Origin of the sequence: Bacillus mobilis (genome assembly GCF_001884045.1) — a bacterium.
Classification (GTDB): Bacteria; Bacillota; Bacilli; order Bacillales; family Bacillaceae_G; genus Bacillus_A; species Bacillus_A mobilis.
On record NZ_MACF01000069.1, the window covers coordinates 57,672 to 142,258 of the forward strand.

At 35.0% G+C, this 84,587-nt stretch carries 84 protein-coding genes (1 of these 84 only partly in view); 20 read left to right on the forward strand and 64 right to left on the reverse strand.

Annotated elements, in window-relative coordinates; translation table 11 throughout:
• Nucleotides 1–782, reverse strand: partial view of an alanine racemase gene (gene alr / locus BAQ44_RS10900; protein ID WP_061676495.1) — the 5' portion only. It extends 394 nt beyond the left edge of the window; the window shows 782 of its 1,176 coding nt (coding positions 1–782); it begins with the start codon at nucleotides 780–782; the stop codon falls past the left edge of the window.
• Between the two features lie 171 nt (nucleotides 783–953).
• Here alr and BAQ44_RS10905 point away from each other — a divergent pair, with 171 nt between their 5' ends.
• Nucleotides 954–1,415, forward strand: a complete 462-nt coding sequence (locus BAQ44_RS10905) for a DinB family protein (RefSeq protein WP_061676415.1) — start codon at nucleotides 954–956, stop codon at nucleotides 1,413–1,415.
• An 8-nt stretch (nucleotides 1,416–1,423) separates the two neighbouring features.
• Here BAQ44_RS10905 and BAQ44_RS10910 read toward each other — a convergent pair whose 3' ends face one another.
• The 7 genes from BAQ44_RS10910 to BAQ44_RS10940 form a co-directional block, all read right to left on the reverse strand.
• Nucleotides 1,424–2,605: an MFS transporter gene (locus tag BAQ44_RS10910; protein WP_063261368.1), complete on the reverse strand. Its 1,182-nt coding sequence runs from the start codon at nucleotides 2,603–2,605 to the stop codon at nucleotides 1,424–1,426.
• Between the two features lie 173 nt (nucleotides 2,606–2,778).
• Nucleotides 2,779–3,324: a MarR family winged helix-turn-helix transcriptional regulator gene (locus BAQ44_RS10915; RefSeq protein ID WP_071721671.1), complete on the reverse strand. Its 546-nt coding sequence runs from the start codon at nucleotides 3,322–3,324 to the stop codon at nucleotides 2,779–2,781.
• Between the two features lie 141 nt (nucleotides 3,325–3,465).
• Nucleotides 3,466–4,242 carry a Cof-type HAD-IIB family hydrolase gene (locus BAQ44_RS10920; protein ID WP_071721672.1) on the reverse strand — a complete coding sequence of 259 codons (777 nt, stop codon included), beginning with the start codon at nucleotides 4,240–4,242 and terminating at the stop codon, nucleotides 3,466–3,468.
• 6 nt (nucleotides 4,243–4,248) lie between these two features.
• Nucleotides 4,249–4,839 (reverse strand): histidine phosphatase family protein, encoded by a 591-nt coding sequence (locus tag BAQ44_RS10925; RefSeq protein WP_071721673.1) that lies wholly within the window; start codon nucleotides 4,837–4,839, stop codon nucleotides 4,249–4,251.
• 210 nt (nucleotides 4,840–5,049) lie between these two features.
• Complete coding sequence (locus BAQ44_RS10930; protein WP_071721674.1) at nucleotides 5,050–6,354, reverse strand: hypothetical protein; 1,305 nt, start codon at nucleotides 6,352–6,354, stop codon at nucleotides 5,050–5,052.
• 282 nt (nucleotides 6,355–6,636) lie between these two features.
• On the reverse strand, nucleotides 6,637–7,608 hold the full coding sequence (locus tag BAQ44_RS10935; protein ID WP_071721675.1) for an SPFH domain-containing protein: 972 nt from the start codon (nucleotides 7,606–7,608) through the stop codon (nucleotides 6,637–6,639).
• A 2-nt stretch (nucleotides 7,609–7,610) separates the two neighbouring features.
• The gene (locus BAQ44_RS10940; RefSeq protein WP_071721676.1) at nucleotides 7,611–8,039 is read right to left on the reverse strand and encodes an NfeD family protein; all 429 of its coding nucleotides are present in this window, start codon (nucleotides 8,037–8,039) and stop codon (nucleotides 7,611–7,613) included.
• Between the two features lie 274 nt (nucleotides 8,040–8,313).
• Here BAQ44_RS10940 and BAQ44_RS10945 point away from each other — a divergent pair, with 274 nt between their 5' ends.
• Nucleotides 8,314–9,531, forward strand: a complete 1,218-nt coding sequence (locus BAQ44_RS10945) for an MFS transporter (protein ID WP_071721677.1) — start codon at nucleotides 8,314–8,316, stop codon at nucleotides 9,529–9,531.
• Nucleotides 9,532–9,580: 49 nt separating this feature from the next.
• Here BAQ44_RS10945 and BAQ44_RS10950 read toward each other — a convergent pair whose 3' ends face one another.
• The 5 genes from BAQ44_RS10950 to spoIIP all read right to left on the reverse strand — a co-directional run bounded on the left by BAQ44_RS10950 (nucleotide 9,581) and on the right by spoIIP (nucleotide 14,340).
• Complete coding sequence (locus BAQ44_RS10950; protein WP_071721678.1) at nucleotides 9,581–11,056, reverse strand: amidase family protein; 1,476 nt, start codon at nucleotides 11,054–11,056, stop codon at nucleotides 9,581–9,583.
• Nucleotides 11,057–11,242: 186 nt separating this feature from the next.
• Complete coding sequence (locus BAQ44_RS10960; protein ID WP_061676422.1) at nucleotides 11,243–11,689, reverse strand: NUDIX hydrolase; 447 nt, start codon at nucleotides 11,687–11,689, stop codon at nucleotides 11,243–11,245.
• Between the two features lie 23 nt (nucleotides 11,690–11,712).
• Nucleotides 11,713–12,453 carry a M15 family metallopeptidase gene (locus BAQ44_RS10965; protein ID WP_063261351.1) on the reverse strand — a complete coding sequence of 247 codons (741 nt, stop codon included), beginning with the start codon at nucleotides 12,451–12,453 and terminating at the stop codon, nucleotides 11,713–11,715.
• Nucleotides 12,454–12,464: 11 nt separating this feature from the next.
• Nucleotides 12,465–12,962, reverse strand: a complete 498-nt coding sequence (locus BAQ44_RS10970; RefSeq protein WP_071721679.1) for a GNAT family N-acetyltransferase — start codon at nucleotides 12,960–12,962, stop codon at nucleotides 12,465–12,467.
• Nucleotides 12,963–13,185: 223 nt separating this feature from the next.
• Complete coding sequence (spoIIP, locus tag BAQ44_RS10975) at nucleotides 13,186–14,340, reverse strand: stage II sporulation protein SpoIIP (RefSeq protein ID WP_071721680.1); 1,155 nt, start codon at nucleotides 14,338–14,340, stop codon at nucleotides 13,186–13,188.
• A gap of 89 nt (nucleotides 14,341–14,429) precedes the next feature.
• Between spoIIP and BAQ44_RS10980 the strand changes: the two genes are divergently transcribed.
• Both BAQ44_RS10980 and BAQ44_RS10985 read left to right on the forward strand, forming a co-directional pair.
• Complete coding sequence (locus BAQ44_RS10980; protein ID WP_071721681.1) at nucleotides 14,430–14,726, forward strand: hypothetical protein; 297 nt, start codon at nucleotides 14,430–14,432, stop codon at nucleotides 14,724–14,726.
• 4 nt (nucleotides 14,727–14,730) lie between these two features.
• The gene (locus tag BAQ44_RS10985) at nucleotides 14,731–15,036 is read left to right on the forward strand and encodes a permease (protein WP_071721682.1); all 306 of its coding nucleotides are present in this window, start codon (nucleotides 14,731–14,733) and stop codon (nucleotides 15,034–15,036) included.
• Here the strand turns inward: BAQ44_RS10985 and BAQ44_RS10990 are convergent.
• The 4 genes from BAQ44_RS10990 to cbpA form a co-directional block, all read right to left on the reverse strand.
• Entirely contained in the window at nucleotides 15,009–15,536 is a 528-nt protein-coding gene (locus BAQ44_RS10990) for a DUF1572 domain-containing protein (protein ID WP_071721683.1), read from the reverse strand. The two genes, BAQ44_RS10985 and BAQ44_RS10990, sit on opposite strands and share 28 nt — an antisense overlap.
• Before the next feature lie 17 nt (nucleotides 15,537–15,553).
• The gene (csaA, locus tag BAQ44_RS10995; protein ID WP_071721684.1) at nucleotides 15,554–15,883 is read right to left on the reverse strand and encodes a chaperone CsaA; all 330 of its coding nucleotides are present in this window, start codon (nucleotides 15,881–15,883) and stop codon (nucleotides 15,554–15,556) included.
• A gap of 67 nt (nucleotides 15,884–15,950) precedes the next feature.
• The gene (gene brnQ4 / locus BAQ44_RS11000; RefSeq protein ID WP_412676349.1) at nucleotides 15,951–17,288 is read right to left on the reverse strand and encodes a branched-chain amino acid transport system II carrier protein BrnQ4; all 1,338 of its coding nucleotides are present in this window, start codon (nucleotides 17,286–17,288) and stop codon (nucleotides 15,951–15,953) included.
• A 435-nt stretch (nucleotides 17,289–17,723) separates the two neighbouring features.
• Complete coding sequence (gene cbpA, locus BAQ44_RS11005) at nucleotides 17,724–18,371, reverse strand: cyclic di-AMP binding protein CbpA (protein WP_071721686.1); 648 nt, start codon at nucleotides 18,369–18,371, stop codon at nucleotides 17,724–17,726.
• 244 nt (nucleotides 18,372–18,615) lie between these two features.
• Here cbpA and BAQ44_RS11010 point away from each other — a divergent pair, with 244 nt between their 5' ends.
• From BAQ44_RS11010 to BAQ44_RS11020, 3 genes are all read left to right on the forward strand, one after another.
• Nucleotides 18,616–19,485 carry a hypothetical protein gene (locus BAQ44_RS11010; protein WP_061676431.1) on the forward strand — a complete coding sequence of 290 codons (870 nt, stop codon included), beginning with the start codon at nucleotides 18,616–18,618 and terminating at the stop codon, nucleotides 19,483–19,485.
• 208 nt (nucleotides 19,486–19,693) lie between these two features.
• A complete protein-coding gene (locus BAQ44_RS11015; protein WP_061676432.1) occupies nucleotides 19,694–21,001 on the forward strand; it encodes a hemolysin family protein in 1,308 nt (435 codons plus the stop codon).
• 1 nt (nucleotide 21,002) lies between these two features.
• Complete coding sequence (locus BAQ44_RS11020) at nucleotides 21,003–21,485, forward strand: DUF456 domain-containing protein (protein ID WP_000217326.1); 483 nt, start codon at nucleotides 21,003–21,005, stop codon at nucleotides 21,483–21,485.
• Nucleotides 21,486–21,509: 24 nt separating this feature from the next.
• On the opposite strand, the gene BAQ44_RS11025 is transcribed toward BAQ44_RS11020, so the two are convergent.
• The 4 genes from BAQ44_RS11025 to cls form a co-directional block, all read right to left on the reverse strand.
• On the reverse strand, nucleotides 21,510–22,130 hold the full coding sequence (locus tag BAQ44_RS11025; RefSeq protein ID WP_061676433.1) for an NAD(P)-dependent oxidoreductase: 621 nt from the start codon (nucleotides 22,128–22,130) through the stop codon (nucleotides 21,510–21,512).
• Nucleotides 22,131–22,233: 103 nt separating this feature from the next.
• Nucleotides 22,234–22,413 (reverse strand): hypothetical protein, encoded by a 180-nt coding sequence (locus tag BAQ44_RS11030; protein WP_001045960.1) that lies wholly within the window; start codon nucleotides 22,411–22,413, stop codon nucleotides 22,234–22,236.
• A 186-nt stretch (nucleotides 22,414–22,599) separates the two neighbouring features.
• Complete coding sequence (locus BAQ44_RS11035; protein WP_071721687.1) at nucleotides 22,600–23,058, reverse strand: spore coat protein; 459 nt, start codon at nucleotides 23,056–23,058, stop codon at nucleotides 22,600–22,602.
• A gap of 31 nt (nucleotides 23,059–23,089) precedes the next feature.
• Complete coding sequence (cls, locus tag BAQ44_RS11040; protein WP_071721688.1) at nucleotides 23,090–24,274, reverse strand: cardiolipin synthase; 1,185 nt, start codon at nucleotides 24,272–24,274, stop codon at nucleotides 23,090–23,092.
• Between the two features lie 160 nt (nucleotides 24,275–24,434).
• Here cls and BAQ44_RS11045 point away from each other — a divergent pair, with 160 nt between their 5' ends.
• Nucleotides 24,435–24,521, forward strand: a complete 87-nt coding sequence (locus BAQ44_RS11045) for a YjcZ family sporulation protein (RefSeq protein ID WP_071721689.1) — start codon at nucleotides 24,435–24,437, stop codon at nucleotides 24,519–24,521.
• Nucleotides 24,522–24,647: 126 nt separating this feature from the next.
• Here BAQ44_RS11045 and BAQ44_RS11050 read toward each other — a convergent pair whose 3' ends face one another.
• From BAQ44_RS11050 to cotH, 8 genes are all read right to left on the reverse strand, one after another.
• Nucleotides 24,648–25,154: an acyl-CoA thioesterase gene (locus BAQ44_RS11050; protein ID WP_000141167.1), complete on the reverse strand. Its 507-nt coding sequence runs from the start codon at nucleotides 25,152–25,154 to the stop codon at nucleotides 24,648–24,650.
• Nucleotides 25,155–25,349: 195 nt separating this feature from the next.
• Nucleotides 25,350–26,231: a TIGR03943 family putative permease subunit gene (locus tag BAQ44_RS11055; protein WP_061676437.1), complete on the reverse strand. Its 882-nt coding sequence runs from the start codon at nucleotides 26,229–26,231 to the stop codon at nucleotides 25,350–25,352.
• A 3-nt stretch (nucleotides 26,232–26,234) separates the two neighbouring features.
• On the reverse strand, nucleotides 26,235–27,131 hold the full coding sequence (locus BAQ44_RS11060; protein ID WP_061676438.1) for a permease: 897 nt from the start codon (nucleotides 27,129–27,131) through the stop codon (nucleotides 26,235–26,237).
• A gap of 198 nt (nucleotides 27,132–27,329) precedes the next feature.
• Nucleotides 27,330–28,271, reverse strand: coding sequence for a magnesium transporter CorA family protein (locus tag BAQ44_RS11065; protein WP_000932392.1), 942 nt, complete (start codon nucleotides 28,269–28,271; stop codon nucleotides 27,330–27,332).
• Nucleotides 28,272–28,455: 184 nt separating this feature from the next.
• Nucleotides 28,456–29,835 (reverse strand): putative polysaccharide biosynthesis protein, encoded by a 1,380-nt coding sequence (locus BAQ44_RS11070; RefSeq protein ID WP_061676440.1) that lies wholly within the window; start codon nucleotides 29,833–29,835, stop codon nucleotides 28,456–28,458.
• 96 nt (nucleotides 29,836–29,931) lie between these two features.
• Nucleotides 29,932–30,534: an undecaprenyl phosphate transporter UptA gene (gene uptA / locus BAQ44_RS11075; RefSeq protein ID WP_000881202.1), complete on the reverse strand. Its 603-nt coding sequence runs from the start codon at nucleotides 30,532–30,534 to the stop codon at nucleotides 29,932–29,934.
• A 104-nt stretch (nucleotides 30,535–30,638) separates the two neighbouring features.
• Nucleotides 30,639–31,256: an NUDIX hydrolase N-terminal domain-containing protein gene (locus tag BAQ44_RS11080; protein WP_063261339.1), complete on the reverse strand. Its 618-nt coding sequence runs from the start codon at nucleotides 31,254–31,256 to the stop codon at nucleotides 30,639–30,641.
• A gap of 106 nt (nucleotides 31,257–31,362) precedes the next feature.
• Complete coding sequence (gene cotH, locus BAQ44_RS11085; protein ID WP_063261338.1) at nucleotides 31,363–32,439, reverse strand: spore coat protein CotH; 1,077 nt, start codon at nucleotides 32,437–32,439, stop codon at nucleotides 31,363–31,365.
• 181 nt (nucleotides 32,440–32,620) lie between these two features.
• On the opposite strand from cotH, the gene exsB reads away from it, so the two are divergent.
• A complete protein-coding gene (gene exsB, locus BAQ44_RS11090) occupies nucleotides 32,621–33,163 on the forward strand; it encodes an exosporium protein ExsB (RefSeq protein WP_063261337.1) in 543 nt (180 codons plus the stop codon).
• Between the two features lie 44 nt (nucleotides 33,164–33,207).
• Here the strand turns inward: exsB and BAQ44_RS11095 are convergent, their stop codons facing one another.
• From BAQ44_RS11095 to BAQ44_RS11120, 6 genes are all read right to left on the reverse strand, one after another.
• Nucleotides 33,208–33,819 carry a phosphoserine phosphatase 1 gene (locus BAQ44_RS11095; RefSeq protein ID WP_063261336.1) on the reverse strand — a complete coding sequence of 204 codons (612 nt, stop codon included), beginning with the start codon at nucleotides 33,817–33,819 and terminating at the stop codon, nucleotides 33,208–33,210.
• A 13-nt stretch (nucleotides 33,820–33,832) separates the two neighbouring features.
• Nucleotides 33,833–34,378: a short-chain dehydrogenase gene (locus BAQ44_RS11100; protein ID WP_071721690.1), complete on the reverse strand. Its 546-nt coding sequence runs from the start codon at nucleotides 34,376–34,378 to the stop codon at nucleotides 33,833–33,835.
• Nucleotides 34,379–34,391: 13 nt separating this feature from the next.
• Nucleotides 34,392–34,808: a FosBx1 family fosfomycin resistance bacillithiol transferase gene (gene fosB, locus BAQ44_RS11105; RefSeq protein WP_071721691.1), complete on the reverse strand. Its 417-nt coding sequence runs from the start codon at nucleotides 34,806–34,808 to the stop codon at nucleotides 34,392–34,394.
• 58 nt (nucleotides 34,809–34,866) lie between these two features.
• A complete protein-coding gene (locus tag BAQ44_RS11110) occupies nucleotides 34,867–36,528 on the reverse strand; it encodes a peptide ABC transporter substrate-binding protein (protein WP_071721692.1) in 1,662 nt (553 codons plus the stop codon).
• A 75-nt stretch (nucleotides 36,529–36,603) separates the two neighbouring features.
• Nucleotides 36,604–37,617 (reverse strand): DUF2628 domain-containing protein, encoded by a 1,014-nt coding sequence (locus BAQ44_RS11115; RefSeq protein WP_084669504.1) that lies wholly within the window; start codon nucleotides 37,615–37,617, stop codon nucleotides 36,604–36,606.
• A 7-nt stretch (nucleotides 37,618–37,624) separates the two neighbouring features.
• Complete coding sequence (locus BAQ44_RS11120) at nucleotides 37,625–38,077, reverse strand: methylated-DNA--[protein]-cysteine S-methyltransferase (protein ID WP_071721694.1); 453 nt, start codon at nucleotides 38,075–38,077, stop codon at nucleotides 37,625–37,627.
• A gap of 134 nt (nucleotides 38,078–38,211) precedes the next feature.
• Here BAQ44_RS11120 and namA point away from each other — a divergent pair, with 134 nt between their 5' ends.
• On the forward strand, nucleotides 38,212–39,249 hold the full coding sequence (gene namA / locus BAQ44_RS11125) for an NADPH dehydrogenase NamA (RefSeq protein ID WP_071721695.1): 1,038 nt from the start codon (nucleotides 38,212–38,214) through the stop codon (nucleotides 39,247–39,249).
• 400 nt (nucleotides 39,250–39,649) lie between these two features.
• Here namA and BAQ44_RS11130 read toward each other — a convergent pair whose 3' ends face one another.
• The 3 genes from BAQ44_RS11130 to BAQ44_RS31025 all read right to left on the reverse strand — a co-directional run bounded on the left by BAQ44_RS11130 (nucleotide 39,650) and on the right by BAQ44_RS31025 (nucleotide 41,131).
• On the reverse strand, nucleotides 39,650–40,141 hold the full coding sequence (locus tag BAQ44_RS11130; RefSeq protein ID WP_071721696.1) for a DinB family protein: 492 nt from the start codon (nucleotides 40,139–40,141) through the stop codon (nucleotides 39,650–39,652).
• Between the two features lie 65 nt (nucleotides 40,142–40,206).
• On the reverse strand, nucleotides 40,207–40,866 hold the full coding sequence (locus tag BAQ44_RS11135) for an oxidoreductase (RefSeq protein WP_061676451.1): 660 nt from the start codon (nucleotides 40,864–40,866) through the stop codon (nucleotides 40,207–40,209).
• Between the two features lie 115 nt (nucleotides 40,867–40,981).
• Nucleotides 40,982–41,131, reverse strand: coding sequence for a hypothetical protein (locus tag BAQ44_RS31025; RefSeq protein ID WP_168216100.1), 150 nt, complete (start codon nucleotides 41,129–41,131; stop codon nucleotides 40,982–40,984).
• Nucleotides 41,132–41,397: 266 nt separating this feature from the next.
• On the opposite strand from BAQ44_RS31025, the gene BAQ44_RS11140 reads away from it, so the two are divergent.
• Together BAQ44_RS11140 and BAQ44_RS11145 are read left to right on the forward strand one after the other, a co-directional pair.
• A complete protein-coding gene (locus tag BAQ44_RS11140) occupies nucleotides 41,398–42,348 on the forward strand; it encodes a metal ABC transporter substrate-binding protein (protein ID WP_071721697.1) in 951 nt (316 codons plus the stop codon).
• 135 nt (nucleotides 42,349–42,483) lie between these two features.
• A complete protein-coding gene (locus BAQ44_RS11145) occupies nucleotides 42,484–42,954 on the forward strand; it encodes a GNAT family N-acetyltransferase (protein WP_071721698.1) in 471 nt (156 codons plus the stop codon).
• Between the two features lie 97 nt (nucleotides 42,955–43,051).
• Here the strand turns inward: BAQ44_RS11145 and BAQ44_RS11150 are convergent, their stop codons facing one another.
• Nucleotides 43,052–44,002: a CobW family GTP-binding protein gene (locus BAQ44_RS11150; RefSeq protein WP_071721699.1), complete on the reverse strand. Its 951-nt coding sequence runs from the start codon at nucleotides 44,000–44,002 to the stop codon at nucleotides 43,052–43,054.
• A 165-nt stretch (nucleotides 44,003–44,167) separates the two neighbouring features.
• On the opposite strand from BAQ44_RS11150, the gene BAQ44_RS11155 reads away from it, so the two are divergent.
• Nucleotides 44,168–45,070: an aldo/keto reductase gene (locus BAQ44_RS11155; protein WP_071721700.1), complete on the forward strand. Its 903-nt coding sequence runs from the start codon at nucleotides 44,168–44,170 to the stop codon at nucleotides 45,068–45,070.
• A 24-nt stretch (nucleotides 45,071–45,094) separates the two neighbouring features.
• On the opposite strand, the gene BAQ44_RS11160 is transcribed toward BAQ44_RS11155, so the two are convergent.
• Both BAQ44_RS11160 and BAQ44_RS11165 read right to left on the reverse strand, forming a co-directional pair.
• Nucleotides 45,095–45,679 carry a GNAT family N-acetyltransferase gene (locus BAQ44_RS11160; RefSeq protein WP_063261326.1) on the reverse strand — a complete coding sequence of 195 codons (585 nt, stop codon included), beginning with the start codon at nucleotides 45,677–45,679 and terminating at the stop codon, nucleotides 45,095–45,097.
• A gap of 84 nt (nucleotides 45,680–45,763) precedes the next feature.
• A complete protein-coding gene (locus BAQ44_RS11165; RefSeq protein WP_071721701.1) occupies nucleotides 45,764–47,227 on the reverse strand; it encodes a flavin monoamine oxidase family protein in 1,464 nt (487 codons plus the stop codon).
• Nucleotides 47,228–47,468: 241 nt separating this feature from the next.
• On the opposite strand from BAQ44_RS11165, the gene BAQ44_RS11170 reads away from it, so the two are divergent.
• Together BAQ44_RS11170 and BAQ44_RS11175 are read left to right on the forward strand one after the other, a co-directional pair.
• The gene (locus tag BAQ44_RS11170) at nucleotides 47,469–47,660 is read left to right on the forward strand and encodes a DUF3896 family protein (protein WP_071721702.1); all 192 of its coding nucleotides are present in this window, start codon (nucleotides 47,469–47,471) and stop codon (nucleotides 47,658–47,660) included.
• A gap of 105 nt (nucleotides 47,661–47,765) precedes the next feature.
• Nucleotides 47,766–48,767 carry an LLM class flavin-dependent oxidoreductase gene (locus tag BAQ44_RS11175; protein WP_061676457.1) on the forward strand — a complete coding sequence of 334 codons (1,002 nt, stop codon included), beginning with the start codon at nucleotides 47,766–47,768 and terminating at the stop codon, nucleotides 48,765–48,767.
• A 45-nt stretch (nucleotides 48,768–48,812) separates the two neighbouring features.
• On the opposite strand, the gene BAQ44_RS11180 is transcribed toward BAQ44_RS11175, so the two are convergent.
• The 3 genes from BAQ44_RS11180 to BAQ44_RS11190 all read right to left on the reverse strand — a co-directional run bounded on the left by BAQ44_RS11180 (nucleotide 48,813) and on the right by BAQ44_RS11190 (nucleotide 50,971).
• Nucleotides 48,813–49,757, reverse strand: a complete 945-nt coding sequence (locus tag BAQ44_RS11180) for an alpha/beta hydrolase (RefSeq protein ID WP_071721703.1) — start codon at nucleotides 49,755–49,757, stop codon at nucleotides 48,813–48,815.
• 207 nt (nucleotides 49,758–49,964) lie between these two features.
• Nucleotides 49,965–50,420 (reverse strand): DUF3939 domain-containing protein, encoded by a 456-nt coding sequence (locus tag BAQ44_RS11185; protein WP_071721704.1) that lies wholly within the window; start codon nucleotides 50,418–50,420, stop codon nucleotides 49,965–49,967.
• A 107-nt stretch (nucleotides 50,421–50,527) separates the two neighbouring features.
• Nucleotides 50,528–50,971 (reverse strand): Dps family protein, encoded by a 444-nt coding sequence (locus BAQ44_RS11190; protein ID WP_000105194.1) that lies wholly within the window; start codon nucleotides 50,969–50,971, stop codon nucleotides 50,528–50,530.
• Between the two features lie 241 nt (nucleotides 50,972–51,212).
• Here BAQ44_RS11190 and BAQ44_RS11195 point away from each other — a divergent pair, with 241 nt between their 5' ends.
• A complete protein-coding gene (locus BAQ44_RS11195; protein ID WP_063261321.1) occupies nucleotides 51,213–52,253 on the forward strand; it encodes a YkvI family membrane protein in 1,041 nt (346 codons plus the stop codon).
• A gap of 36 nt (nucleotides 52,254–52,289) precedes the next feature.
• Here BAQ44_RS11195 and BAQ44_RS11200 read toward each other — a convergent pair whose 3' ends face one another.
• The 5 genes from BAQ44_RS11200 to BAQ44_RS11220 all read right to left on the reverse strand — a co-directional run bounded on the left by BAQ44_RS11200 (nucleotide 52,290) and on the right by BAQ44_RS11220 (nucleotide 57,400).
• Complete coding sequence (locus BAQ44_RS11200; RefSeq protein ID WP_061676460.1) at nucleotides 52,290–52,658, reverse strand: DUF3979 family protein; 369 nt, start codon at nucleotides 52,656–52,658, stop codon at nucleotides 52,290–52,292.
• A gap of 296 nt (nucleotides 52,659–52,954) precedes the next feature.
• On the reverse strand, nucleotides 52,955–53,260 hold the full coding sequence (locus tag BAQ44_RS11205) for a hypothetical protein (RefSeq protein WP_060490078.1): 306 nt from the start codon (nucleotides 53,258–53,260) through the stop codon (nucleotides 52,955–52,957).
• A 194-nt stretch (nucleotides 53,261–53,454) separates the two neighbouring features.
• Nucleotides 53,455–55,437, reverse strand: a complete 1,983-nt coding sequence (locus BAQ44_RS11210) for a HAMP domain-containing methyl-accepting chemotaxis protein (RefSeq protein WP_071721705.1) — start codon at nucleotides 55,435–55,437, stop codon at nucleotides 53,455–53,457.
• Nucleotides 55,438–55,641: 204 nt separating this feature from the next.
• Complete coding sequence (gene rsgA, locus BAQ44_RS11215; protein ID WP_071721706.1) at nucleotides 55,642–56,691, reverse strand: ribosome small subunit-dependent GTPase A; 1,050 nt, start codon at nucleotides 56,689–56,691, stop codon at nucleotides 55,642–55,644.
• 181 nt (nucleotides 56,692–56,872) lie between these two features.
• Nucleotides 56,873–57,400 (reverse strand): DinB family protein, encoded by a 528-nt coding sequence (locus BAQ44_RS11220; protein WP_071721707.1) that lies wholly within the window; start codon nucleotides 57,398–57,400, stop codon nucleotides 56,873–56,875.
• A 196-nt stretch (nucleotides 57,401–57,596) separates the two neighbouring features.
• Between BAQ44_RS11220 and BAQ44_RS11225 the strand changes: the two genes are divergently transcribed.
• Both BAQ44_RS11225 and BAQ44_RS11230 read left to right on the forward strand, forming a co-directional pair.
• On the forward strand, nucleotides 57,597–57,944 hold the full coding sequence (locus tag BAQ44_RS11225) for a DUF4257 domain-containing protein (RefSeq protein ID WP_061676465.1): 348 nt from the start codon (nucleotides 57,597–57,599) through the stop codon (nucleotides 57,942–57,944).
• A gap of 84 nt (nucleotides 57,945–58,028) precedes the next feature.
• Nucleotides 58,029–58,253: a hypothetical protein gene (locus tag BAQ44_RS11230; RefSeq protein WP_061676466.1), complete on the forward strand. Its 225-nt coding sequence runs from the start codon at nucleotides 58,029–58,031 to the stop codon at nucleotides 58,251–58,253.
• A gap of 294 nt (nucleotides 58,254–58,547) precedes the next feature.
• Here the strand turns inward: BAQ44_RS11230 and BAQ44_RS11235 are convergent, their stop codons facing one another.
• Nucleotides 58,548–59,723, reverse strand: a complete 1,176-nt coding sequence (locus BAQ44_RS11235; protein ID WP_063261318.1) for an MFS transporter — start codon at nucleotides 59,721–59,723, stop codon at nucleotides 58,548–58,550.
• 49 nt (nucleotides 59,724–59,772) lie between these two features.
• On the reverse strand, nucleotides 59,773–60,708 hold the full coding sequence (locus BAQ44_RS11240) for an aldo/keto reductase (RefSeq protein ID WP_071721708.1): 936 nt from the start codon (nucleotides 60,706–60,708) through the stop codon (nucleotides 59,773–59,775).
• Nucleotides 60,709–60,816: 108 nt separating this feature from the next.
• Between BAQ44_RS11240 and BAQ44_RS11245 the strand changes: the two genes are divergently transcribed.
• Nucleotides 60,817–61,125: an ArsR/SmtB family transcription factor gene (locus BAQ44_RS11245; protein WP_061676468.1), complete on the forward strand. Its 309-nt coding sequence runs from the start codon at nucleotides 60,817–60,819 to the stop codon at nucleotides 61,123–61,125.
• A gap of 312 nt (nucleotides 61,126–61,437) precedes the next feature.
• Here BAQ44_RS11245 and galT read toward each other — a convergent pair whose 3' ends face one another.
• Entirely contained in the window at nucleotides 61,438–62,928 is a 1,491-nt protein-coding gene (gene galT, locus BAQ44_RS11250) for a UDP-glucose--hexose-1-phosphate uridylyltransferase (protein WP_071721709.1), read from the reverse strand.
• Between the two features lie 829 nt (nucleotides 62,929–63,757).
• On the opposite strand from galT, the gene BAQ44_RS11255 reads away from it, so the two are divergent.
• Nucleotides 63,758–67,258, forward strand: coding sequence for an endo-alpha-N-acetylgalactosaminidase family protein (locus BAQ44_RS11255; protein WP_071721710.1), 3,501 nt, complete (start codon nucleotides 63,758–63,760; stop codon nucleotides 67,256–67,258).
• A gap of 272 nt (nucleotides 67,259–67,530) precedes the next feature.
• Here the strand turns inward: BAQ44_RS11255 and BAQ44_RS11260 are convergent, their stop codons facing one another.
• From BAQ44_RS11260 to BAQ44_RS11315, 12 genes are all read right to left on the reverse strand, one after another.
• Nucleotides 67,531–71,883, reverse strand: coding sequence for an endo-alpha-N-acetylgalactosaminidase family protein (locus BAQ44_RS11260; RefSeq protein WP_071721711.1), 4,353 nt, complete (start codon nucleotides 71,881–71,883; stop codon nucleotides 67,531–67,533).
• 454 nt (nucleotides 71,884–72,337) lie between these two features.
• Nucleotides 72,338–73,345 carry a tagatose-bisphosphate aldolase gene (lacD, locus tag BAQ44_RS11265; protein ID WP_071721712.1) on the reverse strand — a complete coding sequence of 336 codons (1,008 nt, stop codon included), beginning with the start codon at nucleotides 73,343–73,345 and terminating at the stop codon, nucleotides 72,338–72,340.
• 15 nt (nucleotides 73,346–73,360) lie between these two features.
• On the reverse strand, nucleotides 73,361–74,296 hold the full coding sequence (gene lacC, locus BAQ44_RS11270) for a tagatose-6-phosphate kinase (protein WP_061676473.1): 936 nt from the start codon (nucleotides 74,294–74,296) through the stop codon (nucleotides 73,361–73,363).
• Between the two features lie 26 nt (nucleotides 74,297–74,322).
• Complete coding sequence (nagA, locus tag BAQ44_RS11275; RefSeq protein WP_071721713.1) at nucleotides 74,323–75,471, reverse strand: N-acetylglucosamine-6-phosphate deacetylase; 1,149 nt, start codon at nucleotides 75,469–75,471, stop codon at nucleotides 74,323–74,325.
• Nucleotides 75,472–75,491: 20 nt separating this feature from the next.
• A complete protein-coding gene (locus BAQ44_RS11280; RefSeq protein WP_071721714.1) occupies nucleotides 75,492–76,658 on the reverse strand; it encodes an SIS domain-containing protein in 1,167 nt (388 codons plus the stop codon).
• Between the two features lie 61 nt (nucleotides 76,659–76,719).
• On the reverse strand, nucleotides 76,720–77,619 hold the full coding sequence (locus BAQ44_RS11285; RefSeq protein ID WP_063263204.1) for an ROK family protein: 900 nt from the start codon (nucleotides 77,617–77,619) through the stop codon (nucleotides 76,720–76,722).
• Between the two features lie 108 nt (nucleotides 77,620–77,727).
• Complete coding sequence (locus tag BAQ44_RS31030) at nucleotides 77,728–77,895, reverse strand: DUF6903 family protein (RefSeq protein WP_168216099.1); 168 nt, start codon at nucleotides 77,893–77,895, stop codon at nucleotides 77,728–77,730.
• Nucleotides 77,885–80,056, reverse strand: a complete 2,172-nt coding sequence (gene gnpA, locus BAQ44_RS11290) for a 1,3-beta-galactosyl-N-acetylhexosamine phosphorylase (RefSeq protein WP_071721715.1) — start codon at nucleotides 80,054–80,056, stop codon at nucleotides 77,885–77,887. Before gnpA ends, BAQ44_RS31030 begins: the two co-directional genes overlap by 11 nt.
• A gap of 12 nt (nucleotides 80,057–80,068) precedes the next feature.
• Nucleotides 80,069–81,058, reverse strand: coding sequence for a carbohydrate ABC transporter permease (locus BAQ44_RS11295; protein WP_084669505.1), 990 nt, complete (start codon nucleotides 81,056–81,058; stop codon nucleotides 80,069–80,071).
• Between the two features lie 14 nt (nucleotides 81,059–81,072).
• Nucleotides 81,073–81,963, reverse strand: a complete 891-nt coding sequence (locus tag BAQ44_RS11300) for a carbohydrate ABC transporter permease (protein WP_061676478.1) — start codon at nucleotides 81,961–81,963, stop codon at nucleotides 81,073–81,075.
• Nucleotides 81,964–82,032: 69 nt separating this feature from the next.
• Entirely contained in the window at nucleotides 82,033–83,376 is a 1,344-nt protein-coding gene (locus tag BAQ44_RS11305; protein ID WP_063263206.1) for a carbohydrate ABC transporter substrate-binding protein, read from the reverse strand.
• A 420-nt stretch (nucleotides 83,377–83,796) separates the two neighbouring features.
• Nucleotides 83,797–84,587, reverse strand: a 791-nt coding sequence (locus BAQ44_RS11315) for an RNA-guided endonuclease TnpB family protein (protein WP_145925748.1), incomplete at its 5' end; no start/stop codon positions are given.

The window sequence follows — 84,587 nt, forward strand, 5'->3', positions numbered from 1 at the left end:
GCATGTTTAATATGAGCTATTTTTGATTTTAACGACAACGCAGGCTGTAAAGAAACAACTGAATGATCTACCTCTTTTGAAGGGTACATTCCATAAATTCCAATACCTACACGAACCATATTTTGAAATGTATTACTTAGTTCCATTGAACCTGCACTATTTGAACTATGAATATATGGAATATGAATTCCTAATTCTTTTGCTGCATTGACAGCTTTCTCAAATAAACTTGTTTGCATATTCGTATATGATTTATCAATTTCATCTGCCGTAGAGTAATGTGTAAACATTCCTACTACCTCTACATACTCCATACGGTTTAATTCTTCTAAAAATGGTTTAACCTCTTCTTCTTGTAAACCGATACGACTCATTCCTGTATCAATTTTCACCTGAATTTGCGCTTTCTTTTGAAGACGGTTTGCGATTTCATTTATACCATGTAAATCTTCACTTCTATAAACAGTCATCATAACGTCATATTGAATTGCCTCTTCAGCAGCTGCTACTGATGTATAGCCTAAAATTAAAATCGGCACGTTAATTCCTGCTTCTCTTAACTCTATCGCTTCATCTACAAATGCAACTGCAAGCTGATTTATTCCTGCTTCAATAGCAGCTTTCGCAACTTCAACTGCCCCGTGGCCATACCCATTTGCTTTTACAGCAGCCATCATTGCAATATTTTCATCATTCACTCGTTTTTTAAATTCTTTTACATTATGTTTTACTGCATTTAAGTCAACTTCAATAATTGTATCTCTTCCATATTTCAAACTCATTGGTCTAACTCCTAACTCAATAATTGCATTCCATTCTATTTCACGTTTCATATGACCTTTTACAATATAATACTTTTCAATATGCTAGTCAAACTACTAGAATTTTCGGAATTTTGAGTATGATATAATACCCTTAAGAAACTATTATATACGGAGATGAGGAGAATTACAATGTTTGTAGAATCTGCCTTGCATCAACTTAAAGTTGCTGTTGATACTTCTATTCAAATGCTTAACCAATATAATGAAGACACTTTAAAAATACGCCCCATTCACTCGAAGCGATCAGTATTTGAAATGTGTGCACATCTTTCTCTTATTTGCCATGCAGATCTACTCATTTTAAATGGGATTACGGAAAAACAACTACATACTTTCTATAAAGAACAAACACCCGAAACAATTACGCAAATACAACAAACGATGATACAGGGCTACGATTTACTTTCTAAAACTTTTTTATCCTATTCCAATGAACAATTAGCGGAAATGAAGACTGCTTATTGGGGGATTTCTTATTCACGCTTTGAATGGTTGCTTGAAATTGTTGCACACTTTTATCATCATCGTGGGCAAATTCATATTTTATTGTGTGAGCATACGAAAGATCCCCACATTCCTTTATTTGAATGATTTTTCACTCATTCATTATTTATAAATAGAGAAGCTATAAAACCAATAAAAAGTATCATTCCTAATAAAATAAATGTTTGGGCATAACTTCCTATTTTCATAAGATAAATAGAAATGATGGGTCCTATACTAGTGCCTAAAAATAAAATAAAGGTATAAATAGAAACTGCTATTCCCCTTGCTTTCCCTCCCAATTGGCCGACAAGAGCGACTAAAGACGGTACGGATATAGCAATACCTATTACAAAACAGACACTCATTATGACAAGAAGAGGCAAATACGAAACAAAGCCCATTGCGCTTAGACTAAAAATAGCGACTAGCAATCCACCTTGCAGAACCTTCCTTACTTCGAACCTCTTTGTTAAACGACCTGTAAGTGGTGACAGCAGCATACCAATTAGCCCCGCTAAGCGAAAATAAAGGATTTGTTCTGCAGTTAAATTATAAGTAGGAGAGCTCAAATAATTCCCTAAAACAGTATACATATTAACAAAAGCCATTAATAAAACAAACGCAATCATATAGCTCAATAATAAGCTTTTATGTGTAAAGACTTTACCTATCTGTTTAATCGGTCCCAAAATATCAGTATAAGATTGAGATATCTCCCCTTTCGGAAGAGAATACTGAATCCATACAGCAGTAATCATATAGACAATGCTAAGAAGAAAGAACACCATATGCCATCCAAAATGTTGACTAACAACCGTACTTATTACCTGCCCTACAATTCCAGCTACTAAAAAACCCGTACTAACAAATCCTATTGTTGTAACCTTTTTTTCTACTGGAAACATTTCTACAACGTAAGCTAACGCTACCGGAGAAAATGTAGCTGCTGCAATACCCTGTAAGCCCCTAAAAATAACAAGCCACAATATACTATCCACAAACCCTAAGGAAAACGAAATAATCGACAGAGCAAGTAATCCAATGAAGATCACTTTTTTCCGCCCATATTTATCAGAGATTGCCCCAAATAACAAGCAACCAATAGCAAAGCCAACAGAAAATATACTGCCTGTAGCTGCAGCTTGTGCTAGTGAAACATTAAAAAGGTCTGAAAATAGTGCAATTAAAGGGATTGTTACATATAAGCTAGACATCACTACCATACCCGACCAACATAATACAACGGTCATTATTGTATAATTCTTTTCACTATTTATTTCCTTTCCTATTTCCATCATAATATCTCTCCCTTATTACAATTTTTTATCAATTTAAAACCTCTAAAGCACGCTTACTTATTTTAATTACATCGTAAAAAACATGACAGATCATGAAATTAGTTAAACATATAATAAGGTAAGCTAATTATATTTCCAAATAAATAAGTTGACCCTTATAATCAACTTATTTACCTACCTTCTCCTAATTTCACCTGCATATTTACTTGCATTTTATTTAATAACCTTTCTAAAACTTGACGCTCTTCTTGATTAAAATCGTCAACTAACGAAGCGCAAGATAACCAAAAAGTTGGTAAAGAGTGCGTAACTAATTCTTTTCCTTTTGGAGTAATTTTCACTTTTAATCTTCTTCGATCTTTAGAATGATGGAATCTTACGATTAACTCTCGTTTCTCCATCCAATCTAATAGACCAGTGACAGAAGCACGTGTTATCCCTAATCGACTCGCAATATCAGAAGGGCTCATATTCACTTCTTCCCCATTGGATTCCATTTCACGTAAAATAAACAACAGTAAAAAATCTAATTTACTTTCCGAAATACCAAGCGGAGCTAAATCTACGTCAACAGAATCAAGAACATTATCAGACGTCCATAACATTAACAAACCAATTTTTGCTGCGATTGGATCCGTATCTGCTGATGCCGTCTTTTTTATTAACTCTGCATACGGCCCAATCCCTAAAGGAAGAGAATCATTTCTTGAATTCATCCATCTTCAGTCTCCTTTCCCTTTAATTAGCTTACCTAACTACTTTTATTATACGCACATTTTTCCTTTTATTGCAAGAATATTGTTACAAAAAAATCCTGTCATAAAAACAGGATTTTTCAACCTGACTAACTATTATTTTTAAATAATACGAAACTTCTTTAAGGCAAATAAAATACCGCCTTCACTTGATTTCTTTGTAACGAAATCAGCTCTTATTTTTAACTCTTCTCCACCATTCCCCATCGCAATCCCTAATCCTACATACTGCAACATCTCAATATCATTTCTACCGTCTCCAAAAGCAACCGCTTCTGATTTACAAATATTTAAGTGATCCAATACTTTTTGAATCGCAGTTAGCTTCGATACTTTATTATCTTCCAATACATTTATTACGTAATTATGAAAACGCTCAAACGTAAGCTTAGGATATCTTTCAAGAAATTTTTGAGATTCTATTTCATCTGCATACAGACATAAACAATAGACCTCTTCTGACAAATCCCTGCTTTTTTCAGGATATTTCTCTAAATTCAACGTCTCGCTAAGCGCTTGCATTACACGCTCATTATCCGAGGCAATTCCGTTCATTGCAAAACCCTCGGTAAAATAAGAAATACCGTGACCATGTAATTTAGCAAACTCCGAAATATCATGAACGATTTCACTAGAAAGTACCGATTTATGTAGAACTGTTTCTCCACACTTAATATGTGCACCATTTGCAGAGATAATTGTATGTATGCCTAGTTCCTTAAATTGCGAGCATAAGCTATATGGTCTCCCTGTAGTAACAATTACGTGAACCCCTTTAGCTATTAATCTTTGTATCGCTTCTTTTGTACTTTCGTGCATACTTCTATCAATCTCACTTAAAAGCGTACCGTCAGCATCAAAAAACACTACTTTATACACGGTTCTTTACATCCCGTCTAAATGATTCGTATCATTAATGAAATGTACCGTTTTCTGTTCCCCATCAATTTCAATTAAGCTTATTCCCGTATCTCCCATTTTAAAATAATAATCCATTGAAATGGGCATTTTGAAAAACGCACGTAATAGACTATTTATTACACCACCGTGTGCAACAATTGCTATCCGTTCATAAGTATTCTCTGTCACGATTTTAGAAAAGATTCCTTCTATTCTCATTCTAAATTCAATAAATGATTCCCCGTTTTCAAAACGGTCATGAAGAAACTTTGGCTCTGGATATTTCTTTGCTTCTTCAAAAGATAAGCCAGCTTGCACTCCGTTATTAAACTCCATTAATTCCTCTTCTAGTTGAATTGGGCATCCAATTCCTTCAGCTAACGTTTCACCCGTTTCACGAGCACGTTTTAACGTACTTGCCCAAATGAAATCTGGCGGAAAATCTGCTTTCACTTTCTGTACAAGCCTTTGCACTTGCCGCCTTCCTTTTTCTGTTAATTCAAAGTCAGCTCGTCCTTCATGTACATGTAAAATATCTGCTTCGGATTCACCGTGTCTTATTAGTAGTATTTGCATTTATTCTCCACTCCCTCGTTTAATATCCACAAAATCCCATTATATCATATTTTTAATTTTCTATATCAAAATATATTACCTTGACAGTTTTTTAACCCATCTAGTAAACGTGTTATTCCACTTAACAATTCCAAGCACTCTAAACTTATTATTCTTTCAAAAGTGACAAACAAAAAAGTCCTATATATAAGTATAGGACTTTTTTGTCTATTAAAATTCAGCTTGAGCTGTCTTTATCAATTGGGCTTTGTAAGATACAATTCCTTTTCCTTCTGTCACACTTTTACGTTCACTTTTGAGGTCGATTGTTGCATTTTCACCGTTAATAACTAATGTCCCAGTTCCTTTTGTACCAGTGTCATCTGTCCAATCAAATATCCAGGTTGTTTCATTTTGTTTTGTAGCCTTTGTTTCGAACATACCGGTAAATGTATTATTTAGGCGCTGTTCTACATTCAGCGTAGCTTTATCTATATTCGGATTAGATTCAGTAGTTCCCCATGTTTGAATGAATACACTTACCTGATTCTCACTATTACTATCAACAGGGTCGAAGAACGCCTTTAGCGGTTTTAATTGTTCCGCATTGTTTTTCAGGTTACCACTTGGGGTATTCGCATTAGATTGATTTTCACCTGAGTTGCTATCAGACTTTGGCATTGCTTGCTTTGCTCTCTCTTCCTCCATTGCTTTTTCTGCTGATCTCGTTAGGACAATTGGGTAATCCCCTTGAGTAATGCGTATTTTATCCCTACTAAGTTTTTCTAACTTAAATTCTAAAGCTGGTTCTTGATGAGTACCAGGATACATAAATGTATATTCTGGTTTCCCTGAAAGAACATTTTGTTGTATATTTGTAAAATTCACTACCGCAGTATAGTCAGTTTCATATAAAGCCATTGCAGAAACTTCAATTATATTTTGACCTTTTTCAACTATCTTATAGAAGTATGTATTATCCTTTTCACTCTGCCACATTCCTTTTAGCCCTTTCGTTGCATCTGATGCATACTCCTTAATTATGATAGGTACCTTCCTGATTAAATGTCCATTCTGCTTATTATTTTTATAACTAACTTCAATTTCCACACTTTTTTTTGAAGGCGACTCGTTTACAATGATGTTCACTTGCCCACTATCGGTTATTTTTGCCTTAACAACATTTTCGTCTTTTGATTTAACAGATAGAAATTCCTTTTCATCTACTCCTAAGTTTATCGTATTTTCTTTCGCTGTTCCTTGATCATATAATCTTAAGGATAAATCAATGTTTTTTTCTTCACCAGGCTTCAGCGATACTTCTTTAAGGTTCGGAATAAGTTCTTTGGCTATTACACTTGCATCTGCTTTTTCCCCATTCACATTTGTTTTTTGTTCTTCTTTCTTCGGTTCTGTTTGTTTCTTCTCAGTTTGCTGTCGCTCTGTATTCATTTTTGCCCCCTGTGATTGATACACAAAAATTGCAGCAATACACACAATAATAATCCCTATTAAAATAATAATTCCCTTTTTCACAAATTCCCCTCAATTCTACTTTGGATAACTATTTATATATAAAATTGACTAAGACATTTAAAATATATTACAAATCACAAACATTTAAAACGTTTATTTTGAATGTTTTTTACTTTCCGTTAAATACGAGTATGAAATTAAAAACGTCGAGAAATATTACTTATTAACAGCTAGGAAACTAATTACAACTCTATGCATCAAAACAATGATAAAAATTGTCCACTATTATTACATGAATCAAAAATAAAAAGAGAAATGGCATCCCATTTCTCTTTTTCACGCTTATTGTTCTTTTGGTGTATCTGAAGAAGGCAATTTCTTCGTTTGTTTTTCTTTAAAGATTTCTCCAATTGCCCCGAGAGTACCAAGTGTTTCAATTGCATTAGACGGAATAAAGACTTTATTTGCTGGTCCTTTTGCAACCTCAATCAATGATTCAAATGATTTATAAGCAAGTACGCGTTCATCTAAATCTGCTGCACGAAGTAATTCAATTCGATTTTGTTCTGCTTTTGCAATTTCCTCAATCGCTCTTGCTTCCCCTTGCGCTTCTAGTTCCTTTGCTTCTTTTATACCTTCAGCTTCTCGAATACGTGCTTCTTTATCCCCTTCAGCCATTAATATTTTACTTTGCTTTTCCCCTTCAGCACGAAGGACTTTATCTTGTTTTGCAGCTTCCGCTTCTAAGATAATCGCACGTTTATTACGTTCTGCTTTCATTTGTTTTTCCATTGATGCTTGCACATCTTTCGGCGGATTAATGTCAACAACTTCAACACGTTCAATACGAACGCCCCATTTTTCTGTTGCTTCATCAAGTGCTAAGCGAATTTCTGTTGAAATTTTTTCACGACCAGATAACGTTTCATCCAGTTCCATTTTACCGATAATTTGGCGCATCGTTGCAGAAGTAATGTTACGAACACCATATTCATAGTTCGAAATACCATATGTCGCAAGTTCTGGTTCCACAATTTGATAGAAAATAATTGTATCAATTTCTACTTGTACATTATCTTTCGTAATTACCTTCTGCGGTGGTACATTCGTTTGTTGAATACGTAAGTCATGATATACACGAACGCGGTCTACAATTGGTATTAATAAATTTAATCCAGGCTGCATAATACGCTGAAACTTACCAAATCTCTCCACGACTCCAACTTTTTGCTGTGGAATAATCTTAATTGTTAATGCAATAAATGTAACAACAATTAGTGCGAAAATAATGGTTAATGTTAATGCTACTGCCATATTTATTCACTCTCCTTTTTCACTTGTAATATAGTACTATTCCTCTTTATAACAATAACTTTTTCTCCAGCATCAATTGGATCATCTGCAATAGCTGTCCAAGTATCTCCATCCACCTTCACAATACCATTCGCTTCATTTGTAATCGCTTGCATAACAATCCCTTTTTTACCGACTAACATATCTACTGTATCAGTAAAACCTTTTGCTTCTCGAAAGTTTTTTGAAATTCTTTTCGTAAAGAAAGTCAGTGTTAAACTTACAATCGCGCCAGCAATAACTTGTAACAGTAGCGCATCAGGAGCAAACAAAGCAATTAGACCTCCGACAACAGCTCCAATTCCAAGCCAAAGCATATAAAACGTAATCGACAACATTTCTGCAATAAATAAAATACCCGCTATTATAAACCAAATTACCCAAGTAGCCATATACAACCCTCACTTTCTTTCTCATTTTCTATATGTATATGAAAAAAAGAATGGTTTATCCGCCCTTTCTTATACAGGGGCGCTTACTACAAGCTATTGTACATATTCACTGTTATAATGAGTATTATTAAAATACTATATTAATATATTCTTCATTATACATGAAAATCCCTTTCAAAAAGTGACAAAAAATTAAATTCTTTCGAAAATTTAATTTCCAAATTATAATTATTCTGGCTAGTGAATTTTTTTTAAAAGAAAGGGGTGTATTTATTTGCAAAATCGTTCATTAACTTACTATTTAGGATCAAAAATATGCATTACTCCCGCTGACATCGTATACATCATGATTATTACAACCCATATGTATATCACAACGAAATCAGCAACATTAACTGCTCTGTTTCCATTACTCCAAGTCATAACTAATCTTATAGCAAATACATCTGCACCACTTATCATGAATCGTTTTTCATCTTATTCATTACTTTTCACACTACAATGGATAAAAACTGCCCTATTATTTTTATTAATGATTTTATTTCCATCCCTATCCACAAACGTTGTAGCACTATTCATTTTCATTTTTTTCATTTCATTATGTAGCGGCTGGAGCGCACCATTATTATACAGTATCCTGCCTCGCCTTACACGAAAAGAAAAATTAGTAAAAGTAAATAGTATTTTTTCCTTTTCCACACAAATTGCGCAGGCCGCTGCTTATTCATTTACAAGTGTTATTGTTCTTCTAATCGGCGCCACTTCTACACTTATGTTGAATAACATATTGATGATTTTTGGATGTGTTGCACTACACGTTTCATTGCGTTCCATACATAATGAACGAGTAATAGAGCCTTCTTCTTCAAAAGGCACTGCTTTATTGGAAGGTTGGAAACTCTTATTTCAGAACCCGTCTCTCCGTATCGTTACATGCATGGACTTAATTGAAACTTTCGCAGGGACGATATGGATCGGTGCTATTACGATGGCTTATGTAACAACTGTCCTTCATAAAGGTGAAGAATGGTGGGGGTATATTAATACAAGTTATTATGTTGGGACGTTAATTGGCGGGATATTAGCGTGGAAAATGAGTACATACATTCAAAACAATTTAATACGCTCCATGGCGATAGGCTCTCTTATGTTTAGTATTCTTACATTTTTATATGGTATGACAAGTAGCGGGTTTATTGCGCTTTTTCTATGCGTTCTAATGGGTCCATGTTATCAAATTAGAGATATTTCTCAAACGACAGTGCTACAATCCAGTGTCGCCCCTACTTTACTATCAAAAATTTATACAGCTCATGGTGCACTCCTCTCTACAGCTTCTGGTCTTTCTATGCTTAGCGTTGGAATTATTACCGATTTATTTGGTGTTCGTACGATTTATATCATCGCTGCTTTTCTTATTTTATGTTCTGCTTGTTTATCTTTCAGCCTATTAAAATATCATAAGACAGATCAGAAAGATATTTCAATGTAATCAATAAAGCAAAAAGGACAGGAACTCCTGTCCTTTTTATATATTCTATTTATGACAAACTCGGAATTTTTCTATGTTTTGTCGCTTGTTCAAAAGCATATGCTAATTTAATCAAGGTCCCCTCAGAAAAAGCCGTGCTTGCAAGAGTAATTCCAAACGGTCTCCCGTTATCCATATATCCTGCCGGTATTGCTATAGACGGGTAACCCGCTTTCGCACATATAGTGGAGCCGATATAGGAAGGGAATAAAATTGCATCAAGATTATATTTGTTCAGTGTAAAGTCAATACCTTGTTCTTGCGAAAAATATATATCTTCTAATCTTGCGTTTATATATTCAGGATTCCTTAACGTATTGGGAAAATCTTTTCTTCTTTCTAACTTAGTTTGTCCATATTTTAAAGCTTTTTCAGCTATGTTTTCATTAAACGCCATTAGCTCTGAAATAGAATGCACTGGAATAGTAGAAGGTAATTTAGAAAGATAGTTATCTAAACTATGCTTTAGTTCATAAAGCGGAACTCCCCAGCTCCATTCTCTATGAAAAGAAGGAATATCAATATTTTCTATTACTGTTGCTCCCTCACTACGCAACACCTCAATTGTTTCCTTAAACAATTGTTCATCGTACTCTCCAGTTTCATAATAATCTTTCGGTGCATTGCTAAATACACCAATCTTTGCTCCATGCAAGCCATTAACATCAAGATACTTTGTATAATCACGCTCTGCTATACCTTCACTTTTATGAGTAGCTACATCCTTCTCATCTACCCCAGTTAAACTCCCTAGCAAAATAGCGGCATCTGTTACTGTCCTAGCAAATGGACCGGCTGTATCTTGCGAATACGTGAACGGAATAATACCTCTACGACTAATTAAACCAACAGTCGGTTTAATACCGACTACAGAGTTTTGAATCGCTGGACTTAATATAGAAGCATCTGTTTCCGTTCCAACAGATACTACTGTAAAGTTAGCTGCAACTGCTATCGCAGATCCTGTACTTGAGCCACCAACAAACATATCATCCTCACCTGTACCGTAAGGGTTTATTGTTTGCCCACCTCTTGCACTATATCCAGCCCACATGTCAAATGACATTGCGTTTGCTAATTCTGTCATATTTGTTTTTCCTATTATGACCGCTCCTGCTTCTCGCAGTTTCGTCACAAGAAATGCATCTTCACTACTTATATTTTGTTCTAGAGCAATCGTACCTGCACTTGTATGCATGGAATCATTCGTTCCAATATTGTCCTTAAGTAACACAGGCATACCATGTAATGGACCTCTTACACCTTTTATCTTTCTTTCATAATCTAACGCTTCTGCAATAAAGATTGCATCCGGGTTGATTTCTAAAATAGAATTAATTTTTGGTCCGTCTTGATCATATTTTGCGATTCTATGGAGGTAATACATAACTAATTCTTTTGAAGTTAATTGCCCAGCTTCCATCGCTGCTTGTATTTCATGAATTGTTAATTCTTTTTGTAATCGTGTATTGAACTGAATCTCCATCGTCATTCTCCTTCTATAAATCCTTTTATTGATATCATGTATTTATTACTTGTTCATTTTCTCCGCTCCTCGTATATACAAATACAATCCTTTTAAAGGAATTCAACTTACCGATATAAAAACCTTTTATTTCCTGAAAAATAAAAAAAGTCTGAAACGAATAAACTTCCGCTTCAGACTCTTTTATTACTTTACATATACCTCATCTAACAAATGTAAAAACTCACCTTGTTTTCCGGCTAATTCAGGGCACTTTGCAATATCAATCCATTCGTAGCAAAATACTAAACCTTCATCTTCCTCACCGGCACTTACAATATGTTCCCAATCATCTTTTACATCTGTTAGTAACGTTACATGGAAGAAATGGCGCTTTTGATATTCTTTTTTGTCTTTCACAAGTATGATGTAATCGGCTAGGAATCTTTCTATGCATAAATGACGTAATCCAGATTCTTCTTGTACTTCACGTAAAAGTGCTGCTTCTAACGTTTCCCCTTCGTCAACTGTTCCCCCTGGTATTTGTATACCAGCTTCAGGTATATCACGATGTTTAAAAACAAGCAGTTGCATAACTCCTTCTTTTTCTCTTGTTACATATGCGTGTACTTTTTTCTTATATAACACCGTCATAATCCTTCTCTCCCCTCAATTGTTCACTGCGTTACTTCTTCAAGTGTCAGTTGATTTTCATATAAATATGTAGCTTGTGGATTTCCCACATACCTCACATGCCATGGTTCATATCGATAACCTGTAAGCGATTCTTTCTCTTTTGTATATCGAATGACAAAACCAAATTTATGGGCATTTTCAGAAAGCCACTCCCCTTCTTTCGTTTCGCCAAAAATTGTCTCTAATTGAAACTTAGCAGATTGTGATGTAATATCCATCGCTAGTCCAGTTTGATGTTCACTTGTTCCAGGAACTGCGCTAGACATCGCTGTTTTTGCTTCTCCATCTTGTTTTTTATACATCGTATTTAATGCTTTTTGTCGATCAAAAGATCTAAATCCAGAAACCGCAAAAAGAAAAGCGCCCTCCTTATCAGCTTGCTGAAACATTTCCTCAAGCGCCCCTGCTGCCTCTTTTCTCATTTTTTTCTTTTCTTGATCACCTTCACTTGAGTAACGCACTTTCGGAATAACTAAATCTGGCGGTCTATATCCATCTGGTAAACGCCTATTTTTATTCACAAGCACAAGCATCGAATTTGGATTACTAATTACCGCAATATCTCCATCCATATTCGCAATCGTTTCTTTCGCTTTCGGAAATATGTTATTTACATTTACCTCACGCGCCTGCTTATCCTTATACATTTTATAATTGATTCCTGCTACTCCAACAATGAGTATCATCGCTACGATACCAAGTAGTGTCCATCTTTTTTTCATATAACGACCTCTTATTTTAATAATTTGGCCATTTCATACTCATCGATGTTCTCTCCATCGATAATAAGAGCAGCTCTTTTGACACCTTCTTTCTCGAATCCAGCTTTTGTATATAGTGCCCGAGCTCTTGTATTGTGGGCCATTACCGTTAATTCTAAACGCCATACATCATGTAATCTTGCCCACTTCTCAGCCTCTTTAAACAATCTCGTCCCAATACCTCGCCCGCTATACTCTTGCAAAATACCAATTACAATACTTGCTACATGTCTTTTTCTTTGAATATGATTTCCATTCACTAAAATAAACCCTACTATTCTCTCATCTTCAACTGCTACGAAAATCGTTGCATACTTATTTTCAATAAATCGATGAATCATCTGTTCTTGTTGCTCTTCTGTAAATTTTCTTTCTCCTGGTTCATATAACATAAATTTCGTTTCTTCATCTAGTTGCTTACTTAATTGCAAAAATGGTGCTGCATCTTCTATTTTGATCTCCCTAATCACTTCTATCACCCTATCAGTTTCATAATAAAAAGTTTTCCTTGTAAAAAGATTTTCTCTACTTTCCTGAAAATCCCTTTGTAAATCTCCCAGTATAATTTGACAAATTTCGATATTACTATAACAACGACAAATTATGTCTATTCTGTGACGTCTCATCATGACAAAAAAACGTAAGTATTACACTCACGTTTTTTCAAATTCTTCCACTTATTTATGTTTCACTTTATCCATTCACCTTTTCTGCCTGCCAGAAATATTCACCAAACGCTTTAGCAAGGGCATCAATCGATCGATTTAGTTCTTCCTCTGTATTATCTACACCACCAACTTCAATTAATATCGCTTGCCCTGATAAGTCTTGATTGTAGACACCATTTCCTGTTTGGAATCCTTTTTGAATGACACCACGACTTACACCTGGATACTTCTTGCTAATCGCCTCATGTAAAGCCGTTGCTAATTGCAAGTTTTTTTCATAGTTTTTGTTTCCTTTCCCTACTACAAATGCAAGCTTCGCATATGATTTATCGCCAATGGTTTTTGTCGTAACATTCTTCCGAGCACTATCACGGTGTAAGTCGAAAAAGTACTGCAGTTCTTTATTGCCAGTCATTGCTTCTTGTACAATTTCCCGTGACATTTTGTAAGAACTATTACTATTTAACCCTTTACTAATCAACTTTTGGCCGATATCTGTCTTGTCGTTAGTAGCTCCGATCCCTTCGCTTACTAATTGTTCACGAAATCGATCGCCCACTATTGATATGTTCGTAACAGAACTGGTCGCTTTATTCGGATTTGGATCGTTTGCTAAATTAAGTAACGGCAAATAAGATTCCCAACTATGCGAATGATAAATAAACGCAACTTGTCTTTTTCCTGTCGTTTGAGCCGGTTGCTTTTTCTCTTTGTTCGTATCTGGCTTTTGAGCCTGTCCAGCTTCACCAGTCCGTTCTTTTACTACTTCTTCAAGTGGAACGCTCGACTCTATCGGTAAGTTAGAATAATTTGTCCCTTCACCCGCAATTACAATTTCTGTATCGTACTTTCCAAAACCAGGTAGCTCTTTACCGACAAAACTGCGAACATCGTTAAAGCGAATATTCGTAGCCATCGAAAAGAGAAAAGAAGAAATCGAAAAATCTTGATTTAAATTTCGATACTCCTGTGTAAAATAATGATTCTCTTTCCCAAGAACGTACATGTAACCATTCATCGATAGCTCATTTAACCAATTATATAAATACGTTGACTTTGTCTCTTTCATAGAAGTTACCATCATACTAATAAGAAAAAAAGTCGCTAGTACTGTAGCAATAATAAATAAAACTAACTTACGTATACTTGTGAATTTCACATAAAAAAAGCCTCGATTCATACTATCACCCTCTCTATTCCAAGTTATGTACAAGCTCTAGAGAATAGACCGTCTAAATTCCGGCTATATTGTTTATGAGGTGAAATGAATTGAAGCTACTAATAGGAACATTACCCATTGTACTATCATTTATTTTTTATTGGCTTGCTAAGCATCCTACAATCCGTGTTGCATTACATATTTCAGCTTACTTAGCACTTTATGTACTCGGTACAATTATTTCTATTAATATATATGACGTTTTAATACAAGATTTAGTTTTTATGACAAGCATTCATGGTATTTTACTAAATCCATTTTTTCTTATATCAGGAGCATATATAGGGATATACACTTTATACTTACTTTTGTCTTACCTAATTATAAATATGAAACATGGAGCGTAATGAAATGCGACCACCATTCATTTGTCATATATGTAAAAAAAGAATTGCGCGAAAGAAAGATCTTATTACTACCACATCGTACTTCCGCTTATATTTATTTCACAGTGATTGCTTTAAACGGCAGCAAGTGTTCATCTCACGATTTATTCCCGTGAATACACTTTTTAATTTCTTTCTTATTATATATGGACTTATTTTTGGCAGCATTCTTATGATTACAGAACCATCTATTATTTGGGTTATTTTCTTATTCCCCATTTTATATCGGTTTCTTTCCTATTATTATGTTGAACGTTTTTTCTCTACATAACGTGCAGACTGTCCTCTCGGAATACTTAAACATTCCCACTCATTTTCTTTTAACATTTTACCGATGTAAATAATCTGTCCAATATGCAAAGCGTAATGAGAAATTTGTCTTTCAATTGCTTGCATAACAGTCTGTGCTTCACTGCGAATATATACCGTCTGTAACAACTGTTGCGGCGTTAGGACATTCATCGTTTTAAAAACATATTCCCATCCTTCATTCCATGCTGCGAGAACCTCTTCCTTAGAATGATAGCCACCTTCAAATTCAGCATCTCGATTACGATCTATTTTTTCACCATCAGATGTTAAAAAATCAGTCCATCTAGAACGCATATTACCGTGCAAATGCTTAATTATGATTGCTATGCTATTGGTTTCTTCATGAGAAGACCTTTCAATTTGTTCATATGATAATTGAGAAAGCACCCGTTCCCCTTGCTTCTTTGTTGCTTTAAAGTTTGAAATGGCACATTGTAAATATTCTCGTCCAATATCCATGTTCCCCCGCCTTTACACTAACTAATTTTCGTTCCATTTGGTAATTCCATATTAGGCTGCAGTAATACAACATCACCAGCTTCAGGTACTCCACCTAAAACAAGTACTTCTGATTTAAATCCAGCTACACGTTTTGGCGGAAAATTTACAACAGCAGCAATTTGCTGACCGATTAAATCTTCTGGGGTATATCTCTTCGTAATTTGAGCACTTGACTGCTTTACTCCAAGCTCTCCAAAATCAATTTTCAGCTTAATCGCCGGAACTCTCGCTTCTTTAAATTCCTCTGCATGTATTACAGTTCCAATTCTTACATCCAAAGTTAAAAAATCTTCAAAATTAGCCATTTTATCACTCCTTCCATTTATTACTTAGACAAAACAAAAAAATTCCCTTTTAAAAAAAGAAAGGCGCCTAAGCACCTTTCTTTTGTAGTTCACTTGATTCATTTGATTTATAGAAGAAGAAACCGAGAATCCCGCCAATACATGATGGGATTAACCATCCTATTCCTTCTTTATATAATGGTAACATTTGTAGTACGTTAGAAATCGCGTCAATTTTAATGTTCGCACTTTCTAAACCGTTAAAGAAACTAATTAACAATGCACCTAAAATAGCTCCAATATAAATGGTATTACGCTTCCCAATCCATTTATGGAAGTAAGAAAGTACAATTAATACAATTGCAACTGGATAAATGATCATTAATACTGGTAAAGTAACTGCGATTAATTGTGTTAAACCTAGGTTAGATACAATTAAACTAAACACACATACCATTGTTACAATCGTTTTATGCGAAAGTTTTGGGAATAAGTTTGTAAAGAAGCCGGCACAAGCTGATGTTAATCCAACAGAAGTTGTTAAACAAGCGAGTATAATAACAAGCCCTAATAAAATTTTACCACTTGTTCCATATAACTCATTTACAACATTCGTTAAAATAAGCCCACCATTCTCTGATACACCAAGTGATGTACTCGTTGAACCAAGATAAGCAAGTGATAAATAGATTAACGTTAAACCAAGTACAGCAATAATACCTGATACTACTGTTATTTTTGCAACTTCACTACTCTCTTTTATCCCTTTAGAGCGGATAACTTGTACAACGACAATTCCAAATACGAGCGCACTAATTGCATCCATCGTTAAATATCCTTGTATAAATCCACCAAAGAAAGCATTTTCTTGATATGCCGCTAGCGGCGCAGCTGGTTCTCCAATTGGATCAATAATTGCCTTTCCGACAATAACAGCAACAATTAATACTAACAATGGGGTAAGAAATTTTCCGAACCAATCCACTAATTTAGATGGATTTAATGATAGATACCACGTTATTCCGAAGAAAACTATTGTGAATAGAAACAGCATGTACCATTCTGAAACCATTGCCTCTGATAAAAATGGCTTCATACCCATTTCAAATGAAACGGCTCCCGTACGCGGAATCGCGAAAAATGGTCCAATCGCTAAATAACTAATCAATGGGAAAATAAACGCAAATATAGGGTGAACTCTAGAAGATAGCGCTTTCAAGTCCCCCTCTACAAACGCGACAGCTGTTACAGCTAATAGGGGTAATCCGACTCCCGTTACAAGGAATCCAATTGTAGCAATCCAAACATTCTCTCCAGCTTGTTGCCCTAAAACTGGTGGGAAAATTAAATTTCCTGCTCCTAAAAATAGTGCAAATAACATTAAACCAATTGCTATCGTATCACCTGGCCTTAAACGTCCCTTCATACTTTTCATTTGCATAGCACTTTTTCATTGTTTATCTCTATTTTCACAATATGCTATGCATCCTCCTCTCTGCTCAAGATGATAAAATATGCCCCTTACAAAGCAGTGTCTTTCTCCATAATTTCTCCATTCCCCTTATTCTTACTCTAACTATTAATTTTGATTTTTTTGAATATTTAACTCATTAGAGTGGTATTGCGTGGAGTATAGTTGTCAGACCTCTTTGTTTTTATCACACATATAGTAACATATTTAGTTGAAAAATAAAAACATATTTTCAAATTGATTTTTTTGAAAATCAAAATTATCTACATTTTTTATTCTTTTACACAAATATTGTTACAATCCCACCTTTTATCCTATCATTATTTTCAAATAACTTTATGCACGTAACATAGCAAAAGCCATCCAACATAATTAGATGGCTTTTGCATGTTACTCTATCGTTTCAACTTCACGTGGATTTTTCATCTCTTCCACATACACAACTCTAAATCCGTGATCTTCTAAATCTGTCAATAACGTCTCTAATTCACCGTCGTTAAACTCTTCTCCTAATGTAAACATAATTCTACGAACTAATAAGGCATCATTATCAAAAGTCATTAAACTTTGGATACCTGTATATTTTTTTAATACTGTCGATAATTTTTGAATGGCCCCATTATAATCTTGTGTTCCAATCATGACAGAATATTTACTAGAATGAACGCCCCAAGCATCTTCTAACAACTCAAAAACTTTTTTATGTGTTAAAATTCCAAGGAAAACTCCTTTTTCATCAACCACTGATAAATAAGGTAATTTTTTTATTGTAAAAAATACTTTAAAGAACGAAGAATCTTCTCTGACATATCCTTCTTTATCGTTTAATAATTGTTCTACACTCTCCTCCAGCGAACCTTTATATTCTAAAATATCTACTTTATATATATTCCCTAAATATTTCTCTTTTTTTTCATCTAAAACTGGTACACACCGATAGCCAGTTTTATTTAAATGCTTCAGCGCTTCCCCTATTGTAATTGAACTTGAGCAAAATAGAACTTCCCTTTTCGGCACATAATTCCCTTTAATCCTCATAAACAGCCTCCTTATGTTAAAATACTTTCTGTGCCATAACTATATTATATTTTCAGAAAAAAATAAATAATTTATTTTACTTTTCTGAAAATTATTCATTTTCTTGTCATAATTTATTCACGTTTCATTCACTTATATCCCCTACAATACTAAACTTCTTTAAGAAAAATATATTGTAACTTACACAGAAAAAAGCTAAAATAAGAATAAGAATTTTCTGAATATTCTAAGAGTAGGTGATTACATGTCTTTATTGCGCTCACATATATGTAAATTTATCGTCGGTGTTCTCATTATTTTTATCATTAGTCCTATTCCTGCTTTATTCATTACACATAAATACTCATACATAACTGGGTTTATAAGTATTTTTCATAACTTCGCACAACTTTCTTCTATGACAATTCCAAAGATTGATTGGATGCACGAATCTATCTTTTTCTCAGCAAATCAGATGGTTCATACTTCGAATCATTCAACACCGTTATTCCCTTACATATGGGAAATATATTTTGTATCGATTGTTCGTTTTACCTTTACTCTTGCGATCGGATTCTTCATCAGTTTAGGGATCGGTCATTTATTTTTTAAAGCACCTCATTCGGTTAAGAAGTTCACTTCTTTATTAAGATGGATACCGTACTCTTTTTGTACCGTATTATTACAATGCTCAGTCTTATTTCTACTCCTATACATCGCAAAATTTATAAAACTTCCCTACTACTCATCTTTCATCATCGTTTGTAGTGCTTCCATGATTATCGTTATGCAAGCAATAAAAAAGTGGGTCCCTTTCTTAAGTAACAGAAATGAATATGAAATAAAACAATCTTCTTTCCTTGTAGATACATTGTTTTTGGCGCTTACTTCGAACCATAAATCTATTCTAGGTTCCATTATTCTTTCATTCGTTTTTATGGAATGCGTTTTTCATGCAAGCGGACTATTACAATTTATCGTTCAATTCGGCGGAAATGCACCTGTAATTGTCACAATTAGCTTACTGCTTTTGTATATCCCGTATTGCATACTCTCTTTCCTTCAAACACTATGGACGACAAATCATGTTAAACAACAATCATACGCTTTAACGAGAAGTATTCCAAAACCTTAATTTGAAATAACCCTCTAGAATCTGAAAGTGGAGGGTTATTCCTTTTGTATAGCGGACAAAATAACAGCAAATTCAAAAACTATTGCAGAAACATACCAATATTTACCCTTTTTCTTTGACTATTCTTTTCGTTTGGATTTATTATAAAAGTATAACATAATTGCAGGAGGTGACATCTTTATTCCAAACTACGGAATAGAGAACACACTTGGACATATTAAATATTTTTCTCATCTTTATACTTATCCTTATTTCAGGCTTTTTCGTTGCATCGGAATTCGCTGTTGTAAAAGTACGAAAAAGTCGAATTGACCAGCTTGCAAATGAAGGCAATAAACAAGCTTTAGCTGCAAGAAGTGTCCTATCTAATTTAGATGTTTATTTATCAGCTTGTCAGCTCGGGATTACGATTACTTCTTTAGGGCTTGGTTGGCTTGGTGAACCAACTGTGGAACATTTACTACGACCGCTCTTTGAAAAGATTAATATTACTGGAACAATGGCGAATACTTTATCCTTTATTATCGCTTTTAGTTTTATTACATTTTTCCATGTTGTATTAGGTGAATTAGTTCCAAAGTCTTTCGCCATTCAAAAAGCAGAAGCAATCACACTTAAGTTTGCACGACCACTTATTTTATTTGATAAAATTATGTATCCATTCATTTGGTTACTTAATAGTGCAGCTATCTTTTTCACAAAACTACTCGGATTAGAGCCTGCGAAAGAAAATGAACTTGCCCATTCTGAAGAGGAACTACGCCTCATTTTAGGTGAAAGTTTCAAAAGCGGTGAAATAAACCAAACCGAATATAAATATGTGAATAATATTTTTGAATTTGACGACCGAGTTGCAAAAGAAATTATGGTCCCTCGTACAGAAATGATTTGCTTATCTACTGAAAATACGTTAGAAGAAAATATGAATATCGTCGCAACTGAAAAGTTTACACGCTATCCGATCATCGAAAAAGATAAAGATGATATTATCGGTATGATCAATACGAAAGAAGTATTTCACGATCAAACGAAAGGCATTCATAAGCCACTTGAATCTTACATACATCCAGTACTAACTGTATTTGAAACTGTTCCAATTCGCAAAACACTCGTACATCTACAAAAGAATCGTGTTCAGATGGCAATCGTTATGGATGAATATGGTGGTACTGCTGGACTTTTAACAATGGAAGATATTCTTGAAGAAATCATTGGAGAAATTCAAGATGAATTTGATGCAGATGAATCACCTATGATTGAAAAACGTACGCCGAAGCTTACTGTTTTAGACGGGAAGGTGCTCATTTCTGAAGTAAATGATATGTTTGGCCTACATATTGATGATAGCGATTTAGATACAATTGGAGGCTGGTTCCTCTCTCAAGCAGTTGACTTAAATATTGAGGCTGGGTATTTCATTGAATTTGCCGGTTTTCAATTTAAAGCACTAGAACTTGATGGACATCAAGTGAAAAAAATTGCGGTACATAAATTAGACACGAAGAAGGAGTTATAAAGTGACAGTATTATTAACAATCTGTATCATTGCCTGTTTCATTGTTTCATTTCTCGCCTTTATTTACCCTATCATTCCAGGCATCCTTGCTGTATGGGCTGGATATTTCATTTACCATTTTGGTATAAATGGCGGAGAACTAACAACTTCCTTTTGGATTATTCAAGTCATTTTCACACTTTTCATTTTCGTTGCTGATTTTATCGCAAATGGATATTTCCTAAAGAAATATGGGAGTTCTAAATGGGGCGAACGTGTCGGTATGATTTCTATCATTGTCGGCTCTTTCTTCTTCCCACCATTCGGTTTAATTATCATACCGTTCTTATCGGTATTTATTACAGAACTCATGCATAAAAAAGCGCCAAAAGACGCCTTTCTAGTAGGAGTTGCTACTGTAGTTGGTTTTTTAAGCAGTACAGTAGCGAAAGCCATTCTCCAAATCATTATGATTATCATATTTGTATGTTATATCATCTTTTAACCATCCCAATTTCGGGATGGTTTTTTAATAGGAAATTCCGACTCGACTATTCTCATATTTGTTTTCACTACATAGATTCCACGTAAATTGCGCTGTATCACCAACTGTTATTTTCGCTCCACCTTCTGGTAATACATCTTTTTCAGTTCGATATACCCCTGTCACATCACCGTCTATTAAATGCGTCGGACAAACGACCGTCCAACATAAATTACTACGACTAAGTATCTTATATGCAGCTAAATGATCTTCTGCTGCTGTTGTCGTTTTCCTTTTTGATTCAGTTGATTGAAAACGATATAAATTTAAATTTGTTCTCGCTTGTAAAATACCAGCTGTTCCTATTGTAATGATTTTATGAACTCCTTCTTCTTTCATTTGCTTTATAATTTGTGGCATACTCTTCGCTAATGTCCCATTTTGATCCGTACCAAGTGCACTAATTACTATATCGCTTCCTTCTATCGCTTTCTTTATATCATTTTCATTCCATACATTACCTTCTATAACTCGTAACCTTTCATGATGTATTTCCATTCTATTTACATCACGCGCTAATGCAGTCACTTCAGCTGAATCCTTTAATGCTAATTTTATAATGTTTGAACCTACTCGCCCAGTTGCTCCCAATATACATACTTTCATTTGTTTTCCCCCTTTTCATTCTTTCTCTATTTTTCAATAATCTCACTCAATTTACAACAAAAAAGCTTCCTCATATTTAGGAGGAAGCTCTATTATTATTATTTTATTTCTTTTCTTTAGAATCCGTAGACTTCTCAGTTCCACTTGTTTCTTTATCCTTTTTGTCCTCTTGTTGTGTTGTTGTATCGTCTTCTTTCTTCTTGTCCTCACCTTTACTACAACCTACCATTAATAAAGAACTTGCAAGTGCCATAGCAGTTAATGATTTAACCCATTTGTTCATTTGCGTTTCCTCCTTTAGATAGAATATGTACAACCCCATATTACTCTCTATTTTTAAAGGAAAGATTGAAAAATAGTAAATAAACGGTAAACTTTTGTAAATTTTCCGATAATACATATAGACTCCTATTCTTTTTTCTCCATGAAAAGTAAAAAACTAAGGCGCCTATCTTTCCGCCTTAGTTTCTTATGCAAACTTTTCATTTTCATATACATGTTTAATCTTATACTCTTTCTTCACAACATATTGCCATACACTATAGGCATAACGGTTCATTTTCAGGAAGCAATTTTCTAAAAAAGAGCGAAATTCCGGATTCGCAACTTCAACTGACACTTGAGCGAACTTTAGTGATAACCGTTTTAAATGCGAAATATAACAAGTTGCAATATGGACATCCCCTGTATATTTACTATCAGTTTCCTTTTCCATTTCATGAAAATGAAATGGAATTGGTTCACAAGTTATAGGCTGTACATTCTCTCCTTCTTGAAAATTCACTTGTTCATTATATGCTTGCAACATATAAGGTAAATGCTGCTGTAATAGCTCCTTTAATTCTTCGTCTCTTACCTTTCCTGTATACTCCCCAACCTTATATATAAGCATATAACTATACCTCATTAATTCTTTCATACAATCCATGAAAGTACCTCCCTTCCCTTTTGTATATACACTATAAATATGATGCTATAACATTTGCTATTCTTGCTAAAAACCAATCCCATTTACTAATTTTCTCAAAATCTTCTTTCGAAAATTTTTTTGATTTATGAAAATCTACTTTTAATCGGTTCCATACGTCAGCAACAACTTTTTTATCATATATGAGACAATTAGATTCACAATTTAAATAAAAACTTCTATTATCAAAGTTCGCTGTACCTATATCGACAATTTCTCCATCAATGATCGTTACTTTCCCGTGAAAAAAACCATTTCGATATTGATAAATTTCTGCTCCATCATCGTTCATATCTTTCAAATATGGATAAGCCGCTTGTTTTAACAATACCGCATCACTTTTAAATGGTACGAGAATTTTCACATTGACACCGCGATGTAATGCATCTTTTAACTCATTTATCATTTCTTTACTTGGTACAAAATATGGCGTAGCAATAATTAAAGACTTTTTAGCCTGTTTTAAAAGCCCTCCATATTTCTCCCATAAACCTTTTCCATCTGAAAATAAATATTGATAATTCACATCCCCTATTGCAGGTAAACTTTCATGTACAGGCATTATTTCTCCTGTATCTTCTTTCCAGTCAGCAGCAAATTTTCTTTCCATATCGGTAGCACCATTCCCATTGACTCGTACATGATAATCACGCCACGGACCAAATTTCGGATCTTGTCCAAGGTACTCCTTTCCAATATTAAAACCGCCGACATATGAAATCTTCCCATCTATCGTAACAATACGTCTATGATTCCGTTGATGCAATGAATAGAATACATGTTTCAGTTTAAGCTTTTTACTAAACGTAAACTGGACACCGTTTCTTTTTAATTGACGAATTATCTTTTTCTTCAGCTTGTATCCACCTATTCGATCGACTGACAATTTTACTTCTACTCCGCTCGATGCCTTTTTCTCGAGCAACTGCAAAAATTCTTGGCTTATTTCATCTTTACCTACAATATAAAAATGGATATATATGTACTTTTCTGCATTACGTATATCCTCAAATAAATTCTTATATAACTCTTCGCCGTTCGTATATAGTTGAAAGTCACCTAATCGAACTTGTCCTAATTCATATTCACTAGCCATTTTTTTCCCCATTTCCACATCGATGTTCATCCAAATGAATACACCTACTAAAAAAAGGAGTACAGCGAAAAAGTGTTTCATGGATATTTTCCTTTCTCCACTTACTGTTATTTCTATATCTTCCCTTTTTTAATACATTATCATTCAAGAAAATATGTCATTCCATGATATATGTCCATATCAAACGATAGCTCATTTGCATATTGTATGTTGTATCTTAAAATAAAAGGAGGAAATAACAATGGGCTTCGCACAAGGTAATGGATTCGCGCTATTAGTCGTATTATTTATCCTCTTGATCATCGTCGGTGCTGCTTGCTTCTGCTAAGTAGTTATCTTCGTATGATATGTGGATGAAAAAACTATAAAAGCGGACACCTATTTTTAGGTGTCCGCTTTTCATATGAAAAACATTTCAGTCCGTTATAATACCTTTAACGACTACATATTCAATTCAAAAAGTTAGTAATGTAGCTACTTTCTTACTCTCTGCCTTACGTATATGGCGTTGTTCTGCACGCAACACAGCAATGCGATGTAATTCTTTCTCTTCTTCTGTTTCAGGGATTACTCGAGGAACTGGAACCGGGTTATTCTCCTTACTAAGTGCAACGAATGTAACAAATGATGTTGCTGCTATACGTTTCTCACCTGAAATGAGATCTTCTGCTACTACCTTCACAAATACTTCCATAGAAGTTCTACCCGTCCAAATTACAAAAGATTCATAACTAACACAATCTGAAGAGCGAACAGGATGTAAGAAATCTACCCAATCCATAGATGCTGTGACACATTCTTTTCTTGCATGCCTCGTTGCTGAGATAGAAGCAACCATATCCATCTCGGCTAATATTTTTCCACCAAATAGCGTATTATGATCATTTAAATCTGTTGGAAATACTCGGCTCGTTTTAAACACTCTGGATTCATTAGCTGTTTTTCCCTTTACTTCAGTCATTGTTATCACCTCTTTGATTATTTAATCCACTATTTGCAGACAGTGAACTACCCACCACAAAATTCGGCTGGAGCAAAGAAATTCGGTAAGAGTTCCATTTCCCATTAACATTAGAACAGTATGAACTTACTATCACTACACGTTTAATATTAACAACATTCAGAACTCTTAGTCCACAAAAAAGAACCGATGTGATCAATCGGCTCCTCTAAATACATATTGTTCTTTCGGCTGTTCAACTTTATTCCATTTCGTTACTTCTAAAACCGGAATGTTCGCATGGAATGGCTGATAAAATTCCGTTGCTATTTCTCCTTCAACTTGAATCCAATCATCATTGTTCCATTCTACTCCTTCTGGTTTTTTCACTAACATACCATATACACCAGAATCCGCTACACAATGTATAATACCGAAACGGAATAAGAAATATTGTTCTTTTTTAGAAGAATCATCTTTGAAAACAAACCCTTTAAAAGATAATTTTTTCCCAGTAAACTCGCCAGGATAATTATAAATTGTCTCCATCCCTTTTAGGAAATCTTCATCTTTTAAAGTAATACTATCTTTCGTAACGAACTCTTTTTTCCCTTTTTCCATTACACCACGGTATCCTTCTTTCCCGTAATAAATGCTCGTGTCAGGTCTTAGAAATTGCCTTGTCATAAATGGATCTTTACTTTCTGCTTGCGCAACAGGAAAATGAAACCCTTTCGCCTTAACAATATCTGAATCTAGCGTTGCAATTGGGAAAAACAATCCTGAGACTATCGGAAAACAAAACAATGTGTACGAAAATGCTTTTTTCCACCATGTATTCTCATCTTTTGAATGATCATGTCCGCAATGGCTATGATCGCAACCACAATTGTGCTGTTCTTTTTCTCTTTCTTTTTCTTTTTGATGTTCTTTTTGGAAAACGATAATAATTTGAACGACCGTTAAAAAACCTAAAATAATAGCTGCTGTTTTTGATAAATAGGCATACTTCATATTGATATACTTCGTAATATTACCTGAAATATGAAGCTGCGCGATTAAGATTGTAAAACCTAATAATATATATGCTCGAAACATAATCTACCACCCCATCGCATAAATGAGTAGTGAGCTTGCATAAACAACAAGTGTAACTGTAACTGTAACGACAATTACAAATTTCGTTTTAAATGTTGCAAGCATCATAAACATATTTTTAATATCCACCATCGGTCCGTATACGAGGAACGCGACAAGTGATGCTGTTGAAAATGTACTTTGGAATGACGAAGCAATAAATGCATCCGCTTCTGAACAAAGTGATAAAATGTAAGCAAGTCCCATCATAACAGCTGGTGAAGAAAACGGCCCTTGTCCTATAGCAAGCAGTGTTGAAGTTTGTACGAACGTTTGAACTGCAGCTGCAATTAAGGCACCTAATACTAAATATTTTCCCATCGAGAAAAATTCCTCAACAGCATGCGTACATACATCCCACATTTTTTTACGTAATGGACGCTTATGATTCACTTCTGGGAAGTGATCATCTCTTAATTGATGTTCTTTAAACTTAAATGATAATATAATTCCAACGATAATTGCTACGATAATCGCTACAATAGAACGATACCATACCATGTGCATACTACTTCCAAAGGCAACGTATGTTGCAAATAATACAACCGGATTAATAATTGGCCCAGTCAACATAAATGCAATCCCGGCATATGGCGGAACCCCTTTTCCGATTAATCGCCTTACAATCGGAACAATTCCACATTCACAACCCGGAAACATCATACCTAAAAAAGTCGCCATTAAAACAGACAGAAAACGGTTTTTCGGCATCCATTTCGCTACCATATCCTCTGTCACAAACATTTGAATGAATCCTGAAATAAATACACCAATGAGCACAAAAGGAAGTGCTTCGATTAATATGGAGATAAAGATTGTATTCATTTGCAGGAATGCTTTCGGTAATTGAAACAATTCCATGATGTATTTCCTCCAACTTTTCATTAACAATATGTAATTTTAACCCTATTTTATTAATTGGACAAGACTTATACGGAATACACTCACTTCATATACATTACATTTTATAGGTTATATTCGATTCAAAACTTTGGATTTCATAGCAAAAAAGCTGCTCTAGCGCAGTTTCACAACTATGCTAGAGCAGCTTTCTTCTCGTTAAAAGTAACGTTTCTTCCAAAAAACAAACGCTAATGTGAAAGATAGTGTTACACATATTATGAGTACAATTACAAAACCATGTGCTTCCCCTTCAAACGGAACCTTTACGTTCATTCCAAAGAAACTAGAAACCATCGTTGGTAACGATAAAATGATTGTGATAGACGTTAACAGTTTCATAACACTATTTAAATTATTTGATATAACGGAGCTAAAAGTATTCATCATTCCACTTAAAATGTGACTATATATTTCCGCCATTTCAATAGCCTGTTTATTTTCAATTAATACATCTTCTAATAAATCTTGATCGTCTTCATACATTTTTAAAAATGTACTGTTACGCATTAATTTTTGAATTACAATTTTATTCGCCTTTAATGATGTTGTAAAGTAAACTAAACTTTTTTCAAGGCCTAGCAATGTGAAAATCTCTTTATTTTTCATCGACTTATTTAATTGATGCTCTAAATCGATTGTTTTTCTGTTAATTTGCTTTAAGTATCTTAAATAATAAGTAGAAATCGTATATAAGAGCTGAAGTGCAAAGCGTGTCTTTTTAAACGTATAAAATTCTTTAATACGTTGATTAATAAAACGTTCAAAAATTGGATTTTCTTCTAAACAAATTGTCACAAAGCAATCTGGCATGACAATCATACCTATTGGAATCGTGTCATAAATCGAATTTCCTTCTTCATCATGTCTAACTGTTGGAATATCCACGATTATTAAAGTATTATTGTCTTCCTTTTCAATACGAGAGCGTTCTTCATCATCTAAAGGGTCTTTAATGAAATCTAAGTCTACATTTAAAGTTTGTACTAGATATTGAATTTCTTCTTCCGTTGGATGAAGTACATTAATCCAGCAACCCTTTTGCATTTCCTCAACCTCTTGTAGTTTTCCGTTTCGGTCTGTTAAATAAATATTTAACATACTATCACCCCGATTCTTTTTACATGTAGGAATCTACCTCTCTTACAGAACAGTTTTTGAACCGCCATTCTCAGCATATGAAACATACGTTTAAATTTCAATAGAAAAATTATTTTGAAAACGTTTTTATAAGAAAAATATTATAAACAAAGAAAAAGACAGAGTGCTCTCTGCCTTAAAAAGCTTATGTTGCCTTTATAACATATTTAGAAAGCATCCACAAGTTAAAGCCAACTGAAATCGTATAACCAGCGTATGTTGAAATAATAAAACTTACATAATCGAAATACGGAAGCAATACAATATTTAAAACTATTTTCACAATAATGCCAATCACTAATCCTAGCACTGTTTTCTGTTGTTGATTAATTCCTTGTAACATCGCAGCTGTTACTGTAAATAGCGAAAATAGTATACAGGCAGGAGCATAATACTGTAAAATCACTCTCCCCATCTCCGGGTCATTGCCGGCACCAAATAAAAGCGTATATACTGGTTTTGCTAGCAACATCATTCCAATTGCTGCTGGTACCGTAATACCTACTACTAATACATTCGTCCTCGTAAAATGTTTGTACAGTAACTTCACATTTCCTGCTGTATAGGCTTTTGTCATCTCAGGTACGAGAGACATACTAAAAGCAGTCGCAACGGAAACTGGGATAAGTACAACCATCTGAACAAGACCAATTATTGCATTAATCTTCTCTGCTTCGCCTTGCATATAGCCTATTTGTATAAGTAGTTTATTAATTGTAAATGTGTCAATCGTCTGATACAACGGGATTGCTAAACCAACGACAACAAACGGGATTGAATATGTAAAGAGCTCCTTATAAAGCGAGAAAAAAGATTTCGTTGTTTGCGGAATACTTGCCATTTCTTTTTTCTTTAAGTGCTTTCTCCTTCTAATGTAATACGCACTTAAAACCGTTAATCCACCTATCGCTCCCATAAAGGCACCGAACGTTGAAATACCAACAGCTAGAGAGATAGAAGCTTTTAAAATATATAAAACGACAAAACTTCCTATCAAAATGGTTAAGACTCGAAAAAATTGTTCTACCACTACACTTAAAGCAGAAGGCCCCATCGATTGGAACCCTTGAAAGAATCCCCTTAATAAACTCATTACCGGTACAAGTATTAACGCAAAGCTTACAATTTGAATATTAGTTGTGACCGCCGCTACACTATTCCCTGTTTGATCATTTCCATCGATTACAAGTTTAGCTAAATGTGGAGCTAATATATATAGGGTTAAACATGAGATTACTCCCATTATCAACATAAAAAAGATACCGCTCTTTAGCACTCTCTTAACCGTATGATAATCATTCAGTTGATCATATTTTGATACCATTTTCGAAACTGCCAGTGGTAGTCCCATCGTTGCAATACTGAGCATAATCGTATATGGACGATATGCATATGTGTATAAAACGTACCCACTCGTACCAACCATTGCTGTAAATGGTATAACATATATAAACCCTAACATTTTAGATATCATCGTTGCCATCGTTAAAAATATCGTTCCACGTATAAACGGTGACCCTTTCATCACATTCCTCCGCTACGCTTTATTATTACACATTATGGACAACTCCTTTTTTTTAGAACCGAAACAAATAAAAAAGCCAATGAAAAATCATTGACTTTAACGCGCTGCTTTTTTCTTTTTGAAATACTTTAAACCGAAGTATAAAGCAACAAAGAGAACAGCTCCTATAATTATGTAATGTGTGTAATCAGATGCATACTCTTTAATATGTCTCCAATTTCCACCAAGCTTTTCACCTAAGTATATAAATAGTATTGACCATGGAATAATCGCAACTACAGTATACAGTGTAAATAGTTTTAACGGCATTTTAGCTAATCCTGCCGGAATAGAGATTGCGTGACGTACGACTGGGATAAAGCGCGCAGAAAAGATTACTCCTGCTCCGTAACGCTTAAACCAACCTTCCGCTATGTCTAAATGATGTTTATTAATAAGTAGATATTTCCCGTATTTCTCTACAACTGGACGTCCTCCATAGTATCCAAGCCAATATAAAAATATTTGAGCTAACGTACCACCGATTGTTCCAGCAATGACTGCACCGACAAAGCTAATTTTACCATCTGCAACTAAAAAGCCCGCATACGATAGTACAATTTCACTCGGGATAATTTCAATCATTAAAGCTAGCGCTACTCCAAAGTAACCTAAGCTTGCAAAAAATTGCAATAACTGATCTATTATGCTTGCTAACATTTTATTTTCTATCTCCTTTTTTCTTCACATACCATCCCATTATTACATAAAGGTTGCATTCTGCCAATATCTTCATTCCAACAATTTGATTGGCATGCGCATGATTAATCTATTAATATTTCTTTCTGAGATTCTTTCATGTAGGCAAACATTTCTTTAATTTGCTCTTCGGTATTTCTAGCAATCGATAAATTAGGCAATTCATTTTCGCCAAAGAACTCCACATCATCTGTTTCAATACTCGTTTTCTTTTCGCCACCAATAATCTTACAACCAATAAAAATTTTATATACGTGTGTTGCTGAAGGCGATGGTTGATGTTTTTCTTTATCAAATATAGCGAGTAGTTTAAAATCATCTACTTCATAACCCGTCTCCTCTATAACTTCTTTCGCTGCTACTTCTGTTGGCGTATAACCGATATCAGCCCATCCACCTGGCAATGCCCATTTCCCATCACTTTTTTCTTTCACAAATAATAACTTTTCATTTTGAAAAACGACTGCTCTTATATCAACTTTTGGTGTTTGATAACCTGTCTCATTTGCAAATAACTTCTCTACAACTTCCCAATCTGTCTTTGTGTAATGTGACATCATCGAAATGGAAATATCCCGTAATTGTTGGAATCGCTCTATATCATACACATCTTTAGAATACGTTAAACCCGCTTGGGCTATAGCTTGTATTTGTTTTACCCAATCAATCCACTTTACCGTCATGTTTCCACATCTCCCATCCTCTTTTAATTGCATATTAAGTTAGTTCTACTGATACATCTTTATTATACAAAAAAAGAGATTGATAATGTTCCAATCTCTTTCAAAATTAATCCAATTCATGTAGGTGGTCATGTATATACTTTCTTCGCTTATTTATATATTCATAAATCATATCAGTTTCTTGATCAAATGTTTCTAATTTGTCTTTCATATATGGATCTTGAAGTAAATATGGACGAATCGATTCACACAAACCTTCAACTTTCGGCATCATAAATGAAACGGTAAATTGTTCTTCTAATATTTCTTCCAAAATACTTCGGTATTGTTTTCTAAAAACAGGTATATCTAACAATCTTGCACTTAACGTGTTATAGCCTTGAATACGAATATACTCATGATTTAGCGGCCTTCCTTGTACATCACGCCCCCAAGTCGCATCATAATCCCACGGTATCACTTCAAATAAATTTGTTTCATCATTATGATATAGCGCATAGTTATGAACAAAACCATCAAAGTTTTGCGTAAAAATGACGCCAGCTAACCATCTTAAATATTTATCTACATGCAAAAACTTTCCAATTTCTTTTTCATAAGCTTCCCTCTTCAAAGTATTCGCTTGAAATACAAATTCACTCAGCTGTTCTTCGCTATTTTCATTCGAGCATTTAAATTCATATCCCGCAAAAAGCTCTGTCTTAACATCTTTATCTCTCTCACTCATTAAAGAAAAGTTCGCATCATCATCTATCGCATAATAAATAGAACCATTTGGTAATCCTCTATTTTTCAAAAAGTTTTCATCAACTGATTCTAACTGTAAATATACACCTTGAATTTGACCATTAATTTTTATAAATACATGTTGTGATTTTGGTGAAAGTACACCAATATCATGAAAAAAATCTAAAGATAATTTATTTCGTATGAGAGACGGATCCATAAACTCAGAATTTAAATGAAACTCTTTCGCACCTTGAAACTTTTTTGGTTTATAAAACATAACATGATAAGACTTTTTCTCAAATTCACGAATATGAGCCCCTCGGTATACGATATCAATGTCATACTTCTTTTTTCCATAAGTTAATTTGGCTGGCACTGGACTGTCTGACCAAATGTCTTTTTTCAATTCCACTACGTACATTGGATGAATAAAAAAATCATATGAAGGCAGCATGTTTTCTCATCCCTTCTCAGTTCTCTTCATTCAATGTATGCGCCTTGTCTTGTCCATACATCCGCTATCATCTATTTATATAAAATTACACTCTTGTCCTGTTCAGAAAGACGTCATATCTCATATCATGTTAAGGAAAAAGAATACCTTTTCACCTGAATACATGATAAGGAGGATTTCTATGAAACGTGATATTAGAAAAGCTGTCGAGGAAATCAAAAGTGCGGGGATGGAAGATTTCTTACATCAAGATCCAAGTACATTTGAGTGCGATGATGATTGCACGACAAAAATAGATTGTAGCGAAGATTGTAAATGCCCAAGAACAAGATGTACTCGCGTGAAACATTGTACGTTCGTTACAAAATGTACTCACGTTAAAAAGTGGACATTTGTTACAAAATGTACTCGTGTGCGCGTTCAAAAATGGACATTCGTTACGAAAGTAACACGTAGAAAAGAATGCGTTTTAGTTACAAAACGTACTCGCAGAAAGCATTGCACATTCGTTACAAAATGTGTACGCTTTGAAAAGAAATTTTACTGGACTAAACGATGTTACTGTAAAAAATGCGAATTCTTCCCGAACGGACACGGTGGCTCTTGCGACGATTCGTGTGATGACGGAAAGAAATGGAACGATTGCAAAGATGGCGGACATAAATTCCCATCTTGCAAAAACAAGAAATTCGATCACTTCTGGTACAAAAAACGTAATTGCTAGTTTTTCATATAAAAAAAGGCCGTTTTCACGGCCTTTTTTTATGCTTACTGAAAATGACTTATATCTGCAAATTGCTTCACTTCACCTTTACCTTCTTCAAATTCTATTATACTAAGACTAGCACTATGCATAAATGGATCATTCCAAACATTTTCTATTTCAATACCTGCGAAATGTCCTACAAGTAGTTTTGCCGCTGCCGCATGGGAAACAATTAATATACTTTCTCCTTTATGCTTTTCTAGAAGAAGCTGTATCCCTTCAATTACCCTTTTATAAACAGACTCAAAATTTTCTCCTGATGTTGACTGAAAAAGATGTGGCTCATACCAAAACAATTGTATTTCGTCTGGGTATTGCCTTTCTATATCATCGACTGTCTGTCCTTCCCATATACCCATGTTAATTTCATAAAAATGCTCATCCGCAATTATCGGTATATCACGATCGCCCTTTATTAGCTCTGCAGTATGTAGCGTTCTTTCACTCGGACTACTATAAATCGCATCGATAGATAAATCTTTCATTCGATCTCCTAATTGTTTAGCTTGTAGCATACCATTTTCAGTTAAAGCAGAATTTTTCCGTCCTTGCATTCGCTTCGCTACATTCCATTCTGTTTCACCGTGCCTTGTTACATATACAGTTGTCTTCATTTCTCATTCCCCCTTACCATGTTGGCCGCAATCCCCACGGTTCTACTCGTCCTACAATGTATTCATCACAATTGCTCTCAATTCCTTTTATTACCCCATCCGATATTTCTTCATGGGTAAGCCATCTCCCGTATGAATCTTCTAATATAAAACCTAATATTATTCTATGGTAACTACACCGCGTACCTCCTATTTTTTGTGCGGGCATACGCGACGCTTTACTACTTAAAATATGAAAAACATTGTATGTTTCAGACAATAAGTCTAATTCTCTACAAATGAGTGATAACGTACCCTTCGCACTTGCGTGTATCCATGCGACAACTACTGTTATTGGACCATTCCTCTCAATTGTACTTTTAATAGCTAGCTTTACATCGTCATTATTGTGATAATCTAATGATAGACATGTGATCCTTTCTGGCGCAGCACTCTCTCGCTTAACATTTTCTAATTTCACTTCATCTCGTCCAATAATAGAAACATGAAATCCTTTCTCACAAAGCCACATAGAGACTCTCTTTAGCATTCCTGTCCCGCCAATTACTAGCGCATGCAACTTTTTTCCTCCCTTAATAAAATGTCATATGAGGTTTATCTTCTCTATAATAATTAAGTCGGTCTTGCAATGTCCCTGAATGAAATTCAAACTTATGGCCGTCAGGATCAACAAAATATATAGACTCACAGTCCCTTACATTCCGTTCTCTTCCTTGTAAAATATGAACATCGTTTTCTTCTAATCGCTGCAGTAGGCGTTCAAAGTCTTTCTGTTCAACTGAAAACGCAATATGCGAATAAGATTCATGAATCTCATTTCTCGGAATATGTGTTTCTTCATTAAGCGCTACCCATACCCCGCATATATTGAAATATGCGAGTTTTCTCCCTTTAACTAATAATTCCCCTTCCAATACTTTTTCATAAAATGTAATAGAATCTTTTAAATTAGATACTGAAAAACAAAGATGATTGATTCCTTTTAACAACTCTAATTCCTCCTATACAAATAAAAGATGAGCAAAAATTCACTCATCTTTTATTATACTATTTCTTTGTAATATATGCCCATTTATAACTGAAGTCCCCACCAAACGTATGATTCGCAATACCTTTCACGTATGGTTTTTCTAAATATGCCGTACTTTGTTGGTACGCAGGAGAAATAGCAGCATCTTGACCAATTAAGATTTTTTCAGCTTCTGCAAGGGCACTCCAGCGTGCTTTATCATCTTTTAGTAGCTCTCCTTTTGATTTCGCTACTAAATCATCATACTTCGGATTAGAATAATCCATTTCATTAAATGAGCTTCCAGTAACAAACATGTCAATATAAGTCATTGGATCCGGATAGTCTGGACTCCATGCAGATAATGAGAATTCATATTCAAATTTCTTTTCTAACTCTAGCTTCTGCTTATATGGTTGTTGTTTCAAATTCACTTTAATACCAGGTAAATTTTTCTCTAACTCTTCTTTAATAAAGTCGCCCACTTTTTTACGGCTACCGTTATCATCATTTAGAAATTCTACTGTAATTGTATCTTGGCCAAGCTCTTTCTTCGCTTCTTCCCATAATTTTTTTGCTTTTTCTGCATTATCTTTGCTATCACGGAAATTTTTATTTACAGTACGGAAATCTTTTCCATCTGGTCCTGTCGTAAATTTCTCAGGTACTAAGAAATATGCTGGTAATGATCCGTCATTTAAAATAACATTGGCAATTCCTTTTTTATCGTATGCTAGATCAATCGCTTCACGAACTTTTTGGTTTTTAAACGTTGCATTTTTTTGGTTAAAACGTAAGAAATACATACGCGGATCTAACTTCGTTTTAAATTCATCTGGCTTATTCTTTTTATATTTATCAACGAATTCAGAACTTAAAATAACTCGATCCGCTTGATCACTATCATATAAATTTACTCCTGTGCTCGTTTCCTTCACAATATTCACATTAATTTCTTCTAACTTCACAGTATCTTTATCCCAATAATTAGGGTTTTTCTTTAGCTGATAGCTTCGTTCATGTTTCCATTCACTCATCGTAAATGGTCCATTATATAATAGTTTATCTGCTTCTAATGCATATTTATCCCCTTGTTCTTTCACATATTTTTCATTTAAAGGGAAAAATGTTGGGAATGAAGTAAGCTCAAGGAAATATGGTGCTGGTTGTTCTAATTCTACTACTAACGTTTTATCATCTTTTGCTTTTACTCCTAATTGATCTAACGGTAATTCTCCCTTATTTACTTTCTGTGCATTTTTCACATCAAATAAAATAAATGCATACTCAGCTGCCGTTGCTTTATCTAATGCGCGTTGCCATGCAAATACAAAATCTTGCGCTCGAACTGGATCGCCATTAGACCACTTTGCATCTCGTAATTCAAATGTATATGTCGTTTTATCTTCACTAATCTTCACATCTTTTGCCATACCCGGAGTTGGTTTATTATCCTTATCTAAACGATATAAACCTTCCATTGCATTGACAAAGGCACGGAATGATACAGAGTCTGTTGATTTTGACGTATCCATTGAAGGAATTTCTGCTGCTTCTAATAAGTTTAATACTTGCTTATCTGCTGCTCCCTTACCTGCTTCTTTCTTCGTTGTAGATGCCTTCTCCCCAGTTCCGCAACCTGCAACTAATACACTTGTCGATAATGCAACTGCAGCAATCGTTGTTACCCTTCTCTTCATTCTTCCTTCCCCCAATCTATATGTATAAATGAAAGTAGTATAATACATACCATTATACAAAAGATTCAGATTATTTCAAATATTATTTTTGTACAGTAAAAAAAGAAGCGGATAGAACGCCCTTCTATCCGCTTCTTTTTCTATTCTTTTTACTTGTAATCCATCCTCTATGTCAAATGGATTTTGAACTTTAAATATTTCGTCCATTATCTTCAAAAACTCTTCCTCATTTTTGGATTCTCCATTAATCGTCAATGAGTACGGCTCAATCTCGCCCAATTTATAATCAACAACAAATTGGATTTTCACCTTTTTCCTTGGCATATCAGGACTTTCTCCTTGGAACTCTACCAATTCTAATCCTTCGGTGCCACGATAATATACCCAACCTGGATTTCTAAAATAATTTTCAAACGATTCACCAATAGAAAAGAATGGATATTCATATAGTGAGCCTGTACGAACCTTTTGGATAATATCTCGATCAGTCGGGAAAAAGAAATGGCTGAAAAAGATACTAGCAACTGCTAAAATCGTAACAATTGTCGCTCCCATTTTACTCGTTCCACCACTATCACGAATGAGATACTTCTCAACCGATTCATCTTGAATTTCTCGTGCTTTTATTCGATATATACGCCTTTCTGCAAATTGATAATATAATCCATTCGCAAAAATCGCCATTCCAAATAAAATAAAAACGAGCAATAAAAACGTAAGAGGCACCATATTAATGATCGGCAGTGCTACGTTGAAACCCATATAATAAGAAAATGCATCGCATGCTAATAATAACAATATAAATAAAGCTGCAGGTACATAATACTTACGATATCCAAGCCAACCTACATTAAAAATAGCTGCCCAACCATTCCAGCTCCATCTAGCAATCCGCTTTTCCTCAAGCTCCCATTTCCTTTTGTAATGTGGATATTGTCTTCCTACATATACTTCTAATTCCTTATCTATTTGCGAGCTTCCTTCACCTTGTTCATTATGCAAGGTCCGCTGGCAACTTTCACAATTCAACTGATTTCCCTTGCAAAGTTGCCCACAATTTATACACTTCAAAACAATCCCTCTTCTCATCCATACGTCATTTCAAAATACCTTCGTGTTTTAATAACCACTCTTTCCTCCATAAACCACCAGCATACCCAACAAGCTTCCCGCTCTTTCCTATTAGACGATGACACGGAACGATAATTGAAATTGGATTACGACTATTCGCTCCTCCTATCGCTCGTACCGCTTTCGTATTTCCAACCTTCTCTGCAATATCTAAATATGAAGCACTTACGCCATAAGGAATAGTATAGAGCGCATCCCATACATTTTTTTGAAATGATGTTCCCTCAGCAGACAGCGGGACCGTGAACTCTTTTCTTTTCCCCTTAAAATATTCATCTAGCTCATTTATACATCGATCTATCGTTTCATTTTTATGTTCTTCTTGTCTCTCATCAACAAATATAACAGACGTAATTCCTTTATCGTTCGCTGTAATTTCCAGCAAACCTAATTCACTTTCATAATAAGCCTGATACATATGTCATCCTCCAATTCAATTCATATTAATTATTGTAACACGAATAGACAAAATTTTTCGTATAAGCGTTTTATTAGGGAAAACAAAAAAGAGAATGATACAATGTAAGAAAATTCAATCTAGGAGGCTATTGGATGAATTCCGAACTTTTTTCACCTTATACAATTAAGGACGTTACATTAAAAAACCGTATCGTTATGTCACCTATGTGCATGTATTCATCAGAAAACGAGGATGGCCAAGTAACTAATTTCCATCTCGTTCATTACGGAACGAGAGCTGCCGGTCAAGTTGGTTTAGTTATGATTGAAGCGACAGCCGTGTTACCGGAAGGAAGAATCTCTAACAAAGACTTAGGTATATGGGATGACAGCCTAATTGAAGGCTTACATAAAACAACAACTTTTATACATGATAACGGTGCAAAAGCTGCCATTCAACTCGCTCATGCCGGAAGAAAAGCAGAATTAGAAACGAATGCTCTCGCTCCATCCGCAATTCCGTTTAATGAAACAATGAAAATACCAGTAGAAATGAATATACAGCAAATAAAAAATACTATATTCGCTTTTCAGCAGGCTACAATACGATCAAAACAAGCTGGATTTGACGTTATTGAAATACATGGTGCTCACGGTTATCTTATTAATGAATTTCTTTCTCCACTTTCTAATAAGCGGACTGATGAATATGGAGGCTCACCTGAAAATCGCTATCGTTTCTTACGTGAAATTATTGACTCAATAAATGAAGTTTGGAACGGACCGTTATTCGTTCGTATTTCAGCAAATGACTATCATCCTGATGGGTTAACGGTTCAAGATTACGTTCAGTATACAAAATGGATGAAAGAACAAGGGGTAGATGTAATCGACTGTAGTTCTGGGGCTGTTGTACCGGCACACATCGATGTATATCCTGGGTATCAAGTACAATACGCTAAACATATTAAAGAACATGCTAACATTGCAACTGGTGCTGTTGGATTAATTACGACCGGGGCACAGGCAGAACAAATTTTAAATAATAACGAAGCAGATTTAATTTTTATCGGACGTGAGTTACTTCGCAATCCTTACTTCCCAAGAATAGCCGCCAATGAACTTGGCTTTGAGTTACAAGAACCATACCAATACAAGCGAGCACCAGGGAAAATCCAAACGAATAAATAAAGTGAAACTTTAATCAGTGGGGGTCTTACTGCCCATTAAAGCGGGATAAAACCGAGAATATTATGTACGACTACTTACAGAGAAATTAAAAGTATACTACAAGACAATGTATGTTATTTTATAATATCATTTTAAGGTGTATCAACATTTTGCTTGATACGCCTATTTTTTATCTCCTTATTCTCACTACATGCAGCTATACACTTAAATAACGTTATATAAAAACAATTAAACTCAATGAACAAAACAAGCATATTCACACTCTAAATATGCGACAAGGTTACAATCCACATTCAATAATATGGATCACAACTGAAGTAATAAAAAAACAATTTCTCAAATTAAGTAGGAAATTGTTTTTTATTATAATAGTATACTGTTTTAAATTCGTTTGTTTCGTTTATAAATAGGAACGATGCGCTGGCCATGAACCTTGAAGCTTGCGAATTTGTACAATTTGTCCTGTATGATAAGCGTCGTGCAAAAGAATGTTCTGATATTGTTGCCAAATTGGAAGAGAAGGGGTTAGTCGATCTAGTTCTGCTTCTTGAAGGGATATTAATACAGATTGTAAAGCATCATGCACTTGAATTGTTCGCAACACTGTTCGTTGCCAAGCATCTTCATCATTACATCCACCTTGGACAAACGTTTCATCATTATTTTGTGGTGCAACAAATGTTTCATCTTCGTGTAAGCGGGCAAGCAGGCGTTCTTTAAAAATAAGTAAATGGTTTACATTTTCCCAAATTGTATTACTAGCCCTTCCTTCTGGTTGCCAACACGCTTGTGCAGCGGTAAGATCCTTTAACGCGTCTGATATAGGTGGATACCATGCTTCTTCGTAAAAAACTTGCTGAATTCCATTTTGCAACATTTCTTTTTTACTCATTCGTATATCCTCCTTTTGCAACCCCTTAAAAAGTATGGACTAGTACATATCATTCTTCTCGTTTGTTATTCTATCGTTGTAATTTCATTTGAGTTATAAAAATATATACCTGTTTCTTCTCGCAATGCAGTGATATACATCCCTTTCGCCACATCTTTCGCTGAAATTGGTTTATACTTTTTGAAAGCCCCTTTAAATATAAATGGAATCATACGAGATAACTTTTCAGCCATTCGTTCTCCAAAACGAAATTCTTGTCGATTTCCTACTAATAATGACGGCCTAAAAATGTGAATACCACCAATCACTAATTTTTGTAATTCCTCTTCCATTTTCCCTTTAACTTGCGAATAAAAGAAAAATGATTTAGGATTTGCTCCCATCGAGGACACAACTAGGAAATTTTGCACCCCTTGTTTTTCAGCTAAACAAGCAGCTCGTAACGTATATTCATAATCTACCTTTTTGAAATTTGCCTTTGTTTTTGCTTTTTTGATCGTTGTTCCTAGACAACTAAATACGTCATCTACAGCAAAAAACTCTTTATATTCCTCTAACATTGAAAAATCTACTTGCTTTTGCTGTAACTTTTCATGTTGCCATTGTATTGGTTCTCTTACAAAAATAGTAACCGAATCGTAGTAATCTGATTCAAGTAATAGACGCGTTATCTCTTGTCCAACTAAACCACTTGCACCAAGTACTAACGCTGTTCGCTTATTCATATATGCATATACCTCTTATTTTACTTTTCTCTCCTTCAGTAAAATACAACTTTTAGGAGTTTCCTTCTCTCATTTTACCACAAGTAAAGCACTATGCGTACGCATAGTGCTTTACTCACTCTTTTTTCTCATCGTTCTCTCGTAATTTTGTGACTGTTGATGCATCTCCTAAATTACTTATTAATCTTCTTAAAAAAATTAAGACTAAGGCTAATGGGAATACTACCGCTAATATCAATAAAATAGCTTCCATTAAGTAACCCAAACACTCATCCCCCTCTACACCCTCCTTTCATATATATGAACACAGCGTTGTCACATATGCATGTATTCGCAAAAATAACACCTCTATATTTGACAACTTTATAACAAAATCAAATCGGAATGATTATTATTTATTGCAACTTTATAAAAGATGTATTATACTAAGTTCGCAAACTAAAACGTAATTATTCCGTTTTGTATTAAAATGATATTTTTCTTCTATAATTGGGGAAAATATATCCGTAAAAAAGAAAAGAGGAGAATTTCATGCCTAAAAGATTGACTATATTTTCATTCTTACTTATTTTCACTTTAATTTTTACTGGCTGCTCAAATAAAAAAGAAGGTAAGGCCAAGAAAGATGGAAAACTAACTGTTTATACAACTATTTTTCCTCTTGCTGATTTCGCAAAAAAAATTGGTGGCGACTATGTAACTGTTGAAGCGATTTACCCGCCTGGTGCAGATTCTCATACATTCGAACCAAGTCAAAAACAAACCGTACAAGTTGCAAAAGCCGATTTATTCGTTTATAACGGTGCTGAATTAGAACCATTTGCTGAAAAAATGGAAAAAGCATTGCAAAAAGAAAATGTTAAAATTGTAAATGCATCAAAAGGTATTGAACTGCGTACTTCTACAGAAGAAGAGCATCATGATCATGGAGACGGTCATAAAGAGAATGAACATCATCACGATAAAGACCCGCACATTTGGTTAGATCCTACTTTAGCAATGAAACAGGCAGAAAAAATTAAAAATGCGCTTGTAGAATTACAACCTGACCATAAGCAAGAGTTCGAAAAAAACTTCGCAGCACTTCAAACAAAATTTACTGATCTAGATGATCAATTTAAAGCAGCTGTTGCGAATGCAAAAACGAAAGATATTTTAGTTTCTCATGCGGCTTATGGTTACTGGGAACAACGCTATGGCCTAAAACAAATTGCTATCGCGGGTATTTCAGCTTCTGATGAACCATCTCAAAAACAACTTGCTGACATTACAAAAACAGTAAAAGAACATAATCTACAATATATTTTATTTGAAACTTTCTCTACTCCAAAAGTAGCATCTGTCATTCAAAAAGAAACGGGTACAAAAATTTTACGCTTAAATCATCTTGCTACTATTTCTGAAGATGATGCGAAGAACAATAAAGATTACTTCACTTTAATGGAAGAAAACGTAAACACATTGAAAGAAGCTACTAACTAATCAACTTTTTTAAAGAAGCTGCATATGTCATGCAGCTTCTTTTTTATTTATCCTTACTTGACTTGACCAAAATAATAAGTAAAATTATCCATATTAGCTTTTAAGCTATATTAATTTAGAAGGTGAGTTGGAATTATGACTCTTCACATTTGTGAAGTAACAGAAAAAAGTTGGCGTTCGGTAGCTGCTTTAAACGTCGCAAAAGACCAGCAGCAATTTATTGAAAGCAATGCGTTTTCTCTAGCAGAATCATTATTTGAAGGAAACGGAACGTCAGTGGGTTTATACGATGGAGAAACACTTGTAGGATATGCAATGTACGGATGGTATTGTGAAAAACGTAAAAGCGTATGGTTAGATCGCTTTATGATTGACGAGCAATATCAAGGAAAAGGATACGCAAAACGTTTCCTTCGCATACTCATTCAATTCTTACAAGATAAATTTGAATGTAAAATAATTTATTTAAGTTTACATCCAGACAACAAACTCGCAATGGGATTATACGAGTCATTTGGCTTCCGCTTAAATGGCGATATTGATGACGAAGGCCCAGTTGTAGGTGTTGTAATGGAGTTACTATTAGATGAACATACAAGCCTGTGAAAACGGGCTTTTTATTATCCTTCGTTTTTTGCAATCTAGCATTTTTCCATAGAGTACTTAGTTAATTCCAAAAAATAAGCCTGCAATATATGCAGACTTATTTCACACACTCCTCAAAATGTTCTTGGAACCATTCTTTGTTAATATCTTTTCCGATAAACACGACTTCACTTACTCGTTCTTCGCCCTCTTGCCACTCTCTATCGTATGATGCAGCAAACAGTGTATGCACACCTTGGAAAACGATCCGTTTATCTACTCCATCAATCGATAAAATTCCTTTGTAGCGATATAAATATTCACCTAGTTCTTGAACGACAGCTGACATCCATTCATTTAGTTTTTGTAAATCTAACGGACGTTCTTCACGTAGTACAAACGACTTTACACCTTCTAGATGATTATGCTCTGTATGAGGATAAATTTGTAACGTATCTTTCGTTTTAAACGTCTGAATTTGTAGTAACGATTGAATATCCACATCACAGTTAGTCGCCTCAATTAACTTTGCAGTTGGGTTAATACCTTGTAGTTCCTGCAAGAGATTTCCCTTTTCACTTTCATCCACTAAATCTAATTTATTTACTAAAACGACATCAGCAAATGCAATTTGTTCCTTTGCTTCTAGTCCTTTTTCAAAATGTTTATGTATATGATAACTATCTACTACTGTTACAACACCGTTAATTTGGTATGCGGATTGAATAACAGGATCTAAAAAGAATGTTTGAATAATCGGACCTGGATTTGCAAGACCAGTCGTTTCAATTACTAATCCATCAAAATCCATTTTCCCTTCTGCTTTTACGTCCAGTAATTGTTTTAAAGCGACGAGTAAATCTTCACGTACAGTACAACATAAACACCCATTCGTCATCTCCATAATCTCTTCTTCGACATTCATAATCAACTGATTATCAATACCAATTTGCCCTATTTCATTTACAATCACTGCTAATTTCTGACCGTGATTCTCTGATAAAATACGATTTAATAATGTCGTTTTCCCTGACCCTAGAAAACCCGTTAATATTGTTACTGGAATCATCCATTACATCTCCTTATAGCTATATGTTTCTACATTATAGCATACAGAGAAAATCGTTTTTGTAGCAAAACATATTTATTGTATGTACGACACTGTAACTATATAATAATACATAGCAGGAAAGCCTTTTCAAAAAATTATTCATTCCTCAAGGGGGTACTTATAATGGAACGAGTTCAAATGGCCGAAACACTAGAATTTTCTCGTATTATTCAAGGTTTTTGGCGTTTAGCAGAATGGAATATGACAAAGCAAGAGTTACTTTCTTTCATTGAAGCTTGTATGGAGATGGGAATTACTACTTTCGATCACGCTGATATTTATGGCGGCTATACGTGTGAAGGATTATTTGGAGAAGCGTTACAACTCAAGCCTTCCTTACGTGAAGACATGCAAATTGTCACAAAATGTGGAATCGCTCCCCCATCACCGAAATTTCCAGATCGATATGTTGCTCACTACAATACGAGTGCTAAACATATAATAAAAAGCGCGGAAGACTCATTACAAAACTTACATACAGATTATATTGATGTATTGCTCATTCATCGCCCTGATCCATTTATGGATCCAAATGAAGTAGCAGAAGCGTTCTCGCGTTTAAAACAAGAAGGCAAAGTCCGCCACTTCGGTGTATCTAACTTTTTACCTTCACAGTTTAATATGTTAAGTTCCTATTTAGATTTCCCGCTCCTTACAAATCAAATTGAAGTATCTGCGATACATCTTGAGCATTTCGAAAAAGGAACAATTGATTTATGCCAAGAAAAACGAATCAATCCTATGATTTGGTCGCCTCTTGCTGGCGGAGAAATCTTTACTGGTCAATCAGAACGTGCCGTACGTGTACGTGAAACTTTACAGAAGGTTGCTACTGAACTAGGTGTTACTAGCATCGATACAGTTATGTATGCATGGCTACTTGCTCATCCAGCTAATATGATGCCAATCGTTGGATCTGGTAAATTAGATCGTGTTAAAACAGCCGCTCTTTCTACAAAAGTCAATTTAGATCGTCAACAATGGTTTACAATTTTCGAAAGCTCTAATGGACATCCTGTACCATAATACACAAAAAGAAGAGCTGTTTCTTTACAGCTCTTCTTTTTCATATGTATTTCTAGTCATGGCAAATACACACATATCCCTTAATCCATTTCCATCTACCGCTACACTCGCACTTTCCAATGTACCCTCTAACTTAAAGCCTAATTTCTCAGGTATAGCCCTACTCTTCTTATTTAAAGAATCACATCGAATTTCTACGCGATTTGCTTTTAGCTCAGAAAAAGCATAATTCGTTATACCCTTTGCAGCCTCTACCATATAGCCTTTTCCACTAAACCTTGAATCAATCCAATATCCAATTTCAAATTGAGGTATATCCCAATTAATACGATGTAATCCAGCGGATGCAATAAATTCACCTGTTTCTTTCGAAAAAACTAGTAATCTTAAATCCTCACGCTGTAAAAATTGAATATGTGATTTTCTAATACTCACTTCTACTTCTTCCTCTGTTTGCTCTTTTTGCGCAAAAACCATCCATGGTTTTAATTCTTGCATAGAAGCTCCAATTGCATCGTATACAGCTTTACCGTCACCTGGTTTCGGCATTCGAATAAATAGCCTTTCAGTATAAAATTCAGAAGGAAAATCGAATAATAACGGATTCACTTTCAACACTCCTTTTAATTCTTTTATATATAATAATATCCATCTCAAACTATACAGTAAAGAAATTTCTGAATTTTATACATTTTAATCATTCACCTCTACCGCAACACGGACGCCCGATTCAATCGCACCTTGTATCCATCCGTGATATAACGTTGTATGATCACCTGCAAAATATAATCTCCCCTCTGGTTTTATAATTGCTGGTTGTAGTTCAGATTCTTGACCAGCCTGAAATAGCGCAAATCCTCCAAGTGCATATGGATCCAATGTCCAACTTTTTGATATTCCAGACATGAATTCATCATATACTTGACCACCTAATATCGTTGCCAAATTGTGTAATGCGTAATAAATACGATCTCCCTTTGATAACCCATCCCATAACAACGCATCATAAGACCATGTATAGCTGCCTAACATCATAGCAGGTCCTTTCTCTCCAATTCCGTGACTTGGATAATAGGCATAACGAATTGGCAAATCCGTTATAATCCTGCCACCTAATTGTCCTTGGTCTTCCCAAAATCGACTTTTAAATTGCATTCCTATTTTCGTTGCTGGCATATAATGCAATTCACGAATTGCTTTCCATTTTTCATGAGATATAGAATCAAATGGATCTACTTCCACAAAGCGCATTGTCGAAAATGGAATTGTAATAATAACTAAATCCCCTGTAATACTACTATATTCAAAGGTTTCCTCGTTTCGATAAAAAGCTGTCACACCGTTTTCATGCTGATGCAGCTTCATTAATTTTTGATTATATATAATATTTTCTTCTAATTGTGGTAAAAAGGACTTTGGTAATCTATCATTCCCTCCCACAATTTCACAAAATCCACTCTCCTCTTGCATAATATATAAAAAGCGTAACGTCTCTACAAATGACCTTTCTAAAAAACCTTCTAAATCTAATAAAACACCGATCATCTCAATTGTTACTGGTGAAAAGTAAGTATTATATTGATAAGGATGATACTTTAAAAATTGCCCTGTCGAGTATCTCCCAAAATCCTTTACTACAATATCCCAATTTTTCTCTGGGTTCTTTTTTATAAAATTTATAATTGGCTGTACCGCTAACAATAATAGCTCCTCAGACGTTTTCCCGACTTCATTCATTTCCACAGGATACTTTAATATACTTGGGTCTTTTTCATATTGTTTTAATGTCGTTTTCCGTCCATTTACGTAAATAATATCCGTCTCATTCCTATTAATAAAAGGGCTTACCTGTAGCCTAAATTTTCTTATATATGCCATCGTTAATGTGTGCGAATATGGAATTCTCATTGCCCCTACATCCAAATATAATCCGGTATCTTCCATTCTAACCGTCTCTATACGGCCACCTACTCGGTTGTTTGCTTCAAAAATCTTTACTTCATGTCCTGCAGCTTTTAATAAAGATGCCGAAACTAATCCAGCCATGCCTGCGCCTACTACAATAATTTGCTTCGGGCGCGTCGTCTTCTTTAATCCTTTATTTATAACTTTCAACACTTCATCCATCTCAGTGTTATACATTATATCTTTCTGCACAATTCCACCCCTTACTTCGTAAAGTGAAACTATAATCAGTGGGGGGCTCTTCCCATACTGATTATTAGTTGAACCAATCGGGCTTTTATGGGCATTAGTCGTTTAGTGCATTTTATTCATAAATTCCTATAAACATAACAACATAGCAAGTGGAATATTCACTAAAAATACATAAGAGATAGCTCTCACATATCTTCACGCTTCGTATAATATAGCAACAGCAAAAAAGCAGTGGTTGAAAATGAAACAAACTTACGAATACCACAATACAAAGAAGTATTTAGAAGAAAAGAAACAACAACTATGCAATAAACTTAGTAGTAAGCATCTATCTAAAAAAGAGCGTGAACAATTAAATCTTGAGGTTGATAACTATGAATATATTTTAGACTTATTCGAAATGAATCATTATGAACGGGGCTTTTCTCGTTAGAAGTAAATATAGGATGTATCCACTTCTTATTTTGAGCATTTTATTACGCATTTTTCGTAAGTAAATATATAATAGGATGTACATTAAGATTGAGAGGTATATTCTATGATCAAATTAAGTGTATTAGACCAATCACCTATTTCAGATGGTAGTACAGCAGCCCAAGCTTTTTCTCATACAGTTACACTTGCACAAGAAGTTGAAAAACTAGGATTCACACGCTTTTGGGTATCTGAGCATCATAATTCCGTCAGCCTTGCTGGTTCAAGTCCTGAAATACTTATTTCTCATATTGCAGCAAAAACGGATCGTATGAGAGTTGGTTCAGGTGGTGTTATGTTACCGCACTATAGCCCGTATAAAGTTGCCGAGAATTTCCGCGTTTTAGAAGCTCTTTATCCAAATCGTATTGACCTTGGTGTCGGCAGAGCACCTGGTGGTATGCCAATTGCAACTCGCGCACTACAAGAAGGAAAAATGGTCTCACTGGATCAATATCCAGAACAAATTGCAGATGTTGCAATGTACTTACATGATCAAGTACCAGAAAACCATCATTATGCAAATTTAAAGGCTACCCCTGTGATTCCAACATCTCCTGAGATGTGGTTGCTCGGTTCTAGCGGAGAGAGTGCTATGATTGCTGCAAAACAAGGTGCTTCTTTTGCATTCGCACAGTTTATTAACGGATACGGTGGCCCTGAAGTAATGAAGGCTTATCAGGAACAATTCCAACCTTCCTATTTAGGAGACAAACCAAAATCAATCGTCTCTATTTTTGTTATTTGCGGAGAAACAAATGAAGAGGCGGAAAAAATTGCTTCTAGTTTAGATTTATCAATCTTATTACTAGAACAAGGAAAGCGTACAACTGGTACTCCTTCTATCGAAACTGCACAAAACTATTCATACAGCGCTTATGATCTATTCCGTATAAAAGAAAATCGTCAACGTATGATCGTCGGTGATCCATCTTCTGTGAAAGAACAAATCGTAAACTTAAGCAAAGCGTACAATACTGACGAATTTATGATTGTTACAATTACTCATCGATTTGAAGATAAATTGAATTCTTATCGCTTACTAGCAAATGCTTTTCATTTATAATGATAAAAGGGAGATACATCAATTATGATGCATCTCCCTTTCTTACTACTTATTACTTTTGTTGTTTATATATGCAATAGCTTCTTTTAATAGCTCTTCAAAATCCTCAGGATAATCATGGTTTAAATTAGGCACAACCTTATACTTATGTTCTATATTATTATCTCTTAATAATTGTACAAATTGCTGCGTACATTCGAAACAATCTTCATCTTGATCCCCACACACTATATACCCCTTGATATTTTTATCTTGTAGCACTTCCAACAACTCATTCCATTCTTCAATCTCTGGAAGCCACGGCGCTACAAAAATAAAACCATCTACCTCTATATCTTGTTGTAAAATCGTATACAAAGCTACTCTTGCGCCAGCAGAAAAACCACCAATTATTACATTTTCTACTGTATGATTTTCTGTAAACGTAACGTAATGGTCTTTTAATTCCTCTTTTCCTCTATGTATATCATCCCAAACAAATCCATCTGAAAACTGAATTTGCGAAGATTGTGGTAAAGCCAACGTATAATCTTGATCCAAAACAGATTTCCAATATGGTTCTACTATTCCTATATTTTCTTGATCTCCGTGCATTGCAATAAATAGTTTTTCTTTTTTCTTACCTTCAATACATTTCACGTCTGCTCGTTCTGTTTTCTTTGCTAATTCTTCTCTTTCTTTACATAATTGAACCATTTTATGAAACTCTTCAAATTTATGTAGTGGTTTTAAATCGTCGTCGGTCATTAAATATTCATTTCCATACCAAAAACCCTTTTCTATAATGGCTTCCTTCATTACATGCATCGCTTCTTCTTCAAGCCCTGCTGCACCCGCTAGTGCATATTTGAAATTATATATTTGCGCCTCATTTCCTACTATGCCTTTCGCATGCTCCATTATATAAGTGTACGCTTCCAAACTCCCTTTATTTGCGTAACGATGTAACGTTTCATTTAATAATTGAATGTAAGTCGTATTATTTTTCATACCCCAATTCCCCCGTAACCTTTTATCCTATTTATCTTTCAAACCTTTGTACCATTCTGTAATCACTGTATATAACTCACGCAAACAATACTTAATCATTACACTTCTTCGTCGAATAAGTTTATTATAAAATTAAATAGACTGAAAAATCAATATTTTAACAAACAAAAAAAGACAACAATATATTTATTGTTGTTCTCAATACATCTACCCACTCTTTTGTTTTTTCCTGTCCGGTTTACTTGAAACTAAATAATGTTTTTCTGAAATATATAATTCTCTTTTTAATATACGCTTTAAATATGGTCCTAATTTTATCCCGCATATAAGACGCTCTTCACTACCTTCAACAAGTGGGAACATTTCTTTTTCTGTTACGTATTGATCTACTGCTTTTTGTACGGTATCAATTTCTTTAACTAGGTTTAGATTTTCTTCTGTATGTTCAAATACCTCAAGCGTTTCCTTCGTAATAAGAAAACTATTTGTTGGAAATGCAGGTAAATACGGCTTTAACAAATCATAATTTACTGTATAATCATCATTTACTAATACTGTATAAACGATATTAGCATTCGTTTCTAAAAACTTAGCCATCGCTTGTTCTAATTCATCCTTCGTAATTTCACGCTCTTCTTTTCCAGTTCTGAAAAAGCGAAACATCGCATCGCCTCCTTTTTACTATATTATAGCATAAAAGAAAACTGAAAAATTACAAAAAAAGTCATTGAAAGAATTTTTCAATGACTTTTTTCTTTATATACTTATATTTATTTTAAGAACGCGCTTAACATCCATACATGTTGTTCTAATGTTGTATGAATCGCTAACAACATGTCCGCTGATGTTTCATCGCCAGCTTCACCAGCAACTTCCATACCTTCTTTTAATTCTTGAATAAGTGCAGAGTAATCATTCACTAATGTTTGCACCATTTCTTCTGCAGATTCCTTGCTTGTCCCTTCATTCACACTAGATGTTGCAAGATATTCTTTCATTGTCGCTAGCGGTTTACCTTCCAAAGCTAAAATACGTTCTGCTAATTCATCAATATTTGTTCCAGCTTCATTGTAAAACTCTTCAAATTTCTCATGTAATGTAAAGAAGTGTGGTCCTGTCACATACCAGTGATAATTATGTAATTTCACATATAACACATTCCAGTTTGCTACCTGCTTGTTTAATACTTCAACAACATTTGTTTTCGTACTCATACAATCCACTCCTCTTATCATTTCATAATGTTTATCTTTTAATAACCTAGTTACATGTTACCATACATTTCCTTTCCTTTCGAAAGATTGGCTCATATGTAACAAAGTTTTAACACCTTTAATACTTCCCTAATATCTTTTAATTCATGTATGCTTTCAAACACTTCATACGTCTAATTGTCCAAGCTCATACATATGCATAATAGTAAATCAAGCTCATCGTAGTAGAAAGAGGGATAACATGGACAATCAACAATGGCAAGTAGCAAAGAAAGTCGCTGCTACTTATATTGGAACAGTCGTTGGAGCTGGATTTGCTACTGGACGAGAAATTGTTGAATTTTTTACAGTGAACGGATTTTATGGAACAATTGGTATATGTGTAAGTGGATTTTTTTTTATTTGGCTTGGCACAAAGATGATGTTACTTTCATCACAAATCGGTGCATTTTCAGCGCAAGAATTTAACAAATATTTATTTGGAGATGTAGTTGGAAATGTTGTAAATACACTATTATTACTCGTATTATTTGGTGTAACTAGCGTAATGTTATCAGGAGCTGGAGCGGTATTTGAAGAGCAACTTCGTTTACCAAGACAACTCGGTATTTTCATTACAGTGATCGCCTGTCTCATTATAGGTAGTCGCGGATTACAAGGGGTTTTTGAAGTTAATACACTTGTCGTACCTATTATGATGATTTTTATTATCGGACTTGCTATTACAACTTTTTTTCACGGTACAACTCCTCTTAGTAGCACTATTCCTGCAGAAAGCTGGAATATGAAGTGGATTACTAGTCCTATTACATATGTCGCCTTAAATCTTTCGCTCGCCCAAAGCGTTCTCGTCCCGTTAGCCAGTGAAGTAAAAGATCGAAAGGCCATTTTATGGGGCGGTATTTTAGGTGGTGCAGGACTATCTTTAATTTTATTATGTAGCCATTTAGCTATCTTATCAGTCGATCAATTTTATCAATATAATATCCCAATGGCTGAAGTCATAAGAAAATTCAATGCAACTTTTCACTTTTTCTTTGTTCTTATCATTTTCGGTGAAGTGTTCACAACTTTAGTTGGCAATGTGTTCGGAATGACAAAACAAATGCAATCCATCACCAGTTGGAAAAGTAACAATATTATTTTCTTTATTTTACTAATTAGTTATTGCTTTAGTTACATTGGTTACAGTGAATTACTCCACATTCTATATCCTATAATTGGATGGGTCAGCATCATTTTACTCCCAATTATTGCTTTTAAACAACTTCAAAAAACATAAAAGAAGCATCCATGTTATTGGATGCTCCTTTTATGTTCATTCACAATCATCACACACTTCCCAGTATGGACCCATTTCGAGTGCTAAATATGGCTTTAATTGCAAGCGAATCATCCGACTAGGCATACGTTCTAAAACGAATTGAATCCCTTCTTCCTCTTCGTCTAATTCCACTTTTGAAATCGCAATTCTTTGCATAGTAGAAATAGGCATTCCATCTTTATATAAAGTGATTTTCACCTCATCATATTCATTAAAATACAATTCAACACTCATTTGATTTTTCAACATTTCATCAACAATTTCATATTTATCATTTCGTTCCTGGATTATATATTTCCAGCCGCCTCTACCTTCTTCTTTCGGAGCAGCTTGAAATAATGTCATCAAATCCTCGTATAGCATAAGATAACCCCTCTCTTACTAAAAAACGATGAGTATTTTATATACCCTTTATCTCTATCACTATCCATATGTATTGTACCATATATCGCCGTTCTTACCGTATTCATTTGCTTCATAACTGTATGTAAAACATCTGATTCTCTCCATTATTATATGAATTATCTCTTATTTCATTTCTTACTATTCTTCTAAAGCTTTCAAATCATATCAAGCTTAATGAAATGCTTTCTTTGTCCATCCTCCATTTATTATTTCCTTGTAACAACAAAAAAGAAGAGTGACTTATAACACTCTCCTTAAAAGAATTTCCCAGTAGCTGCTAACGCTAATACTAGTATTAAAATTGTAAATAATAATGATACGATGAAACTAAAAATAGGTAATGCTTTCTTTTCATTCTTCTTAAAGAGTAACTTTAAACTAAGAAAGATATTTACTGGTACAAGTATAAAATAAAAATATTTAACAATTTGCACCGAACTATTCGAAAGTGTTTTTAAAATAAACACTTCAATTAGAAAAACAATAAAAAATGAAATACTTAACCAAAATGAGACATAACTAAGCCAAGAATGTCTTTTGGTACCCCAATAAACTCCCATAGTAATCTCCTTTATTTGCATTCTATATGATTATAATTATACACAAAGTTAACAAATACCTCTATTTTCCGACAAACATTATACAAAATATACCTTTAAATATTATAAAGATACTCTCTATCTCCTTTAATATTACATAATAAAAACAGACTACTCCAATAGCATACTGCTATTTTGAGATAGTCTGTTCTCTGTTACACTTTAAATCTTTCAATTAGACCTTGTAACTCTTCAGCCATTTGAGATAATGTACCAGCCGCCGAACTAATTTCCTCAATGGACGCTAGTTGTTCTTCAGCTGATGCTGCAACGTTTTGAGTACTCGTCGCATTATTCTGTGCTGTCATTGCAATTTGACCTACTGAAATAGATACTTCATTTGCACCTTTTGACATCCCATTAGCCGTTTCAACCATTGTTTTAATTTGATCTGCAATTTCATTTGTAGATTGTAAAATCTCAGTAAAGTTTTGCTTCGTTTCATTCGCAATAACAAGTCCAGATTGAACTTCTTCATTTACATGACCCATAGATTTTACCGTCTTACTCATGTCATCTTGTATTTCACATATTAATTTACTAATTTCACTAGAAGATACGCTAGACTTCTCTGCCAATTTACGTACTTCATCTGCAACGATTGCAAATCCTCTTCCATGCTCTCCTGCTCTTGCAGCTTCAATTGCCGCATTTAAAGCTAGAAGATTTGTTTGATCTGCAATATTTTGAATTACTTCTAGTATGTCACCAATTTGTTTTGATTTATTATTTAATAACTGTATAACTTCATCTGATTGCGAAACAGATTCTGCAATAGACTGCATTTGATTTACTGTTTTCCCTACTAGTTTTCCGCCATCTTCTGCTTTTTCACGAGTATGAGCAGAAGCTGTATTAATTGATGATGAACTATTTGCTACATGCTGAATTCCTTCTGTTACATCAAATAGTAACATTGCGCCATTTTCTACACTTGTCGTTTGCGTCGTTGCCCCGCTCGATATTTCATCCATTGCCATTGTAATTTGCTCAGTCGCTTCACTTGCTTGTCTTACACTTGCCGTTAGCTCTTCTGATGCTGCTGCAACATGTCCAGCCGAAGTATTAATTCTTCCAATTAACGTTCGCAATGCATCTGTCATCTCATTGAATCCTTTTGCAAGTTGGCCAATCTCATCATTAGAATGAATTTCGATTGTTTGCGTTAAATCTCCCTCACTTATTTCTTTAGAAGTAGTAACTAATCTTTTTAATGGCTTCGTTATAGAAAGTGTCACAAAATAAATAAGTGCTCCGCCTATAACTAATGAAATGAACATAACAATTAACATATTATAAAATACAGGTTGAGCAGCTTCAATTACTTCATTTGAGTACATCGTCCCACCGATTTTCCAACCTGTTTTTACATTTGTAGCAAATACCATTTGCTTTTCGCTACCGTCATACGTATATGAAAAAGCGCCATGATTATCTTCATAAATTTTCTTCGCCCAAGAATCAGCTGCTTTTTCTCCTGATTTTTCTTGAGGATGTGCAATTATTTTTTGTTTTCCATCTAAGATGAAAGCATACCCTTTTTTACCAATATTGATTAACTTTGTTGTTTTTAATAAATTATCTAAACTTAAATCTATCGCTACAACACCGTTTTTATCTTCTGCTTGTTTTGCAATCGTTACGACAATATGTCCATTTCCTTGCGCCTTATACGGCTCAGTAATTACAATACCACCTTGTTTTGCGACTGCATCTTTATACCAAGAACGTTCTGTTGGATCATAGTCTGCTGCCATTTGTATATTTGGTTCTTGCACAAATTTCTTATCATTCCCAGCAACGTATACTTGTTCAACATCTTTATTTAAATTGATATATTGAGATAACATCTTTCTTAATTCATCTTGATTATCCCCTTGATACATACTACCTTGAATCACCCGTGCAAAATTATTCACATCATTAAATTTTGCATCAATCATTTGATTGATTAAATTATCTAATATTTTTATATTGTCGTGAGCACTGCTCGTAATTTGTGATTCAAAATTCTTTTTAGCCGTTTGATAAGACATGCCTCCGATAATAGAGACAGCCGCAATTAAAATGACAAAAAATGAAATTAGTAGTTTTTTTGCTACTTTCATATCACGAAACCAATTTAATAGTCTACCCATTACAAACCTCCTGCTTTTCAATTTCAAAAGTTAAATCTAGTGAATTATAAATATTTCCCATTCCCGAATTATTATTTTCATAACCTATTATGATGAATACTTTGTAAAGTTTAAACAATTAATTTCTCTTTGTCCATATATATGAATAATATTATTATAAAATTTACAAAAGCAAAAAACCAAAGGGAACAACCCTTTGGTTTTTTACATTTTTTTATGCTGCTTAGAAATCTTCTTCCACTTATCACGCTCTGCTCTTGCAAGAACAGCATCTTGTTTTCTCATAAAATACGCCAGTTCTTTTTGTAATTTTTTATAGCTTTGCAAACGATTTATCGTAATAATTCCGTTATCAATTGCATGATGCACTGCGCATCCTGGCTCATTTTCATGCTTACAGTCCCTAAAACGGCACGTTTTTGCTAATTCTTCAATATCAGAAAATGTTGTTTGAATTGCATCGCTACCTTCCCAAAGCTGCAGTTCCCTCATACCCGGAGTATCAATAACTAAACTACCACTCGGTAATCGGAACAATTCACGATGAGTTGTCGTATGCCTTCCTTTACTATCTTCCTCACGAATATCTCCCGTTTTTGCTACTTCAATTCCTATAAGAGCATTTAGCAAAGTCGATTTTCCAACCCCGGATGATCCGACTAGAGCAATTGTTTTTCCTGAAGAAACAAATTGCTGCAACGAATCAATGCCAGTATGTTCTAAACTATCAACGATGAAGATAGGAACACCCATTGCCACGGCTTCCGTTTCTACAATTTTCTGTTCCACATCTTCACATAAGCTACTCTTTGTTAAAACAATAACAGGCATTGCACCACTTTCATACGCTAATAGTAAATAACGTTCCATTCTTCTTACGTTGAAATCATGATTAAGTGCATTCACTAAAAATAGATAATCTACATTTGCTGCTATTACTTGTTCTTCCATTCGAGTACCAGCCTCTTGTCTAGAAAAAGAACTTCTTCTCGGAAAAATACGATGAATAATTGCTTTCTTTTCATTCTCTATTTTCTTTATATACACCCAATCACCAACCGCTGGATAATCTCCCTTCGTTACTGCTTCATGTCGAAACTTTCCAGACAGCTCTGCCATATATTCACCATCATTACAAATAATTCGATATATATGCTTATACTCAAGTAAAATACGTCCTACTTCAAAGTTCTCTACAGCTTGTTCCTCAAAAAAAGAATCCCAGCCGAATGATTCTAAAATATTTTGATTCAAATTGATATCCTCCCTAGTTTAACTAAGCGGAAGGATCGTGCGCTAACTTATACAGTCTCGCCCTTTCCATCCACCTTTGTATTTGGTTTATTATTCATATAAGTTATTTTCACCATAATACATCACCCCGTTCTCATTTTAATTACTCTCATTATATGGAATATTCATTTAAAAAGCTACTCTATTTAACGTAATTTTCAAACAATTTATTTTTCATCATTCTAATTTGCCCACGGTGATTAATCTCATCTTCTAGCACATGAAACCACAGATAGTGCTGGTTATACGCTACATCGTTAGGCCACTTTCTTTCTGACATAAGCCATTCATCACCTTGTTCAATCAAATACTTCAATGATTCTTCTCGAACACTTTGCAGAAGTTGTACATAATACTGTATGTCATGACCACGGATTGTTCTCCCTGCTTCCCCTAAATACAGTGCGTCTTCCCATATTTCTAATTCTTCTTTTGTAAAGTCGCGCTCTTGAAATGAAATAAGTTGATGAGCTTTTTCTATAGCTGCTATATGTTTTAATAATGCTCCGATAGAATTTCCTCCACTCGGCATAATTAAATCTAATTGCTCAACTGATAGATCTTTTATTTCCTGTAATGTTACAGCCCTCGTATGCTCCAGCATGCTTACTAATTCCCCTATATTTTTTGTATAACCATCCACACTTCTTATTCGATAATCTATATTCATCTCACGCACCCCTTTCTACATTCATATTAAGGAATAACCGCTTCATATAATAGACTGAAATATATCAGATTTTTCTGTTATAATTAAATTGAATACATAATAAACCCAAACAAACTTTCTCAATATGCTTCTATGAAATATTAAAAGGAATCAATATAAAAGAATCGAATCTTATTCACTAAAAGGAGTGGATTCGATGGAAATGTATCAATGGCTAACTGCTGTTCTTGTTGGTGGCATTACTGGTTTCGTTTCCCATCTTATCAATAACCAAGGCAAGTTATTGCTTCCACGCCGTTTGAAAACTTTTTTTCACTTTGGTTTTTTGACTGATATTCTCACTGGTAGTCTAGCTGCACTTCTTGGACTCGTTTTATTCGATGTCACCTTAATAAAAGAAATTATAAAAGTATCCATTGTGACTGCTATTTCTGGTCAGACTTTCTTACTGCACCAAGCGCTTGGTGGTGAGCAAGCTAAAAATACACAGATTGGGAAAGCTGATGAGAAGATTCAAGAAATTGACAAATTATTACGACGTTAGTCTATACTTTCTTTAAAAATTATTGCTATAATAAACAATAAATATTTTCTATTGCGTCGTTTGTCAGAAGAAAGGGTGTTTCGTATGACAAAAAAGAAAATAGAAGATTTCTTAACAAACACTGAAAAAGAGGAACTGCTAGAAAACTATAAATGTTTACGAGAAGCCCGCACAAAAAACGAAGCTAACTATTTTGGTGAAGCAGTAAATCATCTATTAAATATAGCTAAACAACGAATTATTAAAGATGCAGGCATACATGATGAAAATGCAGCAACTGTTCAATCAAAGAAAAAAGCACTGTTTTAGTTCATTAGCTAAAACAGTGCTTTTTATTACGCTATTTTTCACATTACTTTCACATCTATTTCACAAATATAAGTAGTCCGGTATGCTAAACTAAGTATATCCTTTTCCAAGGAACTATATGCCGATATATAAATCCCTATCTTTATAGGGATTTTTTATTTTTGAATTCCTCATAACTTTGTTACAATACATTTCTTCTATTATTTCTATACTTTAAGTAACCACTGTAATAAAAAGCACATTCATGTATTCACACTCTTATTAATTCTGATTTGCGAAATATTTATACAAGCTTTATGATGCAATTCCCGTTTCACTATTCTCAATAAGCTTTTCACTTCTTCTAAACAGAAATAAAGCTACTACATATAGTAACGCAGTAAAGCTACCTATAAGTATAAAATTGTGAGATGCTGCAAATAACATTCCTGCTATTGCCGCTCCAATCATTTGACCAATATACATAGAAGCATTTGCAAGCGCGGCTCCTGTCCCTCTTGCTACACTAGACATGTTTTGTAAGTGTCTCATCATTAATACAAATAAAATTCCTGTCACAAAAAACAAAACAAAAAACAATAACTCCACCAATATAATGTTCTTTACATGAGGAAGTAATACATATAGCACTGCTGTAAATACAATTCCACCATAAAAAGAAAGGTTATAACCAATTTTATTTACGATTCTAGGACCAAAAATATTCCCTGTTAAATTTCCTAATCCTAATACGAGCATAGCTGTTCCTATTTCATGAACTTGTAAGCCAAATTGAATGGAAAGCCATACGCCAAAGAATGAAAATGCTGCAAAATTACCAGTTTGAAAAACAAAATATGCAAAATAAGAAAGTGAAACCTTTGAATCAGTAAGTAATTGTTTATAACGCTTTAAGATGTTTGTTTTACTTCCACCTATATGAACCGGTTGTATTTCTGGTAATACTACATAGATAAGAATGACAAGTAGTGCTGATAATAGACCAATAATGAAAAATGGTGTTGTATAGTGTATCATTGCCAAATATGCCCCAACTGGCAGCCCTAAAATTTGAGAGATTGATAACCCTGCTGTTGCAATTCCAATTGCCTTTACAATTTGCTCTTTCTCTATAAGAAGCGGAATAGATGCCCACACTTGTGGAGATACAAAGGCTGCACTTACACCTGCTAAAAATCTAAATGCTAGCATCCATAGAAAACTCGGTGCCATTCCACATAAAAACGTACTTAACGCAAAAAAACTCATTCCTATTACCATTACTTTTTTTCTGTTTAAGCCATCTGATATAGGACCAGCAATAAGTGCAAATCCAGCGTATCCTAAAGCATATGAACTCACCATCCATCCTGATAGCTCAGTTGAAACATGATACACCTTTTGTAATGTCGGTAAAAGTGGTGAAATTAAGAAAGTATCTGTACCTATCATAAACATGATCATAAAGAATACAGCTAGTACTCTTTTCATTTAAACCCTCTCCTTTTATATAAAAAGAGGGAAGTATCCCTCTTCTCAACTAAGCTTCTAAAATAGATTCAATCTCTTTCATAACCTTCTCATTCAATGATACTTCCACCGCTCTTACACTTTCTCTTATTTGCTCCGCTCGTTTCCCACCAGGAACAACAGTATCAATTCCTTTTTTGTTTAATAGCCACGCTAAAGCTAAATGCGATACTTCAAGATTCACTTCTTTAGCTAAGCCTTTTAACTTTTCAACTTTTTTAAAGTTACTCTTATATGTATTTTCTTCAAATAGATTTACACTTTGACGCCAATCTCCTTCGCTCAATTTAAAATATTCTGTATATTTTCCGCCTAGTATCCCAAAGGCAAGAGGCCCGTATGGAATAAATGAAATACCTGATTCTATACAATATGGCAAAAGTTCTTCCCCAGCAGTACGATCCAACATATTATACGGTGATTGTACAACATCTATTTGTCCGTGCTGATTCGCTTCTTTTAATTGCTCTACGTTTACGTTGGATATTCCAATTGAACGAATTTTTCCTTCTTCTTTTAGACGAGTAAGCTCTCCAATTGAATCTATGTAACTTGTTTCTGGATTTGTAAAATGTAAATAATATAAATCAATATAATCAGTTTGTAATCTTCTTAAGCTATTTTCCACAGCATTTCTTAAATAGCTTCGTTCATTATTAATATAAACCTCTCCATTTAATAACGGCTGTATTCCACCTTTTGTAGCAAGTACAACTTCATGGCGTTTTCCTTTCAATACTTCTCCTACCAATTCCTCTGATCTACCGAAACCGTATGAATCCGCTGTATCAAAAAATGTAATCCCTTGCTGGATAGCTTCTTCTATTAATCGTTTTCCTTCTTCCTCATTCACATCAGCATATAAATTATGCCCCCCTACAGCGTTTGTTCCTAACCCCAACTTTGAAATATGTAGTCCTGCCTTTTGTAATTTTGTATGCTTCATTTTTTCTCCCCCTACATTTCTATTGTTCGAATATATTCGAACAATAGAAATATACCACTTTATATGTTATAGTGCAAACTATATTAACTTATACAAGTAGGTGAAAAAATGCGTACTCTCTATCATCCAAATCGCGAAGAAATTCAATTCTCTTCTGTCTTATACGCACTTAGCGATCAAATTCGTTTACAAATTGTAACTATGCTACTAGAGAAAAATGAACAATCTTGTGGCGCGTTAAACATTCCAATTGCAAAATCAACTTTATCTCACCATTTCAAGGTTTTACGTGAATCCGGTGTTATGTATACACGCCTTGAAGGAACACAGCGCTTCATTTCAATTCGTGAAGATGACTTACATGCTAGATTTCCCGGTTTATTAGACGTCGTATTACATGCGACAGAACCATACTAAAAAACATCTCATATGAATATGGGATGTTTCTTTATTTTTTCTATTCTTTTTATAAAGTGAAACTTTACTCAGTTTGAATTTTGTTCTTCACACACTAGAAATATATACGCTTCATTCTTTTTTACTTTATTTTTGTACTTGATCCCTTGGACACTTTAATTATTTGATTACATTTTATACACATCATTAATATAGGGCCACCTATCTGTTTCAATTCCTCTAGTTGCTTATGCTCACACTTCCCCATATTATTACCTCCCTTATCATATAATTAGGTCATTTGGTAATTATTATAACTACTAAGTTCATTTCCTAATTTAAGGTCTGAATAAAACGTTTAAACGCCGATATCCCTTCGTTATCTCGTTTAAAAACACCAGCATCTTCAAGCGCCTGTATAAATTTCCTCCCCACTTCTTCTCTTATAATCTCCTGTACATTTTGTTCATGTATCCGATTGTCATATTTGATTTTTAATTGTTTTGCCCATCGTATATGAGGCGTTGGAATATCACTTGGAATATTAAGTAAGAATTTTTCTACTTCCTGAAGTTCTGTTTTTAAACGCGCAGGTAGTACAGCTAACCCCATTACTTCAATTAGACCGATATTTTCTTTTTTAATATGTTGTATTTCCGCATGAGGGTGAAAAATACCTAGCGGATGTTCTTCACTTGTACGATTATTTCGCAAAACAAGGTCCAATTCGTACATATTATTCCGATAGCGGGCAATCGGCGTAATCGTATGATGTGGAACATCATACGTAAATGCAAATATATTAACGGATGGATCACTATATCCCTTCCACCTCTCTAATATGTACTCCCCTGCATTTACTATTTGTTCTATGTCGTTACTTCTTAAGCGAATAACTGACATAGGCCATTTAATAATAGAACATTGCATTTCTGGAAAGTTAGTGAGTTCAAAAATGAAGTCATTTGATGCATTTGCCATAGCAAATTCATAACTACCACCTTGATAGTGGTCATGTGTTAGAATAGATCCTCCTACAATTGGCAAATCTGCATTCGAACCAAGGAAATAATGCGGGAATCTTTCTACAAATTTTAACAAACGTAAAAATGTTTGACGGTCAATTTTCATATCACGGTGTTCTGAAGACAATACAATGCAGTGTTCATTGAAGTAAATATACGGTGAATACTGTAGAAACCAGCTTTCATCTGTAAGATTCATACGAATGATACGATGATTCGAGCGTGCTGGATGTCCAATTCGGCCTCTATATCCTTCATTCTCAATACAGATTAAACATTTTGGATAATTTGTACTTTCCAATACTCTCTCTCTAGCAATTTGTTTCGGGTCTTTTTCCGGTTTTGATAAATTAATTGTAATATCAATGGGTCCATATTCCGTATGTACTTTATAATTTATATTTTTGGCAATTTGCTTCATTTGAATATAGTTGCTGTTTTTACTTAATTCATAGAAGTAATTTGTTGCAGCCTTCGGATTTTGTTCGTATTTTTCATAAAATAGAGAATTGATAACCGACGGTTTGGACATAAAAACATCCATAATTGCACTTGCTAAAATCTCCTTCTCGTCCATTATTGCCTCAATGACTTTATGCGTACAAGCATATTCAATTAACTCTTCCAATAACTCCGCAATTGCTTTCTTTGCGGGTGCGGGCGCTGACGCTTCCACTACAAAGTCATCTAAACGAAGTAAAGAAAGAATTTTATTCCTTGTATATATTTCATCTCCTTGTTCAATCAATTGAACTTCAATAGCCCGATCAATTAACTGCTGGATAGCTTGATATATCATCCGTATATACCTCCTCTAACCTTTTAGCGGTTTATGTTGTTACGATGCCAGTTCTATGTACCTTTTATAATTTTATGAACAGATGTATAGGATAACCACCATTCTAATATACATTTTGCTTTTTCCGAAGAAGCTATTAACATACTTGAATCGCCCGTTTAATAAGCTATTTTGTTACATTATACGTACGTAAAAACACTTCTACAATCAACATCTTGTCGTATTTTTTAGACATCTTGCTTTTCACTTTTAACGTCTCACTAAAAACATAAAAAGGTACATTTTTGAAGAACGATTTAATGAACACAATGAGGCCTATCTCCACCGAGATAGACCTTTTAATCACAATAATACGCAAACTATAAAGTGAAACTTTAATCAGTGGGGGTCTTACTGCCCATTAAATCGGGATAAAACTACCTTTATCTTAAACCCTGATTTTTATCTCTTTGTCCCTCTCCTGAAGCTAGCTCTTCAATAATAAACGCATCTGCTCCGGTATCGCCGCCGTTTAAATTTTAATGAGCTCCTCAAATAAAATAATCCTAGCTTTATAAGCCAGGGTTATTTTATTTATCTTATTTTCAACATTACAAAAAACAATATTTCTAAAAAACAGAGCAATATCTCTCTTGTGTAAGCGTTTCACAAAAAGTAATCTATGGGTACAGATAGATACTCGAAACTGCTTCTAGTTTTAATAGATTCTCAACTACTATACAAGCTTCACATTCTATCAAAATATTAAGTTTAAAAGGTCATAAAGTGATCTATACCTGTGAAAAACTATCAATATCAAAAGTACCATAATGAAAACGAGGGGGTACATATGAAAAAATCAAAAAAGAAGTTCAGGAGGACAATTGCAACACTTGTATCGGGTTGTGTCGTAGGTTCTATTTGTTTTACAAACGGTTCCCTAATCCAAGCTGAGGAAAACACGGATACTAAACAAGCTGAAAATCAAATCATTTCTCAAAGCCCAAATGCGGTTATTTCATCTAATCAAATGAACGTTCTCGTTGATGTAAATTTTCCAAGAGTCATTCAATACGATTTAAAATCTGGAACTGGAGCAGGAAAGACTTTTTATGGACAGACTGAAGCATTAGATACAATCCTTATTAATGACGTAGCAGTAAAACCAAAAGTAAAAGCAAAAGTTTCATCAGATAAAGTTGTATATGAGATGACGGTGATAGACACTCATAACAATATCTCTGCGGTTATTACTGCTGAAATGGTTGTTAAAGAGAATATATTAGAATTCAATATTACAAAGATCGTCGACAACAAAATCGTAAAAACTATTGAAATCCCAAATCATAATTTAATTTCTGTAAATAACAGTCAAAAAGATGCAGTGCTAGATGGCGTACAGATGTCAACAAATACTCGTATTAACGGTGACAGACAGATTAAGGTTGACGAAAATTTAATTACGAAAGATGAAGAGCAAAAAGGATATATGTATGCTTTTCTTTCTACTGATGAATTAAGTGCAAGTATATGGTCTAATACGGAGAATAGTTTAGTAAAAAAATTGGCTCCAGATTCTTATGCTGCAAAGACTGATGCTCAAAGAATTACGGCAAATGCTACGACTAATAGTGCCGGAAAAAAAACAATTGGTCTAAGTAGTACATTCTGGACGTATCAAAAGTCAGAAGAACATCGTAAAGAAGATGGCACTCTAGAGCTAACGGATGGGACAGTTAATAAGGTAGATGAAATGCCGTCTGTGAAAGTTATCATTACTGCTGACGCTAATGATGATAAAAAGATAAACTGGCAAGACGGAGCAATTGCTTATAGGAAAATTATGAACGAACCTCTAGGGTCAGAAAAAGTTCCAGACTTAGTTGGTTACCGTGTTAACATGAACTTTGGCAGTCAGGCCCAAAATCCTTTCTTAATGGCTTTAGACGGAGTGAAAAAGTTTCATTTAAATACTGATGGACTAGGACAATCTATTCTACTGAAAGGTTATGGTAGTGAAGGTCATGATTCTGGTCATTTAAATTATGCTGACATTGGAACTCGAATTGGCGGTGCAAAGGACATGAAAACATTGCTAACAAAGGGTAAAGAATATGGGGCAACTTTTGGTGTTCATGTGAATGCAAGTGAAACATATCCAGAGTCAAAATATTTCCAAGAAGAGCGTTTATTAAAAAATCCAGATGGAACTTATAAGTATGGTTGGAACTGGATTGATCAAGGAATAAACATTAATGCTGATTATGATTTAAGAAATGGCAGGGCACAACGCTTCAAAGATTTATATGATACTCTTGGTGGCAAAAAGAATGATTTAGATTTTATTTATGTAGACGTTTGGGGTAATGGACAGTCAGGTGATAATAGTACATGGCCGAGCCGTCAATTAAGTAAAGAAATAAACAGTTTAGGTTGGCGCTTAGGCAGTGAGTGGGGATATGCGAACGAGTATGATTCCACATTCCAACACTGGGCAGCCGATTTAACTTATGGTGGGTATACCCTAAAAGGTATTAATAGTACCATCACTCGTTTCATTAAAAACCATCAAAAAGATGCATGGATTGGTAACTATCCTAAGTATGGAGGCGACGCAGATGCTCCATTACTAGGTGGATACAGTATGAAAGACTTTGAAGGTTGGCAAGGTAGAAGTGACTACAAAGCGTATATTGATAACTTATTTGCGGTGAATATTCCAACCAAATTCATTCAACATTATAAAGTAACACAGTGGGAAAATGGTAAAGCAGTTGAAATGACAGATGATAAACAACAAACTTACAACTGGGTACCAGGTATGAAGTCCGTATTAAAGGACGAATCTAGTGAAAATACACTTACAATTGAAAGAAAATCAAATGATTTTGCAAATGATAAAGATGGCTATCGAACAAGAACTATGACATTAAATGGTAAACAAATATTTGAAGGTAAACCTGGTGACGAAAAGTATTTATTTCCATGGTCTTGGGATCAAAATGGCAAAAAATTATCAGCAGAGAATAAAAAATTATATCACTGGAACACAAACGGTGGAAAAACAACGTGGACCGTTCCAACTGGTTGGCAAGGTACCGTTAAAGTGTATGAGTTAACAGAATTAGGTAAAGAGAATATGAAAAATGTTAAAATTGAAAATGGAAAAATCACATTAGATGCAAAAAAATCTACTGCATATGTAATTTATAAAGGGCCAAAATCCAATAACGATGTTAAATGGAGTGAAGGAATGCATCTTATAGATGCTGGATTTAACAGCAATTCCCTAAAAGATTGGAAAATCAAAGGAGACTCAAAAGCAGTTAAGATTACGAAGAGTGAAGGTAATAATAATATGCTAACAATCTCCAATAATAAAAAGAAAGTAAATGTTACTCAAAAATTAACAGACCTAAAACCTAATACAAAGTATGCTGCATATGTGGGTATAGACAACCGAAGTGAAGCACAAGCAAGCATAACGATTACTTCTAACGACAAAGAGTATACAAATAGTACTGGTAAATCTATCGCTAAAAACTATGTAAGAGCATACGCACATAATACACTAGGTTCCGAGCAAGCAAAAGCTGATGGTCAAATGACTTCAACTGTGGATGGAACAAGTTACTTTCAAAATATGTATGTGTTTTTTGAAACTGGTAAAAAAACATCAGATGTAACTATTGATTTATCTAGAGATGGTGGAACTGGTGCAAGTTACTTTGATGATATTCGCATCGTGGAAAGTAATGCCGAAAACCAAGTAAGCAATAATAAATTTGTACAAGACTTTGAAAATGTTGTACAAGGCATCTATCCGTTTGTAATTGGTAATATTGAAGGCGTAGAAGATAATAGAACACACCTGTCTGAATTACATGCACCATATACACAAAGAGGTTGGAACCAAAAAATAGTAAGTGATGTTATCGCAGGTAAATGGTCACTTAAAACGAATGGATTAACGGAAGGTGACGCTCTTGTATACCAAACTATACCTCAAAACTTCACATTTAAACCAGGAGTAACGTATAAAATTACTTTTGATTATGAGGCAGGTAGTGATGGAACGTATGCAGTGGTGACAGGTAATGCTCCATTTGAAGAAAAAGGAGTATTAACTAAGGAGGAATTAAAATCAACCGCAAGCAGTGATAAGAATGCAAAAGCTGGCACATATTCCTTTACTTTAACAGCAGATAAATCGGGGCAAAGCTGGTTTGGCATTTATTCCACTAATAAAGCAGCTAATACTAACGGTGTGAAAGGATCACAAGCTAACTTTAACGGTTACAAAGATATTATGCTTGATAATCTAGTTATTGAAGTAGTGTCAAATAAATAGAATCAGTTACTTTATATTGAATGAAGTTGTCTCAAAAGGTCCTTAAAAATGATCTTTTAGAGACAACTTCTTTTTTTATACTTTATAAACATAAGAGAATCGTTCCTGTCCGTAATTTGGTTGTGATAACATACTTATATCAAAAAGAGGTTAACCCATATAGCTACTCAGCTATCTTTCGGTCAACCTCTTTTCATTCACGATATTACACGAGCTATAAAACTCCCTTTATCTTAATTCGAGATTTTTATCTCTGTGTCTCCCCCCTGTAGTCACCTTTTTTCAATACGTAAATTATCTAAAATAAACGTACCTGCTCCAGTATCACCGTTTAAATTCGTTCCATCACTGAAAATTCCAACATAAGTTTGACCATTCTCAGAGCCTGTCACAGTAAACTCTGCCGTTTTTGTATCAGTAGATGCAGCAAGAGTATTATTCACACTCAATCCCTTTGCACTCGCAATGTCTCGAACATCAATTTCTTGATCCCCTGAAATAAAACGGAATGCATTTGCTGTTGTTTGGTAGTCAAATGATACTTTATAAGTTACGCCTGGTTCGAAACGATAATTTTGAGGAATCGTACGGTACAGCAAACCTTTATTTCCAGTGTTCACTTTAACGGACCAATTCCCACCTAATACATCATCGACTAGTTTTTTACCTGCCCATCCTTTTTGCGTATATGGAGCATGCAGTTCAGACAGATGAATTCTGTTGTCTTCTACTCCTTCTGTGTTACCGATAACGAATGGGTAAATACCTTGTACTACCGATTCAAAATCTTGTTTAAATTCCGTTGGTGAAACATAATTTTTTAAGGATTTTTGAACAATCCGAATATCATCAAATTTTGTGTTTCCTTTTCCAGCATCACGGCTGAGAGTTAATTTAGCTTTATTCGTTTCAGCTGTAAAGCTTACTTGCATGATTTGCATTTTGCTATTGTATCCATCATTTGAAGCATGTGAATCTGCCTTAACATAGTTCTTTTGCAGGCTGCGAAGCGTGTAATTATTAACGTCTTCTTTCCCACCTGTTACTGTAATTCCGGCCTTTACATCACTATTATTTTCAACATACACCTCTGCTACATAATCTTTACCTGGTTCCAAACCAGTTAGGACACGTGAAACAGTTGTATCTTTTGACGGACTATCAATATTCAAGTAGTAATCTCCACTACTTACATTGCGGTTGCTTCCAGTTTGATTTGTTCTAACGGCGCTTATAGCTTTGTTATCTCCCTCAATAGTTGTATATGCACTTACTTTTCCTGTATTGAATCCCGCGTCATATATATGAGCACCCTTGCTCCAATCATAGTCAAGAATTTCCAAACCTTTATCTCTTTTTGGTACAACAACATAAGGAGTTGCCGCATCAGCTTTCAAAGTCACCTTATTATTTACGACCTTGACTTCTTTCATATCTGCTCTACCACGATCTGTCAGTTTGTATACATATACACTAGATGCATCTTTATATTCATCTGGAAGTGTCCAAGTTGTTGTACCACCTTCCAAATTCCAGTGATATAGTTTTTCAGAATTAGAAGTTGGATTTTTAAAATCTTGTTTCACCCAAGGAATTAAATAAGTATGTCCATCAAGTACAACGTTTCCATTCAGTGTAATAACACGTTCCCTAGAATTGTCTTTTCTAGTTACATCGACAACATCTCCATTACTTGGGTCTTTCAATTTTATTTCCTTTTCTAAGTTCGTCTTGCTTTTATCCCCTTCTACAGCTGTCCAATTCGTTACATAATATTTTTGTAAGAATTTAGTAGGTAGATTCGTATCAAATGTCATGCGAATAAAATTATCAAAATTCTTATCAGATTGCCATCCTTCGAAACCAGCTAATTCAAATCCACCAAGTAACGGATGATCAGCAGTTCCTCCTACTTCAGGCCAATTCAACACCCAAGAATCTCTTTGGTGATTGCTAATAAAGCGTAGTACTTCTGAGTTGATCCCTTTACTTTCCGGTCCACCATAGTTTTTATCGGTAGCCCAGTGTTGCCACGTTGAATTATTGGCCATAGAACCACCAAATTCCGTTGTTAGTCTCCAGCCCCTATCTTTAAATTGATCTGCTATTCTATTTGATTCCCATTGATTTTGATACCATACATCTAAATAAATAAAGTCAAGATTTGGAACAGCAGTTTTCAATTCATCTAGTCTTTTCGCACGTGCTCCAGTATACAAATCTTTTAATTTATTAATTGTATAAGATTGATCTAGCCATCCCCATCCTAAAGAATTTGGACGATCAATAAAATCATTGTTGAAAGCTTTCGCTTCAGGATAAACTTCTTGCGCATTGATATGGACACCAAATTGGGTGTTATACTTATGCCCCTCTTTAATAAGCGTATCCAAATCTTTAACGCCACCCATGCGCTCACCTACATTACCGTAATCCGGATGACCACTGTCATGTCCTTCGTTTGCATATCCTTTTAATAAAACAGCCTGCCCCAATTCATCTGTAGCAAGAGCAACCTTTTTAATATTATCTGCTGTTTTTAAGAATGGTTGTTGTGCTTGTGATCCGAAATTCATTGCAATACGCATTCCAACATTATTGTTTACATCTTGATATCCTTTAATGTCTTGCATAATATCACGGTATGCAATCGCTGCATCCTGCCAATCTGTCTTATTATCAGTATTCAAATCTTTAGCGATAGCTATTTTAATAGTTGGTTTATTTTTTTGTGGATCTGGCATAAAATCTCTTTGGTAATAGAGTGCACTAGAACCTATCCCCATTGCCTTAGCACCATTTTTATTTACATATCGATTTGCAACTAAGTTTTTATAGCCATCCACTTCTGAACTAGACCATACACCCGCACTCAATTCGTCAGTTGATAAAAATGCAGTATAATTTTTAGTAGATGTACCTATTTCCCCCATTGAAGAATCTACGCTTACATCCACATCTCCTGATTTCCTCACATCAGTACTAATATTCGTTAATTTAGCTTTTGCACCTTTTTGTACCGAATTTACTGAGATAACGTTCATATCAGCAAACTCAACTGTTTCAATTTTTGCACTGCCATTATTTTTAATTTCATCGAAACTATAAATAACTTTATTATCATTTACTTTCAAAGATACTTTAAATACAGCATCAAGGTTTTTCATTTCATCCACAACTTTTAATGTATATAGCGCTTCACTATCGCTTAGCTTTTCAAAGCTTACTTTAGGATAGTATAGTGCACCATTTACTTTCAATCCGTAAACAGGTGATTCTTGTCCATTCATTACTTTATCGCCAACTTTGTATTTCACAACCCGCGGGAATACTTGGTCAATAGTAACATCCATATACTTTGACTTTAATGTATCTTCTACTGATGGAGTATCTGGAGGCTTTGGCGCACTATATTCCTTGATTTTGATATTAGAAATCGTAATATCGGCAGCACCTCGGCTTTTTTCAAATCCAAGTCCCCCCGCCTGATCTACACCACCTGTTAATGTCCATGAATCTACCTTTTTACCATCAATGTATAACGTTGCAACATCGTCCATGAATACTAAACGTAAATGGTATGTTTGTTTTGCTTGTAACGGCACATTTGAAGTCATCGACGTCCAATTGTTGATAGGACCAAATGTTTCACCAAAATACTGGTCGTTCGTATCCCCTGTTCCCACATATGTGTATGCAGATGCATTTTGAACACGATAGATTAATCCAAAGCGATTCATCTTATCAGTATTAGTAGTTACATCAGCTTCAAAAACACCATTTTTAATCGATTTCATTTGGTTATAGACAATTCGATTCTTTTGGGTAGATGTAACACCGAAAGTTGCTGAACCGTCTGCATTATAAGTAACTTTTCCGTCTCCTGAGATAATTTTCAAGTCGCCTTCTTCTAATTTATTATCCGTAATGTCGACAAGTTTTCCATCTCCTGGATCCGTGCCTCCATCACCAGATGCAGCTCCTAATTCGATGAGAACTTGACTTTTTTTATCTCCAAAAGCACCGAGTTTAACTGCTTCCTTACCTGTAAGGAGGTTATTTACATCATTAGGTAAAGTAACCGGTCCAAATAAATCTTTTCCATCTAATGTAATGTTCATAGTGGTTGCATTATAATCGATTTTTATGGAATGTGAGGTCCCAGCCTCTGGAAGTGCAACATTCGGTCTCGTTTTTAACCAATCACCTTTTCCTTGATATTTGTATTCATAGAACCATCCAAGTGAGTCGTAGCCTACAAAAACGAAGTTATTATTGTCAATATAATGAGGATAGAAACCAAATCTAGTATCTTCTCCACTGGTTTCTGGAGTAAAGGTATACGCCATCGTTCCCGATTCTTTAGCGATTTTATTTTGTTCTTGAAAAATTGCAGCTTTAGCCCCGTTATCGTTTCCGGCACCTGCTCCAAGCCTTACATAGGACTTCCCATTCTGTTCTATTATTGCATTGATTTCGTTTCCTCCTGATGAAATTGTGACCCACGGATTAGACACATTTGCCCCTGCATGTAATGGTACAATCATGCTAACTAAAAATGTCGGCACAATTAGCACAAGTGCAAGAAGGGTATTAAAAGCTCTCTTGAAATGCTTACTCTCCAATTCTTCTCCCCCTTTTAAATTTAAATTTTAGTTAAAAACAATACCTGCACATTCTTTTTTAAAACATACTAAAACCTGAAAGGTACCGCTTTCACTTATGTTTAGAATAGTTTTTTTCATGTGCCCACTCAATAAAGATATTGTTTCTTTTTTTAGTTATATTGTCTTTTTAAAACCCTTACAAAATAAGGATGTTGTTACCTTTTTAAGTATGTTTTTTACTGAATTTTACTACGTTCAATCGATTAGATTTTATACGATAATTAATATTATTCGATTTATTTATATGTAACGGTTCTTCTCTCTCCCTTTAGTCATGATTACTGCTCCCTTAACTGTTCCGATCTCTTACTCTAGAATTTGTGGTCATACTGGACGCAACTAAAAAAATGAGCAGACGAATGTCTGCTCATTTTTCTTCATTCCATATAAAAACAGAAGAAAAGATATTATACTAACTTTGAAGTTCAGCTGCTATTTTTACTTTAGTAAACCATGAGTTAGCTGTCTCTCTCAATACGAGATTCAGTTCTTCAGTATTCCTTCTACCAATATCTTTTAACCAATTACGCCCTGCTTGCTCACCACCTATAGCAAACGGCATAACACCGTCTTTCCAAGTTGCCCGACCACATAACACTCCGTTAAAGGTAGATCCGGAGTCTTTAGCAAATTTTAATGTTTCTTGAAATAATTTTGCGCTTACTCCTGCACTAAGGAAAATAAATGGAAGCTTAGTTGCTTCACTTTGTTCTTTGAAATAGGAAGCTGCTTTTTCTTTACTATAAACAAATTCACCTTCTGTATATCCTTCTACATAGTTCATATCTACTGGAACTTCTACTTTTAATACATCTACTTTATATTGCGGTTTCGAGAACTCCTTCATCGCCTCAATCACTTTATACGGTTTTATTTTTGCGTATGCGTTACTTTTCACATCATCACTGTCAGCATCATACGTAACAATCTCTAAGAAAAATGGTATGTCTTCAGCTGCACACTCAGATCCGATACGTTCCATATAGACATGTTTATAGTTATTAATTTTTTCATCTTCATTGACATCATAGTAGAGTAAAAATTTAATAGCATCTGCACCTGCTTCTTTTAATCGTTTCACTGACCATTCTGGTAATAAATCCGGCAATCGGCCTACTTCTGATGCATCGTATCCAGTTTTTTCATACGCTACGATTAAGCCCGATTCTTTATCGCGGACCTTAGCCGCCGGCAGACCGTATTCAGGGTCCAAAAGAATCGCTGTAGCAAATGGTGTTAATTCCTCAGAAACTAATTCTTTGAAACGGATAATGCCTTCATCTCCAACATGACTTGCACCGCCAGACGCAATCATTTTTTTCAATGAACCACGTTGATCAATAGCCAATGCTCCAATTATGCCATTTTCAGCAGATAAACGTTTTAGAGCTTCCAATTTATTTTTGGTTAGTTCTAACATCAACATTCTCCTCTTTCAATCTATTTTTTCAACTTTAACGAGATCAAAGTAATGTTTAAACTTATTCATATTAATATAACCCGTTCCAGCTTCCATCGTATTTAACATTCCTGTAGTCATCGCTGTTTTAAGAACAGTCTCGACCGTTTGGTTTTGATGTAGTGCCACAGCTAATCCTGCAACTGTTGCATCACCAGACCCTACAGGATTGACCACTTCTATTTTCGGGATCGTAACTCTGTAATAGTCCTCGCCGTGCTTAACAAATGCACCTTCACTACCCATTGACACGATAATCCACTCAATCCCAGTAAATAGTTCATGGTTTAATACTTGCTTTAGATCTATGATTCCCGCTTCCACGCCAATGCCCAACAGCTGAGATAATTCCGCTGTATTTGGTTTGATGGCAAATGGTTTTTCTTTATGCACCATCGCTTGTTTCAAAGATTCCCCTGACGAATCCATAATTATTGGAATTCCATTTTTATGACAGATTTCTAACATTTGATAATAATAGTTAGTCGGTAACCCTTTCGGTAAGCTACCCGAAATTGTCACAAGTGAAGCTGTTGCAAGTTGAAATTCAAATTTTTCTAAAAAACGAGCCCCTTCTTCTTTGGATAATGTTGGCCCAGATTCTAAAATCTCTGTTTGCATCCCTTCATGAAGAATGGCAATACAATTTCTTGATTCTTTTTTGATTTTCAAAAAGTCATTTGAAATATTGACTTTATTTAATTCTTGAATAATGAATTCCCCAATCGTACCACCAAGCACACCTGTCGCTAAGACACCTTCTTCCATTTGAGCGATTACTCGCGCAACATTCAAGCCTTTTCCACCAGCAGTTTTATGAACCGCTTCTACACGGTTAACAACATCTAACTTTAATTCATGAATCGGATAGGAAATATCGACCGATGGATTCATGGTGACAGATAGTATCATTGGTAATCCCTCTTTCAGAAATTTGTTTAATCTTGAAAACGGCATACACCGTCAAGATAAGTAGCAGTTACATCCATCTCTGGTGTCATCACAATAAAGTCAGCATCATATCCCTCGGCAATCTTCCCGCATTCGCCATCGAGCTGCATACTTTTAGCTGGTGCCGTACTCGCCATGTAAATCGCTTCCTCAGGTGAAGCAATTCCCCACTCGACGACATTTTTGACAGCATCTTTTAATTGCAAAATGCTCCCTGCTAAACTTCCGTTTTCCAAACGAGCCATCCCATCTTTTACTTTCACAGGAAATTCTCCCAGCTGATACATTCCTTCAGGCATACCTCCGGCCATCATACAATCAGATACCATAACAACCTTTTCTCTGCTGCGGATATTCATTAAAACATTTGCGGCAACAGGATGAACATGATGTCCATCACATATGATTTCGGCAAAAACATCTTTTAAATTCATGGCTGCTCCGACCATCCCTGGCTCACGATGATGCAATGGACTCATTCCATTGAAAGTATGAATAAAAATGGAAGCTCCTTTTTCAACCGCTTGCTTTGCTTCTTCATACGTTGCGTCACTGTGAGCTAACGCCACTGCAATCCCTTCTCCTACAGCATATTCAATAAATTCCGCTGCCCCTTTCCTTTCAGGTGCAATCGCGATTTTTTTAATTGCATTATTTGATAATTCCTGCCAAACTTTCAATATTTCAACTGATGGGTCACAAAAATATTTCGTGTTTTGTGCTCCTTTATGCTTTTCAGTAAAAAATGGTCCTTCTAAAAAGATTCCTTTAATTTTTGCACCTTGCACTTTTGTGTAGTTGGCACCAATCATTTCAACGACGTTATTTAACGATTCTATTGAGGATGTTAAAGTTGTTGGTAAAAAGGATGTAACGCCGCAAGAAAGGAGTCCTACTGAAATTTGGTTCAGCCCCCCAAAACTATTGTCCATAATGTCGTGATTTCTAAATCCATGAATATGTGTGTCTACTAGGCCAGGAGCGATCCAATGTCCTCTATACTCAATAATTTCTACCGTATCTTCTGGCCTAACCTCTGAAAAAACACCGAATTTTCCGTCTTTTATCTCTAAAAATCCAGGCCCCGTAACCATCTCCTCAAGAAAAAACTTATCTGCAAAGATAAAAATAGACATATATGTTTCTCCTATCCTAGTTACTCATATTCGTAGATGGTAACACCTTTAACGACACGGTTCACTGTTCCTGTCGGTGAAGGTGTATCAGGTGTATTGCCTACTTTCACGGAAGCTAACAGTGAGACTGTTTGCCCAATCATGACAAAAGGTAACGCTAAGTAGGCATCTGGTACAGACTGAGCCTCGCTGCCGAATACAAATCTGTTCCCAGCATACTTAGTTTCTCCCTCAACCTCGATGGCACAAATGTAACTGGCAATGTCATCCTGTTGCATTTCTTTCAACATATCTAAATCATATTGACGTGTATACGGATGGTTAGAAACAAACACGAAAACCAATGATTTTTCGTTTACAAATGATTTTGGACCGTGTCGGAATCCGAGTGGTGAATCAAATGCGGTAACAATTTTCCCAGCTGTCAGTTCTAATATTTTTAATTGTGATTCTTTCGCTAAGCCTTCTAAACTACCAGAGCCCAAGTAAATAATTCGGTCAAAATCAAAATCTACTATCTTTTGAATGTCACCTTCTCTTTGAATGACACTTTGACCCATTTGATGGATTTTTTTCACTATCTTCGATTTTTCTTCTGTCGATATAGAATCAAAAACGAGTAATGCCGTTAACGCCATGCAAGTATAACTTCCTGTCATTGCAAATCCTTGATCATTTGATTTTTCAGGCATCAATAGCAATAAATTCTTTTCATTATTCACGGCCCGTTTGGCTAATTTACCGTCTTTCGCACAAGTAATCGTTATTTGATACAAATCCGTTACTATTTGCTCAGCTAATTGTACAGCAGCAACACTTTCCGGACTGTTTCCGCTTCTAGCAAATGAAACGAGTAAAGTCGGAAAATCCTTTTTGAAAAATTGGTAAGGGTTTGAAACTAACGTTGTTGTCGGAATGCTTAGTACTTCCCATTGTTGTTCATCGGCTTTTTCTATTAAATAAGGGGTGACTGTATCACCGACATAGGCAGACGTTCCAGCGCCTGTAAAAACAACTCGAACCCGGTTGTGTTTCGTTACTATTTTTTTCAAAAACTCTTCTATTCCCTCGCTTTTCTCCATGTACAAAGCAAAGGTTTCGGCCCATAAATCAGGCTGCCTTCTTATTTCCGCTGTTGTTATCGATGCACCTAACGAAGCTAAGTTTTCTTGACTTAATGTAAACATATTCGTCCACTCCTCTACCTATTTGCCATCATTCTCTCCATAAAAGAAGACCGGCGCCACCTCATTGCATACCTTCAAATACTCGTAAGCCTGCACCAGTAACTCCATTATTTTGCGCCAATGTACTGATGCTCATCTGCTCCAAAAGATGTTGTTGCTCTGGAAGCTGATACCTTTTCAGCTTCTCTTTAATCAACTCCAGTAGAAATGGATTTTTCACAATGACACTGCCACCAAAAACCATTTTATGCGGATCTAATAAACATGAAATCTTATAAAGACCTTGAGCTAAATAATCAGTTACCTCATTGATGATGGACTGATATTCTGGTACCCCATTTATATAACTAGCAAAAACATCCTTTGTTGAAATCGTATCTACCTGTAAGTCCCTTTCGGCTATTCTCTGAATCCCTGGCCCAGCAGCAATTTTTTCTAATCGTTCATTGCCCCCTCTCGAGAGGACAGGAATCAAACCCAGTTCTCCAGCAAATCCTGCCCCCCTAAAAAATGAGCCTTTATGAATGATAGAACAAGATATTCCCGTACTTATAGTCACGTAGACAAAGGTTTCATCCTCTTTTACATGTGCTGCTCTCCATTCGGCATAAGCCGCCATATAGACATCATTGTCAATCGTGATCCGCTGAATACCGAATTGCTCTTGCAAACGGACCGAAATAGGAAACTGCCTCCAAGGTAAATTGTTTTGAAAAACGGCAATTCCCTTCTCGAAATCCACTTTTCCCGGCACCCCAACACCAATTCCCTCGATATCCGCGATGGAAATCGATGATTTTCTGAGAACTTGCTCCACAGCTTCTACAACTTTACCAAACATTTTTTCTCGGTCTGAAGGATCACTTTTTATTTCCGCTCGTTCAAGCAGTTCACCTGTGTCCGAAATGACTCCCGCTGCAATCTTCGTTCCCCCAATATCAATGCCGACTGCCTTTTTCATTTGTCCGCACCCCTAGGTTTGTATTTGAAGTATTGAGTAATTTTCTATACTTGTTATCGTTGAACATATATGTGCGATTCCTTGATTAATTCACTTGCCCTGGTTGATTTATACGTATTTCCGATTGTAGTCATAAAGTAGCCCTAAGAGACCAGCTAATCCAATCAACATCATACCTAATTCGAATTTACCAGCTGTCTTTTGATAGATGATAATTAAAGACAGGCATACGATAAACACAACAATTTTAATAATGAATAAAATATTACCCTTCATTTAAAACGTCCTCCCATCTGATTTCACTAGGTGCCAATGTCACTTCTTTTCTGTTTCCTTGTCCGTCGTATACAACTGTCTTTTGTTCGATCATCGAGTTGTTAACAATCGCCATTTTTTGAATAGATGGATATGCATGGACTTCACAATAAATGTTGCTCGCATGATACTTTTGAAATTCTCCTTCTTTATTAGCAGCATAGTATAACGCACGCATTAGCAGACGTGTATTTTCTTCACTGTATGGCAGCCCTGCTATATAGACAGCTCTCCCTTCTCCAAACGGATGACTTGAAAGATGAACTTCTCCATTTGAATATTCGATTATTTCGGTTTTATCTGATAACGCATAAATGTTTTTCATTCCTTCTCCAAAATCAAATTGGGTGCTGTCAGCAGAAATAAAGTGATTTTCGACAGGATTAATAAAATATTTATCTGTTGATAAGCTAAATCCTAATTCTTTGTCAACACCTAAGACGTTCGCCAATTGAAAATAATGTCCTTCATGCTGATAGGCTGTCGGTTCGCCAATCCCTATGAAACCTCCACCGTTATACATCCAGGCCCTAATTGTAGTGACTAACTTTTCATTAATCCAATTAGCCCCTCCTGAAAAAGCTGTGCCTACATCGCCGGCATTAATGATAACGTCAATGTCCTTAGGTATACCTTCGTTAATGACATCATCAAAACTAATGAACGAAACTTCCACAGCTGCCCCGCTCAAAGATTCCAAAACACCTAAATAAGAATAAATTTGTTTATACCATAGAGCGTGAGCAACCATATGTGTTTGCCAAGTTCTCAACTTGCCCCAAGAATTCAAAATTGCAACTTTAAGACCGCTGTATGGTTGAACACCTTTAATCGTGTCATGAATTTCACGAAATTCCTCGGTAACTTTTTCAATATAGGAGATAAATTCCGGGAATTGATAAGCTAGACTTAAATAACCGCCATAGCCGATACGATCAACAGGGTTCCGTAATAACGCTCTGCGTGCCGTTAACCAGTTTTCATTCGCTTCAATCGTCGGGTTGTTACCTTCGTAAAAAGTGTCTGGGAAGAAATAGGGTAAGAAACGCCCTTCTGTGTAACGAACATGTGGTATATCAGCAATCATACGTAGTGTAGCTCCGCCGCCCACACTGCCTACAACTGCGTCCAATCCGATATTTTCGAAGTATTTTCCATATGGTTCTGTACCAATCCAATTATCACCAAGGAACATCATTGCTTCTTTTCCACTTTCATGGACGATATCCACAAGTTTCTTTGCTTCTTCAGCAACAAACTTATGAACAAAATCTATATAATCTAAAAACGCAGGAGTTGGAATTCGAAACGCGGTATTATAATAACCTTGATCAACTATGTCCTCTGGTCTTAAGCGATAGCCCTTTTCTTTTTCAAAGGCATCCAAAGCAGCAACTGAAACACTAGCACCATATCCGAACCAATCGACAAATTTCTCTTTGCCAAGATTATTAAATACAAGGGTAAAATGATAGAAAAACGTTGTAAATCTGACCACATCTGTATCTGGATTTTCTGTCAGCCATTGTTTTAAATAGGTTTTCATAAATTCATTGGAATGTGGCTGCCTCACATCAAAAGGAATATCATGTGGCTTATCGCCCCAATTATTTGTAATATGATTGTACATTTGAGTTGGATCCCAAATTGCATATACTAGGAATGAAACCGTATATTCATGCCAAGGAATCGCCTTCGTAATCAAAACACAATTTTTCTCTTCGTTTACTTCCCAATCATTCACGTCAACAATTTCTCCTGTTGTCCGGTCAATAACCTCCCAGTATTTTTTAGGACTGTGAATGTAATCCGGCTTTAATTGTTTCTCAAAGTAGCCTTTCATAAAATTAATTTCAAGGTTGTCAGTAAGCGCAGTATTGAACAAACTCATTAAATACAGTTGCTGGCATTCATCCATGTGCTTCTCTGCGAACTCATTGTGAGCTCGAGCAACAAAATAGGTCGTATAAATTTTCGCATCCAATTGTTTAATATCATCGTCTAGTTTCGTTCCATCACTATCACGAATCGCATCCGCACCCCATCGTTCCATCAATTCTTTTGTTTCCTTAAGAAAATTTTCTTCACTCGGTAAAGTAACACGGCCTTTTTTCTTTTTCATGTAAATCCTCCTCTAATCCTTTAAACCACCAAGGGTCATTCCTTGTGTTAATTTTTTTTGAACAATGATGTATAAAATCAAAGTGGGTAGCATGACAAGAACCATGCCTGCATACATTTGACCATAGTTCGCAGCAGATTTTTGAGCTGCCATCAAGTTCATTAACCCAACAGGTAACGTTTTATTTGGTCCTGGGATTAATGTTAAGGCAATAATGTATTCGTTCCAAAAGGCAAGAAAATTAAATAAAATGACGGCAATAATACTTGGACGAGCTATAGGAATCATGACTGAAATCATTGTTTTGAAATATCCTGCACCATCGACCAATGCCGCTTCCTCATATGTAGATGGAAGCGATTGAAAAAAACTAGACAGCAAGTAAATGGTAAATGGTAACGCCGTCGCCGCATATACCAATGCTAAAACAAATAAATTATCTAGTAGAAATCCATCACCAATTTGGCCTTGTAAAAAGGTATCTCCGTCCAATAACATCAAGAAAATTGGAACAACAATGTAGTTCACATTGATGAATAATCCAGCTTTAAAAAAAGTATTTATTAACTTGCTTCCTCTAAAGGTATACCTTGCCAATACATAGGCTGCTGGTAAGGCCACAATCAATAAAATGAGCAGAGCCAACGCGGTTACCATGACTGAATTCAACATATAGGTACCCATGTTTGCTTTTTGGAAAGCATCGATAAAGTTTTGAAAATAGAAACTTTTCGGCATGGCCCAAGGACTTCCATAAAACTCCGAGTTTTGCTTCACTGAGGCTAAGAAAACCCATGCAACAGGAATAATAATAGAAATTGCTAACGTAATCAGTGCTACATATATAAAACAACGATATATTGCTTCTGTAGTCATACCTTTTTGGGACTTAACTTTTTTTGGGGCTTTATAAACTGCTTCTACAATCATTTCTTTTTCGGTTTCCATCATTTTTGGATCTCGATAAGCTGTTTCTGTTGTCATTCGTTTTTGTGTTTCCATCTTTTTGGACCTCCTTAATACTCCAACACTTCCCTTTTAGTGACACCGCTTATAATTGCAGATAATGCGAATGAGAATAGGAAAATGACCACCCCAATAGCCATACCGTAACCGTAAGAAGAATTCGTGTAAGCCTGCTTATACATGTAGCTTAAAAACACTTCCGTCGATCCGTCGGGTCCCCCACCAGTCATCGCTTGAACGAGTAGAAAACTTAAATTAATCGTACTAATAACGAAGAAAGTTAACGTCGTCCGAATGTTATTCCAAATTAACGGTAACGTAATACTGAAAAATTGTCTGACCCGTCCAGCACCTTCCAAAGCAGATGCTTCATAAAAACTTTCGGGAATACTTGCCATTGCCGCCATATACATGACCATATAATAACCAATCGCTTGCCAAATGAGTGCCCCGCCAATGCTGTATATGGCAATTTTTTGATTGCCAAGCCACATCTTTTGAAGATTTTCAAGGTTAAATAAAGCAAGTATATTATTTAACAATCCTGTAGTCGGATCATAAACTGCAGAAAATATTCCCGCGATAACTACAACGGATAAAATATTCGGGAGATAAAAAATAATTTGAAAGAAACTTTTACCTTTTATTTTTTCTCTCGTTAACAAAGTGGCAAACAAGATCGCCATCACCATCGTGATAAGTGTAACAATAACAATTAATACGATACTGTTTTGGAGAGATCGAAAGAAATTCATATCATTCCATAAAATCTTGAAGTTTTCTAATCCAACAAATACCTTATTATTAGAAAATCCTCCCCACTTATATAAGGACATCCTGAATACCTCAATTGTAGGAACAATCATAAAAATGGCTAACAGTAGTAGTGCCGGTGCAGTACAAACAAAAATAAAAATTCTTTTTTCTGTTGTCTTATTCATGCCATCACCTCAGTTAATAGGTACAATGGTGAAACTAGCTGTTCACCATTGTACGTAGTGAAAACTAATTTATTTTAATGCAGACCGTAATTGGTCACTCACTTTTTCAACAGAGCTTTGCCAATCTTTCACCTTTTTATCACCAGAAATAACACTGTCAATCGTTCTAAATAATGTATCTGGCATACTTACGCCTTCAACGGCTTTCGTTGCAGCAAATCCACCTATTCCCACTTTCACTCCATTATCATAGATACTATAGAATGATTTATTTTCACCTGTCAGTTTATTAGAAAGACCTTTGATAGGCTGAATCGCACTCGATTCAGCAAAAATTTCAGCTGCCTTATCCGAGTAAACAAACGTCATGAAATCTTTAGCAAGTTGTTTATTTTTAGCTGCTGAAGGAATCCACATTTGTTCAAAGAAAGTAAATGCATAACGGTCGCTATTAGCATCAATAGTTGGTAAAGGCATCATGCCCCATTCAAACCCTTTAGATCGAGGAGCTTCTTTCATTTCACCAACTACCCATGTACCATTTGGCATAAACAAAGCTTTGTTATCGAGAACCAATTGTTGATTTTTTTTGTAGTCTTTATCATTTGCATTCGCAACAGTAGTTGGTTCTGTGTATTTTCCTAATTTTCCGATAATTTCAAACGATTTCGTTGCTTCAGAACTTTCCCAAACACCATCTGTATATTTCATAGCTTTATTAAATACCTCAGGTCCACCCACCCCTAGTAATAAAGAGTAGAAGAATGTATCAAAGTAGCCTGTTGTAGGATAAGTAAATAATGAAATTCCTTCTGCTTTCGCTTTATCTCCCAAAGCCCACATCTCATCCCAAGTCTTCGGCACTTCCCAACCTTTTTCTTTTAATAAGCTAGCATTATAGAATAATCCAGTTGGACTATAGAACATCGGTGCCATATAAATTTTACCGTCATTATAAGGATTAGTCGCAGGTGTACCAGTAAGCCCTGGTACTAACTTATCTTTAACTTTAACATCTTCACCATAAACATTTTTATCAAAAACATCAGTAATGTCTTCTAATGCTTTATCTTTAATCAAAGTTTCTGTTAGTGCCTGTTTTCTCCCGGTTGCCAACAACACAACATCCGGATACTTTCCGGCTTTCATATTGGAGCCTATGACATCCTCAAGGTTTTTGTCCACTGTCAATTTAACATCAACTTTTGGATTAGCAGCTTCATATGCGTCAATTACTTTACTCCACATCTCTTTACCATAAGCCGATTCAAGTGTTGCCACATGAAGGGTTTGTTTTTCACTGGAGCCTTTACCATCCTTAGAGTTATCAACTTTTGTAGTATTACCTTGGCAAGCTATTAAACTAAAAGATAACAAAGCTGTCATCCCAGACAACAATAACTTTTTTTTCATCTTTATTTACCCCCATCTCCTAATCTTCCTTTCATAATTAAAGAATACAAAATGGATAACGCTTTCACAATAAACATCTTGTTCTGTTTTTTAGATATCTTGCTTTTTACTGAATATCCCACTAAAATCTTTGTCAACTACCCCCACTGAGATAAAGCCTTTCAGTGGGTGCTTGAGTTCGAACGCTAGGTCTTTTCGTCTATCGCTAGACAGTTTGACGCTCTAGCATTCATGCCACCTTATGGTAACACCCCAAGTATGTTTTTGGTTGGTACTGACAACGAACGATTGTTTTCCCACTTGCACCACCCTTTCGAAAAAGAGCAGTTCTTCCTTATGAAAGAAGCCACCACTCAGATGAATCTGGCGTGTACTACAAGCCCCGACAAGTCGAGTACACATGGATGGTTGACACACCCACTAAGCTATGCGCGAAGCAACAGCCTTACGTTTTTGCACTTCTAATAGAATCGGCGTTTTTACTTTGAGATTGCCATCCAATTCTACAACTTGTGATTTTTGCAATGTATTCAGCGCACCATTAATATCCGCATGAATACATGTTCCTGCTTTACTTTGATACAGACCACGAGTGATTCGTTTGCCGCTAAAATAATATTGGGCTCTATTATCCTTAGACCAAACTGGAACCGGATCTTTGTCTAGGAAACTGGCTTTTGAAGTATAGCTTTCTTCTTGTTTGAAAAATCGGATACCTTCTTTTATACATTTATTCTCAATTGCTGCAATCAGCTTATGAAACGGGATTTGAACAAACTTTTGATTATTCTTTTTCCCCATATCAGATTTTTGTTTCCAACCAGTGTTATAGCCTATGACAATCGTATCTATGCCAAATGCTTTCACTTTTTTAAACAACAGGCCTACCGTTTCTGAAATGTAACCATTTATTTGTCGTTCTCGTTTATGCCAAAGTGCAGCCATTTTATTCGTTACAACGCGTTTTGAAATTCCATTTTCTATATTTTTTTGCTGTAAATTACGTATCATTTTGTTGAAGTACTGGTTAATGGATTTTAGTTTTTTTCCATCAATTAAAAATGCATCACCTGTATTTGTCACGCAACTTACTAATCTATCTACACCTAAATCGCAACTCAAAGCGTTACTAATGGTCGCTGATTGTTTCTTCATTTGAGAAACGTGCATTTCATATGTGTAATGCACCTCAAAGAACCGACCTTTTTGCT

Bases quoted from the DNA above. Each gene is read 5' to 3' on its own strand.
- BAQ44_RS11050 (WP_000141167.1), bottom strand. From the start codon at position 25,154: ATGACTGAAGTAAAGGGAAAAACAGCTAATGAATCCAGAGTGTTTAAA.
- gnpA (WP_071721715.1), bottom strand. From the start codon at position 80,056: ATGAAAAAGAAAAAAGGCCGTGTTACTTTACCGAGTGAAGAAAATTTT.
- BAQ44_RS11195 (WP_063261321.1), top strand. From the start codon at position 51,213: ATGGACAATCAACAATGGCAAGTAGCAAAGAAAGTCGCTGCTACTTAT.
- BAQ44_RS10935 (WP_071721675.1), bottom strand. From the start codon at position 7,608: ATGGCAGTAGCATTAACATTAACCATTATTTTCGCACTAATTGTTGTT.
- uptA (WP_000881202.1), bottom strand. From the start codon at position 30,534: ATGTTAGCAAGCATAATAGATCAGTTATTGCAATTTTTTGCAAGCTTA.
- BAQ44_RS10990 (WP_071721683.1), bottom strand. From the start codon at position 15,536: ATGGATATTGGACGAGAATATTTACAATGTGCCATTTCAAACTTTAAA.
- BAQ44_RS11065 (WP_000932392.1), bottom strand. From the start codon at position 28,271: ATGTTAAATATTTATTTAACAGACCGAAACGGAAAACTACAAGAGGTT.
- BAQ44_RS11120 (WP_071721694.1), bottom strand. From the start codon at position 38,077: ATGTATCAGGCTTATTATGAAAGTGAATTAGGTTTGCTGGAAATTACA.
- BAQ44_RS11285 (WP_063263204.1), bottom strand. From the start codon at position 77,619: ATGAAAAAGGCAGTCGGCATTGATATTGGGGGAACGAAGATTGCAGCG.
- BAQ44_RS11010 (WP_061676431.1), top strand. From the start codon at position 18,616: ATGTCTTTATTGCGCTCACATATATGTAAATTTATCGTCGGTGTTCTC.
- lacD (WP_071721712.1), bottom strand. From the start codon at position 73,345: ATGTTAGAACTAACCAAAAATAAATTGGAAGCTCTAAAACGTTTATCT.
- BAQ44_RS11025 (WP_061676433.1), bottom strand. From the start codon at position 22,130: ATGAAAGTATGTATATTGGGAGCAACTGGGCGAGTAGGTTCAAACATT.
- BAQ44_RS11140 (WP_071721697.1), top strand. From the start codon at position 41,398: ATGCCTAAAAGATTGACTATATTTTCATTCTTACTTATTTTCACTTTA.
- BAQ44_RS11240 (WP_071721708.1), bottom strand. From the start codon at position 60,708: ATGAAGCATACAAAATTACAAAAGGCAGGACTACATATTTCAAAGTTG.
- BAQ44_RS10905 (WP_061676415.1), top strand. From the start codon at position 954: ATGTTTGTAGAATCTGCCTTGCATCAACTTAAAGTTGCTGTTGATACT.
- BAQ44_RS31030 (WP_168216099.1), bottom strand. From the start codon at position 77,895: ATGAAGGGTAATATTTTATTCATTATTAAAATTGTTGTGTTTATCGTA.
- BAQ44_RS11230 (WP_061676466.1), top strand. From the start codon at position 58,029: ATGACAAAAAAGAAAATAGAAGATTTCTTAACAAACACTGAAAAAGAG.
- brnQ4 (WP_412676349.1), bottom strand. From the start codon at position 17,288: ATGAAGGGACGTTTAAGGCCAGGTGATACGATAGCAATTGGTTTAATG.
- BAQ44_RS11110 (WP_071721692.1), bottom strand. From the start codon at position 36,528: ATGAAGAGAAGGGTAACAACGATTGCTGCAGTTGCATTATCGACAAGT.
- BAQ44_RS10950 (WP_071721678.1), bottom strand. From the start codon at position 11,056: ATGGAGATTCAGTTCAATACACGATTACAAAAAGAATTAACAATTCAT.
- BAQ44_RS10985 (WP_071721682.1), top strand. From the start codon at position 14,731: ATGCGACCACCATTCATTTGTCATATATGTAAAAAAAGAATTGCGCGA.
- cbpA (WP_071721686.1), bottom strand. From the start codon at position 18,371: ATGAGGATTAAAGGGAATTATGTGCCGAAAAGGGAAGTTCTATTTTGC.
- BAQ44_RS11220 (WP_071721707.1), bottom strand. From the start codon at position 57,400: ATGAATATAGATTATCGAATAAGAAGTGTGGATGGTTATACAAAAAAT.
- BAQ44_RS11080 (WP_063261339.1), bottom strand. From the start codon at position 31,256: ATGACGGTAAAGTGGATTGATTGGGTAAAACAAATACAAGCTATAGCC.
- BAQ44_RS11145 (WP_071721698.1), top strand. From the start codon at position 42,484: ATGACTCTTCACATTTGTGAAGTAACAGAAAAAAGTTGGCGTTCGGTA.
- nagA (WP_071721713.1), bottom strand. From the start codon at position 75,471: ATGTCTATTTTTATCTTTGCAGATAAGTTTTTTCTTGAGGAGATGGTT.
- BAQ44_RS11060 (WP_061676438.1), bottom strand. From the start codon at position 27,131: ATGGAATTGTTTCAATTACCGAAAGCATTCCTGCAAATGAATACAATC.
- BAQ44_RS10910 (WP_063261368.1), bottom strand. From the start codon at position 2,605: ATGGAAATAGGAAAGGAAATAAATAGTGAAAAGAATTATACAATAATG.
- BAQ44_RS11205 (WP_060490078.1), bottom strand. From the start codon at position 53,260: ATGGGAGTTTATTGGGGTACCAAAAGACATTCTTGGCTTAGTTATGTC.
- BAQ44_RS10940 (WP_071721676.1), bottom strand. From the start codon at position 8,039: ATGGCTACTTGGGTAATTTGGTTTATAATAGCGGGTATTTTATTTATT.
- BAQ44_RS10960 (WP_061676422.1), bottom strand. From the start codon at position 11,689: ATGACGGTGTTATATAAGAAAAAAGTACACGCATATGTAACAAGAGAA.
- BAQ44_RS11175 (WP_061676457.1), top strand. From the start codon at position 47,766: ATGATCAAATTAAGTGTATTAGACCAATCACCTATTTCAGATGGTAGT.
- BAQ44_RS11305 (WP_063263206.1), bottom strand. From the start codon at position 83,376: ATGAAAAAAAAGTTATTGTTGTCTGGGATGACAGCTTTGTTATCTTTT.
- BAQ44_RS11150 (WP_071721699.1), bottom strand. From the start codon at position 44,002: ATGATTCCAGTAACAATATTAACGGGTTTTCTAGGGTCAGGGAAAACG.
- BAQ44_RS11190 (WP_000105194.1), bottom strand. From the start codon at position 50,971: ATGAGTACGAAAACAAATGTTGTTGAAGTATTAAACAAGCAGGTAGCA.
- BAQ44_RS11155 (WP_071721700.1), top strand. From the start codon at position 44,168: ATGGAACGAGTTCAAATGGCCGAAACACTAGAATTTTCTCGTATTATT.
- BAQ44_RS11185 (WP_071721704.1), bottom strand. From the start codon at position 50,420: ATGTTTCGCTTTTTCAGAACTGGAAAAGAAGAGCGTGAAATTACGAAG.
- BAQ44_RS11280 (WP_071721714.1), bottom strand. From the start codon at position 76,658: ATGTTTACATTAAGTCAAGAAAACTTAGCTTCGTTAGGTGCATCGATA.
- BAQ44_RS11255 (WP_071721710.1), top strand. From the start codon at position 63,758: ATGAAAAAATCAAAAAAGAAGTTCAGGAGGACAATTGCAACACTTGTA.
- lacC (WP_061676473.1), bottom strand. From the start codon at position 74,296: ATGATACTATCTGTCACCATGAATCCATCGGTCGATATTTCCTATCCG.
- BAQ44_RS11070 (WP_061676440.1), bottom strand. From the start codon at position 29,835: ATGAAAGGGTCACCGTTTATACGTGGAACGATATTTTTAACGATGGCA.
- BAQ44_RS11055 (WP_061676437.1), bottom strand. From the start codon at position 26,231: ATGTTTCGAGCATATATATTATTAGGTTTTACAATCTTAATCGCGCAG.
- BAQ44_RS10925 (WP_071721673.1), bottom strand. From the start codon at position 4,839: ATGCAAATACTACTAATAAGACACGGTGAATCCGAAGCAGATATTTTA.
- namA (WP_071721695.1), top strand. From the start codon at position 38,212: ATGAATTCCGAACTTTTTTCACCTTATACAATTAAGGACGTTACATTA.
- BAQ44_RS11095 (WP_063261336.1), bottom strand. From the start codon at position 33,819: ATGAAGACAACTGTATATGTAACAAGGCACGGTGAAACAGAATGGAAT.
- BAQ44_RS10965 (WP_063261351.1), bottom strand. From the start codon at position 12,453: ATGAAAAAAAGATGGACACTACTTGGTATCGTAGCGATGATACTCATT.
- exsB (WP_063261337.1), top strand. From the start codon at position 32,621: ATGAAACGTGATATTAGAAAAGCTGTCGAGGAAATCAAAAGTGCGGGG.
- BAQ44_RS11225 (WP_061676465.1), top strand. From the start codon at position 57,597: ATGGAAATGTATCAATGGCTAACTGCTGTTCTTGTTGGTGGCATTACT.
- BAQ44_RS11295 (WP_084669505.1), bottom strand. From the start codon at position 81,058: ATGGAAACACAAAAACGAATGACAACAGAAACAGCTTATCGAGATCCA.
- BAQ44_RS11210 (WP_071721705.1), bottom strand. From the start codon at position 55,437: ATGGGTAGACTATTAAATTGGTTTCGTGATATGAAAGTAGCAAAAAAA.
- BAQ44_RS11300 (WP_061676478.1), bottom strand. From the start codon at position 81,963: ATGAATAAGACAACAGAAAAAAGAATTTTTATTTTTGTTTGTACTGCA.
- BAQ44_RS11170 (WP_071721702.1), top strand. From the start codon at position 47,469: ATGAAACAAACTTACGAATACCACAATACAAAGAAGTATTTAGAAGAA.
- BAQ44_RS11135 (WP_061676451.1), bottom strand. From the start codon at position 40,866: ATGAATAAGCGAACAGCGTTAGTACTTGGTGCAAGTGGTTTAGTTGGA.
- cotH (WP_063261338.1), bottom strand. From the start codon at position 32,439: ATGCTGCCTTCATATGATTTTTTTATTCATCCAATGTACGTAGTGGAA.
- csaA (WP_071721684.1), bottom strand. From the start codon at position 15,883: ATGGCTAATTTTGAAGATTTTTTAACTTTGGATGTAAGAATTGGAACT.
- BAQ44_RS11030 (WP_001045960.1), bottom strand. From the start codon at position 22,413: ATGAACAAATGGGTTAAATCATTAACTGCTATGGCACTTGCAAGTTCT.
- BAQ44_RS10915 (WP_071721671.1), bottom strand. From the start codon at position 3,324: ATGAATTCAAGAAATGATTCTCTTCCTTTAGGGATTGGGCCGTATGCA.
- spoIIP (WP_071721680.1), bottom strand. From the start codon at position 14,340: ATGAATCGAGGCTTTTTTTATGTGAAATTCACAAGTATACGTAAGTTA.
- BAQ44_RS11235 (WP_063261318.1), bottom strand. From the start codon at position 59,723: ATGAAAAGAGTACTAGCTGTATTCTTTATGATCATGTTTATGATAGGT.
- galT (WP_071721709.1), bottom strand. From the start codon at position 62,928: ATGATATATCAAGCTATCCAGCAGTTAATTGATCGGGCTATTGAAGTT.
- BAQ44_RS11045 (WP_071721689.1), top strand. From the start codon at position 24,435: ATGGGCTTCGCACAAGGTAATGGATTCGCGCTATTAGTCGTATTATTT.
- BAQ44_RS11130 (WP_071721696.1), bottom strand. From the start codon at position 40,141: ATGAGTAAAAAAGAAATGTTGCAAAATGGAATTCAGCAAGTTTTTTAC.
- cls (WP_071721688.1), bottom strand. From the start codon at position 24,274: ATGAAACACTTTTTCGCTGTACTCCTTTTTTTAGTAGGTGTATTCATT.
- BAQ44_RS11245 (WP_061676468.1), top strand. From the start codon at position 60,817: ATGCGTACTCTCTATCATCCAAATCGCGAAGAAATTCAATTCTCTTCT.
- BAQ44_RS11035 (WP_071721687.1), bottom strand. From the start codon at position 23,058: ATGGATTGTATGAAAGAATTAATGAGGTATAGTTATATGCTTATATAT.
- BAQ44_RS11115 (WP_084669504.1), bottom strand. From the start codon at position 37,617: ATGAGAAGAGGGATTGTTTTGAAGTGTATAAATTGTGGGCAACTTTGC.
- BAQ44_RS11200 (WP_061676460.1), bottom strand. From the start codon at position 52,658: ATGCTATACGAGGATTTGATGACATTATTTCAAGCTGCTCCGAAAGAA.
- BAQ44_RS11180 (WP_071721703.1), bottom strand. From the start codon at position 49,757: ATGAAAAATAATACGACTTACATTCAATTATTAAATGAAACGTTACAT.